General features: G+C 67.8%; 64 protein-coding genes and 1 pseudogene. 39 read left to right on the forward strand and 26 right to left on the reverse strand.

Going from position 1 to position 82,182, the window contains the following annotated elements:
* Positions 1-9,588 (reverse strand): annotated as a pseudogene (locus tag A8M77_RS36210) (hypothetical protein); the annotation flags it as partial.
* 2,694 nt (positions 9,589-12,282) lie between these two features.
* Between A8M77_RS36210 and A8M77_RS24420 the strand changes: the two are divergent.
* On the forward strand, positions 12,283-12,921 hold the full coding sequence (locus A8M77_RS24420; RefSeq protein ID WP_238136952.1) for a glutathione S-transferase family protein: 639 nt from the start codon (positions 12,283-12,285) through the stop codon (positions 12,919-12,921).
* 9 nt (positions 12,922-12,930) lie between these two features.
* Here A8M77_RS24420 and wrbA read toward each other — a convergent pair whose 3' ends face one another.
* The 3 genes from wrbA to A8M77_RS24435 are packed head-to-tail and all read right to left on the reverse strand — an operon-like array spanning position 12,931 to position 15,243.
* Positions 12,931-13,569, reverse strand: coding sequence for an NAD(P)H:quinone oxidoreductase (gene wrbA, locus A8M77_RS24425; protein WP_086924110.1), 639 nt, complete (start codon positions 13,567-13,569; stop codon positions 12,931-12,933).
* Positions 13,566-14,516, reverse strand: coding sequence for a ring-cleaving dioxygenase (locus A8M77_RS24430; RefSeq protein WP_086924111.1), 951 nt, complete (start codon positions 14,514-14,516; stop codon positions 13,566-13,568). Before A8M77_RS24430 ends, wrbA begins: the two co-directional genes overlap by 4 nt.
* 49 nt (positions 14,517-14,565) lie before the next feature.
* Entirely contained in the window at positions 14,566-15,243 is a 678-nt protein-coding gene (locus tag A8M77_RS24435) for a nitroreductase (protein ID WP_086924112.1), read from the reverse strand.
* A 209-nt stretch (positions 15,244-15,452) separates the two neighbouring features.
* Between A8M77_RS24435 and A8M77_RS24440 the strand changes: the two genes are divergently transcribed.
* The 6 genes from A8M77_RS24440 to A8M77_RS24465 all read left to right on the forward strand — a co-directional run bounded on the left by A8M77_RS24440 (position 15,453) and on the right by A8M77_RS24465 (position 21,816).
* Positions 15,453-16,364: a LysR substrate-binding domain-containing protein gene (locus A8M77_RS24440; RefSeq protein WP_086924163.1), complete on the forward strand. Its 912-nt coding sequence runs from the start codon at positions 15,453-15,455 to the stop codon at positions 16,362-16,364.
* Between the two features lie 120 nt (positions 16,365-16,484).
* The gene (locus A8M77_RS24445) at positions 16,485-17,597 is read left to right on the forward strand and encodes an iron-containing alcohol dehydrogenase (protein WP_086924113.1); all 1,113 of its coding nucleotides are present in this window, start codon (positions 16,485-16,487) and stop codon (positions 17,595-17,597) included.
* On the forward strand, positions 17,594-18,988 hold the full coding sequence (locus A8M77_RS24450) for an amidase (protein ID WP_238136953.1): 1,395 nt from the start codon (positions 17,594-17,596) through the stop codon (positions 18,986-18,988). Before A8M77_RS24445 ends, A8M77_RS24450 begins: the two co-directional genes overlap by 4 nt.
* Before the next feature lie 215 nt (positions 18,989-19,203).
* Positions 19,204-19,638: a cupin domain-containing protein gene (locus tag A8M77_RS24455; RefSeq protein WP_086924114.1), complete on the forward strand. Its 435-nt coding sequence runs from the start codon at positions 19,204-19,206 to the stop codon at positions 19,636-19,638.
* 191 nt (positions 19,639-19,829) lie between these two features.
* On the forward strand, positions 19,830-20,876 hold the full coding sequence (locus A8M77_RS24460; RefSeq protein ID WP_086924115.1) for a glutathione S-transferase family protein: 1,047 nt from the start codon (positions 19,830-19,832) through the stop codon (positions 20,874-20,876).
* Positions 20,877-20,904: 28 nt separating this feature from the next.
* Positions 20,905-21,816 carry a tryptophan 2,3-dioxygenase gene (locus tag A8M77_RS24465; protein ID WP_086924116.1) on the forward strand — a complete coding sequence of 304 codons (912 nt, stop codon included), beginning with the start codon at positions 20,905-20,907 and terminating at the stop codon, positions 21,814-21,816.
* Here the strand turns inward: A8M77_RS24465 and A8M77_RS24470 are convergent.
* Positions 21,813-22,400: a PA2169 family four-helix-bundle protein gene (locus A8M77_RS24470; RefSeq protein WP_086924117.1), complete on the reverse strand. Its 588-nt coding sequence runs from the start codon at positions 22,398-22,400 to the stop codon at positions 21,813-21,815. The two genes, A8M77_RS24465 and A8M77_RS24470, sit on opposite strands and share 4 nt — an antisense overlap.
* 221 nt (positions 22,401-22,621) lie before the next feature.
* Between A8M77_RS24470 and A8M77_RS24475 the strand changes: the two genes are divergently transcribed.
* From A8M77_RS24475 to A8M77_RS24500, 6 genes are all read left to right on the forward strand, one after another.
* Positions 22,622-23,836, forward strand: a complete 1,215-nt coding sequence (locus A8M77_RS24475; protein WP_086924118.1) for a DesA family fatty acid desaturase — start codon at positions 22,622-22,624, stop codon at positions 23,834-23,836.
* A gap of 228 nt (positions 23,837-24,064) precedes the next feature.
* Positions 24,065-25,192 (forward strand): sensor histidine kinase, encoded by a 1,128-nt coding sequence (locus A8M77_RS24480; protein WP_086924119.1) that lies wholly within the window; start codon positions 24,065-24,067, stop codon positions 25,190-25,192.
* Positions 25,193-26,350: a PAS domain-containing sensor histidine kinase gene (locus tag A8M77_RS24485; RefSeq protein ID WP_086924120.1), complete on the forward strand. Its 1,158-nt coding sequence runs from the start codon at positions 25,193-25,195 to the stop codon at positions 26,348-26,350.
* Positions 26,351-26,472: 122 nt separating this feature from the next.
* Complete coding sequence (locus tag A8M77_RS24490) at positions 26,473-27,501, forward strand: extracellular catalytic domain type 1 short-chain-length polyhydroxyalkanoate depolymerase (RefSeq protein ID WP_238136954.1); 1,029 nt, start codon at positions 26,473-26,475, stop codon at positions 27,499-27,501.
* Complete coding sequence (locus A8M77_RS24495) at positions 27,498-28,556, forward strand: glycosyltransferase family 4 protein (RefSeq protein WP_086924121.1); 1,059 nt, start codon at positions 27,498-27,500, stop codon at positions 28,554-28,556. Before A8M77_RS24490 ends, A8M77_RS24495 begins: the two co-directional genes overlap by 4 nt.
* The gene (locus A8M77_RS24500) at positions 28,553-30,715 is read left to right on the forward strand and encodes an amylo-alpha-1,6-glucosidase (RefSeq protein WP_086924122.1); all 2,163 of its coding nucleotides are present in this window, start codon (positions 28,553-28,555) and stop codon (positions 30,713-30,715) included. Before A8M77_RS24495 ends, A8M77_RS24500 begins: the two co-directional genes overlap by 4 nt.
* A gap of 156 nt (positions 30,716-30,871) precedes the next feature.
* Here the strand turns inward: A8M77_RS24500 and A8M77_RS24505 are convergent, their stop codons facing one another.
* Both A8M77_RS24505 and A8M77_RS24510 read right to left on the reverse strand, forming a co-directional pair.
* The gene (locus A8M77_RS24505) at positions 30,872-31,213 is read right to left on the reverse strand and encodes a hypothetical protein (RefSeq protein ID WP_086924123.1); all 342 of its coding nucleotides are present in this window, start codon (positions 31,211-31,213) and stop codon (positions 30,872-30,874) included.
* Between the two features lie 48 nt (positions 31,214-31,261).
* Complete coding sequence (locus tag A8M77_RS24510; RefSeq protein WP_143694750.1) at positions 31,262-31,609, reverse strand: hypothetical protein; 348 nt, start codon at positions 31,607-31,609, stop codon at positions 31,262-31,264.
* A 446-nt stretch (positions 31,610-32,055) separates the two neighbouring features.
* Here A8M77_RS24510 and A8M77_RS24520 point away from each other — a divergent pair, with 446 nt between their 5' ends.
* Complete coding sequence (locus A8M77_RS24520) at positions 32,056-32,838, forward strand: YoaK family protein (RefSeq protein ID WP_086924126.1); 783 nt, start codon at positions 32,056-32,058, stop codon at positions 32,836-32,838.
* A 144-nt stretch (positions 32,839-32,982) separates the two neighbouring features.
* Positions 32,983-33,189: a hypothetical protein gene (locus A8M77_RS24525; protein ID WP_086924127.1), complete on the forward strand. Its 207-nt coding sequence runs from the start codon at positions 32,983-32,985 to the stop codon at positions 33,187-33,189.
* A gap of 106 nt (positions 33,190-33,295) precedes the next feature.
* Here A8M77_RS24525 and A8M77_RS37485 read toward each other — a convergent pair whose 3' ends face one another.
* The 5 genes from A8M77_RS37485 to glmS form a co-directional block, all read right to left on the reverse strand.
* A complete protein-coding gene (locus A8M77_RS37485) occupies positions 33,296-33,403 on the reverse strand; it encodes a DUF6920 family protein (protein ID WP_443272385.1) in 108 nt (35 codons plus the stop codon).
* Positions 33,404-33,461: 58 nt separating this feature from the next.
* Positions 33,462-34,004: a DUF6920 family protein gene (locus A8M77_RS36620; RefSeq protein WP_202820654.1), complete on the reverse strand. Its 543-nt coding sequence runs from the start codon at positions 34,002-34,004 to the stop codon at positions 33,462-33,464.
* A gap of 142 nt (positions 34,005-34,146) precedes the next feature.
* Positions 34,147-34,752 carry a hypothetical protein gene (locus tag A8M77_RS36975; RefSeq protein WP_238136955.1) on the reverse strand — a complete coding sequence of 202 codons (606 nt, stop codon included), beginning with the start codon at positions 34,750-34,752 and terminating at the stop codon, positions 34,147-34,149.
* 77 nt (positions 34,753-34,829) lie between these two features.
* Complete coding sequence (locus A8M77_RS36980) at positions 34,830-35,207, reverse strand: hypothetical protein (RefSeq protein ID WP_238136956.1); 378 nt, start codon at positions 35,205-35,207, stop codon at positions 34,830-34,832.
* A 667-nt stretch (positions 35,208-35,874) separates the two neighbouring features.
* The gene (glmS, locus tag A8M77_RS24540; RefSeq protein ID WP_086924128.1) at positions 35,875-37,755 is read right to left on the reverse strand and encodes a glutamine--fructose-6-phosphate transaminase (isomerizing); all 1,881 of its coding nucleotides are present in this window, start codon (positions 37,753-37,755) and stop codon (positions 35,875-35,877) included.
* A gap of 152 nt (positions 37,756-37,907) precedes the next feature.
* Between glmS and A8M77_RS24545 the strand changes: the two genes are divergently transcribed.
* Positions 37,908-38,411 (forward strand): Lrp/AsnC family transcriptional regulator, encoded by a 504-nt coding sequence (locus A8M77_RS24545; RefSeq protein ID WP_086924129.1) that lies wholly within the window; start codon positions 37,908-37,910, stop codon positions 38,409-38,411.
* On the opposite strand, the gene glmU is transcribed toward A8M77_RS24545, so the two are convergent.
* The gene (gene glmU / locus A8M77_RS24550) at positions 38,365-39,804 is read right to left on the reverse strand and encodes a bifunctional UDP-N-acetylglucosamine diphosphorylase/glucosamine-1-phosphate N-acetyltransferase GlmU (protein WP_086924130.1); all 1,440 of its coding nucleotides are present in this window, start codon (positions 39,802-39,804) and stop codon (positions 38,365-38,367) included. The genes A8M77_RS24545 and glmU overlap by 47 nt on opposite strands.
* Here glmU and A8M77_RS24555 point away from each other — a divergent pair.
* Positions 39,803-40,684: a DUF6279 family lipoprotein gene (locus A8M77_RS24555; RefSeq protein WP_238136957.1), complete on the forward strand. Its 882-nt coding sequence runs from the start codon at positions 39,803-39,805 to the stop codon at positions 40,682-40,684. The two genes, glmU and A8M77_RS24555, sit on opposite strands and share 2 nt — an antisense overlap.
* A 67-nt stretch (positions 40,685-40,751) precedes the next feature.
* Positions 40,752-41,684 (forward strand): hypothetical protein, encoded by a 933-nt coding sequence (locus A8M77_RS24560; protein ID WP_086924132.1) that lies wholly within the window; start codon positions 40,752-40,754, stop codon positions 41,682-41,684.
* Here the strand turns inward: A8M77_RS24560 and A8M77_RS24565 are convergent.
* Together A8M77_RS24565 and A8M77_RS24570 are read right to left on the reverse strand one after the other, a co-directional pair.
* On the reverse strand, positions 41,669-42,970 hold the full coding sequence (locus tag A8M77_RS24565) for a hypothetical protein (RefSeq protein ID WP_086924133.1): 1,302 nt from the start codon (positions 42,968-42,970) through the stop codon (positions 41,669-41,671). The genes A8M77_RS24560 and A8M77_RS24565 overlap by 16 nt on opposite strands.
* A 124-nt stretch (positions 42,971-43,094) precedes the next feature.
* Positions 43,095-43,799, reverse strand: a complete 705-nt coding sequence (locus tag A8M77_RS24570) for a Crp/Fnr family transcriptional regulator (protein WP_086924166.1) — start codon at positions 43,797-43,799, stop codon at positions 43,095-43,097.
* Positions 43,800-43,951: 152 nt separating this feature from the next.
* On the opposite strand from A8M77_RS24570, the gene A8M77_RS24575 reads away from it, so the two are divergent.
* Entirely contained in the window at positions 43,952-44,344 is a 393-nt protein-coding gene (locus A8M77_RS24575) for a BLUF domain-containing protein (protein WP_086924134.1), read from the forward strand.
* A gap of 22 nt (positions 44,345-44,366) precedes the next feature.
* Here A8M77_RS24575 and A8M77_RS24580 read toward each other — a convergent pair whose 3' ends face one another.
* On the reverse strand, positions 44,367-44,687 hold the full coding sequence (locus A8M77_RS24580; protein ID WP_086924135.1) for a DUF2917 domain-containing protein: 321 nt from the start codon (positions 44,685-44,687) through the stop codon (positions 44,367-44,369).
* 142 nt (positions 44,688-44,829) lie between these two features.
* Here A8M77_RS24580 and A8M77_RS24585 point away from each other — a divergent pair, with 142 nt between their 5' ends.
* Entirely contained in the window at positions 44,830-45,813 is a 984-nt protein-coding gene (locus A8M77_RS24585; RefSeq protein ID WP_086924136.1) for a LysR substrate-binding domain-containing protein, read from the forward strand.
* Between the two features lie 3 nt (positions 45,814-45,816).
* On the opposite strand, the gene A8M77_RS24590 is transcribed toward A8M77_RS24585, so the two are convergent.
* Positions 45,817-46,434 carry a 5-formyltetrahydrofolate cyclo-ligase gene (locus A8M77_RS24590; protein ID WP_086924137.1) on the reverse strand — a complete coding sequence of 206 codons (618 nt, stop codon included), beginning with the start codon at positions 46,432-46,434 and terminating at the stop codon, positions 45,817-45,819.
* A gap of 9 nt (positions 46,435-46,443) precedes the next feature.
* On the opposite strand from A8M77_RS24590, the gene A8M77_RS24595 reads away from it, so the two are divergent.
* From A8M77_RS24595 to otsA, 10 genes are all read left to right on the forward strand, one after another.
* A complete protein-coding gene (locus A8M77_RS24595; protein ID WP_086924138.1) occupies positions 46,444-48,465 on the forward strand; it encodes a lytic transglycosylase domain-containing protein in 2,022 nt (673 codons plus the stop codon).
* On the forward strand, positions 48,465-49,022 hold the full coding sequence (locus A8M77_RS24600; protein WP_086924139.1) for an MgtC/SapB family protein: 558 nt from the start codon (positions 48,465-48,467) through the stop codon (positions 49,020-49,022). Before A8M77_RS24595 ends, A8M77_RS24600 begins: the two co-directional genes overlap by 1 nt.
* Before the next feature lie 89 nt (positions 49,023-49,111).
* Positions 49,112-49,795 (forward strand): glutathione S-transferase family protein, encoded by a 684-nt coding sequence (locus tag A8M77_RS24605; protein ID WP_086924140.1) that lies wholly within the window; start codon positions 49,112-49,114, stop codon positions 49,793-49,795.
* Between the two features lie 27 nt (positions 49,796-49,822).
* On the forward strand, positions 49,823-51,076 hold the full coding sequence (locus A8M77_RS24610) for a multifunctional CCA addition/repair protein (RefSeq protein WP_086924141.1): 1,254 nt from the start codon (positions 49,823-49,825) through the stop codon (positions 51,074-51,076).
* A gap of 168 nt (positions 51,077-51,244) precedes the next feature.
* Positions 51,245-52,552: an alpha-hydroxyketone-type quorum-sensing autoinducer synthase gene (cqsA, locus tag A8M77_RS24615; protein ID WP_086924142.1), complete on the forward strand. Its 1,308-nt coding sequence runs from the start codon at positions 51,245-51,247 to the stop codon at positions 52,550-52,552.
* Positions 52,440-53,822, forward strand: coding sequence for a sensor histidine kinase (locus A8M77_RS24620; protein ID WP_238136958.1), 1,383 nt, complete (start codon positions 52,440-52,442; stop codon positions 53,820-53,822). The genes cqsA and A8M77_RS24620 overlap by 113 nt, the downstream gene beginning before the upstream one ends.
* On the forward strand, positions 53,819-54,841 hold the full coding sequence (locus A8M77_RS24625) for a response regulator (RefSeq protein ID WP_086924144.1): 1,023 nt from the start codon (positions 53,819-53,821) through the stop codon (positions 54,839-54,841). Before A8M77_RS24620 ends, A8M77_RS24625 begins: the two co-directional genes overlap by 4 nt.
* A 119-nt stretch (positions 54,842-54,960) precedes the next feature.
* The gene (otsB, locus tag A8M77_RS24630) at positions 54,961-55,722 is read left to right on the forward strand and encodes a trehalose-phosphatase (RefSeq protein ID WP_086924167.1); all 762 of its coding nucleotides are present in this window, start codon (positions 54,961-54,963) and stop codon (positions 55,720-55,722) included.
* Complete coding sequence (locus tag A8M77_RS24635; protein ID WP_086924145.1) at positions 55,719-57,662, forward strand: glycoside hydrolase family 15 protein; 1,944 nt, start codon at positions 55,719-55,721, stop codon at positions 57,660-57,662. The genes otsB and A8M77_RS24635 overlap by 4 nt, the downstream gene beginning before the upstream one ends.
* 25 nt (positions 57,663-57,687) lie before the next feature.
* On the forward strand, positions 57,688-59,073 hold the full coding sequence (gene otsA, locus A8M77_RS24640) for an alpha,alpha-trehalose-phosphate synthase (UDP-forming) (RefSeq protein WP_086924146.1): 1,386 nt from the start codon (positions 57,688-57,690) through the stop codon (positions 59,071-59,073).
* On the opposite strand, the gene A8M77_RS24645 is transcribed toward otsA, so the two are convergent.
* Positions 59,070-59,390, reverse strand: coding sequence for a hypothetical protein (locus A8M77_RS24645; protein WP_086924147.1), 321 nt, complete (start codon positions 59,388-59,390; stop codon positions 59,070-59,072). The genes otsA and A8M77_RS24645 overlap by 4 nt on opposite strands.
* A 179-nt stretch (positions 59,391-59,569) precedes the next feature.
* Here A8M77_RS24645 and A8M77_RS24650 point away from each other — a divergent pair, with 179 nt between their 5' ends.
* Complete coding sequence (locus tag A8M77_RS24650; protein ID WP_086924148.1) at positions 59,570-61,081, forward strand: aminotransferase-like domain-containing protein; 1,512 nt, start codon at positions 59,570-59,572, stop codon at positions 61,079-61,081.
* Here the strand turns inward: A8M77_RS24650 and A8M77_RS24655 are convergent.
* From A8M77_RS24655 to hisN, 6 genes are all read right to left on the reverse strand, one after another.
* Positions 61,002-61,928, reverse strand: a complete 927-nt coding sequence (locus A8M77_RS24655; protein WP_086924149.1) for an ROK family protein — start codon at positions 61,926-61,928, stop codon at positions 61,002-61,004. The genes A8M77_RS24650 and A8M77_RS24655 overlap by 80 nt on opposite strands.
* 4 nt (positions 61,929-61,932) lie before the next feature.
* Positions 61,933-62,127 (reverse strand): DUF2905 domain-containing protein, encoded by a 195-nt coding sequence (locus A8M77_RS24660; RefSeq protein ID WP_086924150.1) that lies wholly within the window; start codon positions 62,125-62,127, stop codon positions 61,933-61,935.
* A gap of 69 nt (positions 62,128-62,196) precedes the next feature.
* Positions 62,197-63,711, reverse strand: coding sequence for a sensor histidine kinase (locus A8M77_RS24665; RefSeq protein WP_086924151.1), 1,515 nt, complete (start codon positions 63,709-63,711; stop codon positions 62,197-62,199).
* Positions 63,712-64,518, reverse strand: a complete 807-nt coding sequence (locus tag A8M77_RS24670; RefSeq protein WP_086924152.1) for an alpha/beta fold hydrolase — start codon at positions 64,516-64,518, stop codon at positions 63,712-63,714.
* A gap of 36 nt (positions 64,519-64,554) precedes the next feature.
* Complete coding sequence (locus A8M77_RS24675; protein ID WP_086924153.1) at positions 64,555-64,809, reverse strand: hypothetical protein; 255 nt, start codon at positions 64,807-64,809, stop codon at positions 64,555-64,557.
* Between the two features lie 112 nt (positions 64,810-64,921).
* Positions 64,922-65,698, reverse strand: a complete 777-nt coding sequence (gene hisN, locus A8M77_RS24680) for a histidinol-phosphatase (protein WP_086924168.1) — start codon at positions 65,696-65,698, stop codon at positions 64,922-64,924.
* Between the two features lie 122 nt (positions 65,699-65,820).
* On the opposite strand from hisN, the gene A8M77_RS24685 reads away from it, so the two are divergent.
* Positions 65,821-66,213: a DUF5329 family protein gene (locus tag A8M77_RS24685; protein WP_086924154.1), complete on the forward strand. Its 393-nt coding sequence runs from the start codon at positions 65,821-65,823 to the stop codon at positions 66,211-66,213.
* Positions 66,214-66,405: 192 nt separating this feature from the next.
* On the opposite strand, the gene A8M77_RS24690 is transcribed toward A8M77_RS24685, so the two are convergent.
* The gene (locus tag A8M77_RS24690) at positions 66,406-67,290 is read right to left on the reverse strand and encodes a TauD/TfdA dioxygenase family protein (RefSeq protein WP_086924155.1); all 885 of its coding nucleotides are present in this window, start codon (positions 67,288-67,290) and stop codon (positions 66,406-66,408) included.
* Between the two features lie 109 nt (positions 67,291-67,399).
* Positions 67,400-68,500 (reverse strand): class I SAM-dependent methyltransferase, encoded by a 1,101-nt coding sequence (locus A8M77_RS24695; RefSeq protein WP_086924156.1) that lies wholly within the window; start codon positions 68,498-68,500, stop codon positions 67,400-67,402.
* Positions 68,501-68,531: 31 nt separating this feature from the next.
* Between A8M77_RS24695 and A8M77_RS24700 the strand changes: the two genes are divergently transcribed.
* The 7 genes from A8M77_RS24700 to A8M77_RS24730 form a co-directional block, all read left to right on the forward strand.
* On the forward strand, positions 68,532-69,329 hold the full coding sequence (locus A8M77_RS24700; RefSeq protein ID WP_086924157.1) for an SDR family oxidoreductase: 798 nt from the start codon (positions 68,532-68,534) through the stop codon (positions 69,327-69,329).
* Positions 69,326-69,715, forward strand: coding sequence for a dihydroneopterin aldolase (locus tag A8M77_RS24705; protein ID WP_086924158.1), 390 nt, complete (start codon positions 69,326-69,328; stop codon positions 69,713-69,715). Before A8M77_RS24700 ends, A8M77_RS24705 begins: the two co-directional genes overlap by 4 nt.
* 2 nt (positions 69,716-69,717) lie before the next feature.
* A complete protein-coding gene (gene ttcA, locus A8M77_RS24710; protein WP_086924159.1) occupies positions 69,718-70,629 on the forward strand; it encodes a tRNA 2-thiocytidine(32) synthetase TtcA in 912 nt (303 codons plus the stop codon).
* Between the two features lie 47 nt (positions 70,630-70,676).
* Positions 70,677-71,312: a DUF4136 domain-containing protein gene (locus tag A8M77_RS24715; RefSeq protein WP_086924160.1), complete on the forward strand. Its 636-nt coding sequence runs from the start codon at positions 70,677-70,679 to the stop codon at positions 71,310-71,312.
* Positions 71,313-71,358: 46 nt separating this feature from the next.
* Positions 71,359-71,997: a histidine phosphatase family protein gene (locus A8M77_RS24720; RefSeq protein WP_086924161.1), complete on the forward strand. Its 639-nt coding sequence runs from the start codon at positions 71,359-71,361 to the stop codon at positions 71,995-71,997.
* A 373-nt stretch (positions 71,998-72,370) separates the two neighbouring features.
* On the forward strand, positions 72,371-79,696 hold the full coding sequence (locus tag A8M77_RS24725; RefSeq protein WP_086924162.1) for a type I polyketide synthase: 7,326 nt from the start codon (positions 72,371-72,373) through the stop codon (positions 79,694-79,696).
* The coding region (locus A8M77_RS24730; RefSeq protein WP_143694751.1) for a non-ribosomal peptide synthetase at positions 79,693-82,182 on the forward strand (2,490 nt) is incomplete at its 3' end. The genes A8M77_RS24725 and A8M77_RS24730, both read left to right, overlap by 4 nt.

Here is an 82,182-nt window from a genome sequence, read left to right on the forward strand (position 1 = left end):
GGACTGGACGGTGTCGGTGCCTTCGCCGGGGTTCTCGGTGACCACGTCGGCCGCGTTGTCGACGACGTAGGTGTCGTTGCCCGCGCCACCGATCATCGTGTCGCCGCCGGCGGCGCCATCGAGCAGGTTGTGGCCTGCGTTGCCGGTGAGGGTGTTGGCCAGGGCATTGCCGGTGCCGTTGAGGTGGCCCGCTCCCGTGAGGGTCAGGTTTTCCAGGTTGGCTCCCAGGGTGTAGCTGACGCTGGACTGGACGGTGTCGGTGCCTTCGCCGGGGTTCTCGGTGACCACGTCGGCCGCGTTGTCGACGACGTAGGTGTCGTTGCCTGCCCCACCGATCATGGTGTCGGCGCCGGCGGCGCCATCGAGCAGGTTGCTGCCGGTGTTGCCCCGGAGGTAATTGGCCAGGGCGTTGCCGGTGCCGTTCAGGTTGGCCGTGCCGGTGAGGGTCAGGGCCTCCACGTTGGCACCCAGGGTGTACGTGATGCCCGACTCCACCATGTCCATGCCTTCGCCGACGTTCTCGGTCACCACGTCGCCCGCGTTGTCCACGACGTAGGCATCATGGCCTGCCCCACCGATCATGGTGTCGGCGCCGGCGCCGCCGTCGAGCATGTTGTCGCCTGCGTTGCCGGTGAGGGTGTTGGCCAGTGCGTTGCCGGTGCCGGCCAGGTGGCCCGTGCCGGTGAGGGTGAGGCTCTCCAGGTGGGCGCCCAGGGTGTAGTTCACGCTGGACTGCACGAGGTCGATGCCTTCGTCGGCGTTCTCGGTGACCACGTCGCCCGCGCTGTCCACGACGTAGGTGTCGTGGCCCAGGCCACCGGCCATGAGGTCCGCGCCGGCTCCGCCGTCGAGCAGGTTGTTGCCGGCGTTGCCGGTGAGGGTGTTGGCCAGGGCGTTGCCGGTGCCGTCGATGGCGGCGCTGCCCGTGAGGGTGAGGTTCTCGATGTACTCTCCCAGGCTGAAGCCGACGCTGCTTTGCACGCCGTCCGTGCCGCCCTGGTCCCGGAACTCGAACTCCCGGCCGCCGTCCGGCTTGATGAGGGTGACCCAAGTGCCTTCGCTGACGGTGTCGCCGCTGTCGTCCACCAGGTAGGTGTCGTCGCCCGCACCACCGGCCAGGGTGTCGGCTCCGGCGCCACCGTCCAGGGTGTCGTCGCCCGCACCACCGTCCAGGGTGTCGGCTCCGGCGCCACCGGCCAGTGCGTTGTGGCCGCTGTTGCCGGCAAGGACGTTGGCCTGCGCGTTGCCGGTGCCGTTCACGTTCCCGGCGCCGGTGAGGGTCAGGCGCTCCAGGTCGGCGCCCAGGGTGTAGCTGACGCTGGACTGCACGGTGTCCACGCCTTCGCCGGGGTTTTCGGTGACCACGTCGCCCGCGTCGTCCACGACGTAGGTGTCGTTGCCCAGGCCACCGGCCAGGGTGTCGGCTCCGCCCGCGCCATCGAGCAGGTTGTTGCCGGCGTTGCCGGTGAGGGTGTTGGCCTGGGCGTTGCCGGTGGCGTCGAGGTGGCCCGCGCCGGTGAGGGTGAGGTGCTCCAGGTGGGCGCCCAGGGCGTAGCTGACGCTGGACTGCACGGTGTCCACGCCTTCTTCGGCATCTTCCGTCACCACGTCGCCCGCGTCGTCCACGAGGTAGGTGTCGTCGCCGGCGCCACCAGTCAGGCTGTCGGCTCCGCCCGCGCCATCGAGCAGGTTGTTGCCGGCGTTGCCGGTGAGGGTGTTGGCCAGGGCGTTGCCGGTGGCGCTCAGGGGGGCCGCTCCCATGAGGACGAGGTGCTCCAGGTTGGCCCCAAGGGTGTAGGTGAGGCTGGCGTACACGGTGTCCACGCCTTCTTCGGCATCTTCCGCCACCACGTCGAGGGCGTTGTCCACCAGGTAGGTGTCGTCGCCCGCACCGCCGGCCAGGGTGTCGGCTCCGCCCGCGCCATCGAGCAGGTTGTTGCCGGCGTTGCCGGTGAGGGTGTTGGCCTGGGCGTTGCCGGTGGCGTGCACGTTGTCCGCGCCAGTGAGGGTGAGGTGCTCCAGGTTGGCCCCGAGCCTGTGGTCCACGCTGGACAGCACGGTGTCGGTGCCTTCGCCGGCGTTCTCGGTGACGGTGTCGCCCGCGTTGTCGACGACGTAGGTGTCGTTGCCCGCGCCACCGCGCAGCCGATCCGCACCCGCTGCGCCGTCGAGCAGGTTGTTGCCGGCGTTGCCGGTGAGGGTGTTGGCCTGCGCGTTGCCGGTGCCGTCCACGTTCCCCGCTCCCGTGAGGGTCAGGTTTTCCAGGTTGGCGCCCAGGGTGTAGGTGAGGCTGGACTGCACGGTGTCCGCGCCTTCGTCGGCGTTTTCGGTCACCACGTCGAGGGCGTCCACGACGTAGGTGTCGTTGCCCGCGCCGCCGGCCAGGGTGTCGGCTTCTGCGCCACCATCGAGCACGTTGTCGCCTGCGTTGCCGGTGATGACGTTGGCCTGTGCGTTGCCGGTGGCGTCGATGGCGCCCGCGCCGGTGAGGGTGAGGTTCTCCAGGTGGGCGCCCAGGGTGTAGCCGACGCTGGACTGCACGAGGTCCACGCCTTCGTCGGCGTTCTCGGTGACCACGTCGCCGGCGTCGTCCACGACGTAGGTGTCGTTGCCCAGGCCACCGGCCAGGGTGTCGGCTGCGGCACCGCCATCGAGGGTGTCGGCCCCGCCCAGGCCCCGCAGCACGTTGGCGCTGGCGTCCCCGAGGAGGGTGTTGGCTGCCTCGTTGCCCAGCACCGACCAGCCGCCATCGCCCAGCAGTTGCGCATGTTCCAGGTCCGCGCGGGTGGACAGGTCCAGCCATTTGTCGGTGAGCTGGACGCCCGCGTCGGGCGCCGCCGTGGACAGGACCACGGTGTCCTGGCCGCCGGCATCGAGGGCGATTTCCTTGACCAGCTGCGATGCGTCGCTGGGCTGGTATTCGGCCTGCAGTTTGCGCACGTCCAGCAGGTAGCGGTCGTCTCCCAGGCCACCGTCCAGCACGTCGCGGCCCCGGCCGCCGTCCAGGGTGTCGTCTCCGGCGCCGCCGCTGAGCATGTCGGCACCCAGGCTTCCTTGCAGCAGGTTGTCCCGGGCGTTGCCCAGGAGCACGCCTGCGGCCTGGCCGACGAGCTGGGCGTCGCTCAGGTGGTCGCGCCCGGAGAGGTCGATGCGGTGGGTGCCCGTGTCCGCATGGAGCACGATTTTGTTGCGCTCCCGGGGGTCGGCCCGGTCCAGGATTTCCGCGAGGGTGGGGTCGTAGTCGGGCTGGCTGAAGACGTAGGTGTCGCTGCCGGCGCCACCGACGAGCAGGTCGACGCCGGCGCCGCCTTCGAGGGTGTCGTCTCCCTCGCCTCCGGCCAGGGCGTCCGCACCGCCCCCGCCACGCAGCAGGTCGTCTCCGGCACGGCCGAACAGGGCGTCGGGCTGGTCGTCTCCTTCCAGGATGTCGTCGGACCCGGCCAGGGCGTCTTCTTCTGCAGCCTGGCCGCTGATCACGCGCTGGTAGTCGTCGTAGCGCCCCAGCCAGGAGGCGCCCAGCTGCACGCGCAAGGGCTGGACGGCGTCGCCCGCGTGCATGGCCTGGGTGGCCTGCGCGAGTTCGTAGGCGTCGGCCTGGCCGTAGGTGGCCAGGCGCTGGGGGTCGGAGGCCATCCATTGCCAGGGGTCGTGCAGGGCGGCTGCCTGGGCCACGGGCAGTTCGCCGACCCAGTAGGCCTGCCGCGCGCCAGCGGGCTCGCCTGCAAAGCGCAGTACCTCCACGTTGCTCGCCTGGATGCGCCCGTCACGCCCGGCGACGGTGTCCTGGATGAGGAGGACGGGCGCTGCGCCTGCGCCGGGGAGTTGGTAGCTCAGTTGGTAGTCGCCGAGGGCGCCGCGCAGATGGACGAGGTCCAGGCCCTGCCCTCCGTCCAGGGTGTCTTCTCCGCCACCGCCGGTGAGGGTGTCGTCTCCACCTCCGCCCGACAGGAGGTTGGCTGCAGCCGTGCCGGTGAGGGCGTTGTCCAGGTCGTTGCCGGTGCCGTTCAGGTCCAGGCCTTGCAGGACCAGGTCTTCCACTTGTGCCGCCAGGGTGTAGGAGACGGCAGCCTGGACGGTGTCGTGGCCCTCGCCGGCGTTTTCGAAGACGAGGTCGTCGGGGCGCACGACGCTGTAGCGGTCGTCTCCGCGGCCCCCGGCCATGAGGGCCGCGACGAAGGCGGGCGCGGAGAGGCCGCTGTCTTGTGCAGGGGTTTCGAAGAGGGGCGGGTGGGACAGCGCGTCGGCCGCGTCGGTGCCCACGATGCGCTGGCCGTCGAAGTGCCTGAGCTGCACGAGCGCCTGGGCATGGGCCTCCTGGCCTTCGTTGTGGCCCCATACGTCCAGCATGACGTGGCCGGCGTTGTCTTCAGGGGCGGTGAGTTGCAGCGCGCCGTCTTGCGCCTGCAGCCACGCAGGGGCACCGCGGCGGCCCGCAACGCCCAGTTCGTGGGAGTTCGCCCCGGAGACCAGGCTGGACAGGGGCGCCAGGACGGTGCGGATGCCCGACCAGGCCTGGTAGATCTGCGGCGGGTTCACCCACATGGGCTCGGGGCGCGCGCCTTCCTGGCCCAGCAGCTGGCCAAGGGGGATTTGCACCAGCGATGGGGGCGGGGGCTGGGGTTGTTCTTGCTGGGTCTGGGAGGCTTGCTCCTGGGCCTGGGAGGCCTGCTGGGTCTCTGACGCCAGGGCAAGGTAGCTCACCTGGGCCACGCCGCTGCCGGTTTCGCCCCGCCATTCGATCAGGCTGGCCAGGCCGGCGGCATCGATGCCGGGCGCTCCCACGTAGCGGATGTTCAAGTCGCCCCAGCGCAGATCCGTGTCGTGCAGGATGAGCGTGACGGCGCTGCTGGCCACGAGCACTTCGGCACCGCCTGCGCCCAGCCACAGCTCGGCGGTGCCTTCGAGGAGGTCCAGGCTCACTTTGGCGTGGCCGCCGCGCGCATCGATACGCACGTGGGGAAGCTGCCCCGCCTCGTCGCCGAAGATGCCAACGCCAACGCTGACTTCGGTGACGTCCGGATCGAGGAGGACGATGTCGCGGCCGCTGGCGGCCAGCACGCGCACGCCGTCGCCGCGCACACGCACGAAGTCGTCTCCGGCGCCTGGGTCGATGAGGGTTTCCTGGGCGCCATCCTGTTCGGGGACGGTCTCGGTCACGGTCACGGTCGCGGTCTCGATGAGGTCCGCGCCCTCGCCGGTATGGACCTGCCGCACTGGCGCGCCCAGGCTCAGGTGGTCGTCTCCGATGCCGGTGAGGAGTTTGTCCACGCCGGTGAAGCGGCCGCTCTGGCCACGCGCGGCGAAGGTCTGGCCGTCTTCGTCAAGGTCCACGCGCACGGCGCCCAGGCGCTGCAGGTCCAGGGTGTCGGGGCCTCCACCGGCATCGACGGTGAGGTGCGAGCCGGCCGCAGCGCGGTCCACGACGACGAGGTCTTCACGCGCGCCGAGCTGCACTGCTCCCGCGCCGATGAGTACGGTGTGCCGCTGCGCGCCGAGCAGGCGGACTTCGTCTCCTTCGTCGGGGAGCTGCGACTGCGTTGCGCCGGACACGCCAGACACGCCGGACACGCCGGAACCCCAGTCGTAGGTCAGCTCGCCCTCGCCCCCCATGTAGTTCCACCGACCCTCGGCGGCATTCCAGCCGTCGATGTCGCTGACGGTGTCACTGAAGCGGCTGCCCAGCACGGTGCCCACGCCCTGCAGGGCGCCCCAGCGGATGTCCTGGCCGCTTTGCGCCCACTGCAGGCTCACGGCCTTGTCGCCGCCGCCTTGGGCGCTGATGGAGATCTGGGTGGCGGTGATCAGGTGGATCAGGTCCGATCCGCGGCCCAGCTGCAGGCTGACGTTGCCACGCAGGACTTCGTAGCGGTTGTCTCCAGGCAGTGCGCGCGCATCGAGCGCGATCCTGGCCTGCGGGTCCTGCCCGTCGTCGCGCACGATGACCAGGTTGTGCACTTCCCCGTCGGTGGGCAAGAAGGCCGCGTCCAACTCCCAGCTGTAGGTGGCTGCCTGCCCAGGGCCTTGCTCGATGTCCACGTCGAACCAGGCCGCTTGCTGCAGTTGCTGCTCCAGGGCCTGCGGGGTCTGCCGGTAGCGGGCGGCCAGGTTGTCTTTGTAGGTCTGCCACTGCAGGGCGTCGGCGTCTTCCGCGGGCGGCTGCAGCAGCTCCAGGCCGCCGAGGTCTCGCGGCCTCAGGCCGAGCAGGTAGCCGCCGTGGCGGCTCTGGCTCTGGACGGTGGTGTAGGAGGGATCGAAGGCGAAGTCCTCGCGCTGCAGGCCGATCTGGATGATCTGGTCCAGTTGGGGGTCGGCGCTCAGTCTCTGCACGAGGGCGTCAGCGGCGCTGCGCCATTCGTAGCCGGGCTGCAGGGTTCGCTCTTGGATGTCCTGCAGGCGCAGCCGCGCCTGCAGGTAGGCCGTCGCCAGTCTCTGGTAGGTGTCGGGCAGCTGGCTGATGGTGCCGTCGAGGTCGTACTGGCTGTGAGGCTGCATGGCCTCGTCCACGGCCTGGATGAAGTGGGCCCAGGTGCTGTCCTGGGCATCGAGCGCCGCTTTGTATTGGTTGACCTGCTGCTGGGCGAGGGTGAGTTCGTCCGTCTTGAGCAGCAGGCCCGCGCGCACGCGCTGTTCGTAGGCGTCCAGGTACCAGCTCGGGTCCTCCAGCACGTCGTCGATCTGGCCGATGATTTGCGATGCGTGGTTGTCAAAGAGGGGGTGGAACACCCGGCCGCCCTGCTCGTCGGCCAGGCGGGCCACGAGGTCAAGCAGTTGCGCATCGTTGGCCAATCCCAGCTGCCGCTGGCTGGCAGCCTGTTCGCGCAGGTCCTGCGCACGCCCGAAGGCAGCCCAGTCGGGCTGGAGCATGCTGGCCACGGCCAGCGCCAGTTGCACGCCCTCGGGGCCGCCGAATTCGCCGACCACGACCATCGCCACGGTGAAGGCCAGGTTGACGCCGGCACCGGCCATGGCCCACTCGTCTTCGTGGCGGATGACGCCGTTGTCGTGGTTGGCAATGTAGGTGTTGACGCTGTCGCCCAGGGCCTGCATTTGCTTGAGGGCGAAGTAGGCGGTGAGCATCCTGCCTCCCTGGCCCATCACACTCTGCAGGGTGGGGACGAACTGCGCTCCCATGGCCTGCCCAACCTCCAGGGCAACTTTGCCTCCCAGCAGCAGGCCCGCGCCTGCACCCACCGCCAACTGCTCGACCAGCATCTTGTCGAGCTCGCGGGTGTCTTCTCCCCGCGCCACCGCCTGCTGCCGCGCCGCCAGCAGCTGCCGGGTCGCCCCGGCGGTGCTGTAGAGCATGTAGGCGTCCATGAAGTAGCCGTTGTATTTGGAGACGGTGCCGATGACCTCCTCGCCGGCGCCAGGCGCCACGCCTCGCCGCGCCAGGTCGGCCTGGATCATCTCGCCCTGCAGCCGCCGCGCCAGCTCCCGGTCCGGCTGGTCGCCGCTGCGCGCAAGCTCCCCGAGGGCCTGCTGGCGGCGCAGCTGCGCCTGGTTTTGCTGGAGGCTGCGCGCGTCGTAGTCTTCTTGGGGGCGCACGGGCTGGTCTCGGTTTTGCTGGGCACCGCGCCCGTCGATGAAGGCCTCTCCCAGCTGGCCGAGCTGCCAGGCCTGCAGGGGGTCGAGGTCCAGCAACTGGACTTGCTCGCGCAGGTCGTGTTGCAGCTGTTGGGGATTGCGGCCCTCGTCCTGACCGGACGCCAGCATGTCCAGCACGGGTTTGAGCTGCAGGTCGAAGTAGCGCAGCTCCTGTTGCACCGCCTGGTCCAGGCGTTCAGGGGGCAGGGCGTCCTGGCGCAGGAGCTCCTTGCGCACTTCCAGGGCGTAGCGCTCGCGCAGCTGCTGGTCGGTCAGGCCCAGCTGCGCCTGTTTGGCCACCGATTTGTAGAACTGCTCGGCGGCGTAGCCGACGCCGTAGTCCTGGCCACCACCGGCCAGGAGGTCCAGCACGCTGAACAGTTCCACCCGCTGGTAGTGTTGCTCGAGGGCGCTGCCGACAGGGGCATCGGGGCCTTGCCTGGCCTCGTTCTGCGCCACGCGCAGCCGCAGGCTTTTTTTACTCAGCTCCTGGGCCAGTTCTTCACGGCTGAGGGTCTGCTGCGGGTCGCTCCTGCGGCCCAGCACGGCATCGACGGCTTCTTCGATGTCGCCTTGCAGGGCGTCGCGCACGAGCTGCGCGTCGCGCTCGGCCACGTCTTCAAGCTGCCCCACACTGTCCCAGTCGAAGTCCTTGAACATGTCGTACAGGACCCCGGACAGCTGCTCCAGGCTGGCCTTGGCGGCCTGCGCGCTGACCGGCTCATCCGGCAGCCCCAGCTTGCCAAGCATCTTCTCCCACATCTGCCGGCTGCGCGCGTCACCCCACGCGCCAAAGTCGATGTTGCTGTCCTGCGCATCTTCCACCACCGCCAGCGCGCCGGCCGCACCAGTGTCCGGGTCCTCCCAGTCCCGGTTGCGGCTCCCGGGCAGGTCTTGCGGGCCCGCCGAGGCTACGAGCGTGATGTATTCCACCGAATTAGCGTCGTGCAAAGGCTCCTCGTCTGCTAGCGGCTCGCCATCCCAGTGCTCGTCATAGATCCCATCGGCAGTAATGAGCCAGCCCGCGGGCACGACCGCATCTTCCCGCACCGAGATGCCGGGGGCGACCCAGGCGTCCTCTTCGACCACGGCGCCACACTGGATCTCAGCGCCGGCGCCGATCCGGGCGCGCGCCTCGACCACGGCGCCTAGTTCGATCACTGCGCCAGCGCCGATCTGGACCCAATCCCCGACCACGGCGCCTGCCTCGATCACAACGCCCGCGCCGATGATGACGCCGCTCCCGACACTGCCGAAGATCTTCGCCCCGGGCCCGATCTTCGTATTGGCGGCGACCTGTGCATCCATGCCAATCCGCACTCCTTCGCCCAGTTCCACGCCCGCGCCGAGCCTGGAGCCAGCCTTCAGAAGACATTCATCGCCGATGACGGTCCCTGCGCCCACTGAGACGCCCGAAACCACCAGCACGCCATCGCCAAGCGAAACATTGGCCCCGAACGTCACGCCCGGAGCGATCATCGACCCCCCCGTGCTCCAGTAGGCGTTCGATCCGCTGGCTGCATCAAGGTCGGCCACCATGGCGTCGGGGGGGAAAAATCTGGCAAGCTTTCGCACCACCTCCGGGTGGTCCAGATTCCCCAGGGCCATCTCGAACAGCTTCTCCGGCGTCACTTCCCGAGACTCCAGACCACGCTCCAGAAAGACACTCGTTGCGGCGATGTCGTTCTTGGCGAACGCGAGATCGAGCACGGACAGGCCATTCACTCTCTGGTCAACGAGATCGGGAGCGATGTCCAGGAGCAGCTCGAAAAACTGCCGCTTGTCCTCGCCCCCCAAGGATGTGATCGATGCCCGTAGAGCATCGAACAGCGAGTCACGCCATTGCGGGTCACGCAGGTTGACCACGTGCGACAGTTCCAACAGTCCATTGAGGTTGGGGTCGGGACCACCCAGGCTCTTGATCGCCTCTGCGACCTCGGTCTCGTAGACTCCCGGCGCCGCCTTCGGCAACCCCTCCAGGTAGAGAGCCAGCGAGTGCTGCATGGCAGTCTTTTCCTGGGGGGTCAGGTCTTCTGACCGCGCGGATCTCAGAATGTCCTTCAGAACGTTCGACGCCTTGTTCTTGAGATCGAAGCTGTAACTTCCCGAGCTCAGCATCACCTCGAGAAGCTCGAATTTGCCCTTTCTTGCCGCATACTCAACCGGCGTCGGTCCGTTCACGTACTCAGGTCGACCCGATACGAACGTCACCACATCAATTCGGTTCTGGTCGATCGCCACCTCCAAGAACGTTTTTCCTTCGCGACCCCGCCAGCCAAAGGCCTCAGGGGGCATGTTCTTCAAGAGCTGCGCTTCCTTCTGCGGATCGAGCCGGTCTTTGGAAGGCCGCAGGATCCAATCGATCCACGGTGTCGCGTCGCAACTCCGGTCCTTGAAAAGTTTCGCCAAGGCCACGCCCGACGGCCCCTGCGCCTCCAGCTTCGCGATCACTTCAGTGAGATCCGCCCCGAGCGGGGCAAGCATGTCGGCAACGACGGGGTTCAGCTTCCGGTCGACACTGATCTCAGCCAGTGTCGGCCCGTCCGGTCCGTCCTTGCGCAGATTCAGGAGATCACGCCGCGACCTGTCGTCGAGGAAGATCAGTACCGCCGTCCATTCCTCGGGCTTCGATGCTCCACTATCGTTGATGTCCTCTATCCAACGGAACATCTGGCGCGACAGTTCGCCAAGCAATCGTTCGCGCGACTGTGGATTGTTCTCCATGTAGGCGGACAGCTGCGTCTCGACAAGCCAATCTCCAACCTGCCCGGCTCCATTCAATTGAGAGACCGCCTGAAAGATGGACGTCCCCTCACCCAAGAATCCCCCGAGGATGCCTCCCTTGTCCCCGAACAACCACGACAGCGTCTCTTCTGGATTGACCCTGACCATCGCCTCGATCAGCGGCAAGGGCTCCTCGGTTTTCTTCAGCGCGTTCTCGACGTCGCGCGGGCCTAACGACGCGCCCGCATCGATCAGATGCTCCAGGTTGCGCACATAGAGTTCGACCTGCTTCTCTGCGGGTAGCCCAGTCAACGAATCCTGGACGGAATCCAGCAGTACGTCCAACATCTCCCTGCCAACGCGGGACAAGAAGTCCGGTTTCCCCGTCGAGGACAAGAGGTCGAGCGCCCGCCACCCGCCAGTCTGGACCATGGCCTTCGCTTCATCGAAACGCGGCGGCCGCCGAAGCATCATTGCCGCGAACGAATCGCGAAACTCTCTCCCTCTTGCCGTATTCAGGTCCAGTTGATCGGCCAGGTCTCCAATCTCCTCCCACCACGCCAACAGGTCTGCGTTCAGCGGACTTGGTTTGACGCTGCTGACTGCCTCGGCAACCAGGCTGCGCGTCTGTCTCAGCAACTCAGCTTTCGTTCCCTGAGGAAGAACCCGACCCAGCTCTTCGATTTCCAGCTGATACTTCTTGACTTGCTCCAGCGAATAGGTCTCGCGCCCTCGGTAGTGCTCCAGGTCGGTTGGGAATGGGATGTCGAGAGTTGGAATTCCAGCTTTCCACACCTTCCACGTGTTCAGGAATGGGTGCCCTTCCAGGATGAACTTGTATGGATTGTCGGCATTGCCCGAGAGGGCCATCAGCTCATTCAAGCCGAAGGTGCTCGCCGCAAGCTGGTCCTCATCCGCACTCACGATCACTGTGTTGGTGCCGGTCCAGTTTTCCTTGTCCAGCTCGCCGATGAGCGCCCCGCTGTGACAGCTGTATGCAACAAACGACCCCCTCCAGGTCGTCTCCTTGCCACTGGAATCATAGGCGTCGATCCCGGTCAGAGCATCGAGAAACTCGTAGGTGCTGATCATCTCTGGCTCCATGGCGAAGTAGTGCCTACCTTCATGGACCGCCCCATGCGCATCGAGAAAGATGACTGTGTCGGGACCGATCAGCTTCTGATCCGCAAGATCTTGGATCGCCGCCCCCAAGTCGAAGCCCGGCACCCCGCCCAGGATCTTGACTCCTTTCGACTCGAGGATTCGTTGGTCGACCGTCACCCCCTTGTCGCGCTCGAGCTTTATGTCCGTGCCGAGGATGCAGATGATCTTGTAGGTGTCAGTCATTTTTGGGTTTCGAGGAGCGGCGCCATCGCGCACCGTGGATTGGGAAAAACGAGCGCGCGCCGCTTCGGAATGCCGAAGCGGTGGGGCCGGGAGATTGGGGTTCGGAGGGGGCGCGGAGCTGCTGCCGGCAGCTCAAGGCGGCCCAGCTGGCTGCGCTGGATGGAGGTGCCACGAAAGCCAGGGCGGCACCCTATGGAACCGGGCGCTCGCGGCCCGGCACATCGGTCCCGCCCCGGGACGCGGCTCCACGGCCGGCACTACGGTGATACACATTTCTCCTCCGTTCTTTTGAAGACACATGGGCCGGCTGAAACGCTGACCTTGGGTTGATCCCCGGTGTGAACGGTATGCCCCAGGAGCTGACGAACGCAGTGAAAATCACAAAAAAAGACACACTGCGAAAAAAGACCACATTTCAAGGAAGCGGCGCGCCTCATGGACGATTCCGAGGCCAATCCGTTTTCGATGTGTCATGGGTGGTCCGTGTCCGCGCGGCCCCACCAGCCCCTACACCAAGCTGGCCCGCCAGGGCATGCAGGGCGCGGTGGCGCTCGCACCCTGAGCGTCCGCACCCGCGGCAGCGGCGATGCCGGCTTGCCAGCATCGGGCCGGATACGGGATCATCCCGTGTCTTCTCTTCGCCTTTCGCAAGCCGCCCCCATGCTGCGCCTCTACGACAGCCGCTTCTCCGGCAACTGCTGGAAGATCCGCATCCTGCTGAGCCAACTCGGCATTCCCTACGAGCGCGTGACGCTCGACATCGCCAAGGGCGAGACCGCCGAGCCCGCGTTCCGCCGGAAGAGCCGCTTCGCGCGCGTGCCGGTGCTCGAGCTCGAGGACGGCCACACCCTGGTCGAATCCGGAGCCATCCTGCTGCACCTGGCCGAGGGCACGCGTTTCATTCCCGAGGACGCCTTCCTGCGCGCGGAAATGCTGAGTTGGCTTTTCTTCGAGCAGGGGGATCTGCAAAAGCCCATCGCGACGTCGCGCGTCTACCACCTTCGGGGGATGGCTGCCGAGAGAGCCGAGGACATTGCGCGCTTTCACCATGACGGCCACATCGCACTCGAGAAGCTCGAGCAATGGCTTGCTCCGCGCACCTGGCTGGTCGGCGATCGCTACACGCTCGCCGACCTGGCCACCTCCTGCTATGTGTCGCTCGCCGGGCAAGGCGGCTACGACATGGCACGCTACCCGGCCATCCGGGCGTGGACGGGCCGCGTGAGCGAGCAGCCGGGCTGGGTGCCGCTGCTCAGCGGCGACTAGGCCAGGCGCTCAGGCCGCAGCCGCCTCGGGCAGCCCGCCCCGCAACGCCCTGGCGACCGTCGCGACCCGCCGCCCCTGGAAGCGCGCCACGTCGAGGTGATCCGCATCGGGCTCGAGGGTGTCGAGCTTCGAGACGTGCGTCGCGCCGTAGGGCGTGCCGGCCTTGAACATTGCGGCGTCGGCATAGCCGAGCGGCACGATGATCAGGCCCAGGTGCGCCATCGGCGTGTACATCGACAGCAGGGTCGACTCGTTGCCGCCGTGCAGCGAGGAGGTCGCGCCGAAGACCGATCCCACCTTGCCGTTGAGCTTGCCCTGGAACCACAGCCCGCCGAGCCCGTCGATGTAGGCCTTGAGTTCCGAGGAAATGGAACCGAAGCGCGTCGGCGTGCCCAGGACGATGGCATCGGCCCATTCGGCATCCGCCTCGGTGGGTGCCTCGTAGCGTGCGTTCATCTTCTCCGCGCGCTCGGTCCAGCCCGGCACCTGCGCCATGGCGGCGGGACTGACGACCTCGCGCGCGCGGCGCAGCCGCACCTCCGCGCCCTGGCCTGCCGCGCCCTCGGCGATCGCCCGGGCCAGCAGCTCGGTGGAACTGTTGCGGGAGTAGAACGCGACCAGGACCTTGGGTTTGAAGTTCGCGTTCATACCGAGATGGGCTCCAGGCGGCCGAGCAGTTCGTCCTTGCGGTCCTTGAGCCACGGGGGCAGCTGGAACTCTTCCCCGAAGTGGCCTGGCTCCTCGTCGATGGCGAAGCCGATGTCGGTGGTGGTGGCCTCGAACATCACCCCGCCCGGCATCTTGAAGTACATCGAGCGGAAGTAGTTGCGGTTGACCGATTCGGAGGTGTCGATGTAGCCCATGGCAAACAGCTTCTCCTTGATCTGCATCTGCTGCGCCTCGTTGTCGACCGCGAAGGCGACGTGGTGGATGGTGCCTTCGCCGTAGATCGACGAGCCCTGCAGGCGGTCCGGCTCGTGGAGGAACTCGACGATGGTGCCGGGCGTGCCGTCGGCGGTCTCGAAGCGGTGGTACGGACCCGATTCGCCCGCGTAGCGGAAGTCGATCGCCTCCTGCATGAAGAGGATCGACTCCGCCACCTCGCGCAGCGACAGGGTGATGCTGTGCACGCCGCGGATGGCGAAGGCCTCGGGAATGTCCTTGGCCAGGCAGGGTATGCGCGCATCGCGGTCGGAGGCGACCAGGTCGAATTCGATGCCGCAGGGATGATGGAAACGCTGGCGCTGCTCGCCGAAGCGCTCCACCACCTCCTTGTCGAAGGCGACGCCGTGCGCCTCGAAGCGCGCGCGCCAGAAGTCCAGCGAGCCCTTCGGCACCGAGTAGTTGATGACGCGGATCTGGCCCGAGCCCGGCCGCGCCTTCACGCCCTTCTGCCGGAAGGGGAAGGAGGTGACGAGGGTGCCGGCGTCGCCCTTCGGGTTGCCGTAGTAGAGGTGGTAGATCGGGTCTTCGCCGTCCAGCAGCACGGTCTTCTTGACCAAGCTCTGGCCGAGCAGCTTGACGTAGAAGTCGACGTCCTCCTGCGCGCCGCTGACGCCGGCGGTCAGGTGATGAAAGCCTTTGATGATCGACATGGGAGCTCCTTGTTGAGTGATCGGATGGGGTTGGAACGCGAGATGCCGGTCAGGCATCCACGAAGGTGGTGAAGTCCTCGACCTCCAGCTTGTGCAGGGCCATGCGGTTCTCCGGCATGCTGTTGTCGGCATAGCCGAGCGACATGCCGGCGACGACCATCTCGCCCTCGGGAATGCCGAGCTCGGCGCGCAGCACCGGGTACTGCAGCGACCAGATCTGCTGCGGACAGGTGTCCAGGTCGCGCGCCTTGGCGGCCAGCATGATGTTCTGCAGGAAGCAGCCGTAGCAGATGAAGCTGGCCCATTCCAGGCGGCGGTCCATCGTGAAGATGATCCCGACGGGCGCGTCGAAGAAGAGGAACTGCCGCTCCACGTCGCGCCGGCGGCCGACCTTGTCGCTGCGGTGCACGCCCTGCGCATCGCCGAGCTGGCCGCGGAAGGTGTTGAAGCGCATCGAGTAGGGGTCGGGCAGGGTCTGCGGGAAGAAGGGGTACTCGGGCACCAGCTTGTCGGGCCCGGCGCGGAAGGCATCGACGGCCGCGGCCGTCACGCGTTGGCGCGCCTGGCCGGTGACCACATAGCAGCGCCAGGGTTGTGTGTTGCTCGAGCTGGGGGCGTACTTGGCGACGGCGAGGATGTCCCTCACGGTCTCGATCGGCACGGGGCGATCGAGGAAGCCGCGCTTCGTGCGGCGCTCGCAGATCAGTTCGTCGATGAGCGAATTCATGGCGTGTGTCTCCATCCGGTGGTGGGGTGGCGTAGGGTGGTGTGGTCATGGGGTGACCGGGCGAGGAAATCGTAGAAACACCCCTCGCGCTTGAGAAGCCGGCGCGGCTTGCACGCAAGGTTGCGGATTCCTGGACGATGGGTGCCGCGGGGGGTCCTGGCGTTATGCTCGACGCGATCCCCTCCAACAGGCCCACGAACAGGCCCACGATGCTCGACCTCAAGGACGTCTACTACTTCGTGCAGGTCGTCGACCGCGGCGGCTTCACCTCGGCCGGCCAGGCCTTGCGCCTGCCGAAGTCGACGCTCAGCCATCGCGTGCAGGAGCTCGAGTCCTCGCTCGGCGTGCGCCTGCTCAACCGCACCTCGCGCCAGTTCGGCACGACCGACATCGGCAAGGAGTTCTACCAGTACGCGGTCGCGATGCTGCGCAGCTCCGACATCGCCGAGGAGGCGATCCGGCAACGCCTGGCCGAGCCGAGCGGCGTGATCCGCATCACGACGGCGGTGGAGATCGCGCAGTTCGCGCTGCGCGACCTGCTGCCGGTCTTCCTCAACCGCCATCCCAAGGTGCAGATCGTCGAGATCGCGACGGACAGATACGTCGACATCGTCGGCGAGGGCTTCGACCTGGCGATCCGCGGGCACACCGCGCCCCTGCAGAACTCGACGCTCGTGCAGCGCGCCATCGCGAACGCGCCATGGTTCCTGTTCGCCAGCCCGGCCTACCTGGCGAAGGCGAAGGAGCCCCATCACCCGGACGAGTTGCTGCACCACGCGAGCATCTCGATCGTGCGCAACGGCCCGGTGCAATGGCAGTTGAAGGACCCGGGCGGCAAGGAGTTCGTGGTGGCGATGGCGCCGCGCTTCCAGAGCAACAACATGGTGTCGCTCAAGGAGGCGGCCTGCGCCGGCCTCGGCATCGCGGCGCTGCCGGGCTATATCTGCCGCAGCGAACTGACGGCAGGCACGCTGCGGCAGATCCTGCCCGGCTGGATCGCGGCCGATGCCCGCATGTCGGCGCTCATTCCCTATCGCACCGGGCTGCTGCCCGCGGTGCGCTCGCTGGTGGACTTCCTGGCTGTCGAGATTCCGAAGGTCACGGACTTCGGTGGCCACTGAGGCACGCGCGGCCATCGTCCAGGAACCTGGACGCTGAGTCCGGGCCCGGGCGGCCTCAGACGGGCCGCATCGGCCTTATCGTCGCGGTCCTCCGAACTCCATCGGATCAGGACCATAGCCATGAACCATCTGAACTGCCTGCCGCAGGATGCGGTGTTCTGGGGCGAGAACATCCTGGCCGGCGCGCTCCCGCGCCTCGCCCAGCAGGGCATCGAGCGGCCGATGATCTTCACCGTCCCTCCGCTCGAAGCGCTGGCGCGCAGCCAGGTCGAGCCGCACCTTGCGGGCATCGCCGGCCGCTTCCTCGACCTGCCCGCACACGTGCCCGACGTGGCGGTGAACGCGGCGCTCGATGCCTGCCTGCGCGCGGATGCCCGCGCCATCGTCGGGCTGGGCGGCGGCTCGGTGCTCGATGCCGCCAAGGCGGTGTCCCACCTGCACCACGGACTGACCGGCCGCCATCTGCCGATCGTGGCGTTGCCGACGACGCTCTCGGGCTCGGAGTTCTCGCACTACTTCGGCATCACCGAGACCACCGGTCCGCAGAAGTTCAAGCGCAGCTACGCGGTGCGCGAGACCACGCCCAAGCTCGTTCTGATCGACCCGCTGCTGGTGCGCGACACGCCGCGGGCGCTGCTGCTGTCCTCCGCCATCAAGGGCATCGACCATGCCGTGGAGGGCATGCGCAGGGTGACGCGCAGCCATCCCCACGCGATCATGGCCGCCAGCGGCGTCGACCGCTTCCTGCGGGTGCTGGAGAAGTGGCCCGCGACGCTGGAGACCCGCCAGGCCCTCGAGGCGGGGCTGGTGAGCGACGACGACCTGCTGCAGCTGCAGCTTGGCGCCTGGCAGTGCTATTTCTCGCCGGCCTCGGTGATCTACGGGCTGAGCCACCGCATCGGCCACATCCTGGGCGGCAGCTTCGGCCTGCCGCACAGCGCGACCTCGTGCATCACGCTGGCGCCGGTCATCCGGGCGTGCGCGGCCTTCTACGGCGACAAGCTGGAGGCGCTGTCGCCCGGCGGGCCGGGCGCGGCCGCGCGGCTGGCCGACCGGATCGCCGCCGTGGTCGAGACGCTCGGCCTGCCCAGCCGCATCTCCACCTTCGACCTGGACCGCGCGAAGCTGCCGGAGGTCGCCGCACTGCTCAGGGACAATTACCCCGAGGAAGTGGCCGACCTCGGCGCCGACGCGCCCGCACGCCTCGACGCCCTCCTGGACAGCCTGTGGTGACCCAGGTGCCGCGCCGCGCCGCGTCGCTGCGGCAGTCGCTCGATGCCCTGGCCAGCGGCAGGATCAGCGCGAGCGAGCTCGTGCAGGAAACGCTGGCCCGGGCGGAGGACACGCAGCGCAGGCTGCGTGCCTTCGCGGCCATCCCGCGCGCGCACGCGATCGCGGCGGCGGCCGACAGTGACCGCCGCCATGCCGAAGGCCGGCCGCGCCCGCTCGAAGGACTGCCGATCGGCGTGAAGGACCTGATCGACACCCGGGGCATCGAGACGCGCTACGGGTCGCCCGCCTTCGTCGGCCATGTCCCCGCCGCGGACGCGGCCGTCGTGCGCACGCTCGTGGAACAGGGCGCGATCGTGGTCGGCAAGACGACGACGCACGAGTTCGCCTGGGGGGTCACCACCGCCAGCGAGGCCTTCGGCGACACCCTCCATCCATCGGACCCGGGGCGCATTCCAGGCGGTTCGAGCGGCGGGGCCGCCGTGTCGATCGCCGATGGCGTGGTCGCCGCCGGCCTTGGCACGGACACCGGCGGATCGGTGCGCATCCCCGCGGCGCTGTGTGGCGTCACCGGCTTCAAGCCGAGCCATGGCGCGCTGCCCACGCAGGGCATCTTCCCGCTGGCGGCGAGCCTCGACCATCCGGGTCTGTTGGGGGCGCGCGTCGACGACATCGAGGTCCTGGCCGAGGCGCTGGGCATCGGTATCGAGCCTCGCATCGAGGGCGTCCCCGGCGAAGTGCGCGTGGGCGTGATCTGCGGCATCGGCCCGGTGCATCCCGCCACGGAGGTTGCCAGCGCTTTCGCGATCGCGGCCGACAGGCTCGCGTCGATCTTCCAGATCGAGGAGCTGGAGCCCGCGAATGTCTTCGACGGCTGTTTCGATGCCTTCGCGCGCATCGTCCTGGCGGAAGGTGCGCTCGTGCACTTCGCCAGGCACGATCCGGACTGGATTGCGGCGCACTACGGCGCGGAGACCATCGGCCGCCTGGAGCGCGCCAAGGCGGTGCGCATGGAAGACTACGCGCAGGCGCAGCAGGCCCGGCGAAAGTTCTCCGCCGCGCTGGCCCGGCTCATGGCCGGGCATCGCTTCATCGTGCTGCCCACCACGCCGTGCACCGCGCCGCGCCTCGGCGAACCGGAACTCACGATCGGCAACTGGTCGGGGAGCGTGCGCGAAGCGCTGATGCGCTACACGGCCCCCTTCAACCTCGCGGGCTGCCCGGCGATCTCGATCCCGCTGCACCGCGGCGCCGGCGCACTCCCGGCGGGCCTGCAGGTCGTGGCCCGGCCTGGCGACGACGCCGCACTGCTGCGGATCGCACGGCAGATGGAGCAGGTGCTGCATCCGGCGGAGCCCGCGCCGGGGACGGGTGGTCGCCGGTCGACGCCGTGATCCTGCGCCTCCACGCCGACAGCAAGGACGGCGCGACGCTCGACCCTTCGGATCGAGCGCATTGGTGCATCCGGGACAACGTCGTGATCCCGCGCGCGCCCCTGGCGCGACGGGCAGGCGGATCCTACGATTCGTGCCGCAGCGAATGCTTGCGCACGGGTTCCACAGCCGCCCTGTGGTGAAGCCGGGTCTTCGGACACGAGAGAGGTGAATCCATGACGAGAATTGCAAGACACATCATGGCGGCGCTGCTGATCGCGCCGCTCGCGGCGACGGCGCTGCACGCCAGCGCGCAACCGGCCAAAGGCGCACAGGCGGCGCACGAGGTCGTCGTCAAGGAGCTGATGACCAAGGCGCTCGCGGACATTCCCGGCAAGGAAGTCCTGATGATCACGGTGGACTACGCGCCGGGCGCCGCGGACCCCATCCACCGCCACGATGCACATGCCTTCGTCTACGTGCTCCAGGGTTCGATCGTGATGGGCGTGAAGGGCGGCAAGGAGGTGACGCTCAAGGCCGGCGATACCTTCTATGAAGGGCCGGAGGACGTGCACACGGTCGGCCGCAATGCCAGCAAGACCCGGCCCGCGAAGTTCGTGGTCATGCTGGTGAAGAACAAGGGCGCCGATTTCTTCATTCCCGTGAAGTGACCCTGTCCGCCGGGTGCGCCCCGGCGGCGAGCGGCAGGATCGTTCGGAAATCCGGGACCGTGCGTCCCGGCTTTGCCATCTTCTCAGACCACCGGCCGGTTCCTACGATCGGTTCGCGTTCAGCAGCTTGAAAGCGAACCCGTTCATTGAGCGCCGGTGGGCCTGCCGCGCAGGCCGAGAAGAGGAATGTGATGACGACCCATACCCCCTTGATGAAGATGGCCGCCGATGCCCGCGTGGCCATGCTGGACCCGAGCCGCAGCACCATCGTCGGCGCCAGGGCCCACCCGCGCTTCGAGCTGTTCCACGCCGCGAGCTCACTGTGCTCGCAGAAGGTGCGCACGGTGCTGTCCGAGAAGCGGCTGCCCTATCGCTCCAACGACATGCTGATCCTCAGCTCGATGGGCCCGGACGGCGTGGTTCCGGCGGAGCACTACAGCCCTGCCTACGTGCGCCTCCGGCTGCTCGCGGCGCCCGCGTCGGGCCGGGGCTACGTGAGCGGCTACAGCGGCCGGACCTCGGTGGAGACGGAAGGCTTCGATCCCTGCGTGGTGCCCCTGCTCGTGGACCACGAGGCCGGCCGGGTGGTCGCCGATTCGCGCCGGATCTGCGGCTATCTCGACGCCGTGTCGCGCCAGCCGCTGCAGCTGGTGCCGGACGACCCGGCGGCGCACGCCGAGGTGATGCGCCAAGTCGGCATCGTCGACACGATCCCGAACGGCGCGCTGCTGTACGGCTTCCATCCGGATGCCGACCTGCGGCCCGGCGCGCTCAAGCTGGTGATGGCCACCGTCTACGAGCACAAGATCATGGCGCTGGAACAGCTGATCGCGGCCAACACCGATGCGCCGGAACTGGTGGCGGCGTATCGCGCCAAGATCGTGAAGGAGAGCGGCGGCAGGCGCGTGCGCCATGACGCCGCGTTCCAGCGTGCCGCCCGCGATCAGGTCGGCGATTTGCTGAAGGACCTCGAGCGCGACCTGGCGGCGCAGTCCTTCTCGTGCCTGCACGGCCATCCCTTTTCGCTCGCCGACGTGCTCTGGGGCGTCAACCTGGTCCGCCTGAACTACCTCGGGCTGTCCTCGATGTGGAGCGGGCTCGCACAGGTCGGGCGCTACTTCGAGACGCTGGTGCAGCGTCCCTCGCTGTGCAGGGAGGCCATCCAGGCCTCGGTGAACTCGATGCCGCCGTCGACCTACATGCGCGGCATCACCGAATGCGCGGCGGCCGCCGCGTGACGAACATCCCTACGACCAGGAGCACACGATGAGCAAGACCCCCCCGACCCACGAGAGCACGGCGGCCGGCAAGACGCCCTACAGCCAATGGCTGCAGACGGAGGCGCTGCACTCCCTGCAGCGCCCGGTCAGCGATCACCCCGGCGAGCATGCCTGGATCGTCCACGCCCAGGTTTCCGAACTCTATTGGATGCTGATCATCAAGGAGATCCAGACGGCCCAGGCCTGCCTGCGCGCCAACGACCTCGTGCAGGCCCAGCGCACGCTGCAGCGTGTCGTCGCTCACCATGCGCCGCTGGACGCGATCTGGCGCTCGCTCGCGTGGATGACGCCGAACGACCTGCTGGCCATGCTGTCGCGCGTGGGGCCCACCTATGGCAAGGACACGGCGCTCCAGGGGTGGACCTACCGCCACATGGTCTATCTGCTGGGCATCAAGCAGGCGGAGCATCTGCAGCACTTCGTGCCGCAGCCGCAGCGCTGGGCGCAACTGGACAAGGCGCTGTCCGAGCCCAGCCTCTACGACGACGTGCTGGCCTACCTCGCGCGCATCGGCCTGGACGTGCCGCCTTCCGTGCTCGCGCGCGACCTGCGCGCGCCCTACAGCCCCAGCCAGGCCGTGGAGCAGGTCTGGCGTGACATCTACGTCGACCCGGACGCCCGCATCGAGCTGCAGCAGCTGGGCGAAACGCTGGCCGACATCGCGGAGGGCTTCATGCAGTGGAAGCACCGCCACCTGATGGCGACGCGCCGCACCTTCGGCACCCGGCCGGCCTACTTCGGCACCGAGGGTGTCGCGTGGCTCAAGCCGACGATGGAGGAGATTCCCTTTCCGGAACTGTGGTCGGCGCGGACCTTCATCGGCGACCCGAAGTCCTCGCCGGCGGCCGCGGTCTGCCCGCACCTGGCCGGGCAGGCCCCGGATGGCGTCAACGCCTAGCCGCACGGTTCCGTCCTTCTTCGTTTCGATTGTTGTGCGTCGGGCATCACTGCGCCGGGATCGAAGCTGCGCGCTCCAGCACGGCGCGAACCGGCTGTATCGCGCAGGCCCCGGATCCTGGCGTGATGGCGCTGCATGCCCTCGAACTGGCGCTGCACGAGATCGCGCACTTCCACGGGCAGCTGTTCCCCCAGCGCGTGACGGTACCGCACGACGGCAGCATCCTCACCGCGCTCGCACGCTTGGAGAATCGACGCGTCGCTGTGGGCGCCTGAACTGCCCCTCAGGGGCCGCCAGCCTCGCAGCAGGCCGCCGCTGCCTGTACCCCGCCGGGTGGGCTCCACGCCGTAGGTCCGGATCATGGCCACCAACTGCGCCTCGGCCCGCCGAAAGCCTTGTGCACGGCTGAGCAGGATGTCCTTCAACGAACGCGTCGCCTGAACGGCCCCAGCGCAGGCGACGAACCCGCTGCGGCCGGCGCGCGTCATCACCAGCAGATTGTTGAGCACATCGACGACCTCCTCCCTGTCCATGGCGCTCCCCGCGAATGAAGCCTTGGATTGCGCAATGCGCGGACCGGTCATGAAAGCTCCTGGAAATGCACATTGCTGCTGTGCGGCCGCAACGCGGGTGCACCAGCTTGGGATCGAATGCGCCACGGCGATGTAGGCGCCGCGGGCGCCCACCGGTCGGCAAAGCGCTCCTGAGACAAACCCAGCGCCCCACCTACAACGATTCTGCGGTTCGGCTTGCGTTCATGGGCCTCTTGGAGGTATCTCCTGATCCGTCCAACGTATCTCCACACATGTTGCATCTCCCCTCCGCCGTGCCGAACGCGGCCATTGACTGGCTCGGAAACGGCCTATGGGTCGCGACGTGGTGGCAGGTCGTGCTGTACACGCTTGTCACCACGCACGTCACGATCGCGGCAGTCACGATCTTCCTGCACCGGACGCAAACGCACCGCGCCATGGAACTGAGCCCGGTGCCCTCGCACTTCTTCCGCCTCTGGCTCTGGCTGGCAACCGGCATGGTGACCAAGGAATGGGTGGCCATCCACCGCAAACACCACGCCAGGTGCGAGACGGTGGACGACCCGCACAGCCCGCAGGTCAGGGGCATCGGCGAAGTCCTGTGGCGCGGCGCCGAGCTGTACCGCAACGAAGCGAAGAACAAGGAAACGATGGAGCGTTTCGGCCACGGCACGCCCGACGACTGGCTCGAGCGCAACCTGTACTCGCGCTTCAGTTGGCAGGGCGTCGGCCTGATGCTGATCCTCAACCTTGCCCTGTTCGGCGGCCTGGGCCTGGCCGTCTGGGCGGTCCAGATGCTATGGATTCCCTTCTGGGCGGCAGGCGTGGTCAATGGCCTCGGCCATTTCTGGGGCTATCGCAACTTCGAGGCGCCGGACGCCAGCCGCAACGTGTCGCCCTGGGGCCTGATCATTGGCGGCGAAGAGCTGCACAACAACCACCACACGTATCCGACTTCGGCGAAGTTCTCGGTCAAGAAGTACGAAATCGACGTCGGCTGGATCTACATCAGCCTGATGCAGAAAGTCGGCTGGGCCAAGGTCAGGAAGCTGCCGCCGAAGCTGCAGATCGGCGACCCTCAGCCTGTGGCGGATGCCAGGACGCTCGAGGCGGTGATTGCCAATCGCTACGAGGTGATGGCCACCTTCGCACGCGAAATTCGCCGCACCACCCGGGACGAACTTGCGCAACTCCGGGCCAGGGGGGCCAATCTGTCGCAGCTCAAGGCAGCAAGGCGCTGGCTGCTCCGCGACGAGGCCAACGTGCCTGCGGCCGCGCGTTCGAACCTGATGCAAGCCCGCGCCGACCACCCGGTGCTCGACAAGATGGTGACCATGCGCGAGGAACTGCGCCAACTGTGGCTCGACACCTCCCAGTCGCGCGAACAACTCGTCGTCGATCTTCGCGCCTGGTGCGCTCGCGCGGAAGCAAGCGGCATCGCACGGCTGCGCGAGTTCTCTACCCGCCTGCGCTCGGCGCGTGACTGAGTTGTCCGGGCGCGCGTTTGCGTGCCGTCTCGAAGGGGCAAGCAGAAACCACTATCGCGGGATGGCAATGTCCGGCCCGGCAGACGGGTCCTCGGCGGCTTCATGTTCGACAGCGCCCGCAGAGCGCATGATGTGAGCCTGGCTGAACCTCACCGATGTGCAGGAGATGCCGAATTTGCCCCGAGTGCTTCGACTTCGTCGAAACGGGACTACTGACGGAGGACCACCATGCATCGATTCCTCTACAACAATCGCGACGAGCTCATTGAACGGTGCAAGGCGAAGGTCGCTCAGCGGCCCCGGCGAGCCGCGACGGCCGCGCAGCTCGTCCACGGCGTGCCGATTTTCCTGGACCAGTTGATGAGAACGCTGGAAGCACAGGAGAACGGCGAGGTCGACGAAAGCTTCAGGATTTCAGGTGCCGCTGGCGGTGACGCATCTGACTTGTCCGAAATGGGCCGAAGCGCCGCTGCGCACGGCAAGGAGCTCCTGGAGCTCGGCTTTTCCGTCGACCAGGTGGTGCACGACTACGGCGACCTTTGCCAGGCCATCACGGACCTCGCGGTGGAGCGCGATGCCCCATTCTCCGTCGACGAGTTCCGCACGCTGAATCGTTGCCTCGACAACGCGATCGCCGATGCGGTCACGGAGTTTGGCGTCTGGCGGGACGCCAGCGTCGCGCTTCAGCAGACCGCCGACGAGAACGAACGCCTGGGCGTGCTGGTGCACGAGCTACGGAATTACCTGCACACCGCAACGCTGGCTTTCACGGCCCTGGAATCGGGAAAGGTTCCGATCGGCGGTGCAACCAGCACCGTGTTGAAAAGGAGCCTGACTTCGTTGGCGGCCCTGCTCAACCTGTCGCTGTCCCAGGTCCGGGGCACGGTCGAAGCGCCTCAGGAGGCGGCCTTCCCGGTCGCGTCGTTCGTCGCGGAGGCCAGGCATGCCGCATCGCTCGACGCAAGCGCCAAGGGATGCGCACTCTCGGTCCTCGACGTCGATGCCACGCTGGGCATCTCCGGCGATCGGGAGCGTCTCGTGGCGGCCTTGGTGAACTTGCTGCAGAACGCCTTCAAGTTCACCCAGGCCCATACCGAGGTCACACTGAGCGCCTACGCCGAAGGAGACTATGTCTTGATCGACGTCCAGGACCACTGCGGAGGACTCCCGCCAGGAGCGACCTCGCGCATCTTCCAGCCCTTCGTTCAAGTCGGTGACAACAAGAGCGGGCTCGGACTCGGCCTTTCCATCGCGCGACGAAGCGTGGAGGCCGGCGGAGGCGTCCTGACCGTTCGGGATCTTCCTGGCACGGGGTGTGTCTTCACCATCAAGCTTCCGCGCAAGGCGCTGGACTAGATGAAAGCCATGCCCCACGATCACGCCATCCATTCGAGCGTCACGCCCGAACGAGCGCTCGAGCTGCTATGGCAGCAAGCGCCCGATCAGGCGTTCGTATTGCTGGACGCGGCCGGACACATCACCGGCTGGCGCGGCGCAGCCGAGGCGATGTTCGGCTACGCCGAAGAAGAAGTGGTGGGCAAACCCCTGGACATCATCTTTGTCCCGGAGGATCTGGCACTGGGCCTGGCGGAAATGGAGCGGGCAGTTGCGCTGGCGATCGGCAATTCCGAGGACGATCGGTGGCACCTGCGCCAGGATGGGCAGCGCATCTGGGTCGCGGGCACGCTTGTCGCGTTGCGCGACGGTGATCGACACGTTGGCTTTGCCAAGACCATGTGCGATCGGACCAACCTGCGGGCCCAGATGGAAACGTCGATGAATCGGCTCGACCATGCCCACAAGGCGCTGCATGGCCGGGACCTCTTTTTCGGCCGCCTGACGCATGAAGTACGAAATGCGCTTGGGCCCATCCGCAGCGTCACGGAGCTGCTGAATCGGCGCGGCCTGGTGACGCCCGAACTGGAAATGCCGCTGAACGTCGTGAAGCGCCAGGTCGCGCAGATGGAACGGATGATGGAGGACCTGGCAGAGGTTGCCCGCTTTGGCGCGGGGAAGCTGCAGCTCGTCAAGACCGCTTTCGACTTGACGATCGACATCCGGGAGATCGCGGAGGCCGTGATTCCGGATGCGGCTTCGAAGCTGCAAGTACTGGAAGTCCTGGTACCGCCGGCGCCGGTCATCCTGCACGCCGACAAGGCGCGCGTGCACCAGATTGTGTTCAATCTGCTCCACAACGCCATCAAGTACACGCCGCGCGGCGGACGGATCTGGCTCTACTGCACGGTAGAAATCGATCAGGCCGTGATCAAGGTCAGCGACAACGGGATTGGCATTCCGCCCTCACTGCTGCCCGTGATTTTCGAGCTGTTCACGCAAGAGAACCCACATCAATCGGAAGGAGGATTCGGCGTCGGACTCTCGCTGGTCAAGGATCTGGTCGACGCGCACCACGGCTTCGTCGAGGTGCGCTCCGACGGCAAGGATCGGGGCAGCGAGTTCACCGTGCGACTGCCGCTGCGCGTGCCGACGACCGACAGCGTTCCGGGCTCTTGAGCAACCGCATTTGCCGGACGCGCGCTCCGCCTACCAGGGGCAGCGTGTCTGGATGACCCCGGACTGGGAGGTTGGATCGGATCGTCGTTCTCTTGCCTGTTCGACATGGCAGAAAGACACCAGTGAGCCTTCATTTCCAAGACCTGATCACTGGGGCCCTATGGCCCTGGACGATCCAATTCTTCGACGCCGCGGGTGGCGCGGCACCCGCCAACCCACTGCGCGAGCCGCATGAACTTGGAGGCGGAAGCTTTTTCGAAGACAGTCTTTCGCACGAAGGGTATTCGATGCGCTACAAGCTCTACCTTCCGCCGACCCAGGCACTGGCGAACGCGCGCGCAGCCCGGCCGATGGTCGTGATGTTGCACGGCGCTATGCAGGGCGCGGCCGACTTCGCGGCGGGTACCGGCATGAACGCCCTCGCTCGCGAGCTCGGTATCGTCGTTCTCTACCCGGAACAGTCCCAGCACGCAAACGCGCAAAGGTGCTGGAACTGGTTCGATCCCGGGCATCAGGCGCGCGGGCACGGCGAACCGGCGGTGCTGGCGGCATTGACACGCTCGATCGCAACCGAGCATCACGTAGACCCTGAGCGGGTGTACGTGGCAGGTCTGTCGGCTGGCGGCGCCATGGCAGACATCGTTGGAAACTGCTACCCCGATGTATTCGCCGGCGTGGGCGTCCACTCAGGATTGCCGACGGGCGCGGCGACGGACTTCATGACGGCCCTGTCGGCGATGCGCAGCGGCAGCGTCGTGGCGGCAGGGGGGTCGACAGTCAGAGCCTCCAGACCACCGACCATTGTCTTTCACGGAGATGCGGATCCGACCGTGCACGCGAGCAACGGCAAGGCGCTCGTCGATGCGGTTCTCTGCGCGAATCGAGCAGCGACCGGGACCGCACCCACGGCACGGATCGTCGAAGGGTGCTCGAACGAGGGGCAGCGCTATACCCGTACGATCTATTCGGATGTCGGAGGGCGGTGCATGGCGGAGCATTGGCTGCTGCGAGGGGCGCGGCACGCGTGGTCGGGCGGAAGTCCGCGCGGGAGCTATACGAACCCCGCCGGTGTCGACGCGAGCACAGAGATGCTGAGGTTCTTCCTGGCCCAGCCGCGGCGCGAAGGCGAAGACAACGGAGCAACGACATGAGGATTGCACAGGTGGCGCCACTGTTCGAGGCGGTGCCACCGAAACTGTATGGCGGTACGGAGCGGGTGGTAGCGCATCTCACGGATGCGCTGGTCGACCAGGGCCACGAGGTCACGCTGTTCGCCGCCGGCGAGACGCAGACCAAGGCGAGGTTGGTCGCGACCCGCGCCCGCCCGCTGCGCCTGGACAGCGGCCGCCTGAACTCGGACCTGGCCAGCCACCTCGCCATGATGCACGAGGTGAGGCGGCGCGCCGACGAATTCGACGTCATCCACTTTCATGTCGACCTGATCCACTTTCCCTTTTTCGAGAGCATGCCGGAACGCACGCTCACGACGCTGCATGGTCGGCTCGACATCGACGACTTGCGCGGCGCCTATGCCCGCTGGCCCTCGTACCCCCTGGTGTCCATCTCGCGCAGCCAGCGTGCACCGCTGCCGGATGCCAACTGGTACGCCACTGTTCAACACGGCGTACTCCCCGATCACTACCAGTTCAACCCGCGGTCTCAAGGAGGCTACCTTGCCTTCCTGGGACGTATCTCGCCGGAGAAGCGACCTGATCGCGCGATCGAGATCGCGAAGGCGGCGGGTGTGCCTCTGAAGATCGCGGCCAAGGTGGATGCGGCGGATCGCGTCTACTTCGACGTTTGCATCCGGCCCCTGCTGGACCATCCGCTGATCGACTTCGTCGGCGAGATCGGCGATTCCGAGAAGAGCGCCTTCCTGGGCGGCGCGCGGGCGCTGCTGTTTCCAATTGACTGGCCCGAGCCATTTGGCCTGGTGATGATCGAGGCCATGGCGTGCGGCACACCCGTCATCGCCTGGCGCTGCGGTTCGGTCCCGGAGGTGGTGCAGCACGGCATTTCGGGCCTCATCGTCGACGACATGGCTGAAGCCCTGAAGGCCGTACACGGCATCGCAGAGCTGTCGCGCGCACGCGTTCGACGCGCGTTCGACGAGCGCTTCACCGCGCAGGCGATGGCGAAACGCTATGCCCGCCTCTATTGGCAACTCGTTCGCGACCGCCGCCTGGAAAAAAGCGAAGTGGCATGAACACGCTCCATCCGCAGGGCGTGCCGCATCCTCCGCCCGACCCGGCGAACGCATCGGTGCCCCGCACGCCCGATCATCTCTACGTCCTGAAGGACGGCGACAGCTTCGTGGTCGCCGACACGTATGGCGACATCTCCGGTTCGGGCGATGGCTTCTTTCAGGAAGATACGCGTCTGCTCTCTAGCTTCTCCCTGCTGCTGGGCGGCGAAAGGCCGACGCTGCTGTCCAGCGCAGTCAGTCGCGACAACGTGTTCTTCACCGCACATGCCACCAACAGGCCGCTGCCCCCGCTCGGTGACGAATCCTTGCCGCAGGGCGTCGTGCACATCGAGCGGCGACGCCTCCTATGGGACGGGCTGCTGCGCGAAAGCATCGCCTTGAGAAACTACGGCATGGCGGCCACGCGGCTGCAGCTGACCTTGGCCTACGGTGCGGATTTCAGCGACACCTTCGAGGTGCGCGGGGAGCGCCGTTCCCGGCGGGGCGAATTCCTGCCTTGCACGGTGCACGGCAAGGGGATCGAGTTCGGATACCGAGGGCTGGATGGGGTGGAGCGGCGGACCCGCCTGATGTTCTCGATGCCGCCCTCGTCCATCGACGAGAGGCGCTCCCGTTTCGACCTTGTGCTGAACGGCCGTGAGGATGTGGTCCTGTATGTGGACATCGGACCTGCCGCGATGGCGCCGACGCGCGCGCAGTTCCGGGCCGCGGGCGCGGCCGCGCGGCGCAGCATGCGCACGCGTCGTCGCAGCGGTGCGCGCGTGCGGACGCCCGCCCGGCAGTTCCAGGCCTGGCTGGATCGTTCGGATGCGGATCTCGCGCTGCTGACCACCGCCCTGCCGACGGGGCCTTATCCCTATGCGGGCATCCCCTGGTTCTCCACGCCCTTCGGCCGCGACGCCATCATCACGGCGCTGCAGACCCTGTGGCTCAAGCCATCCCTGGCGCGTGGCGTGCTGGCCTACCTGGCTGCTCATCAGTCTCGGGAAACGTCGGCCTTCCACGATGCCGAGCCCGGCAAGATCATGCACGAACAGCGCAAGGGCGAGATGACGGCGATGGGTGAACTGCCCTTCGGCCGCTACTACGGCGGAGTGGATTCGACGCCGCTGTTCGTCATGTTGGCGGCTGCCTATGCCCGGCGTACCGCGGACCGGTCCTTCATCATGACGCTGTGGCCTGCATTGGTGGCAGCCTCCGCCTGGATTCTGGCCAATGCGGTTCGGCACGGCGGATTTCTGTCTTACGCGCGTGCGCAGGCTTCCGGCCTGGCCAATCAGGGCTGGAAGGACAGCCACGATTCCATCTTCCACGAAGACGGCCGCACGCCCGAAGGGCCCATCGCGCTGGTCGAAGTTCAGGGCTACGCAGTGGCCGCGCTGCAAGGGATGGCGCTGCTGGCGAAGTGGCTGGGGCACGACTCGGAAGTCGCGCCCTACGCGGAGGCCGCCGAGGCCTGGAGAGCGCGGGTGGAGGCCCGCTTCTGGCAGGAAGACATGCAGTTCTACGCCCTGGCGCTGGACGGTGTCGGTGCGCCGTGTCGCGTCTATGCCTCCAACCCCGGGCACTTGCTGTACGCGGGACTGCCGAACGAAGAGCGCGGGCGGGCTGTCGCGCGCCAACTGCTGGCTGCCGGCCTCGAATCGGGGTGGGGACTGCGCACGCTCTCATCCAATGCCATCCGCTACAACCCCATGTCGTACCACAACGGGTCGGTCTGGCCTCACGATCTGGCGTTGTGCGCTGCCGGCATGGCGCGCTACGGCGAGCGGGACAGCACGGCGCGATTGACAAGCGAGATGTTCGAATGCGCAAGCTTGATGGGCATGCGTCTGCCCGAACTGTTTTGCGGTTTCGAAAGGGTGACCGGTGAGGCGCCGGTCTCCTATCCGGTGGCGTGCCTGCCTCAGGCCTGGGCCGCCGGGTCGGTGTTCATGCTGCTGCAAAGCTGCCTGGGCATCGACATAGACGCCATGCGTGGATGCATCGTGGTTGAGCAACCGGTTCTGCCCGCCGAGATCGATGAGCTCGTGCTGCTCGACTTGCGCTTGCCCCAGGGCGCCATCGACCTCAGTTTGCGTCGCAGAGGCGGCAGCGTTCAGGCGACCGTGTCGCGCCAGTCAGGGGCTGACGACCTGCAGATCGATCTGCGCTTGTGAATGGGTCGAGGCCGACGCCCGATGATGGATGAACGGGATCAACAGGACCGGTGCGCCGGCTGCGATGAACACCGATTGCCAGCCGTAGGTTCGAAGCGATTGAACTTGGCCTCGTCGGCCAGTATGTCGCGGCGCGTGAGAACCTCCGGGTGGCGCCTATTGCCGGGCGTGCTTCCGCATGTACGCGACGATCGAGTCCATCTCCTGTTCGGTCGGCGTGTTGACACTCCGCCAGCGGCTGTCCATCTGGATGTGCATGCGCTGGGCCACGCTCGACCATTCCTTGGCGGTATGCAGTATCGGCGTCGGCGCTGCGTGGCACTGAGCGCAATAGGTCGAGACCAGCTTCGCGCCTGCGGACCTGGCGTCCGGCAAGGGCTTCGAGACCGCATCCGGCGCAGCGTTGAACGGGTCCAACGGTAGCGCCTGGTCTTGAGCGAAAGCGCTGGTGAGAACCGCGAGCAATGCAGCGAGCACCGTTCTTTGCAAAATGGTCATGGCAGTCACTCCTTCGGCTGGCCAGTGCTTGCACACTTGATGACTCGTCTATGTCGCGTGCCGCGCGCCCATGGCGTCCGAGGCCCTCCGAAGCTGATTGCAGCGCTCCCGAGCAGCTTGAAGGACCGATTCCACGGACCATGGGGGCGGAGCAGTCGCGGCACCATCCATCGCCTGGCACAACGTCTCGTCCAGGACGGGTATCAGCCCACCCACGAGCCTTGCTTCCACCGCCCGCACCACGGCGACATGCAAGGCGGTCGGCAGCGCACGTCCGTTCAGAAAATCGCGGACGAGAGATTCGGCGGCAAAGAGGGAGAGAGACATGGCATGGCCCGGTGTATACGGACTCAGCGTATCGCGGAAGAACTCGACGGTCTGTGCGATGTCGTACACACGCCGGCTTCGCGACGCCACCATGCTTGACGGCGTCCGAACCCACCGCGATCGGGTGCGCCAACGCACAGACCGGCATATGTATTCCGACTACCCTGGCCTGGCGCCCGCGAGCGACGACCCAGGATCTGACCACCGAACTCCAACCCACGCGCCACCGCAATGGCTTGCGCGGCAAACGCCTCGTTGCTTTCGATCACATCCATCTGGTCGAGCCACATGCCGCACTCTCGGCCAAACCACCACCGAAGGTGCCGATCGCCGAGCGGGCCGCGCCCAAGATCACGACGTCACGTTGGGTCATTTCGTCTCTCACTTTGGTAGATGTGCTGCATCACCTTGTAGATCCCTGCGTCGGACTTGTCGGTGCGCCAGGGCACCGATAGGATGGATGGTGCGATGCCGCACAGACCGGTTCGCTGCTCTGAAACTACAACCCGTTCGACATGACTGCGCGTTGGGTAAACTTCCTGTACGGGCTGGTCGGGAGGCGACGCACCCAGGCGGCCAATCGCCGCTTGGGCTGCGTGCTCGCCGTCGTTGCGGGTGCCATCAACGCCGGCGGATTTCTCGCCGTGCACCGCTACACCTCCCACATGACAGGGATAGTGTCATCGGTCGCCGACAACTTCGCCATCGGCAGCGTGGCACTGGGGCTCGCAGGCCTGGTGGCGCTTGCGACATTCGTGAGCGGGGCGGCCTGCACGGCGCTCCTGATCAACTGGGCACGCCGCCAAGGGCTGCACAGCAAGTATGCGCTGGCCCTGATGGTCGAAGCGGCGCTGCTGCTGCTGTTCGGCTTGGCGGGCGGAAATCTCGCGTCCTTCGCCCATCTGATGGTGCCCTCCACGGTACTGCTGCTGTGCTTCATCATGGGCTTGCAGAACGCGATCATCACCAAGATCTCCGACGCCGAGATTCGAACCACGCACATGACAGGCATCGCCACGGACATCGGCATCGAGCTGGGCCGGCTGGTCTACTGGAACCGCAACGCGACGGCCAACAGCGTGCACTTCGTCAAAGCCAACCGGGACAAGCTCTTCATTCATTGCGCCATCCTGACGTCGTTCTTCGCGGGGGGTGTCGTCGGCGCGATGGCATTCAAGGCTGTGGGTTTCGCGGCGACCATTCCGATCGCCTGCACCTTGGCCATGCTGGCGTTGCCGCCGATCCTGGCTGACCTCCGCATGCGTCGCTTCGGCCATCGGTCCGCGCACGGACGATAAAGAGCGCTCACAAGTGGCAGCAAGATGGCACCGGCCGATGCCATATGCAGCCCTAAGCGCGACGCCGAACAGACGGTATGCACGCAAAGGCCGACAGTGTGCGAACGCGCGTGCATCGCGATGACGAATACCAGCATCCCTCTTATGGCCAATACGAGCTTCGAGCACCATGGGCATCAAGTCGAGATCAAGGCCTGGCAGGCGGAAAACCGCTGGGCGTGGTCGTTCCAGATCGATGACCGAATGCCGGTAGAGAACGTTCAGACCGGCGCGCGCTCGGAGGACCAGGCGCTTGCCGAGGCGAGGCACGAAGCCATCGCGGCGATCAAGGCGCTGCACGAGGAGCCGTAGCCCGGTAGAGTGGCCCGCGGACGAGAAGCTTGGGCTCGGCGCGTCTTCGAATCCCAAGGCCCCGAATGCGGCAGTCAGTGCTCTGCAACGATGCGCGGGGACGCGATCACCGCGCTGCGAACTCATAGTCGATGTCCGTGATGCGCCCCTGAAAGTACGGCGCCGGCCCAGTCGGCAATTCCCATTCGACTTCGCCCCGTACTGGAACGCGCATGCCGGCCCGCAGCTCGTAGCCGGCGATACGGCAGCCACGGCGCCGACTCGGTCGCCGATCACGGAGGGGACGCGGCCCACGCCGCCGCGATCAAGCAGTCCGTCCCGAATCTGAACTCCAGCGCGACCGTGGTCGCCCCATCGCAGAGAGTCGCTCGCGCGGACGCGTCGTCGATGCCTTCCCATCGCACGCCCTGGCTGGGCAGCAGTGCGGTCGGATACCACGCCGCTTCGGCGAGGTAGCGCATCAACTCGCCGCGTGCCGATGCCGCGATGTCACGCATGTCCGCCACGGTCACGAGTCCGAGCACTGCGGCGCGCAAGGATCCGGCGCCAAGAGCATAGGCGTCTCGAACCCAGACATCGGCGCCCGGTGCCATCCTGATCCGCGCGTCCCAGTCGAAGCCAGGAGGGTGCATCGTCGCGAATTGGGTCGCGCTGAAGGGCCGCCAGGCATCCTTCTTCTCGTGCTGCCGAAATTGCCCTTTCTGCGAGAACCGAACGCTGGTGACCATGGCCTGGCCGTCCTGCAACGCGGCTTCAAAGTAGCGCCTCACGGGCGGCGGAAGCGATTCGACTTCGCGAGCGTCGTAGGTCTTCACGGACGAGGGCAGGCAAGCGGTCCGCATCGCCGCGCGAAGGGCGGTGCCCTGCCGCCGCCACCGCCACCGGCCCAGTGCCACCGCGCCGGCCGCGGCCGAGACCACCCCTGCGACCAGGACGTAGCGCGACCTCATCATCGGCTCACGCCTGTACCAACTGGGCGTCCACGCCCCTGCGCGGCGCGGGACCGACGGGCGGTGCAAAGCCGGCACGTGCCCACATCTGCACCGTAAGGTTCGATTGCGACGCATCCAGCAGGCTTCGAACCTCCGCATGGGGCTTCGCCTGCTCCGGATACTCCTGCAAAGCCTGCTGCAGCGGCTGCAGTGCGATGCCGACGGCCGTGGCAGTGAGTTGCACCCGGGCGTAGGCTCGGCCAGCGTTGACCTGGGTTGATCGGTCATTGCCATCGGTCACCATCCAGAGAAAGCCTGGCGTTGAATCGAGTCTGGCGTCGAAATCCTTGATCTGGCTCGTGGTGACGTAGTCATCCGGCGCCGGCGGCCTGCTGCGGTCGAACAGCCCGGCCTGGTTCATCAACACGGGGATTCGATCGAGCACGAACAAGCCATCACGGTGCCGTCCGATCTCCGCGGCCCCCACGCGCAGCACCCTGTACGACTCCATGATCGTTCGCGGCGTGGTCAGTTCGATGTGCCACGCCTCGGCAGCAATGGCGCGGTGGCGCCGGAGCGCATCGGGCTGATCGAGGCCCGCGAATCCGAACCGCAAGGAATTCGGCTTCACGCTCTCCATCATCGTCTGCCAGGCATGCGGCGGCACCGGGCGGGCCAGTTCATAGGCGCTGCGGTTGGTGCGACGATTCAGGATCTGCGCGAACAGTGGGTCCCTGGATACCGTGGGGTCGGCTGACAGGCGGATGCGCGCGACCGGAACGTGCCGTGGCTCATCATGATCTGCCGCGAGAACGGGTCGGTTTCGGGCAGCAGGCGAGTGAGATCGCAGCGCAGCAGGATCTCGCCCGGCGTGCGCAAATCCACCAGCCACGATTGCAGGTTGTGCGAATGGGGTGCCAGGATCGCATAACCAAGAATCCAGCGGCGAGCGTCAGGTTCGGCGCCGGGCCCTTTCCACGCGGCGACGGCATCCCCGGGCATCTGCTGGCTGCAGGCGGTGCCGGTTGCGGCGACCAGTGCGATGCTGCCTCCCGAGGTCAGGCGAATGAAGTCTCGTCGATCCATGTCACGGCGCTCCCTGTTGTCATCGCGACGGTGCGTGCTCGATTCCGCGTTCGTTCAAGGCGCTCTATCAGGAAGACCTGAACCTAGCGCGCATCCCCCCAATCGGTCTGTGCGCCAACGTACCTTGCGATCGCTTCACTCGATCCACCTCAACGGCGTGAAGGCTTGGAACAAAGATCGTCGTGAGCCTTCACGACAAGTACTTCGACCGAAAGTTCGTCGAAAACTACGCACGGCGCCCGAGACCGATCGTCAACAACGCCGGAAAGTTCGTCGCTGCCAGACGAGGAGCGGCACGCCCCCGCCGGGCGTTTCAGGCACCGGCGGCTGCCTTGGGACCTGCGCGCCTTCGGCTACAGTCGGCCCCGAGCCGCTGTTCCCGCTTCTACGAAGCAGGCGTTCGACGCCGTCCGTGCACCAGGAACCTTGATGCGGTTCGCGTCTTCACCAGGTTCGCGCGATCGTCTCACCCGGACGAGGTCAAGCAGGAGGATTCGTGCGGCAACTCTACCTGGGCGGATGTGGTCGCCGAACGCATGGCTCCGCGTGCCAGTTGCGGCCGGCCGAGGGCTCCGGCGGCCGAGATGTAGGCCTCCTCCCGACGATCTTTATCGTCATCGACGAACTTTATTCTTCCCGGACAGGCGCGGGAGAGGGCAGGTCGCCGCTACTCGACCGTCACGCTCTTCGCCAGGTTCCGCGGCTTGTCCACGTCCGTCCCCCGGGCGCAGGCCGTGTGATACGCCAGCAGCTGCAGCGGCACCACGTGCAGCAGCGGCGACAGCGCCCCATAGTGCTCGGGCATGCGGATCACGTGCAGGTCCTCGCCGCTCTCGATGTGCGTGTCGCCGTCGGCCAACACGTAGAGCACGCCGCCGCGCGCGCGCACTTCCTGCAGGTTGCTCTTGAGCTTCTCCAGCAATGCGTCGTTGGGGGCCACCGCCACCACCGGCATCTCGCTCGTCACCAGCGCCAGCGGCCCGTGCTTGAGCTCGCCGGCGGCGTAGGCCTCGGCGTGGATGTAGGTCACTTCCTTGAGCTTGAGCGCGCCTTCTAGCGCGATCGGGTAGTGCAGGCCGCGGCCGAGGAAGAGCGCGTTCTCCTTGCGTGCGAAGTCCTCGGCCCAGCTGATGATCTGCGGCTCCAGCGCGAGCACGGACTGCAGCGCGACGGGCAGGTGGCGCATCTCCTTCAGGTAGCGCCCCTCCTCCGCCTCGTTCAGGCGGCCCTTGGCCTGGGCCAGCGCCAGCGTGAGCAGGAACAGGCCCGCCAACTGCGTGGTGAAGGCCTTGGTCGAGGCGACGCCGATCTCGACGCCGGCGCGCGTGATGTAGGCCAGCTTGCATTCGCGCACCATCGCGCTGGTGGCGACGTTGCAGACGGTCAGGGTCTGCTCCATCCCCAGGGAGCGCGCATGCCGCAGCGCCGCCAGCGTGTCGGCCGTCTCGCCCGACTGGGTGATGGTGACGACCAGGGTCTTCGGGTCGGGCACGGAGTCGCGGTAGCGGTATTCGCTGGCGATCTCGACCTGGGTCGGGATCTTGGCGATGCCCTCCAGCCAGTACTTGGCGGTGCAACCGCTGTAGTAGCTGGTACCGCAGGCCAGTATGAGGATCTTGTCGATCTCCTTGAACACGCGCCAGGCCGCGGCGCCGGGCGCGCCGTCCTGCGCGACGCCGTCGAAGAGCTCGGGCACGATGCCCTCGATGCCTTCCAGCGTATCGCCGATGGCACGCGGCTGCTCGAAGATCTCCTTCTGCATGAAGTGGCGGTACGGGCCCAGCTCGGCCGCGCCGCTGTGGGCGAGCACGGTGCGCACCGGGCGATCGACTGGCTTGTGGGCACGGTCGGCGATCCAGTAGCGGCCGGGCTGGATGTCGACCACGTCGCCCTCCTCCAGGTAGACGATCTGGTCGGTCACGCCCGCCAGGGCCATGGCATCGCTCGCCAGGAAGTTCTCGCCGCCCTCCTTGCCGACGCCCAGGATCAGCGGCGAGCCGGCGCGCGCGCCCACCACGCGGTGCGGCTCGTCGCGGCAGATGGCGGCGATCGCGTAGGCGCCCTGCAGCTGCAGCACGCTGGCCTTCAGGGCCTCGAACAGGTCGCCGTCGTAGTGGCTGTCGATCAGGTGGGCGATGACCTCGGTGTCCGTCTGGCTCTCGAAGACGTAGCCCTTGGCCTGCAGCCTGGCGCGCAGCGCCTCGTGGTTCTCGATGATGCCGTTGTGCACGAGGGCGATGCGGCCCGGCCGGGCGGTACCGGCGTCCGCGCCGGGGCCATGGCTGAAGTGGGGGTGCGCGTTGTGCACGGCAGGCGCGCCATGCGTGGCCCAGCGGGTGTGGGCGATGCCGGTTCTGCCCTCGATGTGGTCCTCGGCCACCTGCGTCAGCAGGTCGGCCACGCGGGCGGTGGTGCGGGCGCGCTGCAGGCCGCCGGCATGCACGGCCACGCCACAGGAGTCGTAGCCGCGGTATTCGAGACGCTGCAGGCCCTGGACGAGGATGGGGACGATGTTGCGGCCGGAGACGGCGCCGACGATGCCACACATGAAAGAGGCTCCTGTGGATTGAATTCTGCCGATGGTAGGAAGGAGTGTATGAAATCGGTGATCAAAATCAGATGAAATCAGAATTCTGATTTCATCAATCTCGCATGACGCAATAAAATTTCTGAAGATCTCAATTTCAGAAATCAACCATCATGGACGCGATCGATCTTCAGCTCCTGGATGCCCTCCAGCACGACGCCTCCCAAAGCAACCAGGCGTTGGCCGAGCGCTTTGGCCTCTCCCCCGCCACCTGCCTGCGGCGCGTCCGGCGGCTGCACGAAGGGGGCTGGATCGCGCGCGAAGTCGCGCTCCTCGACCCGCAGCGCGTCGGCGCGCTGCTCACCGCGGTGATCGAGATTTCGCTGGACCGGCAGGACGCGGCGGCGCTCGACGCCTTCGAGGCGCGGGTGGTGGCGGACGAGGCGGTGCAGCAGTGCTACCGCGTCTCGCCCGGCCCCGACTTCGTGCTGGTCGCGACCGTGCGCGACATGCCCGGCTACCAGGCGTTGGCGCAGCGCCTGTTCACCACCGATGCCAACGTGCGCAACGTGAAGGCCTTCTTCAGCGTCAAGCGGGCGAAGTTCGACACCCGCGTGCCGCTGCCGCCGGTCACTCCTTCGGAGCCTTCTGCGGTCGCTTCCAGTCGGGATAGCTGACCTGCCGGCCGCGCGAGACGGTCAGTGCCCCCGGCTCGGTGCTCTTGGTCACGGTGGAACCCCCGCCGACGGTGCCGCCCGCGCCGATGGTGATCGGCGCCACCAGCACGCAGTTGCTGCCGACCTGCACGTCGTCCCCGATCACCGTGCGGTGCTTGTTGGCGCCGTCGTAGTTGGCGGTGATGCTGCCGGCGCCGTAGTTGACGCGCTCGCCGACGGTGGCATCGCCCAGGTAGGCCAGGTGATTGGCCTTGGCGCCGGCGGCCAGCGTGGAATTCTTGATCTCGACGAAGTTGCCGATGTGGACTTCCGGCCCCAGCCGTGCACCGGGCCGCAGCCGGGCGAAGGGCCCGACCCGCGCGCCCACGCCCACCGTCGCGCCGGCCTTCTCGCCGTCGATGTGGGTAAAGGGATGGATGACCGCGCCGGTCTCGATGCGGGCATTGGCGATCACGCAGTTGGCCCCCACGCGCACGCCAGCCCCCAGCGAGACGGCACCCTCGAAGACGCAGTTGACGTCGATCTCCACATCCGATTCGCAGGCCAGGGTGCCGCGCACGTCGATACGCGCCGGGTCGGCCAGCCGCACGCCCTGGGCCAGCAGCGCGTCGGCTTGGCGCCGCTGGTAGGCGCGCTCCAGTTCCGCCAGCTGGGCCGGCGTGTTGATGCCGGCCACCTCCAGCGGGTCTTCGACGCGGTGGGCCACCACTGGCACGCCGTCGATGGTGGCGAAGCCGACCACGTCGGTCAGGTAGTACTCCCCCTGCGCGTTCCGGTTGTCCAGCCGGGCGAGCCAGGGCCTGAGCAGTTGCGTCGGCACCGCCATCACGCCGGTGTAGATCTCGCGGATGGCGCGCTGCGCATCGTTCGCGTCCTTTTCCTCGACGATGGCCTGCACCTCGCCCTCGGCATCCGGATCGGCGGCCGCCGCGCGCACGATGCGGCCGTAGCCGGTCGGGTTCTCGACCTGGATGGTGAGCAGCGCGAGCCGGCGCCCGGCACTCTGGGCGATCAGCTCGCGCAGGGTGGCCTCGCCGATCAGGGGCACGTCGCCCGAGAGCACGACCACGGTGCCGTCGTCGGGCACGAGAGGTGCCGCCTGCTGCATCGCATGGCCGGTGCCCAGCTGCGGCACCTGGCGCGCGAACTGCGGCACCACGCCGGACACGCCCTCGCCGAGCACCGCCTCGACGTCGGTCGCGCCATGGCCGGTGACCACCACCACCCGGCGGGCGCCGACGCGCGCCGCGGTGTCCACGACGTGCGCCACCAGCGCGCGGCCGCCCAAACGATGCAACACTTTGGGCAGGCTGCTCTTCATGCGCGTGCCCTTGCCGGCCGCCATGATGACGACATCGACCGGTTCCCGGTGGTCCTGTGGAGTCTTGTTCATGCTTTCTCGATTGCGTTGCTTCTGGCTGGCGCGAATTATCGGCGTGCTGCTCGCGGCCGCCGTGCTGGCCGCCTGCAGCGCGGTCAAGCTGGCCTACAACAATCTGCCGGAGTTGAGCTACTGGTGGCTGGACGGCTACCTGGATTTCGACGGCGCCCAGACGCCGCGCGTGCGCGACGAGCTGGCCGAGCTGCTGGCCTGGCACCGCCGGAACGAGCTGCCGAAGATCGCCGGGCTGCTGCGCGAGGCCCAGGCCCTGGCACCGGGGGACATCACGCCGCAGCAGGCCTGCGACCTCGCCGACCGGATCCGCGAGCGCCTGCTCGCCGTGGCGGTGCAGGCGGAAGGCCCAGGCGCCGAGCTCGCGCTGAGCCTGGGCCCGGCCCAGTTGCAGCAACTGGAGCGCAAGTACGCGAAGAACAACGCCGAGTACCGCAAGGAATGGCTGGAGCGCGAGCCGGCGCGCTGGCAGGAGAAGCGCTACGACCGCTTCCTCGAGCGCAACGAGGACTTCTACGGGCCGCTCGATGCAGCCCAGCGCGAGCTGTTGAAGCAGCAGGTGGCGCAATCGGTGTTCGACCCGAAGGCCCTGGACCGCGAGCGCCGGGCGCGCCAGCAGGAAGCGCTGGCGCTGCTGCGCCGCTTCCAGTCCCGCCAGACACCGCAGGCCGACGCGCGCGCCGCCATCCATGCCTACGTGCTGCGCATCGCGGAGCCACCGCCCGGTCCCTGGCGCGAGCAACAGCAGGCGCTGCAGCAGGAAGGCTGCCGCAACCTGGCGGCGCTGCACAACGGCACCAGCCCCCGCCAGCGCGAACAGGCGGTGCGCCGGCTGCAGGCCTACGAACGCGACCTGGGCGAACTGGCCGCCGCGCTTTGAGGCATCCGTCACACGCTCATGTAGAACATTTGTTTACACTCTGGCGCAACGACGACCCCAAGCATCCATGAACATCACCCTCTGCACGCTCTTCGAGAAGAACTACCACTACGGCGTGGCGGCGCTGGCGAATTCGCTGATCGCCTCCGGTTATGAAGGCGAGCTCTGGGTGGGCTACCGCGGCGCCCTGCCGGGCTGGATCGTGGACTCGCCCGCCTATGACCGCGCCAGCGGCCGGCTGCCCGTGGGATCGGGGCTCGTGCTGCGCATGCAGGAGCTCGACACGCCGCTGCACTTCACCTACTACAAGCCCACCTTCATCCGCGAGATGCTGGAGACGCACTCGCCACAGGCCGACATCGTGGCCTACATCGACCCCGACATCGTGGTGAAGTGCGACTGGCCGGCCCTGTGCGGCTGGTTCAGCGAGGACGGCATCTCGCTGGCCGAGGACGTCAACTGGTGCTTCCCGGCGCGCCACCCCAAGCGCCTGCTGTGGGCCCGCTTCTTCGCGCCGCACGGTGCGGCGCCGCGGCGCGGGCTGGACCGCTACTACAACGCCGGCTTCATCGCGGTCTCGCGCGCCCACCTGGAGTTCCTGGACCTGTGGCGGCGGCTGTGCGACCTGGTGGTCGAGTACAACGAGGGCGCCAAGCAGCTCAAGGCCGGCGGCTCGGCGGCCCTGTTCCACTCGACCGACCAGGATGCGCTGAACTTCGCGCTGACCGTGTGCGAGGCGCCGCTGAACACGGCCGGCCCGGAAGCGATGGACTTCGCGCCCGGCGGCTACTACCTCTCGCACGCGATCGGCTCGGTCAAGCCCTGGCACGGCGGCTTCATCGGCCACGCCCTGCGCGGGCGGCCGCCGTCGGCGGCAAGCAAGTGGTACTGGAAATACGCCAACGCACCGATCCGGGTGTACTCGGACGGCGAGCTGCGCAAGAACGAGCTGGCCCTGAAGATCGCTGCCGCGATCGGCCGCGTCTACAAGCGCGCCTGAGCGTCCTCCGGCGCCGGCTCCCGGCGCCAGCCCACCCAGCGCAGGGCCAGCAGCGCGTACTGGTAGCCGAAGTTCGCCAGGCTGGTCGCGATGCCGAACCACAGCACCGAGCGCAGATCGCTGATGCCCACCAGCCACAGGAAGAGCACCTGCGTGATCAGCGTCACCGCGATGCTGTAGGTCTGCCCTGCCGTCGCGCCGCGGACCGACAGGGTGCGGAAGGCGAAGCCCGAGGCGTTCATCAGGATGGAGGAGAGAAAAACCATCCACACCAGTGGCGTCATGCTCTCGTACTGCTTGCCCAGCAGCAGGATCCAGTACTGGGGCAGGAAGAAGGAGGTCAGCAGCACCGCACCACCCATCGCGAAATAGGCGACATGCGCCTGGGCGACGATCGTGCCCAGGCGTGGGCCCATGGGTGCGCGGGCGATGGCCGGGAACAGCAGCACGTTGGTCACGCGGTCCACCACCATCAGCACCATCGCCAGCCGGCCGAAGGCGCCGACCTCGGCCAGCATGCTGGCGGTGCCGAACAGCGACACCAGGAAGACGGTGATCACCCCCTGCACCTGGTAGAAGATGCCCGGCAGGACCAGCGGCCTGGCGATGCGCAGGATCTCGCCGTCGACCTTGCGCGTGCCCTCGGCGTCGAGGTGCGCGTCGACGACCTCGTGCCGGCGGAAGGCCTTGCGGTAGAGCAGCACGCTGACGAAGCTCGCCGCCGCCGTGGCCAGGACGATGCCGACCATCGACCAGGGCGTGATCGGCAGCAGCAGCACCGCGCCCACGAAGACGATGCGCACGCTGTGCGCGCTGAAGGCCACGCGGTTGAGCGTCGCGATCTGTCCCAGGATCAGCAGCACCGTGTTGGCGTAGTGCTCCCGCAGCGTGAGCAGCACCACCGACAGCATCAGCAGCGAGGCCGCCAGGTAGGGCGCGCCCGACCAGGCGTGCTGCTGCGAGCTGTAGAACCAGTACGGCCCCACCACCACCAACCCCAGCCCCAGCAGCAGCCAACGCTTGCGGAAGACCTGGTGGCACACGCCCACCACCCAATGCTGCTCGCTGGCCCGCTGGCCCACGATCGGCATGCAGCAATGGGCCAGGCCCAGGTCGGTGATGCCCATGATCAAGGTCATGCAGGCGACCAGGAAGGTGTAGGCCGCATACTGATCCTTCGGCAGCACGTTGACGATCAGCAGGCCGGCGATGCCGCCGATGGCGACGCCGAAGGTTTCGACGCTGCCGACCATGGCGATCTGGCGCAGACGGGGCAGGAGCTTCACAGGTGGGCGGCGACGGTCAAGGGGTTGGCCGGCGGCGGCGCCGGGGTGGAGGCTGTGTCCGCGCGGGCGGACAGGCCTCTACGATACGCGATGCCCGTGACCGCCCCGGGGCGCATCGGTCGGCTCAGATCAGCGGCGCGGGCTGCAGCGGCCGCTCGAAGTAGTCGCCCAGCGCCTGCAGCGCATGGGGCTCGAGGATGCGCAGCCACCCGCCCTCGAGCCGGTACAGCCCGAGCCGCTGCAGCCGCCGCAGCGTCTTGTTGGTGTGCACCAGCGACAGGCCCAGCGCATCGGCGATGTGCTGCTGGTTGAAGGGGAAGGCCACCCAGCCTTCGCGCGCCATGCCCACGCGCTCGGCGCGCCGGTACAGGTGCATCAGCAGCATCGCCACCCGCTCGGCCGCGTTGCGCCGGCCGGCGGTGACCAGGTTGTCGTCCACCATCTTCTCCTCGCGCGCGGCCAGCCAGGTGATGTGGTAGCCCAGCTTGGGCTGGGCATGGAACAGCGGCCACAGGCGGTCGCGCGCGAAGCTGCAGAGGGTGACGTCGGTCACCGCCTCCACGCCGTGCGTGTGGCTGTCGGCGAACTCGTCCTGCAGGCCGATGAAGTCGCCCGGCAGCAGGAAGCCGAGGATCTGGCGGCGGCCGTCGCTCAGCGACTTGTAGCGGAAAGCCCAGCCGGAATAGATCGTGTAGAGCTGCGGGCTCGCGCGGTCTTCTTCGATCACGGCGCGGCCGGCCTCGACCGTGCGCGTGCCGGTGCGGAAGGACTCGATCAGGCGCAGGTCTTCGGCCGTGATGGGCAGGAAGGCCGGGTTGCCGCGCAGCATGCAGCGGTCGCAGGGGTGCGTGCCGGTCGGCGGCTGTGCAGTCTTGAGATGGTCCTCGAAGTTCACCGCCGGACTATAGGACGGCAAGCTATGTCTTTTCACATTTCGCGGACCGCGGCGCACTCCTACACTGCGCAGCCTTCGACGCCGCGATGACAGAACAGCTACACGAGATCCTTTACTGCAGCATGCTGGCACCCGGGTTGCCCACCGACGTCGTCGGCCACATCGTGGCGCAGGCCCGCGCCCGCAACGCCCAGGAGGCGATCACCGGACTGCTGGTGTTCGACGGCCTGCGTTTCTGCCAGCATATCGAGGGGCCGCGCCGGAACGTCCTGCGCCTGCTGAACCGGCTCGACGCCGATCCGCGGCACACCGAGATGAAGGTGTTGCACGAGGGTGTGATCGAGGCGCGCCGTTACGAGCGCTTCGAGTTGGGGCTGGCCCACATCGAGGAAGGCGAGGACGTCGAGGACCTGCGCCGGCTCGACGGCGCGGAGGCGCTGGCGCAGTTCATCGCGCTTCGCCCCCGCTGGGACATCTAGAACGACGTCCCGGGCCGTCGTTTCAGGCCGCGTCCCAGCTGTAGGTGGCGCCGTGGGTGTCCCACGGCTCCATCACGATGCGCTCGCCGGCCTCGACCCGCAGCGTCTCGCCCGGGGCCAGCACAAGGTCTTCGCTGCCCCATTGGTCGGTGGCGTCGCGCGTGACCCAGACCCGGCCCTGGCGGATGCGCAGCATGCTCGCCCCGGAGGCCCGCAGGCTGGTCGCCTCGCCATAACCCAGCTGCCACGCACCGCGGCGCACGGCCGGCGGAACCGCGGCGGCGGGGCGCTGGGCCAGTTCCGGGGACAACGGGAAGGTGGAGGTGGTGCAGGCGGCGGACATACGAGGCTCCTAAAGAGGGGTTTCTCCATCGGCGCAATTTCGCGCTTCGGGAATGAATGATCCGCCCTCTCCCGTTGGCGGTCCAATGAAAACGCGGTAGCCTACTGATTCCGCTTTCGCATCAATCCGGATTGGGCCTCCCATGCAGTATTCGCAGACCCACCTGCGCTCCCGCCCCATCTCGGCCGGCCACCTGCGCGCCTTCGAGGCGGTGGCCCGCCACTTGAACTTCCGCGCCGCGGCCGAGGAGATGGCGCTGACCCAGTCGGCCGTCAGCCGGCAGATCCAGTCGCTGGAGGAGGAGGTGGGCGTGAGCCTGTTCCTGCGCCACACCCGCGCGGTCGAGCTCACCAGCGCGGGCGCGCAGCTGCTGCTGGCGGTGCAGCAGGCGCTGCCGCGCATCGACGGCGCGGTGCGCCAGATCCGGCAGAGCGCGGGCCGCAAGAGCGTCTCGCTCACCACCTTCGCCTCCTTCGCCTCGATGTGGCTGATACCGCGGCTGGAGGCCTTCCAGCGCGACAACCCGGACATCGACATCCGCATCGACGCCACCGACACCGCGCTCGACATGGACCTGGCGGACATCGACATCGCGCTGCGCTACGGCCCTGGCGAGAACATGCCAGCCGGCTCGATACGCCTGTTCGGCGAGAACCTGACGCCGGTGGCCAGCCCCTGGTTGATCAAGAGCAATCCGCCGATCAAGTCGCCGGCCGACATCGCCCGCTTCACCCTCATCGAGGCCGGCGACGCGCACCGTACGCACCTCGAATGGCTGACCTGGCGGCGCTGGTTCGACGTGCACGACCTGCAGCGCGCCCAGCCCAAGCGCTGGCTCTATTTCAATTACGCCTACCAGATGGTGCAGGCAGCGCTCGCCGGCCAGGGGGTGGTGCTGGCGCGCAGCTCGCTGATCGCCGAGAGCCTGGCCAACGGCGACCTGGTGGAGGTGCTGCCGCAGAACCGCCTGGATTCGCCGATGTCGTACTGGCTGCTCGTCGGCCCGCGCAGCACGCAGCGGCCGGAGATCCAGGCGTTCCGCGACTGGCTGGAGTCGCAGGCGGCCGTCACGCGCCAGACCATCGGCGAAGTCCCCGACCCCGACACCATCGACCAGATGGACTGAGCCTCAGCCCACGGGCCAGACCACGCCGTTGTCGTTCAGGATGGCGTCCAGGGGCAGGTCGTGCGCCTCGGGCTCGAAATCGTCCAGGAAGCCGTTGGTGAAGCCCAGCCCGACCGTGAAGGGCCGCGGCTCCAGCGCCGCCAGCGTGCGGTCGTAGAAGCCGCCGCCGTAGCCCAGCCGGTAGCCGCCGGCGCTGTAGCCCAGGCAGGGCACGAACAGCAGCGTGGGCACGATCAGTTCCGTGTCCTTCGGCTTCGGGATGTCGTAGGCGTCGTTTTCCATCGGGCAGCCCGGGTACCAGGCATGGAAGGTCAGCGTCTTGTGCACCTTGTCCACCACCGGCAGCCCGATGCGGCGGCGCTGCCGCTCGCCCTGCAGCTCGCCGTCTTCCTTCCAGCGGTGCAGCGCGGGCAGCGGATCGAACTCGCCCTTGATGGGCCAGTAGGCGCCGATGACCGTGTCGGGCCGGCCGACCAGCCAGATGCGCATCACACGCTGCAGCAGGTCGGCGCGCTGAAGCCGGTCGGGCATCGCAAGACGCTGCTCTATCAGTGCGGAACGCAACTGTTGCTTGAGAAAGTTGGCAGTTGCCGAGGTGTCGGCGCCCTTTGACTTGTCCATAATCCCCCGATGCAGTTCGCAAGCATTTTGTCACCGGTGCGCACCTCCCTCCGCGCTCCTTTCCCCACCCTCCTTCTCACTCTCGCTCTCGCAGCTGCCACCCTGCTGCAGCCGGCCCACGCGCAGAACGGGAACGACGACGTGCTGCTGCAGATGAAACAGGCCGCCCAGCGCGGCGACAAGGCGCGTCTCGGGGCCCTGCTGCCGCAGGCGCGCGGCCACCTGCTGGAGCCCTGGGCCGCCTACTGGGAGCTCAAGTCGCGGCTCGGCGAGGCCAGCCCCTCCGAGGTGCAGGATTTCCTCTCCCGCTACGCCGGCACCTACCAGGAGGACCGCCTGCGCAACGACTGGCTGATCCTGCTCGGCCAGCGCCGCGACTGGCAGGCGTTCGCCCAGCTGCATCCCGAGTTCCGCATGAACGACGACGCCCAGGTGCGCTGCTACGCGGTGCTGGTCGAGGCGCTGCGATCGGGCAACCCCACCGCGGCCCAGGCCGAGGAAGTGCGCCGCAACTGGCTGGGCCAACGTGAACTCGATGACGGCTGCCTCACGGCCGCCGATCGCATGATCTCGGCGCGCATGATGTCGCCCAACGACGCCTGGAAGAAGGCGCGCCTGGCCATCGAGGCCAACCGTCCGCAGGCCGCGCGCGCCGCCGTCACGCTGGCCTCGCCGGATGCCGTGCCGCTGTTCGACGAGCTCAATGCCAGCACGGCGAAGTTCCTCGCCGGCCGCGGCATCGCCCCCGGCAAGGCCCGGCGCGAGCTGGTGACGCTGGCACTGATCAAGATGGTCATCGCCGACCCCGACATGGCCGCCTCCCAGCTCGAGAGCAAGTGGAGCGTGATGCTCTCGCCCGAGGAGCGCAACTGGGTCTGGGGCGCGATCGGCCGTCAGTACGCGGTGAAGCTCTCGCCGGCGGCCGGCGGCGCCTTCGCCAACGTCACCAAGAACGCCGACCTGTCCGACGACATGCTGGGCTGGAAGACGCGCGCCGCTTTGCGCAGCGGCAACTGGAAGGAAGTGCGCGCCGCCATCAACGCCATGAGCGAGTCGACCCAGCAGGACCCGACCTGGGTCTACTGGAAGGCCCGCGCCCTGCACGCCCAGGGCGGCGACGAGCGCCGCGCCGAGGCCCGCGCGCTCTACGAATCCATTGCCGGCACCCGCGGCTTCTACGAGCTGCTGGCGCTGGAGGAACTGGGCCAGCGCGCCAGCGCGCCCACGCGCCCCGCCCCTCTGACACCCGAGGAAAAGGCCGCGGCCCGGGGCAACCCCGCGCTCAACCGCGCCCTCTACGCCATCGCGATCGGCCTGCGCTCCGAGGGCGTGCGCGAGTGGAACTACGCCACCAACCTGCACGACAAGGGCGGCATGGGCGACCGCGAGCTGCTGGCCGCCGCCGACTTCGCCTGCCAGCGCGAGGTGTGGGACCGCTGCATCAACACCAGCGAGCGCACCAAGGGCATGATCGACGCGGAGCAGCGCTTCCCCATGCCCTTCCACGACACGGTGCTGCAGAAAAGCCAGGAGATCGGCCTCGACCCGGCCTACGTCTACGGCCTGATCCGCCAGGAAAGCCGCTTCATCATGGACGCGCGCTCCGGCGTCGGCGCCTCCGGCCTGATGCAGGTGATGCCCGCCACCGCCCGCTGGACCGCGCGCAAGATCGGCATGAACGGCTTCACGCCCAACCAGATCAACGACCGCGACGTCAACATCACCATCGGCACCAACTACCTCAAGCTGGCGCTCGACGACTTCGACGGCTCCATGGCCCTGGCCGCGGCCGCCTACAACGCCGGCCCCGGGCGGCCGCGCAGCTGGCGCAATGGCCCGGTGATCGAAGCCGCGATCTGGGCCGAGAACGTGCCCTTCAACGAGACCCGCGACTACGTCAAGAAGGTGCTGGCCAACACCACCAACTACGCCGCCCTGATCACCGGCCGGCCCCAGTCGCTCAAGGACCGCCTCGGCAGCGTCGGCCCGCGCGACGCCGCTCAGCCGGAACCGAACAAGGACCTGCCCTGATGGCATGGTGGGACGCGGTCGCCGACACGGTCGCGGCCGAGTTCTCGGACGTGGGCGACGTCGCCCAGCTCACCCGCATCGTCGTTCGCCTGGTGCTTGCCGCGGTGCTGGGCTTCGCGCTGGGCTTCGAGCGCGAGCAGCAGGGCAAGGCAGCCGGCGTGCGCACCCACATGCTGGTGGCAATCGGCTCCGCGATGTTCGTGCTGATTCCCCAGCAGTCCGGCATCGAGCCGGCCGACATGAGCCGGGTGATCCAGGGCCTGGTAGCCGGCGTGGGCTTCCTCTGCGCGGGGACCATCCTCAAGCAAGGCCGCCGAGACGAGCAGGAGCAGCACGTGCAGGGCCTCACTACCGCCGCCGGCCTGTGGATGACGGCGGCCATCGGCATGGCCTGCGGCCTGGGGCGCGAGCTCACCGCGGTGCTCAGCACCCTGCTGGCGCTGGCCGTGCTCGCGCTGGTGCCTCATTTCGTCAAGGCGATCGAGCGGGTGGTCGGGCCGCCGGCGGGCGACGACAAGCGGCGGGTGATCGTCCCGCCCGGCGACGACAAGCGCTGACGCATCAATACCGCGCGCCTTCGGCATCAATCGCGCCGCGGCCGGCCGCTAGCATCGAAGGCTTTTCAGCCCAACGAAGGAGGATCGCCATGCCCAAGCTCTATATCGGCAACAAGAACTACTCGTCCTGGTCGATGCGCCCGTGGGTGCTCATGAAGCAGGCCGGCATCGGTTTCGAGGAGGTGATGGTGCCCTTCGATTCCTTCGACGCGGACTCGCACTTCAAGAAGACCATCGAGGCCATCAACCCGGCCGGCCGCGTGCCCGTGCTGGTCGACGGCGAGACCGTGATCTATGACACCCTGGCGATCTGCGAGTACCTGGCCGAGAGCCACCCAGACAAGACACTCTGGCCGCGCGACAAGCCCCGGCGCGCCCATGCGCGCAGCGTCTGCGCCGAGATGCACGCCGGCTTCGGCGCGCTGCGCAGCCACTGCGGCATGAACATCGAGGCCGACCTGCGCGAGCAGGGCCGCATCATCCTGCGCGACCAGCCGCAGGTTCGGGCCGACCTGGCGCGCATCGTCCAGATGTGGAGCGGCCTGCTGCAGGCCCATGGTGGGCCGATGCTGTTCGGCGAGTTCAGCATCGCGGACGCGTACTTCTCGCCGGTCGGCGTACGCATCAAGACCTTCGGCCTGCCGGTGCCAAGAGAGATTTCCACGTACATCGAGCGCGTCCAGGCACTGCCCGGCGTGAAGGCCTGGATCGACGAGGCGCTGCTGGAGAAGCGCTTCGTGGTCATGGACGAACCCTACCGCGCGGAGCGCTGACCGGGCGGGGCTCCTAAACTCCAGCCGATGAGAACCTTCCTCGTCGGCGGCGCCGTCCGTGATGCCCTGCTCGGCCGCCCCGGCAGCGACCGCGACTGGGTGGTGGTCGGCACCACGCCCGAAGAGATGATCGCGCAGGGCTACCTGCCAGTGGGTCGCGACTTCCCCGTCTTCCTCCATCCGCAGACCCGCGAGGAATACGCGCTGGCCCGCACCGAGCGCAAGAGCGCGCCGGGCTACCGCGGCTTCGTGATCCATGCCTCGCCCGAGGTCACGCTGGAGCAGGACCTCGCGCGGCGCGACCTCACGGTCAACGCGATCGCACTGCCGGCCGAGCATGCAGGGGCCAGCCTGCACCTCGATCACCTCGTCGACCCCTACCAGGGCCGAAGCGACCTGGAACGCAAGTGCCTGCGCCACGTGACGCAGGCTTTCCGCGAGGACCCGGTGCGCATCCTGCGCGTCGCCCGCTTCGCCGCCCGCTTCGCAGATTTCGAGGTCGCGCCGGAGACCCTGGCCCTGATGCGCGAGATGGTCGATGCCGGCGAGGCCGATGCGCTGGTGCCCGAGCGCGTCTGGCAGGAGCTTGCACGCGGGCTGATGGAATCGAAGCCCTCGCGCATGTTCGAGTTGCTGCGCGAATGCGGCGCGCTGGCCGTGCTGCTGCCCGAGCTCGACCGCCTGTGGGGCGTGCCGCAGCCCGAAGTCCACCATCCCGAGGTCGACACCGGCGCCCACCTGATGCTGGTGCTGGACATGGCGGCCCGGCTCGCTGCGCCGCTGCCGGTGCGCTTCGCCTGCCTGGTGCACGACCTCGGCAAGGGCACCACCCCCGCCGAGGTGCTGCCGCGCCACATCGGCCACGAGCAGCGCAGCGTCGACCTCCTGCGCGGCGTCTGCGAGCGCTGGCGCGTCCCGGTCGGGCTGCGCGAGCTGGCGGTGGTGGTGGCGCGTGAGCACGGCAACATCCACCGCAGCGAAGACTTCAGCGCGCAGGCGCTGGTGCGGCTGCTCGAGCGCTGCGACGCCTTTCGCAAGCCGGAGCGATTCGGGCAGGCCCTGCTGGCTTGCGAATGCGATGCGCGCGGCCGGCTGGGCATGGAGGAGTGGCCCTACCCGCAACGGCAGCGGCTGCTCGCGGCGCTGGCGGCTGCGCAATCGGTCGAAACGGCACCTATCGCGGCGCAAGCGCAGGCGGCCGGTGCCGTCGGCCCCCGGATTGCGGAGGCCATCAAGCAGGCACGGGTGGAAGCGGTGGAGCACTGGCTCACACAAATCTGAGCAAGTGTCGCAGGCGCGTCATTAACCAGAATCCCTGGGGTATTTTTGCGCCCTCGCAAAGAGAGTGCTTTTCCAATTTCATCCCATTGAAAGCGGAGTTGCGCTTCCGGGGAATCGTGAATTCTCCGGGTGATTGTCGGCGCTTATATCAACAGGGGGAAATCAACGATGGCCAGTATCACCGCGGCGTGGTCGCCGGTTCATTTTCATGGTGCCAAGATACCTGGCTTTCTTGCAAGCCGAATAGAGCGCTATTACCGGGAGCGCGTAAAGAAGACCTGGGGCGGCGGGCATATCATGCGCGGCAGAACACCGCCAGCCGATGCCTTGCACCTGTCCAGCAACGACTACTTGTCGATTGCCAGGCATCCAAAGATCATTTCAGCCATGGCGGACAGCGTCCACCAAAACGGCAACGGTGCGCTGATGTCAGGGATCTTTCTGCACGGAGCCTGTCCGCAGCTGCAGCTTGAAGATCGCCTTGCTTCATTCATGCATGCGGAGTCAGGCATTCTGTGTCAATCGGGATGGTGTGCCAACACCGGGCTCATACAGACGATTGCCAACGAGCAGACGCCGGTCTACGTGGACATACTGGCTCACAATTCGTTGTGGGAAGGAATCCGCAGCGCGGGCGCCAAGCCTATTACTGTATTTCACAATGACCCGGAGCATCTGGAACGGCAAGTCCTGCGCTATGGGCCCGGCATCGTGTTGGTGGATTCCGTATACAGCACCAATGGCAGTATTTGTCCACTGCCGGAAATCGCTGAAATTTGCCATGCAGAGGGCTGCGTTTTGGTCGTGGATGAATCCCATTCGCTTGGCACCCACGGTCCGCATGGCGAAGGCCTGGTAGTTGCCTTGGGGCTCCTCGATCGCGTTCACTTCCGCACTGCCAGCTTGGCCAAGGCGTTCGCCGGACGAGCAGGATTCATTACTTGCTCACGGCAATTCAACGAGTACTTCAAATTCGAATCCAATCCAGCCATCTTCAGTTCCACGCTGCTACCTCATGAAGTCGCCGGACTGGATGCAACGCTGGAGGTGATTCGCCACGAAGATTGGCGGAGGGAACAATTGCACGCCAATGCAGAGATTTTAAGAAATAACCTGGAAGAGCTCGGCTACAACCTCAACGACAGCCAGAGTCAGATCATTTCACTGGAGGCGGGCACGGAACAACAAACCATCGTCTTGCGCGATGCCTTGGAAGCGCGAGGAATTTTTGGTTCTGTCTTCTGCGCTCCTGCAACGCCGAAAAACCGGTCTTTGATGCGATTTTCGATCAACTCCGCGCTGACCGGGATGGATCTGGCGCGAATTATTCGTGCTTGCCGGGAAATTCGCAAGGAGGTTCGTCTTGACGATTGGCCCTCTTCGCGGCGCAAGCGTCAGCGCTTCGATCATCTTCCAATTAAAGCCGCAGATGAATATAACAAACCAAATCCGTCACGCGCTGTGGCAATTGTCTGATCGGGCGCGCCGCAATGCGGAATACTTCGAGCGCCGTCGCACGGCGTTTGCAGTGGTGGCAATCGTCGGGTTTCCGCTTTACTATTTCATCTGGAATGATCTTTTCCCGCAATCCTATGAGAATCTTCCATTGCGGCTAATTGGCAGTGCACTTTTTTTACCCATAGTTTTCGAGCGTCACTGGCAGTCTCGGTTCAAAAAGATCTGGGCCGCGTACTGGTATCTGGCCCTGCTCTACGCGCTGCCGTTTTTCTTCACCTTGATGCTCTTCAAGAACAACAGCTCGGCGGTGTGGCTCGAATCGACACTGATCGCTGTGTTCGTCATGGTGCTGTTGCTTGACTGGGTCACTTTGATAGTCCATTGCGTCGTCGGCGTGGGGCTGGCCTGGCTGGCTTACTCACTCACGACGGCAGCACCCCGCCTCGAAGCCGTGACTTTGGTTCATTTGCCGATTTTTTTCTTCGCCATTGTCATCGGAACGCTCGCGAACTATGTCGCTGAACTTGTACGCCTCGAGCAGGAGCGCGCCATGCTCGCGACAGCCGGCAGCATCGCCCATGAATTGCGCACTCCGCTGTTGGGAATCCGGAGCGGTGCCGCCGGCCTGCGAAACTATTTGCCGACCTTGTTGACTGCCTACCAATTGGCTCGTGAAAACGCGTTGCCAGTCGCCGCGATAAGAAAACCACATCTGGAAGCCATCAAGGGTGTGCTCGAGCGCATCGAGGCGGAGGCCAACTATTCAAACGCGATCATCAATATGCTGATCACGAATGTTCGCTTGTCCAGGCCCGGTCACCAGGACCTGTCGCCCTGCTCCATGATGAACTGTATCCACATCGCGCTCGAGCGCTATCCTTTTTCAGCGGACGAAAAATCCAAGGTGTCATTCGTCACCGGCGCCGATTTCACCTTCAATGGCGTGGAATTACTGATGGTCCATGTCGTATTCAACCTTCTGAAAAACTCCTTGCACCACATTGCAAAGGTCGACAAAGGGCAAATTTACATTCACACCGAAAGATCTCCACAAGGCAATCTGCTCGTTTTTCGAGATACTGCGGCCGGCATTTCTAACGAGGTGTTGCCGCATATTTTCAAGCGCTTTTACTCGTCGTCCACAGCCGGCGACAATATTGTCGGCTCAGGAATCGGGTTGGCCTTTTGCAGCGATGTTGTTCGAGCATTTGGCGGCACCATCGACTGCTCTTCGGTATACGGTGAATTCTGCGAATTCAGTTTGAAGTTTCCAGTGATCGAATTATGAACAGATCCAAAATTCAGCCTTTCTTTTTTCCAACAACAGTGGCATTTGTTGATGACAGCAATGATTTTCTCGTCAACCTGAGCCTGCAACTTGATCCATCGCTGGCTTTTCGGTTATTTCAATCCGCAACCGAAGCCTTGACCATGCTGAACAGCAGCAAACTGGAAGCGATCCCTCTGGTCAACAAGCTTTTCTCGCTCTACCAAGGACGGGATGAAGCCGATCATGGGCGTCAGGTCATCGATATCAGCCTGGGCATGATTCACCGCAAGCTGCACAACGAACGGCGCTTTGACCAGATATCGGTGGTGGTGGTCGACTACGATATGCCCCGAATGAACGGCGTGGAATTTTGTCGCCAGATTCAAAATCCATTGATAAGAAAAATCCTGCTTACCGGCAAGGCCAACGAGCGAATCGCCGTTGAGGCCTTCAATGAAGGACTCATCGACCGTTTCATCCGCAAGCAGGAACCGGATGCGATCGAAACCCTCAATCGTGCAATCCAGGAAATACAGCCTCGCTATTTCGAGCAGATGCAAAGAATGCTGTCCGATTCATTGTCGGTAGGATCGCACAGATTTCTTAAAGACCAGAATTTCGCAGCATGCTTCAAGGAATTGATCAAGCGATTCAATATCGTCGAATATTATTTGGCATGCGCGCCGGACGGCATGCTGATGGTCGACGCCACCGGTGCATCCTATCTCCTGATCGTTCAGAGCGAAGATCAATTTCAGGCGACGCACGAAATTGCCTACGATCAATTGGCGCCCCCAGAACTGCTCAAGATCCTGCGCAGCGGCGAGGTGGTTCCGTATTTCTGGAAAACCCAGGGAATCTACTCGCCGATCTACCAGGACTGGCGCAGCTACCTTCACCCTGCGACCCGGATCGAGGGAACCGAGTGGTATGCCTACACCGTGGTGAAAGAGCCCGAAGGCTTCAATCTCAAGCACGTGCTCTTCTACGCGGACTACCTGGAACGCCTGGACGCCCGGACACTTGACGGCGCTTAGACCAGCGCCCCCTGGGCCGGCGTGAACACATGCCGGCACCCGCGTTCACCTAGAGACAAAAACCGATTGACGGCATCGGCCGACGCGGCGCCGAAGCCGACTCTGCTATGGTTTTCCCCATGCAGACGCCCCCCAGCCTCACGCGCGACGCTGCGCTCTTCCTCGACTTCGACGGCACCCTGGTGGGGATCGCCGACACGCCAGAGGCGATCGAGGTGCCCAGTGCACTGGTGCCTTTGCTCAGCGACCTGCGCGACCTGCTGGGCGGCGCGCTGGCGGTGGTGTCCGGCCGGCAGATCGACGTGCTGGACCGCTTCCTCGCCCCGCTGCGCCTTCCGGCCGCCGGGGAGCATGGCGTGCAGCGGCGCGACGCCGAAGGCCGGATACAGGAGCAGCGCCCGCCCGACCTGCAGGAGGTGCTGGACACGGCCAACGAGTTGGCCCGCGTCTATGAAGGCCTGCTGGTAGAGCGCAAGCACGCGGCGATCGCCCTGCACTACCGGCTCGCGCCCCAGCTCGAGGCGGTGTGCCGCGACGCGCTGATGCGCACCATCGCCGACCAGCCGCAGTTGGAGCTGATGCATGGCAAGTTCGTGTTCGAGGTCAAGCCGGCCGGCATCAACAAGGGGATCGCGATCGACGCCTTCCTGCGGGAGGCGCCCTTCGTCGGCCGCACGCCGGTTTTCGCCGGCGACGACACGACCGACGAGAGCGGCTTCGCGGTGGTGCAGCCGCGCGGCGGCGTGGCGATCAAGGTCGGTTCCGGACCCAGCTTGGCGCTGCACCGGCTCGATTCCCCGCGCGCCGTGTTCGAATGGCTGGTAGAGGCACGCAAAGTGCTGGCCGATTCGCCATCCACGCCCGGAGGAAAACCCGCATGACGAAGAACCCCCAAGAGGTCAGGCCGCAGGAGGAAGAACAGCAGCAGGAAAGCCGCGCCGGCGAATCGATCGCCGCCGCGGCCGGCGCGAGCGACAAGCCGGCTGCCGATCCCGACGCTGTGACGCAGCCCGCCGCGCGGCGCGGCTTCGCGCCGCCGGCCGAGGCCTCCCTCGACGTGGGCGTGATCGGCAACTGTGCCTACAGCGCCCTGATCGACTCGCGCGCCCGCGTGGTCTGGTGCTGCCTGCCGCGCTTCGACGGCGATCCGGTGTTCAATGCCCTGCTGCACCCGGGCGAGGACGCCAGCGCCTGGGCCATCGATATCGAGGACTTCGCCTCCAGCAAGCAGTGGTACGAGCCCAACACGGCCGTGCTGCGCACCCAGCTCTTCGACAGCGCCGGCCAGGGGGTGGAGATCACCGACTTCGCGCCGCGCTTCTACAGCCGCTCGCGCTACTTCCGCCCACTCACCATCGTGCGGCGGGTGAAGCCGATCCAGGGCACGCCGCGCGTGCGCATCTCGCTCGCGCCGCGCTTCCAATGGGGCAGCGCGCCGCCGCAGATCACGCGCGGCAGCAACCACATCCGCTATGTGGGGCCGGACTTCGCCCTGCGGCTGAACACCGACGCGCCGGTCTCGCACGTGCTGTCGAGGCAGCCCTTCGTCCTCTCGCGCGAGCACAACTTCGTGCTCGGCGCCGACGAGACGCTGATGGACGGCATCGCCGACACCGCGCGTCACTTCGAGCAGGAGACCATCGCCTACTGGCGCACCTGGAGCAAGCGCCTGGCCATTCCCTTCGAATGGCAGGACGCGGTGATCCGCGCCGCGATCACGCTGAAGCTCTCGCTCTACGAGGACACTGGCGCGATCGTCGCCGCCATGACCACCAGCATCCCCGAGGCGCCAGGCAGCCAGCGCAACTGGGACTACCGCTACTGCTGGCTGCGCGATGCCTTCTTCGTGGTGCGCGCGCTCAACAGCCTGTCCGAGGTCGGCACCATGGAGGATTACCTGCGCTGGCTCGGCAACGTGGTGATCGGCTCGCACGGCGAGCACATCCAGCCGCTGTACGGCATCGGCCTGGAGCGCGAGCTGCCCGAGTCCTTCGTGGAAGGGCTGGGCGGCTACCGCGGCATGGGCCCGGTGCGGGTGGGCAACCAGGCGCAGGAGCATTTCCAGCACGACGTCTACGGCAACATCGTGCTGGGCGCCTCGCAGGCCTTTCACGACCACCGCCTGCTCAGCCGCGGCGGCGTGGCCGAGTTTCCGCACCTGGAGGCGGTGGGCGAGCAGGCGATCCGCGTCTACGGCACGCCCGACGCCGGCATGTGGGAGCTGCGCACGCGCGCCCGCGTGCACACCAGTTCGGCCCTGATGAGCTGGGCCGCATGCGACCGGATCGCGAAGGTGGCGCGCGCGCTCGGGCTGCCGGAGCGCGCGGCCTACTGGCACGGCCATTCCTCGCGCATGCGCGAGGAGATCCTCACCAAGTCCTGGTGCGAGGAGCGCCAGGCCTTCGCCGAGAGCTTCGGCGGCCACGAGCTGGACGCCAGCGTCCTGCTGATGGTGGAGGTCGGGCTGATCGAAGCGCGCGACCCGCGCTTCATCTCCACCGTCGAGGCGATGGAGAAGTCGCTGTGCGACGGCCCCTACATGCGCCGCTACGAGGCGGCCGACGACTTCGGCAAGCCCGAGACCGCCTTCAACATCTGCACCTTCTGGCGCATCGACGCCCTGGCCAAGATCGGCCGCAAGGCCGAGGCACGCCAGATCTTCGAGACCATGCTGGCGGCGCGCAATCCGCTGGGCCTGCTGTCGGAGGACACCCATCCGGTCACGGGCGAGATGTGGGGCAACTTCCCGCAGACCTACTCCATGGTCGGCATCATCAACGCGGCCGTGCGCCTGTCGGCGCCGTGGGACTCGTGCATCTGAGCGCGGCCGGACCATCAAGGAGCTCATGAGTCGTCTCGTCGTCATCTCCAACCGCATCGCCGATCCCCGCAAACCCGCCGCCGGCGGCCTGGCCGTCGCCCTCGGCGAAAGCCTGCAGCAGACCGGCGGCCTCTGGTTCGGCTGGAGCGGCAACATCGTCGAGGACGGCCCCACCGGCGAAGGCGAGCTGCGCATCCAGCAGGCCGGCAAAACCACGCTGGCCACCATCGACCTCAGCCGCGAGGACCACGACAGCTACTACCTGGGCTACAGCAACGACGTGCTGTGGCCGGTGTTCCACGACCGGCTCGACCTGGCGAATTTCGACGCCGGCTTCATCGGCGGCTACCGCCGGGTGAACCAGCTCTTCGCGCGCAAGCTGCTGCCGCTCCTGAAGCCGGACGACATCATCTGGGTGCACGACTACCACCTGATTCCGCTGGCCGCCGAGCTGCGCGGCATGGGCTGCCGGCAGCGCATCGGATTCTTCCTGCACATCCCACTGCCGCCGCACATCATCATGGCGGCCATCCCGCAGCACGAGTGGCTGATGCGCTCGCTGTTCGCCTACGACCTGATCGGCTTCCAGGCCCAGCAGGACGTGCAGCATTTCGAGCAGTACGTGCGCAACGAGGCCAACGGCGAGGCCAAGGGGCAGAACCTGTACCGCGCCTATGGCCAGACGGTGCGCTGCGACGCCTTCCCGATCGGCATCGACGTCGACGAGTTCGCCGCGCTCACCCATGCCAAGGACTCGCGCGAGATGTTCGAGACCATGCGGCGCGAGTACTCGAGCCGTCGGCTGCTGCTGGGCATCGACCGGCTCGACTACTCCAAGGGCATCCCGAACCGGGTGCGCTCCTTCCGCGAGCTGCTGGCCAACTACCCCGAAAACCGCCGCAGCGCGACGCTGATCCAGATCGCCTCGCCCACCCGCGAGACGGTGGACGCCTATGCCGACATCCGGCGTGAGCTCGAGTCGCTGTGCGGCGCCATCAACGGCGACTACGGCGAGCTCGACTGGATGCCGGTGCGCTACATCCACCGCATGGTCGCGCGCAAGCGCGTGCCGGGCCTGTGCCGGGCCGCGGCGGTCGGGCTGGTGACGCCGCTGCGCGACGGCATGAACCTGGTGGCCAAGGAATACATCGCGGCGCAGGACCCGGCCGATCCGGGCGTGCTCGTGCTGTCGCGCTTCGCCGGCGCCGCCGAGCAGCTGAAGGAAGCGCTGCTGGTCAATCCCTACGACACGCACGGCACCGCGGAGACCGTGCAGCAGGCGCTGCAGATGCCGCTGGAGGAGCGGCGCGAGCGCCACCAGAAGCTGCTGTCGCGCATCCGCGACCAGGACGTGCACTGGTGGCGGCGCAGCTTCCTCGACGCGTTGCGGGCAGCCGAGAGTGTGCGTTAGGACGGCAGGAGCAGTTGGACCAGCCGCGCGACGCGGGATCCGCGCGGCCGGACCTCGTGCATCGCCCGCGGGATGCCCTGCACCCGCGCCGCGGTCCGGGCGCTGACCTCGATCCAGCCACCCCGGCCGGCCTCGAAGACCTCGCCCTCCTGGAACTCGTTCTTCACGCTGAACACGGTCTCGCCGAACCAGGACGGCGGGGACACGACGCTGACGCGGCCCTCCAGGACCAACAGCAAGGCGTCGGCATCGACGGCCACGCGAAGCGATTGGCCGGGGAGGAGTTGCGTAACGGAAGGGAGATCGCGGGTGTTCATGGCAGGCCTTGGAAGTGGTGGATGGGTGAATGAATCGTAGGGAAGGTGGTGCTCAAAAAACAGGCACAACAAAGGGGTATCGCAGCCACAACAGCCTGGCGCGGAAGGCATCTGTTACGGCTGTTTTTCACTGAACTGCATCTGTTGCCGCCGGCACCTTTTTGCAGGAGCATCCAGGCATGGACTCCCCGCCGCTCTACCGCCAGCTGGCCGCGCACTACGTCGACGCGATCCGCGCCGGCTCGCTCAAGCCCGACGACAAGCTGCCCTCGCTGCGCCACCTGATGCGGCAGCACGGCATCAGCCTCTCGACCGCGCTGCAGCTGTGCCGCTCGATGGAGAGCGAAGGCTGGGTCGAGGCGCGCGAGCGCTCGGGCTATTTCGTGCGGCGCCCGAGGCGGCTGGCGATGGCGCCCATGGACGAGCCCGCGGCCGACCGGGCGCCCGATCCCGCCCAGTTCGTGGGCATCCATGCCAAGGTGTCGGACTTCGTGGCCCGCCGCCGGCGGGTGCCGCAGAAGCTCGACCTCTCCATCGCGCGCGGCGCCCCCGAGCTGTATCCCACCGAGGCGCTGCGCAATGCGCTGACGCGCGTTCTGCGCCAGCGCCCCGGGATGCTGGCGGTCGCCGCGCCGCTGAAGGGCCACCCCGCGTTCCGCCAGGTGCTCGCGCAGCGCAGCCTGCGGGTGGGCATGACGATCTCGCCGGACGACATCCTCGCCACCAACGGCTGCATCGAGGCGTTGAACCTCGCGCTGCGCGCGGTGGCCCAGCCCGGCGACACGGTGGCGGTGGAGTCACCCACCTTCTACGGCCTGCTGCAGGTGCTCGAGAGCCTGGGCATGCGGGCGCTGGAGATCCCGACCAGCCCGCAGACCGGCATCTCGATCGAGGCCCTGGAGCTCGCGATCCGCACCTACGACAACATCAAGGCGGTGCTGGTGGTGCCGCACCTGCAGAACCCGCTGGGCAGCGTGATGCCCGACAGCCACAAGGCGCGGCTGGCGCAGCTGTGCGAGCAGCACGCCATCCCGCTGATCGAGGACGACACCTACAGCGAGCTGGTCGACGCGCCGGTGCCGCCGCGCGCGCTCAAGTCCTTCGACACCAGCGGCAACGTGATCCACTGCGCCTCGCTGCACAAGATCCTTGCGCCCGGCCTGCGGCTGGGCTGGATCACGGCGGGGCGCTGGCAGGCGCGCGTGGAAATGCTGAAGTTCGCGCAGACGCGCAACAACGAGGAGCTCTCGCAGGCAGGGGCCGGCCAGTTCATGGCGACCGGTGCCTACGACCGCCACCTGCGACACCTGCGCCAGTGCCTGAAAGCGCAGCGCGAGCGGACCGCCGACGCCATCGCCGGCTGCTTTCCGGCCGGCACGCGGATCAACCTGCCGCCCGGAGGACTGCAGCTATGGGTCGAGCTGCCGGAACGCCTGTCCTCGGCGCGGGTCTTCGAGGCGGCACTGGAGGAGCAGATCGTGGTGGCGCCGGGCACGCTGTTCTCCAACTCCTCTCGCTTCGACCACTACATGCGCATCAACTGCGGCTGGCCCTACGGCGAGGCGATCGACGCCGCGCTGCGCAGGCTGGGCGAGATCGTGGCGGAAGCGATCAGTCCAGCAGGGCCAGGGCCGCGTAGTCCCCTACCCGCTCGCCCAGCCCCGCCGGTACCAGCACCGCATCACGCGTGAGTGCCGCCAGCTTGCCGTCGATCTCGGCGGCCAGCCGGGGCAGCAGGAAATCGCGGTTGTGCCAGAACACGCTGCCGCCCAGGCTGATGCGCTCCAGGTCCAGCGTGGCGATCAGGTTGTAGAGCATGCGGCCCATCACCCGGCACAGCGCCTCGGTGGTGGCCAGCGCCTGCGGCTCGCCGGCCGCCGCGGCGGCGAACAGGTCGGGCGCCGGCTGGCCGAAGCGGCGCGCGATCGAGTTGCCGGCGACCAGTGCCTCGACGTCGCCCCGGTTGCCGCAGCCGCACAGCGCGTTGCCGTCGTCGTCCGACACGAAGCTGTGGCCGGCATGGCCCGCATTGCCGTTCTTGCCATGCAGCACGCGGCCGTCCACGCACAGGCCCACGCCCACGCCCGTGCTCCAGGTGACGTAGGCGCAGTGGTCGGTGCCCTGCAGCGCGCCCCAGCGGCGCTCGGCCTCCAGCGCGGCCACCGCGTCGTTCTCCACCCGCACATGGCTGAAGCGCTGCTTCAGCGGCGCCTCCAGCACGGCGGTCATCCAGTTGTTGGGCAGGCCGCGCGCGGGGCCGGCGATGCCGCCGCAGATGTTGGGCGTGGCCAGCTCGAACAGGCCGTCGCGCAGCACGAAGGGGCCGGCCGAGGACACGCCCACGCGGTCGACCGAGGCTGCATCGATGCCCTGCTCGGCGCAGATCTGGTAGATGAGCCGCAGGATCTGCTGCGCCACTGCGTCGTTGTCGCCGGTCTTGGCGGTCGGTTCGCTCCTGCGGCCGATCAGGGGCGAGGTGCTGTCGGCCGACAGGCTCACCGCCACCTTGGTGCCGCCGATGTCGACACAAGCTCTCATGGGTTCAGATCCACCTTGCAATCAGGGCGGCGATCAGGCTGAGCACGACGGTGCTGCCGATCGGCAGTTGCCACTCGCGCCCGAAGGCGCGGAACTCGAAGTCGCCGGGCAGGCGCCCGAAGCCGAAGCGCCGCAGCCACTGCGTCAGCCCGCTCATGAGCAGGAGCGCGAGGACGACGACGATCAGCCAGCGAATCATGCAGGGAGTCTATTGCAGTGTTTCACCGCGCTCGCCGGCATGGGCATCCCGCCTTTCGCGCCCACCAGGTCAATCCCTCGGGAAGGTAAAGGAAAAGATCGTTCCATCGGCTCGCGACGAGCTCACACGCACGTCGCCGCCATGTGCACGTGCGATGGCGCGCACGATGAAGAGGCCCAGCCCCACGCTGCGCGCGCTGCTCCCGCCGGGATCCCCTCGCACCATCGGCTCGAAGAGCGAGGCCTGCACCTCCGGTGCGATCGGTTCGCCCCAGTTGTGCACCGAGAGAACGACCGTATCCTCTCGAAGCACCGACGTCAGGGTCACGGCGCTCTCGGGCTTGCCGTACGCCATGGCGTTGCCCATCAGGTTCCCGAGCAACTGGGCCACGCGGTCCGCGTCCGCCATGCATTCGCCTGCGCCGTGTGTACGGTGAACGATCTGCCGGTCGGGAAACGACAGCGCGAGTTCGTCCACGATCCTTGCGACCAGGGCATGCGGATCCAGGCGCACGCGCGTCACGGCCAATCCACGCCCCAGGCGTGCAAGCGTGAAGTCGAGCAGCTCCTCGATGAGGCGCTGCGCACGCTGAGCCGAACTGTTGACGTGGCCCAGCACCCGAAGCTTGTTCTCCGCCGTTTCTCCGTGGCCAAGCAGGCGGGCGCCCATGAGGATCGCGGACAGTGGATTTCTCAGGTCATGACTGACGATGCCGACCATCTGCTCCGCGAAAAGCGCCCTGTCACGGGCCTGCGCTCGCTCGCGCGTCGATTCCGTGATGTCGCTCAGTACGCCGACGAAATAGGCCAAGGTGCCGTCGTCGTTGAAGAACCCTTGCCCGATGGAAGCCACTGTCCGCTCGACACCGTCGGCGCCTCGCAGCCGGTATGTGCAGTTGTAGCCCTCCTCGGTCCGGGCCCGCGCGCTTTCCATGGCTTGTCGCTCGCCTTCCCGGTCGTCGGGCGCAATGGCCTCGGCGTAGAGCGCGCCGCTCACGGGTTGCGGCGCCCCGTATCCGAGCAGACGCGCCACGTCGTCTTCGTACCGGCGCGTCCCGGTCGCGGCATCCACGTCCCACAGAAAGAGATTGCCGAGCCTCAGGGCCTGCCTCAGCCGAGCCTGCGTCACCTTCAGCGCGGCCTGCACTGCGCGCTCCTTCACCACCAGTTCGTCGGCGCGCTTGCGAGCCGCGAGCAGTTCCCGTTCGTACTTGTTGCGCTCCTCGGCCACCACCATCGAGATCTCGTCGTAGCAGGCGTGCGCCTTCGTGCGCCGAATGGCGTTGAGCATCATCGGCATGGTGTGGCCGTCCTTGTGGCACACGTCGAGCTTCACCTCCGACAGGGAGCCCTGCATGGCCAGCGTCGGGAGCCAATGGGTCTGATGGAAGATCCGGCCGCCCATCGTGAAGAGGTCCTGGAGCCGCTTCCTGCCGACGAGCTCTGCGCGTTCCATCCCGAGCCAGGCGCAGAAGGTCCGGTTGACCTTCAGAATCGTGCCGGTGACCGTGGTGACGAGCAGGCCCGTCGGAAACTCATCGAAAAGCTGCTCGGCGTCCGGCAGTTCGGGAATGTGCTCGGCCATTCATCGGAATGATAGGGTCGCGAGGAATTCATCCATGGCGTCGGCGCTTGCGCACGGCGCACTGAGGTGCGGGCAGTGGCCAACGTTCTCCACGATGCGAAGCATGGCGTTTGGAAGATGGCTGTGCATGTACTCGCCGACAGCGACCGGTGCGATGAGGTCGTCGCTGGACTGGACGATGAGGGTGGGCGCGGTGAGCTTCGGCAGGTCGGCCCTGTTGTCCGACAGGAAGGTGACGCGGGCGAACTGCTTGGCGACGTCGGGGTCCGTGCGGCAGAAGCTGTTCGTGAGCTCGACGGCCAGTTCCGGCTGCCCGGAAGCGCCCATGATGGCTGGCGCCATGCTGCTGGCCCATCCCAGGTAGTTGGATTCGAGCGTATCGAGGAGCGAGTCGATATCTTCCCGGGTGAAGCCGCCGACGTAGTCTCCATCGTTGATGTAGCACGGCGATGGTCCCATCATCACGTGGCCGGCAAAAAGCGCGGGGGCGCGGATGCCGGCCAGCAGACCGATCATGGCGCTCACCGAGTGCCCGACGAAGACAACGGGGCCCATGGAAAATTCGTCGATGACCTCCAGCAGGTCGTCCGCGTAGCCGGACAAATGGTCGTACTTGATGGGGTCGTAGGCTGCGATCTCCGACTGCCCCGCGCCGACCAGGTCGAAGGTCACTGTCCGAAAGCGTGACGAACATTGCGGCGCCAGGAATCGCCACATGTTCTGATCGCAGCCGAAGCCATGCGAAAAGACCATGGTGGCGGGCCCGCTGCCCTGCACCTTGACATTGTTTCTCTTCTGGACCGACATGCCTCTCGCTCCCTCGCGTGCGAGATCCGCCGAGTCCTAGCTCGCTGCCCGCTTCAACGAATTCTTTGCCTTCTCGGCCGAGTTCTTCGACCGGTTCTTGTGGTAGCCCGACTTGACATTGTTCACGGCCTTGCCGACCGGCCCGCTCTTCTTGGCCTCGCTGTCAGCGCGCTTCTGGTCGATCTTGTGCTCGGCGGCATCCGTCGCTTCGGAAGCAGCCTTGCCCACCTGGGCGGAAGCGGTGCCGGCCAGGACGAAGGCGGCGACACAGGTCAACAGGAATTTTTTCATCGCAGGAACTGAAAGTTGAACTCGACACGATGGCCGCAACGGCCGTCGCCGCCTGTCGGCGGCCGGCTCGAAGCGACGTCGGCACGGAGCCCTCCGAGGGAGCTCGATGGTCTCAGGCGTTCAGGATTTCCAGCGCCTCGCGATGCAGCGCCGGCGTGGCGGCCGCGACCACGCGCCCGTCGGAGGCCAGGCCCAGCGGCCGGCCCGCCCAATCGGTGATCACGCCGCCCGCGGCCTCGATCAGGCCCGCCGGGCCCAGGTAGTCGTAGGGCTGCAGGCCGGTCTCCACGACCAGGTCGATGGTGCCGCCTGCCAGTTGGGCGTAGCTGTAGCAATCGCCGCCGAAGCGGCGCATCGCGCAGCGCCGGCTGAGCCGGTCGAAGGCGGCCCAGTCCGCCGGGCCGAAGATGTCGGGCGAGGTGGTGAAGATGCGGGCCGCGTCGACCGAGCCGCAGTTGCTCACGCGCACCGGCCGCCCGTTGCGCTGGGCGCCCAGGCCGGCCTGGCCGATCCAGCGCTCGCCGAGCACCGGCATGTCGACCACGCCCAGTTCCACGCGCCCGCCGCGCAACAGGCCGATCAGCGTGCCCCACAGGGGCGAGCCGGTGATGAAGCTGCGCGTGCCGTCGATCGGGTCCAGCACCCAGACCGCCTCGGCCTCCACGCGGACCGCGCCGTGCTCCTCGCCGTAGATGCCGTCGGCCGGCCGCTCAGCGGACAGGATCTCGCGCATCGCGGCCTCGGCCGCGCGGTCGGCCTGGGTGACCGGGCTCTCGTCGGCCTTGGCGATCACCTCCAGCGGGGTGCGGAACAGGCGCAGCGAATGGGCGGCCGCGGCATCGGCCAGGGCGTGGGCGATGCGCAGCAGGTCTTGGGGGGAGGAGGCGATGGAACTCATGGCGAACGACCGGAAGGAAGACGCCCATTAGACCCGAGCCCGCGGTTTGACACCGGGCGCGGCCTGGGCGAGCATGGGCCGTGCAATGCCAACAAGCGCCAACAAGGGATCTCATGCGCCGCCGCCACTGCCTTCGACTCGCCGCCCTGGCCCTGGGCCCCGCCCTCCTCTCGACCGCCCGGGCCACCCCGTCCGAAGAAGAGCACCGCCTGATCACCGCGCTGATCCAGCGGGTCCGCGGCATGCGCACGATGAAGTTCATGCGCAACGACGAGGCGCACGATGCCGACGAGGCGGCCAAGCACCTGGAGGCCAAGTACAAGCATTTCCGCAAGCAGATCGTGACCGCGGAGGACTTCATCGAGCGCTGCGCCACCCGCTCGGAGGTGACGGGCAAGGCCTACATCGTGCAGCTCGGCGACGGCAAGCCGCGGGAAGCGCGGGCCTTCATGCTGCAGGAGCTGCGCGCGATGCGGCAGCCGCAGCCGCCCAAGCACAAGGGCTAGGGCCGACGAGGCACCGAACACCAGCTCCGCCGCGACCTTCGCCTTCGCAACTGCCGTGCGGCTCATGCAGCGGCCTGCTCCTCCTCGAACAGCAGCCGGTGGATCCGCTGCGCGGTGGCCTGGAACCGGCCAGCAGCGCCATGGCGCTGCGTGCAAGGGATTGCTTCATGGACTTGGTTTTGGGTTCTGGTTTCAGAAAGGCGCGTCGCCCTCGATCGTGGTGCGATAGAGCTTGCGCCGCAGGTGGTCCGGCGTGCCGGCAGCCAGGTGCATCAGCGAACGGTTGTCCCAGAACACCAGGTCGTGCGGCGCCCAGTGGTGGCGGTACACGTACTCGGGCTTCACGCTGTGCGCGAACAGTTCGGCCAGCAGCGCGTCGCTTTCGTCCTGCGGCAGGCCGACGACGCGGGTCGTGAAATGCTCGCTGACGAAGAGCGCCTTGCGGCCGGTCTCGGGATGGGTGCGCACCACCGGCTGCACCGCCGGCGCGACCTTGGCGATCTGCTCCTCGGAGAGCTTCGGGCGCCACGGGTTCTTCGCGCGCAGTTCCTCGTACTTGGCAAGATAGCTGTGCTCGGCCTGGAGCGGCAGGATGCGCTGCCGCAGCGCGGGCGACAAGCCCTCCCAGGCCAGGTGCTGGTCGGCGAACAGCGTGTCGCCGCCCTCGCCCGGCAGCTCCTGCGCATGCAGGAGCGAACCCAGGCTGGGCTTCGGCTTGTAGGAGATGTCGGAATGCCAGTAGGCGCCGGCATCGCCCAGCCCCAGCGGCTCGCCGTCGGGCTTCTTGATGTTGGAGACGATCAGGATCTCGGGATGGCCCGCCAGGTGGAACTGGTGCAGCACGTGGATCTCGAGCGGACCGAAGCGGCGGCTGAAGGCGATGTGCTCGTCGGGCGTGATGCACTGGTCGCGGAAGACCAGCACGTGGTGGTCCAGGTACGCGCGGTGGATGCGCGCGAAGTCGGACGCGTTGATGGGCCGGGCGATGTCCAGGCCGATCACTTCGGCGCCGACTGGCGCATCGAAGCGGCGGATCTCGAAATCCTGGGACGGCGCGGAGTCGGAAAGGGCAGTCATTCGAACGGTTCGTCGGGGAACCCTCCACTTTAGAAGCCGGGCCGGCCCTTGCCAACGAATCGTTCGTTGTCAGCTCAAAGCGAACAAAACTGAAGAGGCATCGCGCGCTTCACAGGGTATGGCTGCGGTCGCCCTCGGCGAAGCCCAGCGCATCCCAGCCCTCGCCGGCCGCGAAGCCGATCACCTTGAACAGCTCGCCCATCTCGTGCTCATGGATCAGGCGCGCCGCCAGCGTGCGCTCGGGCAGCGAGGCCGCTTCCAGCATCGGCAGCAGGCCGGCATTGAGCAGGAACCTCGCCTGGCTGGTGTAGCCCAGCACGGCAAGGCCCGCATCCTGCCCGGCCAGCGCGATGCCGGTGAAGTCGACGTGGGCCGTGATGTCCTTCTGGCCCACGTCGGCCAGCGGATCCGCATCGGCCAGGTGGCCGCGGTGGCACATCACGGTGCCCATGTGGCGCTGCGGGTGGTAGTACTCGGCCTCGGGGAAGCCATAGTCGATGAAGAAGGCGGCGCCCTGCTCCAGGCGCTCGGCCAGGGTGGCGATGAAGGCGCGGGCCTGGGGGTGGATCTCGGTCAGGTAGTCGTGCCCGCCCTCGATCTCCACCGGGGGCCGCAGCCCGGTGGGACGGTCTTCCCAGCCGAGCGCTCCGCCCGCCAGCCGCACCACGCCGCGCTCGAACCACTGCCCGCCGCTGCGCGTCACCAACTGCACCGGCATCGCGTCGAGCACCTCGTTGCCGACGATCACGCCACGCATGCGCTCCGGCAGCTCCGACAGCCACTCGACCTTGCCGGCATGGGCTGCGAGCGCGTGCTGCTGGCGCTCGCGAAGCGTGCCCGACAGGTCCACGATGCGGTAGCGCGCCACCCTGTCGCCCAGGGCCTCGAGCAACTGGGCGGCCAGGGCGCCCGAGCCGGCGCCGAATTCCCAGAGCTCGTCGGTGCCGGTGTGCTCGAGCGCCTCGGCCACCTGCCGCGCCAGGGCCCGGCCGAACAGCGGCGTGAGCTCGGGCGCGGTGACGAAGTCGCTGCCGGACTCGGGCATGCGCCCGAACTTGCGGCTCGCGTTGGCGTAGTAGCCCAGCCCGGGCGCGTACAAGGCCAGGGCCATGAAGCGGTCGAAGGGCAGCCAGCCACCGGCGCGCTGCAGGGCGGCGTCGATAATCCGGGTCAGGGGGTCCGCGCGCACGGCGCCGTGGTCCTCGGTCATTCCCCGGTCATAACACAGGAAATCCATCAGCATGCGCGAATCCACCTCACGCCCCGGCGTGCTCGTGACCGGCGGCGGCCGGCGGCTCGGTGCCGCCGTCTGCGAGGCCTTCGCGCGCGCGGGCTGGACCGTGTGGTGCCAGTACCGCGCGTCGCGCGAGGAAGCCGAGGCGCTGTGCGGGCGGCTGCGCGCCGAGGGCCTGCGGGCGACGGCCGTGGCGGGCGACATCGGCAGCGGCGCAGGCCGGCGCGCGCTGCTCGACCGCATCGGCGCCGACGGGCCGCTGGCCTGCGTCGTCAACAACGCCTCGGCCTTCGAGCCCGACACCGGCCTGGACTTCGAAGAGGACGCGGCGCTGCGCCAGCTCGGCGTGAACCTGATGGCACCGCTGGACTTCGCGCGCCTGCTCGCCCAGCAGGCCGCGGCCGGCGTGGGCATCGACCGCAGCGCGATCCACGTGCTCGACCAGAAGGTCTACAACCTGAACCCGGACTACTTCTCCTACACCGTCTCCAAGCTGGCGCTGGAGCGCGCAGTGGCGCTGCAGGCGCAGTCGCTGGCGCCCGCGCTGCGGGTGTGCGGCGTGGCGCCGGGCATCCTCTACGCCAGCGGCCCGCAGGACGAGGCCAACTTCCGCCAGGCCGCCAACGCCAACCTGATGCGCCGGCCGATCGACCCGGCCGACGTGGCGCGCGCCTGTGTCTTCCTGGCCGGCACGCCCAGCGTGACCGGCACCACCCTCAGCGTGGACAACGGCCAGCACCTGGTACCGCTGCCGCGCGACATCATGTTCGTCGTCGACGAGCTTCTGAAGGCCTCCAAGCCATGAGCCATACACCCATCGACCCGCTGCTCATCACCTGCCGGCGCCTCTTCCTGCGCGACTACGAGGTCTGGATCAACATCGGCGTGCACGAGTTCGAGAAGCGCGCCGAGCAGCGCGTGATCATCAACGTCGACCTCTACGTGCCGCTGGATGTCTCCACACCCAAGGACGACGAGCTCGACGAGGTGGTCGACTACGACTTCATCCGCCGCACCGTCGCCACGCGCCTGTCCAAGGGCCACATCCACCTGCAGGAAACGCTGTGCGACGACATCCTGGAGCAGGTGCTGGCCCATCCCAAAGTGCAGGCGGCGCGCGTGTCGACCGCCAAACCTGACGTGTACCCGGATTGCCAGTCGGTCGGCGTCGAAGTCTTCAGGAGCAAGTGATCATGAGTGCCGTCTGGACCGACGAAGCGCCTTCGCCCGCCCCCAACACCATGAAGATCGAGCGCGAGGCGCACAAGCTCGAGAAGCGCCTGTGCCGCGAAGTCGGGCGCGCCATCTTCGACTTCAACATGATCGAGGCCGGCGACAAGGTCATGGTCTGCGTCTCGGGCGGCAAGGACAGCTACGCGATGCTGGACATCCTGCTGAAGCTCAAGGCCCGCGCGCCGGTGCACTTCGACATCGTCGCGGTCAACCTCGACCAGAAGCAGCCCGGCTTTCCCAAGGAGGTGCTGCCCACGTACCTGAAGGCGCTGGGCGTGCCCTTCCACATCGAGGAGCAGGACACCTACTCCATCGTCAAGCGCGTGATCCCGGAGGGCAAGACCACATGCGGCCTGTGCAGCCGGCTGCGCCGCGGCATCCTCTACCGGGTGGCCGACGAGCTGGGCGCGACCAAGGTGGCGCTGGGCCATCACCGCGACGACATCCTGCAGACCTTCTTCCTCAACATGTTCTTCGGCGGCAAGCTCAAGTCGATGCCGCCCAAGCTGGTGAGCGACGATGGCCGCCACATCGTGATCCGCCCGCTGGCCTACGTGCCGGAGAAGGACCTGGTGCGCTGGGCGCAGCACCGCGCCTTCCCCATCATCCCGTGCACCCTGTGCGGCAGCCAGGAAAACCTGCAGCGCAAGCAGGTCGGCGAGATGCTGCGCGAGTGGGAGCGCAAGCATCCGGGGCGCCTGGAGAACATGTTCAACGCGCTGCAGAACGTGGTGCCCTCGCACCTGCTGGACGGAACGTCCTATGACTTCAAGGGGCTGAAGACGACCGGCGTGGCCGACGAGGACGGCGACAAAGCCTTCGACCCGCCGGAATTCCCGATGCCGTCGCCGCTGCGCGTCGTGCAGCTTTGAGCCTTGGCGGGCGTTGCGGCCCGCAGCGCCCCGGCAAGGAGATCCGCATGAAACACCTGCTCGCTGCCCTCGCGCTGACTGCCGGCCTCACCGGCTGCGCCACCCGGTGGGTGGTCGACAGCGAGGTCCGCAGCTTCTCCAGCCTGGGCACGGTACCCGCCGGCGCCACCTACCGCTTCGAGCGGCTGCCCTCCCAGCAGGCCAGCGAGGCGCAGCAACAGCAGCTGGAAGCGATGGCCGGCCCCGCGCTCGAACGCGTCGGCCTGCGTCGCGACGACGCCAATCCGCAGTACACCGCCCAGATCGGCGCCCGGGTGACGGCCGAGCTCTCGCCCTGGGCCGACCCCTGGTACTACCAGGGCGGCATGTGGCCGGGCTACTACCGCCAGCGGCCGTGGGGCTACCCGCCGGGCTGGTACGGGCGCGGCTGGTATGGCGGCGGCGGGTACGGGCCGGTCTTCACGCCGCCGGCCAACCCCTGGTACGCGCGCGAGGTCAGCATCGTGCTGCGCGAGCTGCCTTCCAACCGTGTCGTCTACGAGACCCGGGCCCGCAACGACGGGCCCTACACCGCCAGCGCGGCCGTGCTGCCGGTGATGTTCCAGGCGGCGCTGCAGGGCTTCCCGAATCCGCCGGCAGGCGAGCGCCGGGTCGACATCGAGATTCCCACGGCGAAGAACTGAGTCCTGCGGCCCGGTCGTCCCAGGGTTTCCACCTAGAATTTCCCGGATGGAGGCCACCCGACTGATCGCCGTTCGCCATGGCGAGACCGCCTGGAACGTGGACACCCGCATCCAGGGCCAGCTCGACATCGCGCTCAATGCCACCGGCCTGTGGCAGGCCCGGCGCGTGGGGCAGGCGCTGGCCGAGGAGCCGATCGGCGCCATCTACGCCAGCGACCTGGCGCGCGCCTGGCAGACCGCGCAGGAGATCGCCCGCCCGCGCGGCCTGGAGGTCGGTGCCGAGCCCGGCCTGCGCGAACGGGCCTTCGGCCATTTCGAGGGCCGCACCTTCGCCGACATCGACGCCAACCTGCCCGAGCAGGCCCGGCTGTGGCGCACGCGCGACCCCGCCTTTGCGCCCGAAGGCGGCGAATCGTTGCTGGATTTCCGCGCACGCGTGACCGGCACCGCATCGCGGCTGGCAGAACGCCATCCGGGCGAACTGGTGGTGTTGGTGGCGCACGGCGGCGTGATGGACGTCCTCTACCGCGCCGCCACCGGCCAGGAGCTGCAGGCGCCGCGCACCTGGCACCTGGGCAATGCCGCCATCAACCGCCTGCTCTGGACCCCCCAGGGCTTCACGCTCGTCGGCTGGGGCGACACAGGCCACCTGGACCAGGGCACCTTGGACGAAGCCACGGCCTGAGGAGCCCCCTCTCCTCAAATAGAACTTTTCTATGAGTTCTTGCCCACTTCTTCAGGTTTGAAGTAGCCTGTTTGTATTCAAAATGTAAGAAGACGGGCACAATCGTGTCTGTGATGGCTCAGGTCAACACCCCGTACGCAACCAAATGCGTCGAGTGTTGCAGGGCTTTCCAAAAGGCATAGGCGGTAGGCATGGCTTTTGTCCGGTGGCGCGAAGCGCGGTCGGGGAGCAATATCGGAACCTCTGTCATTTTTGAATGCTTTGTGATTACTGAGTGCAACGGATACATGTGCAGCCGCAGCAACGTGGCGGCATCGAGACACACAAGGGGTTACTGAAGGGCGAGGCCAGTCCACAGCGGAGTCACCAGTTCATGGAGCAAGCACCCATTTCCCAATCCCCGGCCGACGCGGCCACACTCTCGCTCGCCGACCTGTTCGTCCCGCGTTCCGGCCAGCCTGCGCAGGCCGCAGTGCAGGTGTCCAGCCTCGACGTGCCGCCGGCCCTGGCCGCACGTTGGTCCGCCGAGGCCCGTCAGGGTGGCTACCTCCCCGACACGCTGTTCGCGGCGGCCTGGCTTCTTCTTCAATCCCGCTGGCTGGGTACGCCGGCCGTGGAGTTCCACGAGGCGCCGGGCTCGCTCCAGTGCGGCCTGCGCTGCGCGGACGACAGCTCGGCCTGGCAGTGGATCGCCGAAGTCGACCGTGCACGCCGCGCTGCCGCGCCGGGCGCTGCCTCGGCACCGCCTTTCGCCTGCTGGCTGCGCGAGGGCGCACCGCACGACCCGGATGGCGCGGTGATGCTCCAGCTGGGCTTTCATGCGCCCGCCACGCTGCGCCTGGCCGGCGCCGCCACGTTGATGGACAGCGCGGTCGCGATCGGCCTCCTGCTGGCAGTGGCCGATGCCGCCGCCGAGCTGATGGACCATCCGGAAGCCCGGCTGCGCGAGATCCGCACCCTGCCGTCGGCCGACCGGCAGCGGCAGCTCGAGGAATGGAACAGCCCGGCCACCACCTATGACCCGAGCCTGACCGTCCCCGCCCTGTTCGCGCGCCAGGTCGCGCAGCGCGGCGACGCGCCCGCCCTGGTCGGCGACAGCGGGACCCTGAGCTACCGCGCACTGGACCAGGCCACCGAGGCCATGGCGCGCCGCCTGCAGGCCCGCGGCATCCGCCCCGGCGATGCGGTCGGCATGCTGCTGGACCGCTCGAGCGAGGCCATCGTCGCCATCCTCGGCATCCTCAAGGCCGGTGCCACCTACGTGCCGGTGCAGCCCGACTTCCCGGCCGAGCGCATCGCCTTCATGCTGGCGCATTCGAAGGTCGCCCTGGTCCTGACACAGGCCGCCTACCGCGCGCTGGTGCCGGCCGAGCGCCCCCTGCTGGCCATCGACGAGACGCGTACGGCCGACGAGGCCGCGCTGCCGCCCTTCCGCCCGGCCGAGGCGAATGGCGACTCGGTCGCCTACGTGATGTACACCTCGGGCTCCACCGGCACGCCCAAGGGCATCGAGATCTGCCACCGCTCGATCCTGCGCCTGGTGCTGGACGCCAACTACGTCGAGCTGCCGGAAGGCGAGGCCATGCTGCATGCGGCGCCGCTCGGCTTCGATGCCGCCACGCTGGAAATCTGGGGCCCGCTGCTCAACGGCGGCGTGTGCGTGGTGCACGACGAGAAGGTGCCCACCGGTGCCGGCCTGGCGCGCACCATCGCCCGGCACGAGGTCAAGACCGCCTGGCTCACCGCCGGCCTGTTCAACGCGGTGGTCGACGACGACCCGGCCCAGCTCGCCGGCCTGCGCCAGCTGCTGACCGGCGGCGAGGCCCTGTCGGTGCCGCACGTGCGGCGCGCCTTGGCGGCCCTGCCCGGCACCACGCTGATCAACGGCTACGGCCCGACCGAGTGCACCACCTTCGCGGCCACGCACCGCATCCCGCGCGATCTTCCGGCCGAGGCGCGCTCGGTGCCGATCGGCCGCCCGATCAACGAGACCGCCCTGCGCGTGCTCAGCCCCGCCATGGCCCTGCTGCCGGCCGGCCTGGTGGGCGAGCTGTGCATCGGCGGCCGCGGCGTGGCGCGCGGCTACCTGGCGCAGCCCGAGCTCACGGCCGAGCGCTTCGTGCCCGATCCGTTCGGCGCGCCCGGGGACCGCCTCTACCGCACCGGCGACCAGGTGCGCTGGCTGCCGGACGGCACCATCGAATACATCGGCCGCATCGACGGCCAGGTCAAGATCCGCGGCCACCGCATCGAGACCGGCGAGATCGAGGCCGCGCTGCTGGCCCACGACGGCATCAAGTCCTGCGCCGTGGTGCCGCAGAAGGATCCGGCCGGGCGCCTGCGCCTGGTCGCCTACCTCGTCGCGCGCGGCGCCGAGCTGCCCTGGGGCGTGCTGCGCCAGCACCTGGCGGAGCGGCTGCCGGAGGCCATGATCCCCTCGGCCCAGGTCTGGCTGGCGCAACTGCCGGTCACCACCAACGGCAAGCTGGACCGCCGCGCCCTGCCCGAGCCGGCGCGCCAGCGGCCCGAGCTGGCGCAGCCCTATGCGGAAGCGCGCACCGAGGCCGAGCGCCGCGTCTGTGCCGCCTTCGCGCGGGCGCTGGGCATCGACCAGGTGGGCCGCGACGACAACTTCTTCGACCTGGGCGGCGATTCGCTGCTGGTGCTGCGCGTGCTGAAGGACCTGCAACAGGGCAGCGCGCGCCGCCTCACCAGCAACCTGTTCTTCCGCCAGCCCACGCCCGCCGCGCTGGCCGCCGACATGGAAGCCGCCGAAGCCACCCCGGTCAAGCCCCAGCCGTCGCGCATGCCCGCCAAGGCCGCCGCCACCGACAGCGACGCCGTCGCCCTGATCGCGATGGCCGGCCGCTTCCCCGGTGCGGCCGACGTCGAGCAGTTCTGGGACAACCTGATGGCCGGCCGCGAGTCGATCAGCTTCTTCGACGACGCGACGCTGGACGCCGGCGTCTCCGCCGCGCTGCGCGCCGACCCGCTCTACGTGCGCGCCCGCGGCGTGATCGATGGCATCGAGAACTTCGACGCCGCCTTCTTCGGCATCAACCCGAAGGAAGCCGAGCTGATGGACCCGCAGCAACGGGTCTTCCTCGAGATCTGCTGGGAAGCCCTGGAGCGCGGCGGCTACGTGCCCGACCAGGCGCCCGGCCCGGTGGGCGTGTGGGGCGGCATGTACAACGCCACCTACTTCCAGCGCCACGTGTCGACCCACCCCGACCGGGTGGAGATGGTGGGCGAGTTCCAGGTGATGCTGGCCAACGAGAAGGACTACATCACCACCCGCGTGGCGAACAAGCTCAGCCTGACCGGCCCGGCCATCAGCGTGCACACCGCCTGCTCGACCTCGCTGGTGGCGGTGGCCCAGGCCTTCCATGCGCTGCGCACCGGCCAATGCCGCATGGCGCTGGCCGGCGGCGCCTCGGTGACCTGCCCGCCCCGCAGCGGCTATCTCTACAACGAGGGCTCCATGCTCTCGCCCGACGGCCACACCCGCAGCTTCGACGCCAAGGCCAAGGGCACCGTCTTCAGCGACGGCGCGGCGGTGGTGCTGCTCAAGCGCCTGTCCGACGCGATCGAAGACGGCGACACCATCTACGCGGTGCTGCGCGGCGCGGCGGTCAACAACGACGGCGGCGCCAAGGCCAGCTTCACCGCGCCCAGCGTGGACGGCCAGGCGGCGGTGATCGAGGCCGCGCTGGCACAGGCCGGCGTAACGCCGCGCAGCATCTCCTACGTCGAGACGCACGGCACCGCGACGCCGATGGGCGACCCGATCGAGGTCGAGGGCCTGGCCCGCGCCTACGCCGCGCACACCGCCGACAAGGGCTTCTGCACCATCGGCTCGCTCAAGAGCAACGTGGGCCACATGGTCACGGCCGCCGGCGCGGCCGGGCTGATCAAGACCGCGCTGGCCCTGCACAGCGAGGCCATCCCGGCCAGCCTGCACTACGAAGCGCCGAACCCGGCGATCGACTTCGGCGCCACGCCCTTCACCGTCAACAGCACGCTTCGGCCCTGGCCGCGCGCCGAGGCACCGCGGCGCGCCGGCGTCAGCAGCTTCGGCGTCGGCGGCACCAATGCGCACGTGATCGTCGAGGAGGCGCCGCTGCGCGAGCCGTCCGATCCGGCCACCGGCCCGCAGTTGCTGCTGCTGTCCGCGCGCTCGCCCGCGGCGCTGGCGACGGCGGCCGCGCAACTGGCCGATCACCTCGACACGCACCGCGCGCTGCCGCTGGCCGACGTGGCCCACACGCTGCGCGTGGGCCGCAAGGCCTTCGCACAGCGCGCCTGCGTGGTGGCCGATTCCATCGATGCCGCCATCGCCGCGCTGCGCACCGCCGACTCGCCCGCGCGCGCCGCCGCCGCGGCCCCGGCCTGGGTGCCGCAGCCGGTCTTCATGTTCCCCGGCCAGGGCGCGCAATACGCCGGCATGGGCCTGGCGCTGCATGCCGCCGAGCCGGTGTTCCGCGCCGCCTTCGACGAATGCCTCGCGGCCTTCGAGGGCGTGCTGGAGTACGACCTGCGCGCGCGCATCGCGTCCGAGGACCCGGCCGCGCTGTCGGCCACCTCGGTCACGCAGCCCGCCACCTTCGCCCTGGAATACGCGCTGGCGCGCCAGCTGATGTCGCTGGGCATGAAGCCGGCCGCGATGATCGGCCACAGCGTCGGCGAATTCGCTGCCGCCGTGCTGGCCGGCGTGATGCGCCTGGAAGACGCGGCCCGCCTGGTCGCGCGCCGTGGCGCGCTGATGCAGGCCCAGCCCGCGGGCATCATGCTGTCGGTGCGCATGGCCGCGGCCGAGCTGCTGCCGCTGCTGCCCGAAGGCATCTCGCTGGCCGCCGACAACGGTCCCGCGGTCAGCGTGGCCGCCGGCCCGGCCGAGGCGATCGAGAAGCTGCGCGCCGAGCTGGAGGCCAAGGGCATCGTCGCCAAGGCGCTGCAGACCTCGCATGCCTTCCACTCGGCCATGATGGACCCGGCGGTCGCGCCCTTCGAGGCCCTGGTGGGGGAGCTGACGCTGTCGGCGCCCCAGCTCCCCATCTACTCCACCCTCACCGGCCGCCTGCTGACGGCCGAGGAAGCCACCGACCCGCGCTACTGGGCCCGCCACCTGCGCGAGACCGTGCGCTTCTCGCCCGCCGTGCGCGAGGTGCAGGCGCAACTGACCCATCCGCTCTTCATCGAGCTCGGACCGCGCAACACCCTGGCCACGCTGGTGCGCCAGCATGCGAGCAAGGCCCAGCCCGCGCCAGCCGTCTCGCTGCTGGCCGACCAGCCGGCGAGCGAATGCGCGAGCTGGCGCCTGGCCGCCGGCCGGCTCTGGGCGCAGGGCGCCGAAATCGATCTTTCGCCGCTGGACACGCGCACCCGCAAGCACCGCGTGCGCCTGCCCACCACCCCCTTCGAGCGCAAGCGCTTCTGGGTCGACATCGCATCGTCGGCACCGGTTGCGCCTGCGCTCGCTTCTTCTTCCACGCCCCAAGCCCCTGCCCTCACGATTCCGGAGTTGCCAATGACCACCGCCGTTTCCGCGCCGCCCGCCCGCCGCGCCTCCCTCGTCACGCGCCTGCGCGAGCTGTTCGAGAACATCTCGGGTGCCGACATGGGCGAGGTCGACGGTGCCGCGCCCTTCGTCGAGATCGGGCTGGACTCGCTCACGCTCACCCAGGCCGCGCTGCAGGTCAAGAAGACATTCAAGGTCAACCTGACCTTCCGCCAGTTGATGGAGAGCTATCGCAGCTTCGACGCGCTGGCCGAATTCCTCGATGCCACGCTGCCGCCCGAAGCCGCGCCCGCGGCACCGGCCGCCGTGCCCGCGGGCGCCGCCGCGGCGGTGGCCCCGCAGCAGGCGGTCGCCGCAATGCCGGTGGCCGCGGCGCCGGTGGTCCTGCAGCCCCTGCCCGCGATGACGATGGCCCCGGCCAACGGCGGCCTCGTGCAGCAGCTGATCGCGCAACAGATGCAATTGATGCAACAGCAACTCGCATTGCTGTCGGCGGCGCCACAGATGCCGGCCAGCCCCGTGCTGCCGGCGCCTGTGGTGGAGCAACCCACGCCCATGGCCACCGCCGCGGCCACGGCGTCCAACACCCCTGCAGCTGCCGAACCGGCGGCTGGCGAAGAGCCTGCCCCGGCGATCAAATACGACGTCAAGAAGGCCTTCGGCGCCATCGCCCGCATCCACACGCAGAGCAAGGAGCCGACCGAGCGCCAGAAGGCGCGCCTGGCGGCCTTCATGCGCCGCTACGTGGAGCGCACTGCGAAGAGCAAGGCCTTCACCGAGCAGAACCGTCCGCACATGGCCGACCCGCGCGTGGTCAACGGCTTCCGCCCGGCCACCAAGGAGATCACCTACCAGATCGTCATCGAGCGCTCCAAGGGCTCGCGCATGTGGGACATCGACGGCAACGAGTACGTCGACACGCTCAACGGCTTCGGCATGAACCTGTTCGGCTGGACGCCGGACTTCATCAACGACGCGGTGAAGAAGCAGCTCGACCTGGGCTACGAGATCGGCCCGCAGCATCCGCTGGCCGCCGACGTGACCAAGCTGCTGTGCGAGCTCACCGGCTTCGACCGCGCGGGCCTGTGCAACACCGGCTCGGAGGCCGTGATGGCGGCGCTGCGCATCGCCCGCACCGTGACCGGCCGCAGCACCGTGGTGCTGTTCACCGGCTCCTACCACGGCACCTTCGACGAGGTGCTGGTGCGCGCCGGCCGCCAGGGCAAGGGCATGTCGGCCGCGCCGGGCGTGATGCAGGGCATGTTCGGCGACGTGCGCGTGCTCGACTACGGCACGCCCGAGGCGCTGGAGTTCATCCGCGCCAACGCGGACGACCTGGCCGCCGTGCTGGTGGAGCCGGTGCAGAGCCGCCGGCCCGACTTCCAGCCCAAGGAATTCCTGCGCGAGGTGCGCGCGATCACCGAGAAATCCGAGACCTGCCTGATCTTCGACGAGGTCATCACCGGCTTCCGCTCCGACCTGGGCGGCGCGCAGGCCATCTACGGCATCCGTGCCGACCTCGCCACCTACGGAAAGGTGCTGGGCGGCGGCTTCCCGGTCGGCGTGATCGCCGGCAAGCGCACCTACATGGACGCGCTGGACGGCGGTCCCTGGCAGTACGGCGACGACTCCGTGCCCACCGTGGGCGTGACCTACTTCGCCGGCACCTTCGTGCGCCACCCGCTGGCCCTGGCCGCCTCCAAGGCCGCGCTGGAGTACCTCAAGCAGGACAACAACAAGCTGCAGACCCAGCTGAACCTGCACACCGCCGCGATGGCCGACGAGCTCACCGCCTTCTGCCGCGAGGTGGGCGCGCCGCTGGAGATCCGCTACTTCTCGTCGCTGTGGCGCGTGACCTGGCTGGAGGACCATCCGCTGCAGGACCTGCTGTTCGCGATGATGCGCAGCCGCGGCGTGCACATCCTGGACAACTTCCCCTGCTTCATGACGACCGCGCACACGCAGCAGGACATCGCGACCATCAAGTCGGCCTTCAAGGAATCGATCGCCGAGATGCAGGAAGCCGAACTGCTGCCACGCCGCGCGGCGCCCAAGATGGCGCTCGATCCGGCGCATCCTCCTACGCCGAATGCGCGCCTCGGACGAGACAAAGACGGGCAGCCTGCGTGGTTCGTGCCCGATCCCAAGGCCCAAGGCAAATTCACCAAGTACCAAGCATGACCGACGCCGTCGCCACTTTGTCCGCCGAGGACGCCGCCGAGGACTTCGACCCTTTTGCGGGGGGCCTGATCGAGCGCATCGTCCCGACCACCGAGGCGCAGCGCGAGGTCTGGCTGGGCGACCGGTTGAGCCCGGAAGCGTCGCTCGCCTACAACGAGTCGATGCGGCTGCACCTCAAGGGCGCGCTCGACACCGCGGCACTGGCGCTCGCGCTGGACCGGCTGGTGGCGCGCCACGAGTCGCTGCGCGCCACCATCTCGCCGGACGGCACCCAGCTGCTGATCGGCGAGCCGGCGCCGGTCGCGCTGGCGGAGCATGACCTTTCCACGCTCGACCCCGCGGCGCAGAAGCGCCGGCTGGAGGACGACGGCGTGGCCGTGGTGCTGGAGCGCTTCGACCTGGAGCAGGGGCCGCTGTTCCGCGCCGCGCTCTACCGTCTTTCCGCCATCGACCACATGCTGGTGCTGAGCGCGCACCACGTGATCTGCGACGGCTGGTCGTGGGGCGTGATCAGCGAGGACCTCGGCGCGCTCTATGCCGAGCAGGTCGGCGCCGGCCCGTCCCTGGAGACGGCGGCGCAGTACTCGGACTACGCCGCGTGGGAAAGCGCGGAAGCCGGCAGCCCGGAGATGCAGGCCCACGTCGACTACTGGCTCAAGCGCTACGCCGGCGGCAGCCTGCCGGTGCTGGAGCTGCCGCTGGACCACCCGCGGCCGCCGGTGCGCACCTTCAACGCCTACCGCATCGACCACGTGCTGGAGCAGTCGCTGATCGAGGGCCTGCGCAAGTTCGGCGCCACCGCCGGCACCAGCCTCTTCGCCACCATGTTCAGCGCCTTCGCGGCCATGCTGCACCGCCTCACGGCGCAGGAAGACCTGGTGATCGGCATCGCCGCCGCCGGCCAGATGCCCAGCGAGATGCACACCCTGGTGGGCCACTGCGTCAACCTGCTGCCGATCCGCGTCGCGGTCGATGCCCAGGAGCCCTTCGAGAAGCTGGCGCGCGACTCGGCCAGCAACCTGCTCGATGCCTTCGAGCACCAGACGCTGGGCTACGGCGCGCTGCTCAAGAAGCTGCCGGTGCCGCGCGATCCCAGCCGCCTGCCGCTGGTGAACGTGCTGTTCAACGTGGACCGCGATGCCGCTCCCAACGACGGCAACTTCCCCGACATCCAGGTCGAGCAGAGCACCATCGGCCGCCGCTACGAGAACTTCGAGCTCTTCCTCAACATCACGCCGGTGCGCGGCGGGATGCAGATGGAGGCGCAGTACAACGCCGACCTGTACGACGACGCCACCGTGCGCCGCTGGCTGGGCATGTACGAGACCCTGCTGCGCGCCATCGTGCGCGAGCCCGCGCAGGCGGTCGGCCGCCTGGCCCTGCTGTCGGATGCCGAGGCGCATGCGCTCGCTTCCCTGCAGCCGGCCCCGACGCCGATCGAGGGCGCGCCGCTGATGCATGCCGGCTTCGTGGCGCATGCCGCCTCGCAGCCAGACCGCCCTGCGCTGCGCGACGGCCAGAAGCGCCTGAGCTACCGCGAACTCGACGAGCGCGCCAACCGCCTCGCCCATGCGCTGCGCGCGCGCGGCATGGGCCGCGGCGAACGCGTCGGCCTCTGCCTGGACCGCGGCTTCGACATGTTCGTGGCCCTGCTGGCCGTGCTCAAGAGCGGCGCCGCCTACGTGCCGCTGGACCCGGCCTTCCCGCAGGCCCGCCTGGACTACTACGCCGAGGATGCGAAGCTCGGCCTGCTGCTGACCTCCTCCGCCATCGCCGCCGCGCCCAAGGCCTGGCGCGCGGACGCGGCCGAGCGCGTGCTGCTGCTGGACCGCGACACGGCCTGGCTGGAGCAGCCCGCCACCGCCCTGCCGCCCGGCGCGCAGGATGCGCAGGGCGAAGACACCGCCTACGTGATCTACACCTCCGGCTCCACCGGCAAGCCCAAGGGCGTGTGCGTGCCGCACCGCGCGGTCGCCAACCTGATGCAGACCATGCAGCGCGAGCCCGGCATCGGTCCGCAGGACCGCCTGGCCGCCGTCACCACCCTGTCCTTCGACATGGCGGTGCCCGAGGTCATGCTGCCGCTCGCCGCGGGCGCCGAAATCGTGATCGTGCAGCGCGAGGTCGCGATGGACGGCAACCGGCTGCGCGCGACGCTCGAATCCGAGGCCATCACCATCCTCCAAGCCACGCCCGGCATGTGGCGCCTGCTGCTGGATGCCCAGTGGTCCGGCCCGCGCGGCTTCCGCGCCTGGATCGGCGCCGAGCCGGTGCCGGCCGATCTCTCGCTGGACCTGATGGACCGCACCAGCGAACTGTGGAACCTCTACGGTCCGACCGAGACCACCGTGTGGTCCACCGTCTGGCGCATGGAGCGCCCGATCGTGGCGGCGCGCGGCGTCTCCATCGGCAGGCCGATGGCCAACACCGGCGTCTGGATCCTCGACGCCAACCTGCAGCCCTGCCCGATCGGCGTGCCGGGCGAG

This window comes from Variovorax sp. JS1663 (assembly GCF_002157355.1).
Classification (GTDB): Bacteria; Pseudomonadota; Gammaproteobacteria; order Burkholderiales; family Burkholderiaceae_C; genus Variovorax.

Bases quoted from the DNA above. Each gene is read 5' to 3' on its own strand.
- wrbA (WP_086924110.1), bottom strand. From the start codon at position 13,569: ATGAACGCGAACTTCAAACCCAAGGTCCTGGTCGCGTTCTACTCCCGC.
- A8M77_RS24430 (WP_086924111.1), bottom strand. From the start codon at position 14,516: ATGTCGATCATCAAAGGCTTTCATCACCTGACCGCCGGCGTCAGCGGC.
- A8M77_RS24435 (WP_086924112.1), bottom strand. From the start codon at position 15,243: ATGAATTCGCTCATCGACGAACTGATCTGCGAGCGCCGCACGAAGCGC.
- A8M77_RS24440 (WP_086924163.1), top strand. From the start codon at position 15,453: ATGCTCGACCTCAAGGACGTCTACTACTTCGTGCAGGTCGTCGACCGC.
- A8M77_RS24445 (WP_086924113.1), top strand. From the start codon at position 16,485: ATGAACCATCTGAACTGCCTGCCGCAGGATGCGGTGTTCTGGGGCGAG.
- A8M77_RS24455 (WP_086924114.1), top strand. From the start codon at position 19,204: ATGACGAGAATTGCAAGACACATCATGGCGGCGCTGCTGATCGCGCCG.
- A8M77_RS24460 (WP_086924115.1), top strand. From the start codon at position 19,830: ATGACGACCCATACCCCCTTGATGAAGATGGCCGCCGATGCCCGCGTG.
- A8M77_RS24465 (WP_086924116.1), top strand. From the start codon at position 20,905: ATGAGCAAGACCCCCCCGACCCACGAGAGCACGGCGGCCGGCAAGACG.
- A8M77_RS24470 (WP_086924117.1), bottom strand. From the start codon at position 22,400: ATGACCGGTCCGCGCATTGCGCAATCCAAGGCTTCATTCGCGGGGAGC.
- A8M77_RS24475 (WP_086924118.1), top strand. From the start codon at position 22,622: ATGTTGCATCTCCCCTCCGCCGTGCCGAACGCGGCCATTGACTGGCTC.
- A8M77_RS24480 (WP_086924119.1), top strand. From the start codon at position 24,065: ATGCATCGATTCCTCTACAACAATCGCGACGAGCTCATTGAACGGTGC.
- A8M77_RS24485 (WP_086924120.1), top strand. From the start codon at position 25,193: ATGAAAGCCATGCCCCACGATCACGCCATCCATTCGAGCGTCACGCCC.
- A8M77_RS24495 (WP_086924121.1), top strand. From the start codon at position 27,498: ATGAGGATTGCACAGGTGGCGCCACTGTTCGAGGCGGTGCCACCGAAA.
- A8M77_RS24500 (WP_086924122.1), top strand. From the start codon at position 28,553: ATGAACACGCTCCATCCGCAGGGCGTGCCGCATCCTCCGCCCGACCCG.
- A8M77_RS24505 (WP_086924123.1), bottom strand. From the start codon at position 31,213: ATGACCATTTTGCAAAGAACGGTGCTCGCTGCATTGCTCGCGGTTCTC.
- A8M77_RS24520 (WP_086924126.1), top strand. From the start codon at position 32,056: ATGACTGCGCGTTGGGTAAACTTCCTGTACGGGCTGGTCGGGAGGCGA.
- A8M77_RS24525 (WP_086924127.1), top strand. From the start codon at position 32,983: ATGGCCAATACGAGCTTCGAGCACCATGGGCATCAAGTCGAGATCAAG.
- A8M77_RS37485 (WP_443272385.1), bottom strand. From the start codon at position 33,403: ATGCGCGTTCCAGTACGGGGCGAAGTCGAATGGGAATTGCCGACTGGG.
- A8M77_RS36980 (WP_238136956.1), bottom strand. From the start codon at position 35,207: ATGGATCGACGAGACTTCATTCGCCTGACCTCGGGAGGCAGCATCGCA.
- glmS (WP_086924128.1), bottom strand. From the start codon at position 37,755: ATGTGTGGCATCGTCGGCGCCGTCTCCGGCCGCAACATCGTCCCCATC.
- A8M77_RS24545 (WP_086924129.1), top strand. From the start codon at position 37,908: ATGGACGCGATCGATCTTCAGCTCCTGGATGCCCTCCAGCACGACGCC.
- A8M77_RS24555 (WP_238136957.1), top strand. From the start codon at position 39,803: ATGCTTTCTCGATTGCGTTGCTTCTGGCTGGCGCGAATTATCGGCGTG.
- glmU (WP_086924130.1), bottom strand. From the start codon at position 39,804: ATGAACAAGACTCCACAGGACCACCGGGAACCGGTCGATGTCGTCATC.
- A8M77_RS24560 (WP_086924132.1), top strand. From the start codon at position 40,752: ATGAACATCACCCTCTGCACGCTCTTCGAGAAGAACTACCACTACGGC.
- A8M77_RS24570 (WP_086924166.1), bottom strand. From the start codon at position 43,799: ATGCTGCGCGGCAACCCGGCCTTCCTGCCCATCACGGCCGAAGACCTG.
- A8M77_RS24575 (WP_086924134.1), top strand. From the start codon at position 43,952: ATGACAGAACAGCTACACGAGATCCTTTACTGCAGCATGCTGGCACCC.
- A8M77_RS24580 (WP_086924135.1), bottom strand. From the start codon at position 44,687: ATGTCCGCCGCCTGCACCACCTCCACCTTCCCGTTGTCCCCGGAACTG.
- A8M77_RS24585 (WP_086924136.1), top strand. From the start codon at position 44,830: ATGCAGTATTCGCAGACCCACCTGCGCTCCCGCCCCATCTCGGCCGGC.
- A8M77_RS24590 (WP_086924137.1), bottom strand. From the start codon at position 46,434: ATGGACAAGTCAAAGGGCGCCGACACCTCGGCAACTGCCAACTTTCTC.
- A8M77_RS24595 (WP_086924138.1), top strand. From the start codon at position 46,444: ATGCAGTTCGCAAGCATTTTGTCACCGGTGCGCACCTCCCTCCGCGCT.
- A8M77_RS24600 (WP_086924139.1), top strand. From the start codon at position 48,465: ATGGCATGGTGGGACGCGGTCGCCGACACGGTCGCGGCCGAGTTCTCG.
- A8M77_RS24605 (WP_086924140.1), top strand. From the start codon at position 49,112: ATGCCCAAGCTCTATATCGGCAACAAGAACTACTCGTCCTGGTCGATG.
- A8M77_RS24610 (WP_086924141.1), top strand. From the start codon at position 49,823: ATGAGAACCTTCCTCGTCGGCGGCGCCGTCCGTGATGCCCTGCTCGGC.
- cqsA (WP_086924142.1), top strand. From the start codon at position 51,245: ATGGCCAGTATCACCGCGGCGTGGTCGCCGGTTCATTTTCATGGTGCC.
- A8M77_RS24625 (WP_086924144.1), top strand. From the start codon at position 53,819: ATGAACAGATCCAAAATTCAGCCTTTCTTTTTTCCAACAACAGTGGCA.
- otsB (WP_086924167.1), top strand. From the start codon at position 54,961: ATGCAGACGCCCCCCAGCCTCACGCGCGACGCTGCGCTCTTCCTCGAC.
- A8M77_RS24635 (WP_086924145.1), top strand. From the start codon at position 55,719: ATGACGAAGAACCCCCAAGAGGTCAGGCCGCAGGAGGAAGAACAGCAG.
- otsA (WP_086924146.1), top strand. From the start codon at position 57,688: ATGAGTCGTCTCGTCGTCATCTCCAACCGCATCGCCGATCCCCGCAAA.
- A8M77_RS24645 (WP_086924147.1), bottom strand. From the start codon at position 59,390: ATGAACACCCGCGATCTCCCTTCCGTTACGCAACTCCTCCCCGGCCAA.
- A8M77_RS24650 (WP_086924148.1), top strand. From the start codon at position 59,570: ATGGACTCCCCGCCGCTCTACCGCCAGCTGGCCGCGCACTACGTCGAC.
- A8M77_RS24655 (WP_086924149.1), bottom strand. From the start codon at position 61,928: ATGAGAGCTTGTGTCGACATCGGCGGCACCAAGGTGGCGGTGAGCCTG.
- A8M77_RS24660 (WP_086924150.1), bottom strand. From the start codon at position 62,127: ATGATTCGCTGGCTGATCGTCGTCGTCCTCGCGCTCCTGCTCATGAGC.
- A8M77_RS24665 (WP_086924151.1), bottom strand. From the start codon at position 63,711: ATGGCCGAGCACATTCCCGAACTGCCGGACGCCGAGCAGCTTTTCGAT.
- A8M77_RS24670 (WP_086924152.1), bottom strand. From the start codon at position 64,518: ATGTCGGTCCAGAAGAGAAACAATGTCAAGGTGCAGGGCAGCGGGCCC.
- A8M77_RS24675 (WP_086924153.1), bottom strand. From the start codon at position 64,809: ATGAAAAAATTCCTGTTGACCTGTGTCGCCGCCTTCGTCCTGGCCGGC.
- A8M77_RS24685 (WP_086924154.1), top strand. From the start codon at position 65,821: ATGCGCCGCCGCCACTGCCTTCGACTCGCCGCCCTGGCCCTGGGCCCC.
- A8M77_RS24690 (WP_086924155.1), bottom strand. From the start codon at position 67,290: ATGACTGCCCTTTCCGACTCCGCGCCGTCCCAGGATTTCGAGATCCGC.
- A8M77_RS24695 (WP_086924156.1), bottom strand. From the start codon at position 68,500: ATGACCGAGGACCACGGCGCCGTGCGCGCGGACCCCCTGACCCGGATT.
- A8M77_RS24700 (WP_086924157.1), top strand. From the start codon at position 68,532: ATGCGCGAATCCACCTCACGCCCCGGCGTGCTCGTGACCGGCGGCGGC.
- A8M77_RS24705 (WP_086924158.1), top strand. From the start codon at position 69,326: ATGAGCCATACACCCATCGACCCGCTGCTCATCACCTGCCGGCGCCTC.
- ttcA (WP_086924159.1), top strand. From the start codon at position 69,718: ATGAGTGCCGTCTGGACCGACGAAGCGCCTTCGCCCGCCCCCAACACC.
- A8M77_RS24715 (WP_086924160.1), top strand. From the start codon at position 70,677: ATGAAACACCTGCTCGCTGCCCTCGCGCTGACTGCCGGCCTCACCGGC.
- A8M77_RS24720 (WP_086924161.1), top strand. From the start codon at position 71,359: ATGGAGGCCACCCGACTGATCGCCGTTCGCCATGGCGAGACCGCCTGG.
- A8M77_RS24725 (WP_086924162.1), top strand. From the start codon at position 72,371: ATGGAGCAAGCACCCATTTCCCAATCCCCGGCCGACGCGGCCACACTC.